The organism is Collimonas fungivorans, assembly GCF_001584145.1.
Classification (GTDB): Bacteria; Pseudomonadota; Gammaproteobacteria; order Burkholderiales; family Burkholderiaceae_D; genus Collimonas; species Collimonas fungivorans.
In genome coordinates, this window is sequence record NZ_CP013232.1 from 2,575,883 (window position 1) to 2,689,583 (window position 113,701).

Genomic DNA, 113,701 nt, shown 5'->3' on the forward strand with positions numbered 1-113,701 from the left:
CGCTCAGCACCGACGGCCTGGTCGAATACCTGAATCCGACGGCGGAAATCCTGACCCGCTGGACGCTGGCATCGGCGCGTGGCTTGCCGCTGGAAAAAATCCTGCACGTGGTTGGCGAAAGCTCGGGCAACCGGATTCCCGACCTGATCCCTCAGATCCTCGACAACAGCATGCCGATCGACCGCGCTTCCAACCTGCTGCTGGTCTGCGACGACGGCAGCGAAGTCGCGGTCAACCTGTCGGCCGAGCCGATCCGTAACCTGAGCGGCGAAACCATAGGCACGGTGCTGGTGCTGCACGATGTCAGCAAGGACCGGGAATATGCGGCCCAGCTGTCGTACCAGGCCAGCCACGACGAGCTGACCGGGCTTATCAACCGGCGCGAGTTCGAGCGGCGCCTGACGGTGGCGATGATCACCTCGCGCGACCAGCAGCGCCAGCATGCGGTGCTGTACCTGGATCTGGACCAGTTCAAGGTGGTCAACGACACTTGCGGCCATGCCGCCGGCGACGAGCTGATCCGGCAGGTGAGCGTCTTGCTGAAACAGCGCTTGCGCGATACCGACACCATCGCGCGCCTGGGCGGCGACGAATTCGGCGTCTTGCTGGAGAATTGTCCGGTCGAGCATTCGCTGCGGATTGCCGAAGGATTGCGGCAGACAGTCGCCGATTTCCAGTTTGTCTGGACCAACAAGCCGTTCACTATCGGCGTCAGCATCGGCCTGATCAACCTGGCGGGCGAAATGCATACGCTGGGCCAGATCATGAGCGCGGTCGACGCCGCCTGCTACCTGGCTAAGGAAAAGGGCCGCAATCGCGTGCACGAATACCGGCTGGACGACAGCGAGCTGTCGATACGGCATGGCGAGATGGAGTGGATCACCCGTATCAATGAAGCGCTCACCCAAGAGAAATTCTGCCTGTTCTCGCAAGAGATTGCCGCCTTAGGCAAGCCTCCCAGCCACGGCGCCCATTTTGAGATACTGCTGCGCATGCTGGACAAGGATGACAACCTGGTGCTGCCGATGGTGTTCATTCCTGCCGCGGAACGCTACAACCTGATGCCGGCGATCGACCGCTGGGTCGTTTCCACGGTGTTCGCCACCCTGGCCAAAATGCGGCAGCAAGGGCGCGACCGGGAAATCCAGACCTGCGCCATCAATCTTTCAGGCACCAGCATAGGCGACAGCAATTTCCTCAATTTTGTCCAGGAACAGCACGTGAAGTACGGTATCGCGCCGCAAATCATCTGCTTCGAGATTACCGAGACCAGCGCGATCGCCAATTTTGCCAAGGCTGCGCATTTTATCGAGGAACTGAGAGGAGTAGGTTACCGCTTTGCGCTCGACGATTTCGGCGCCGGCATGTCTTCGTTCGCTTACCTGAAGAATCTGCCGGTCGATTTCATCAAGATCGACGGCGGGTTTGTCAAAGACATGCTGAACAGCCCGACCGACTACGCCATGGTCGAGGCGATCAACAAGATCGGCCATCTGATGGGCAAGCAGACGATCGCCGAATTCGCCGTCAATGAAAGGATCATCGGCACCCTGACCGAGATCGGCGTCGATTTCGCTCAAGGCTACGGCATCGGACGGCCGCGCGCCTTTGGCATCGGCGTCGACAAGAACCTGCTGAACGCCGGTTAGAGCGCGGCCCTCAGCATGGTGCGGAACGCCCGTGGCGTGCATTGGTCGATCACCACCTGCGGCGTACCGTGCCAGCTGGCAAAACGCCGTAGGGTTGCCGCCAGTTCGGTGGCGAACCTCTGGCTGGTGCGCGTGCCTGGTTCAAGATACAGCGCCTTGACCTGGAATACGCCCTGGCTGCGATGCGCCTTGGCGTCCAGCCGTCCTGCCAGGACGCCGCGATGCAGGATGGGCAGGGTGAAATAGCCGTAGCTGCGCTTGGCCTCCGGCGTGTAGCACTCGAGCCGGTAATCGAAATCGAACAGCTCCAGCGCGCGCTTGCGGTCCCATACCAGCGGGTCGAAAGGCGACAGCAGGCAGGTAGCGCTGGGTTTCAGCAATCCGCCGGCAGCGGCCAGCGCCAGTTCGCGATGCGCGGGGTGGATATACAGCGGCTGCTGCCAGCCTTCGACTGTGGCCTTGAGCAGGCTGCCGTCTTCGACCAGGGTCTCGGGATCGGGACTGGGGCGGCTCTTGGCGGTGCGGAAATAGTCGCCGATCCAGCTGGCTTTCGCCACGCCCAGCGCCTGCACCGCCTTGAGCAGCAAGGTGCGCTGGGTATCCGCGGTGGACGGCATGCGGGCATCGTCCCAGCCTGGCAGGATGCGTTCGGCGAGGTCATAGATCCGATGAAAATTATGGCGCTTGGCGATCATCAGGCGGCCTGCCGTGAATAGCACCTCGAGCGAACGTTTCTCCGGTTTCCATTCCCACCAGCCGCCGCCTTTGCCGTCGGTGCGCTTGAAATCGGCCGAGCGCACCGGGCCGTGCTGGCGGATATGCTGCAGCAGCTGCTCTATGGTGGCGGCGTGCTGCTCCATCCATTTGGCCGAGTACTTCCAGCCCATGGAGCCGGGGTCGATCATGCGATGCCGGTACAGGCCGTAATCCTCGATCGGCAGGAAACTGGCTTCGTGCGCCCAGTATTCGAACAGCTGGCGTTCCTCCAGCAACTCGTCCAGCCAGCTCTGCTGGTAGCTGCCGAGCCGGCTCCACAAAACCAGGTAAGGGCTGCGCGCCACCACGTGGATGGTGTCGATCTGCAGCACGCCCATCTGGCGGATGGCAGCCAGCACGTCTTGCTTGACGGCCTTCTTGCGCACCGGGTTGAGCAAACCCTGGGCGGCCAGTTGCAAGGCGCGCGCGGCAGGCAGGGAGAGCTGGATGGTCGTCATGCCGAGGCGGGATCAGATGCCGACGCTGGACAGGTCGAGGCGGCCGTCCTGCAGCGGCGGGCACCAGTAGTAGCCGCCGGTGACCGGGCGCGAAAAACTGAACAGGGCGTCGACGATGCCGTCTTCGTGGCCCAGCATGCGGCGCAGGACGTTTTCAAAGCGGTCGCTGGATTCGCCATAGGCGATGAATTCCGTGCCTTGCTGCAGGCCGTTATCCCATGGCATGGAATGGCGCACCATGTATGCCTCGGGTGTGAAACTTTCCTGCGCCGTGCGTTTGGCGTGGGCTGATTCGGGCGCATCTTCGATTTCCTCGTTGTCGGCGATCTGGCGGCCGATGGTGGCGTCGCGCTGTGCCGCAGGGAAACCGCGGAAACGCGGCAAATCATGGATCCAGCGTTGTACCGCAACAAAACTTGAGCCTTGGCGCCGGCGCCGTCCGCCACCAGCGCGGCGGCGATGGCTGCCGCGGCCTTGGGTTTTCGGTGCCGTCTTCGTAGCCAGTCAGGTCGCGGCTGTCGCGATAGCGGAAAGTATCCATCGCATCTTCCAGCACCAGCGCTTCTCCCAGCAGCTCGACCAGTTGCGCACTGCGTTCGAACAGGCTGCTGCGGTCGCTGCCGCGCAGCAGGATCCACATGGCCTGCTGGGTCGACGGCGCCGCGCAGCCTTGTCCTTCAAGCGCCGGAAACGGGCGCAGGCCGCCGATATGCTGCTCCAGCGCCTGGACCAGGGGGGCGCCTAGTCCGACCACGCCCAGTCCGCCGCAAAAACCTCGCGCAGCCGTATCAGCGCCGCCTGCGGATTGTGGCCGCCAAGGCGAAATGTGAGCGAGCGGCCGAGTGGCGCGAGTGCTTCCAGGATTCCTGGCTGGGCTTGGTCTGCTGTTGCTGGCATTGCTGATCCTTAATAAAGAAAGAGAGCGAGGAAAGGGTGTGATATTAGCGGATTCTGGCGACTTTTTGCGAGGCGGCCATTTTTTGTATCGATGGCGCGCAGCACTAACCTCCCGCGGTTTTTGCGCTCTGCCTGGCCTGTCTTGCAAGCAAGCCGGCGATGATGCCGCGGCCCATGAAATATTCGGTCAGCCTGGTTTTCTGGTGCGGCAGCAACTGGCTGGCGGCAATCAGGCCGGGCCATGTCGCCAATGCCTTTTTGCAGACCTCGCTGATTACCTGGCGCAGCGGCGGCTCCAGCAGGCCGCTGCGGTTGGCGAACTCGCGCAGGGTAAGCGGCGACAGGAACGAGCGCTTGGCCTGGCCCTCGGCAAACTTGAGGGCATGGCCGCTGCCGTTCAGGTACACGCTGTACGCTACGACATCGTAGGCCGGCGAGAATTCGACGCTGCCGTCGGCCAGGTAGCGGATGCCGAAATTTTTCAGGTGAGCGTCGTAGTTGCCTATCAGTTCGTTGACCGCGATGCGGCGCAGCAGCTCATGACAGGCCGCTTCACCCAGTCCCGGCACGGCTTGCATCACCAGCGCCATGTCGGCATAGGTGGCGCCGGTATATTTCTTGTCGGGATCGACGCCCAGTATCTGGCAAAAATCTTCTACGTGCAGGCGCCCGGGCTGGTCGCGGTCGAAGCGTTGCACCGCCAGGAATTGCTGGTTGTCTGCCTCTGCATGCGGATGTTCGGCCATGATCGCCGCCAGCGGCTGCAGGCTGGCGCTGCATACGGTAACGCCGGCGGCTTGCGCCAGCAGCAGCGACAGGTGCTCGACTTCCGGCAGGTGGTCGTATTGCGCGGTGGGCAGCTTGCCGATGATATGAGCGTCCTTGTGGCGGGTGCGGCTGACATACCTGCCGCCTTCCAGGATCAGCGCCAGTTTCGGCTGCATGCCCGAAATCGATACGCCGTCCACCAGCGGGGCGGCGCTCACGCTTTCTTCTATGGCTTCCTTGTCTTGTGTCACCAGGCGCGTCATCGTGGCCCGCGTCAGCCTGGTCGGGATAGCCCTGACGGCGCCCGGCAGGTCGCGGCCGCAGGCTGCCAGCAGTTCGAAATGATCATCCTCCGCGCATTTGCGCTCAAGCGCGATTTGCTTGCGCAATACGCCTTCCGGCAGCAGGTTCTGGAAGAAGGCGGGCAGCCGCATCTGGCCTGGCGAATTGAAAATCGCCGCCAGCGGATTGAGCAGCAGGGCCGTGTCCTGTTGCGGCGTGGCGGCGCGCATCGAGAGCGACAAGGTCGGACGCTGCGGATCTTGCGCATAGGCGGGGTCGACCTGGAAGCGCACCATGTCGCCGTACTGGAACAAGACGCCAGCCAGGCGCTCTGCCACGAAAATATCCAGTGCGCTCAGGTTCATTTGCGCCCCTCTTGCCGCGCCAGCGCTGCGGCGACCAGGCTTTGCACTTCTTCTTCGGCAGGCGTTGTTGCGGCAATCGAAGACGCTACCGCCTTGGGCAGCAGCATCAGTTCCAGCCCCAGCTGGTCGGCTATCGTCATCAGGGTGCTGAGGCGGGGATCGTTCTTGCCGGACAGGACGCCGCGTATCGTTACCGCCGTCAGCCCGCTGACGCGGCTCATGCTTATGACCGGCAAAGCCAGTCGCTGCTTGGCCTGGCGCAGGATGGAAGAGAGTTCGCTCAAGGTTTTCATGAAGATTAATAAACTATCTTTTATGGATTTAAGAATAGTATAGTATCTTTTCCTGAAAAAGATAGTTAAATATCTTATTTTTCAATAAGGATATTGTAATATCTCTTTTAAAAGATTGCTCTAGGCAAAAACCATATAAGCATTGCCGAAAACCTTCGTTCTGCAAGTTGCCTGAATCGATTAACTTTGCGCCAAAGCCTTAGGGCGCTTATTCAGTTGCATCGATCAATCCAATCACAACGAGGGTTTGCATGATTGCCAATATTTTCAAACGTTTGCCAGCCTTGGCGGCAGCTTCAGTCATCACTGCGCTCACCGGCCAAGCGTGGGCCGCCGGACAGGAAGTCAATATCGCCTACCAGACGGTGGTTGAACCTGCCAAAGTGGCCCAGGCCGACGGCGCCTATGAAAAGGCCAGTGGCTGGAAAATCAACTGGAAAAAATTCGACAGCGGCGCCGATGTGATAACCGCTGTGGCGTCCGGCGATATCCAGGTCGGTTATGTGGGCAGCAGCCCGCTGGCCGCCGCGGCGACTCGCGAACTGCCGATCGAAACCATCCTGATCGCGGCCCAGATCGGCCAGGCGGAAGCGCTGGTGGTGCGTAACGGCAGCGGCATCAAGTCGGCGCAAGACCTGGTAGGCAAGAAGATCGCAGTGCCGTTCGTCTCGACCACCCACTACAGCCTGCTGGCGGCGCTCAAGCACTGGGGCATTCCCGCTTCCAAAGTGCAGATCCTGAACCTGCGGCCGCAAGAGATCACGGCGGCCTGGCAGCGTGGCGATATCGACGCCGCCTATGTCTGGGATCCGGCGCTGGGCAAGGTCAAGGAATCCGGCACGGTACTGACCAATTCGGCCGAAGTGGCCAAATGGGGGGCGCCGACTTTCGACGCCTGGATCGTGCGCAAGGATTTTGCGCAAAAACATCCCGATTTCGTGACTGCTTTCGTGAAAGTCACCGGCAAAGCCTATGCCGATTACCGCAGCCACGGCGCCGACTGGAAAGCCGGTTCGCCGCAGTTCGAAAAAATCGCGCGCCTGACTGCCGCCAAACAGAGCGATATCGCCGAGCTGCTGGCCGGCAGCGGCTTTCCTACGCTGAGCGAGCAGGAGCAACTGCTGAGCGGCTCTACCGTCAAGGCGCTGGCGGCGACTTCGGGGTTTTTGCAAGAACAAAAGAAAGTCGAGCGCGTATTGCCCGATTACCAGCCTTATGTGAATCCGGCGTTCGCCAAGCAAGCCGCGCTTCAGTAAGGAGTTTGCATGATCCGTTTGCAATCGGTGGGGGTGACATACCCCAACGCGGCGCGGCCAGTCTTGCACGATCTGTCGCTGGATCTGCATGATGGCCGGTTTACCGTGGTGATCGGCGAGTCCGGCTGCGGCAAGACCACCTTGCTCAACCTGATCGCCGGCTTCCTGAAACCGACCTCAGGCGCCGTCAGCATCGACGGCGTGGCGGTCACCGGGCCGGGCGCCGAGCGCGGCGTGGTGTTCCAGAACGATACTTTGCTGCCGTGGCAGACGGTGCAGGAAAATGTGGCGTTCGGGCTGCGCCTGGCCGGGCAGTCGCAACAGCAGCGCCATGCCATGGCACGCGAATACCTGGCGCTGACCGGGCTGCAGGATTACGCCAATGCCGCCATCTGGGAACTGTCCGGCGGCATGCGCCAGCGCGTCAGCCTGGCGCGCGCGCTGGCGGTGGATCCGCGTTTCCTGTTGCTGGACGAGCCGCTGGGCGCGCTCGACGCCTTGACGCGCGAACACATGCAGGAACATCTGCTGCAAGTCTGGCAAGCCTCCGGCAAAGGCATCTTCATGATTACCCATAGCGTGGAAGAAGCGCTATTCCTGGCGACCGACCTGGTGTTGCTGCGGGCGTGGCCGGGACGGGTGGAAAGCGTGCGCCAGCTTGAATTCGGAGCGCGCTTTGCGGCCGGCGAAACGGCGCGCAGCATCAAGTCCGATCCGCGCTTTGTCGGCCTGCGCGAAGAAATCCTGGAGCAGCTGCTGCATCCCGGTCACGCTTCCGGCAACCAGGCTGGATTGGAGGAGGCATCGGCATGAGTGAATTATCCGTGACGTTCTCACCGCTTGAATTCGAATTGCCGTTGGAGCCGGAGCCATCGACGAGTGCTGCCCGCCAGCGCCTGCAGATTCCGAAAACCAAGGCCAGGCGCGCCGTTTCCGAGCGCAGCATCACCCTGCTGACGGTAGCGGGTCTGCTGGGTTTGTGGTGGCTGGCCAGCACCCTGGCGCTGGTGCCGCCGTTGTTCCTGCCGTCGCCGCTGGCGGTTTTGCAGAAATTCAAGGCGGTAGCGCTCGACGGTTTTGTCGACGCTACCTTGTGGCAGCATGCCGCCACCAGCATTGCACGGGTATTCGCTGCGCTGCTGCTGGCCATTTTCAGCGCCATCCCGGTGGGCATCCTGATCGGCCTGAGCAGCCGTGCGCGCGCGGTGTTCGATCCGCTGATCGAGTTTTACCGGCCGATCCCGCCTTTGGCTTATTTGCCGCTGATCGTGATCTGGTTCGGCATCGGCGAACTGTCCAAGGTGCTGCTGATCTACCTGGCGATTTTCGCGCCGCTGGCGATCGCCACCCTGCATGGCGTACGGCGCGTTGACCAGAACCGGCTGCGGGCAGCACAGACCTTGGGCGCTTCGCGCTGGCAACTGATCCGTTTCGTGATCCTGCCGTCCGCGGTGCCGGATATATTGACCGGGATCCGCATCGGCCTGGGCGTCGGCTGGTCGACCCTGGTCGCGGCGGAGCTGATTGCGGCAACGCGCGGGCTGGGTTTCATGATCCAGTCGGCAGCGCAATTCCTGGTGACCGATGTGGTGATCATGGGAATCCTGGTGATTGCCTTGATTGCTTCCAGTTTTGAATATGCCTTGCGCTGGCTGCAGCGCAAGTACGTGCCGTGGGAAGGCCGCGCATAATTGCCGATTCAGGGAGGTGGAGGCAGGCCAGCCGTGACCGGCTGGCCTGTTTTTTCGTCACGCAACGATCTTAGGCTGCACTCGCCGTCGGGCGCACCACGATTTCGCTGAGGTCGACGTCGGCCGGTTGTTCGATGGCAAACAGGATGGTGCGGGCGACCGCCTCCGCCGTAATGGCGATCTTGCGGTAAGTCGCCATTCCCAGCTTGGCGCTAGGGTCGGTAATGCTGTCGGCCAGCTCGGATTCGGTCACGCCCGGCGAAATCACTGTCACCCGGATGTTGTCAACCTCCTGGCGCAAGCCGTCCGAAATCGCCCGTACTGCAAACTTGGTGGCGCAATATACCGCGGCGCTGGGCACCACCCGATGGCCGCCGACCGAAGCCACGTTGATGATCTGGCCGTCGCCCTGGGCTTGCATCACCGGCAGGCAGGCTGCGATGCCGTACAGGACGCCTTTGATGTTGACGTCCACCATGCGGTCCCATTCATCGACCTTCAGCCGGTCCAGATTTGACAGCGGCATCACGCCGGCGTTATTGACAATCACGTCGACCCGGCCGAAGCGGCTTTTGGCGAACGCCACGATTTCCTCAAGCTGGCTGCGTTTGGTGACATCCAGGGCTTGATATTCTGCTATGCCGCCAGCTGTGCGGATCAATGCCGCCAGGACTTCCAGGCGTTCGGTGCGGCGCGCGCCCAGCACTACCCGGGCGCCATTTGCCGCCAGTATGCGGGCAGTAGCTTCGCCGATGCCGCTGCTGGCGCCGGTGATGATGACAACTTTATCCTTGATTCCAGACATGATTTTCTCCTTGATGTGGTCAGGTCCCGCGCCGTCGGCGCCAGACATGCTTATCAATGTAGCGGCCGGGAACCTGCCCGGGATAGTCGCTTCGTCGCGACTTCTTGCCTGATCCTCCAGATCTGCAGCCAGGAGGCGTCGCGTCCGATCGAAAAATAGTAGACTCGGTCAAACCCTGCAAATGCTGGAAAACGAGGCTGGAAATGAAAAATTCAGGATCAATCCAAGAAACCGCCGCCGACCCTTTGGTGTCGATCAAGCAAATCGAGCTGGCGCGCTTGATTGAGCAATACACCGTCATCGATGGCGTGCACCAGACGGCGATAGCGCCGCTCAACCTGATGCGCTTGTCGCAACCCTCGGTGCCGGCCCACAGCTTGCATAAGCCGGCCTTGTGCATCATTGCCCAAGGACAGAAGCAGGCGATGCTGGCCGACGAAGTCTATATTTACAATTCGGCCCAGTACCTGGTGGTCTCGGTCGACCTGCCGCTCATGGGCCATGTGACGCAAGCCACGCCGGAATTGCCTTACCTGTGCGTGCGCCTGGACCTCGATCCGAAGGAGATCGGCGACATGATCATGGCCGGCGAGGTGCGTGCAAGAAAACCGGATTTGCCGGCGCGCGGCATGTTTGTCAGCAGGGCCAATTCCAGCTTGCTCGATGCGGTGCTGCGCCTGATGCAGCTGCTGGCGACGCCGCAGGACATCCCGGTGCTGGCGCCGCTGGCGATGCGCGAGATACTGTACCGGCTGCTGCAGGATGAACAGGGCGGCATGCTGCAGCAGATCGCCATGTCCGACAGCCAGTCGCAGCATGTGGTCAAGGCGATCGAACTGATCAAGCGCGACTACCGGCTGCCGCTGCGGATCGAGAATCTGGCGCGCGAAGCGAACATGAGTTCCTCTTCGCTGCATCATCATTTCAAGGCGGTGACGGCGATGACGCCGCTGCAATACCAGAAGCAGCTCAGGCTGCAGGAGGCGCGCCGGCTGTTGTTTACCCAGGTCGGCGACGCCGCCACCGCAGGGCACCTGGTGGGTTATGAAAGTCCTTCGCAATTCAGCCGCGAGTACAACCGCATGTTCGGCTCGCCGCCGGCGCGCGATGTGGCGCGCTTGCGCGCTGCCGGCGCTGCCAGTGCAGGGGTCGCCAGTCCGGCCTAGTTCCCTTGCCTCATCCGGCGCGCCGCGTGCGGCGTCGCGAAATGCTTTCCTGGATGGCGACGACGATCAGCGCCACCGTGGTCAGGCCGGAGATCATCAGCTGGTCGGTGTAATAGGCGAAGGGGACCAATAGCGCCAGCAGCACCAGCCCGATCATGTGCGAGAACGGGAACAGGCGGTAGACCACGGTCTTGTAGATGCCGTTGCCGAGCAGGTATACCATCGGCCCGCCGACCAGCACCGCCAGCGATTTTGTCTCTATGTGCCCGGCCGGATGGGCGATCGCCAGCTCGTTGCCAACCGCGGTGATGATCACGCCGGCAACGATGATGACGTGGGTGTAGTGGAAATACGCGCCTATCCGTCCGGGATCCTTGGAATGCACGATGGCTTCGGTGCCGGCCTCGCTGCTGGTGTCGAAATAGATCCACCACATCGCCAGGCTGCCGAGGAAAGCCACCAGGAAAGCGATCAGGGTTGGCGCATCCCAGGTCGCCATATGGCCGATGGTGGCGCCGGTCACCAGGATCGATTCGCCCAGCGCCACGATCACGAACAGCTGGCAGCGTTCGGCCATATGGCCGCCCTCGATGGTCCATTCCTGGGTGCGGGAGCGTCCCAGGCCAGGCAGCCACAGGCCGAACATCGGCGACAGGTATTCGCAAGCCACCGCCAGCGTCCAGAACAGCAGCCGGTACTGGCCTTGCGACAGGCCGCCGGCGATCCAGAAGACGCCCGAGATGCACAGCCAGCCGAGCATGCGCTGGAAGTTCTTGCTCAGCGCATGGTGGCGTCCCAGGTGCAACACCACGAACAGGGTGCGGCCGATCTGCATGCTGGCGTAGCACACCGCAAAAACCAGGCCGCGTGCGCCGAACGCATCCGGCAATACCGCCGACATCACCAGGCCAGCCAGCATGATGGCGAACAGCAGCCCCCTGATCGGCATGGCATCCGGGTCGAACCAGTTGGTCACCCAGCAGGTGTATTGCCAGACCAGCCAGACCGCGAACCACAGGACCAGGGTCTGGACGGCTCCCAGCACCGTCAGGTTTTCCAGCAAGTGGTGGGACAACTGAGTAACCGCAAAGACATAGACCAGGTCAAAGAACAGTTCGACCGACAGTACCTTGGCTTCATGGCCGTCGCGCGTGCGCAATAGATTGGCTTTGCTGCTCATTGTGGTTTTCCCTCATTGCGTAGATGTTGTCATTCACAATAAGGGAGGTTTCCATCGCATGTCAATTGCCGCCGGCGGTGCTGCCGCAAGGCTTGATTGTGCACTGCATGCGCGGCCGCGCTGTTACCCTGGAGCCGGGGCAAACCGGCTGGTTCAGACGTCGATCAGGCAAGCGAAAATGCGATGGCCGTCTATCAGCATGGGCGGTCCCGAGCGGTGCGCCTTGAATCCGCCGCGCAGCAGCCAGCGCTCGATGCCTATCGGCGAGACGGTGATCAGGCGTTTGGCGCCGCGCAGGGCGGCGCAGTCTATCGAGGCTTGCAGCAGCTGGTAAGCGTTGGATGAGGAAACCTGCGTCAGCGGCGTTTCGCGCGTCTCATTTTTTTTCTTGCTGAAATCGACCGCGGCAAAGCGCGACAGCTCCCACACTTCGGTGGTGCACGGCGGCGCCGCACCCTTGAGCAGTTGTGGGAAGACCTCGCTCAGCAGGTAGGGCTGGTTGGTCGGCAGCAGGCGGGCGCAGCCGTTGACCTCGCCCTGGTTGTCCTGCGCCACGACATAGACTGTATCGGCATGGTCAAACTGGTCCAGTTCTGCGCCATTCTTGGTCTCCAGTTTCCATTGCAGGGTTTCGACAAAAACCTTGTGGCGGTAGCTGGATACTTTCGAAAATAGCTCACTTGACAACTCGGCGGCGGCCCCGGAAATGACGTTCATCAGTAGTGTCCTTAGTCAGTATTGGTGAATTAATTTTGAAATGCATGGGGCGCTTGGCGTAACTGTCAAGGTTGACAGGTAGGGGGCAGTGGCAGATAAGACAGGAAACGGGCAAAAAAAATCCGGCCGAGGCCGGATTGACAGAGGTTGCGCGGGAGTCCGGCGCCGGGGACAGCGCCGGCCGCGGTTACAGGATGCCGAGCCTGGCGGCCTTGATGGCAGCTGCGGTCTTGTTGGTGGCGTTGAGTTTTTTCAAGGTGTTCGAGATATGGAAATTCACCGTGCGGTCGGTGATGTTCATGATCTCGCTGACTTCGCCCGAAGTCTTGCCGTCGGCGGTCCAGCGCAGCACTTCGATTTCCCGTGAAGTCAATTGCGTGGCGGCTTCCGGCATGTGTTTCTCGATCAGCAGCAGCGACAAGCCTTCGTGCGCTACACCCACCAGCCACGACAGCTTGAGCGAAATCTCGCGCAGCTCCTTGTGCGAGACGCTGTCATCCGAGCGCGACAGGTTGAGCAGGCCGGAGATGCCTTTGGCGTCATGGCAGGATTGCGCCCAGCCTGCGTGCAGGCCGTGCGAACGTGCATCTTCCCAGAACGAGCGGTTGCTGGCGACATGCTTGTCGGACCAGACCATCGGCAGGTTCGAGTGCCTGCCATGCGACACGGTGGGGTCGATCTTGTCGTAGCGCTCCTGCATGTAGCGCTGCTGCCAGGTCGTGGGGTAGTTGTTCAGGCTGACTACCTTGGGCTCGGCCACCGGCCAGGGCAGGCGCATGTCGTAAGCGCAGTAATCGAAGCCGAGCTGCTTGGCGACTCCGGACAAAGCGTTAAAAAGGACGGGCGCGGATTTCGCGCTCAACATAGACTGCATTTGTTGCTCTTGCCAACTAAACATACCTGCACTCCCGTAAAAAATGTGTGTTTTTCATGGAAGGAAATTCTTTTCTTCTGCCGCAAAACCGCGCTCAGGCCATTATCAGAGAGAGGCCTGGGAAACGGCATTGCAACGTCACATCAGCTAGCACTTGGAATCATAACCTGCATGCCTTTTTTGGCTTCAGTTGCGGCGCGGGCCTCGGATTTCCGCGCTTACAAAAAAGTTTCCATTAGGAAATTTAACACACTTTTGCCGCCGAGGGGATTGAGTGAACATACAAAAACAATTGTCGATTTGTTCACATGCATGATGCCGCCTGCGGCGCCTCGTTTCAAATGAACCGCATCTTGAAGTTCTTGCCCTTGATATTGCCGCTGCTAAGCTTGCCGAACGCTTGCTTGGCGATCCGTTTGTCGAGCGCCACATAGGTGACGAATTCGAACACGCTGATCTTGCCTACCTGTTCCTTGCTCAGGCCGACATCGCCGGTCAGCGCGCCCAGCAAGTCGCCCGGACGCAGCTTGTCTTTCTTGCCGCCCATGATGCACAGCGTCAGCATGGGCGCGGTCAGCGGTTCGCCCGCGGCTGGTTCCAGCGCGGCCAGGTCGAACCAGCTGACCGGACCTTGCTGGTAGTCTTCGATCAGCTTGACCCATTTCTTTTCGTTCGGCGCGCACAAGCTCAGCGCCAGACCCCGGTCCTGGCCGCGGCCGGTGCGGCCGACGCGGTGGATGTGGACTTCGGTATCCTTGGAAACGTCGACATTGATGACCGCGCCGAGGGTCTGGATATCCAGGCCGCGGGCCGCAACGTCGGTGGCAACCAGCACCGAGCAGCTCTGGTTGGCGAAGCGCACCAGGATTTCGTCGCGCTCGCGCTGCTCGAGCTCGCCATACAGCGCCAGCGCGCTGAAACCCTGCGCGCGCAATTCGTCGGCCAGTTCGCGGCAATGGATCTTGGTGTTGCAAAAGGCGATGGTCGAGACCGGCTTGTAGTGGTTCAGCAGCTGCGCCACAGCTGCATTCCGGCCTTCGTAGGAGACTTCGTAAAAGCGCTGTTCGATGCGGCCGGTATCGTGCTGCGCTTCGACCTTGACCTCGACCGCATCGCGCAGGAATTCGGCGCTGGCTCTGCGGATGTCATCCGGATAAGTGGCGGAAAACAGCAAGGTCTGGCGGCGCGCCGGGCAGGCGCTGACGATGCCCGAGATTTCTTCGTAGAAGCCCATGTCGACCATGCGGTCGGCTTCATCCAGCACCAGCGTCTGCACGGTGCCGAGGTTGATGCTGCCGCGGCCGATATGGTCGCGGATGCGCCCCGGCGTGCCGACGATGATATGCGCGCCGTGCTCCAGCGAACCGATCTGCGGGCCCATCGGCGTGCCGCCGCACAAGGTCAGGATCTTGACGTTGTCGGCAAAGCGCGCCAGCCGCCGCAGCTCTTTGGCGACCTGGTCCGCCAGCTCGCGTGTAGGGCACAGCACCAGCGCCTGGATCGTGAAATAGCTGGGATTGAGCTTGTGCAGGATGCCGATGCCGAAGGCTGCGGTCTTGCCGCTGCCGGTCTTGGCCTGGGCGATCAGGTCGCGCCGCTCGAGGATCACCGGCAGGCTTTGCGCCTGGATGGTGGTCATTTCATGATAGCCGAGGCTATCCAGGTTGCTGAGTAACGCCGGCGCCAGCGGGAGGGTGGAGAAAGAAGAGGTTTTCACGATGAGGTTGTCGCCAGCTTAAAAGGGAGGGAAGTCTAACAGGTGGGCGGGCTTAGAGCCAGCACCGCCATGCTTGTCAGAACGACTATTCGGACTGTTCATTGCTCATACAGCTCCAGCGGCAATCCGTCGGGGTCGGCGAAAAAAGTGAAGCGCTTGCCGGTGAATTCGTCGATACGGATGTCTTCCACTGCGATGCCCTGGCCGCGCAGTTCCTGGGAAGCAGCGGCTACGTCGGGCACGCGGAACGCCAGGTGGCGCAAGCCGCAGGCTTCCGGCCGGCTCGGACGCGGCGGCGGCGAAGGGAAGGAAAACAGCTCTATCTGCACGCCGTCCGGGGTGCGCAGGTCGAGTTTGTAGGAGTCGCGCTGCTCACGGTAGGTTTCGGCGACGATGGCCAGGCCCAGCAGCTCGGTATAAAAACGCCTGGAACGCTGGTAATCGGAGGCGATGATGGCGACGTGGTGGATGCCGGAAATTTGCATGGATGGTCGGGCGGGAGTGAACGCAGTTGAAAATGGCCGCCAGCGTGCGGCGGCTGTCCAGCCCTGACTATACCTGACCTATCCCGCTCAAGCCTAGCAGCGCGCCTGCCGCCAGCACCCAGAGCGGATGCACTTTGCTCTTGTAGGTAAGCAGGGCGCAGGCGGCGGCGATTGCCGCCAGGCCCCAGGCATGGGTCGAGGCTTCGGTAATCAGGGCGGCGCTGGCGGCCACCAGGCCGACCGTCATCGGCACCAGCCCGGCTTGCACCGTGGCGCGCCACGGGCGGTCCTTGAAGCGCTGCCACAGATGCAGCACCACGCCGGTGAGCAGAGACGACGGGCCGAACTTGGCCAGGCTGGTGACCAGCACGCCGGGCCAGCCGGCGACGTGCCAGCCGACCAGCGTCACCACCATCATGTTCGGACCCGGCGCGGCTTGCGCCAGGGCGAACATGGCGCTGAAATCCTGGGGCGACATCCAGTGGTGGATGTCGACTACCTGGCGCTGCATTTCCGGCAGGATGGTATTGCCGCCGCCAAAAGCCAGCAGTGACAGCTGGCTGAAAATCGTTGCAAGGGCGAGCAGGGTATCGGTCATGACGGCAGCTTCCAGATAGCGATCACGCTGAGCGGGGCCAGCACCAGCATGGTCGGCAGCAAAGGCAGGCGCAGCAAGGCGATCGAGATAAAAAACAGGCTGGCGATGAACAGCGGCAGCGGTTTTTTCAGGATCGGGACCAGCATTTTCAGCGCCATCGAGATCAGCAGGCCGGAAGCTGCCGCGGCCAGGCCGGCGAACAAATGCTGTACCGAGGGATTGTCCTGGAAGCGCTGGTAGACCACGCCGAGCGCAATCACGATCGCCGACGGTGCTGCGATCAGTCCCAGTAGGGACGCCAGGGCGCCGCCGACGCCGCGGAAGTGGAGGCCTATCGCCACCGACAGATTGATGATGTTGCCGCCCGGCAGAAACTGGCACAGGCCAAGCATGTCGGTGAATTGCGCCGGGCTCAGCCAGCGGCGCTGCTCGACGATCATGCGGCGCGCCAGCGGCAGCACGCCGCCGAAGCCGATCAGCCCGAGCGTCAGGAAGCCGACGAACAGCTCGCGGGTGGAAGGCGCTGCGCGCGCCATATCCTGGTCAGTAGTGATGGATTCTGTAGTCATTGTGTGGTCACTGCATATTTTTCGGATCAGACGTTGGCGACGATGAAAAGCCGCTTGAACGGCAACAGTGTGACGCCGTTTTCGCGTTGCGGATAGGCCTCCCGCATCGCTTCCGCATAGGCGGCGCGGAAGGCGTTGCGTTTTTCTTCCGGCAAGGCTTCCAGGTAAGGCCGCAGGCTGGTGCCTGCGGCCCATTCCGCAACCGCATTCTCGCCGCGCAAGGTGTGCAGGTAAGTAGTTTCCCAGATATCCAGCTTGCTGGCGCGGGAGCGCAGCAGGTCGTAGTAGTTTTCCGCGGTCAGGATCGACGGTTGTTGCGGCACTCCGCGCAGGTGAGGTGCGAACGCCGGCGACCTGGCCAGCTCTGCCTGCATTTTCCTCAGCGGCGCATCGTGCATCGCCGGCATTTGCACTGCCAGCCAGGCTCCGCCGCGCAGGAACGACAGCAGCCGCGGGAACAAGGCGGCATGATCGGGCAGCCACTGCAGCGTCGCATTGGAATAAATCACGTCCAGCAATCCTTCAGGCTGCCAATGCGCGAGATCGGCCCGTTCGAAGCGGCATTCCGGCACCGCTGCGGCGGCTGCCGTCAGCATGTTTTCCGAGCTGTCGACGCCAAGCACGTCGGCAGCCGGCCAGCGGGCCTTTAGCAAGGCCGAAACGTTGCCGGTGCCACAGCCGAGGTCGACCACCCGCTGCGGTTCCTGGTCTGGCACATAAGCCAGCAGGTCGAGGGCGGGACGCAGGCGTTCGTTACCGAAGTGCATGTACTGCTTGGCATCCCAAAAATCTGTAGTCGTATTCATGTCATCTCCTAGGATTTATCACAAGAGGCAATTTCTTGGCGTTTCCTGGGAAAATCAGGCGTTTCGCCATGAGAACTGGTAAATATTGATTCAATAAACGCATGTTACAGAAGCTTCCGGATCTTACAAATCGACTTTTTTACATGTCGCTTGTGATTTATAATCACAACCATGTCCCGTAAACTTCCTCCTTTGCAGGCGCTGCGCGCATTTGAAGTCGCGGCGCGTTTTGAAAATTTCTCGGCCGCGGCTGAAGAGCTGCATGTGACGCATGGCGCGGTCAGCCGGCAGGTGGCGGCGCTGGAAGCCTGGCTCGGCATGCAAGTGTTCCACCGCCTCGGCAAGCGGGTGCAACTGACCGACGACGGCAGGCGCTACCTGCTGACGGTACAGGCTGCATTCGACAATATCGCCGCCGCCACCAAGCTGTTGCGTGAATCGGGCACGGTGCGGGTGCTGCACATCAATGCCTTGTCGACCTTTGCCATGCGTTGGCTGCTGCCGCGCCTGAGCGGATTCCAGCGCCTGTATCCTGGGGTAGAGCTGAAGTTGTCGACTTCTACTTCGCAGCAATCGCTGGGAGAATCGGGCGAGCTGTTCGACGTCGCGATACGGCGCGGCCCGGGACACTGGCCGAACTGCGTCAGCGGCGAATTCCTGGAAGAAAGCGAACTGCCGGTCTGCAGCCCGGCGTTGCTGGCGCGCGCCCCTATACGCAGCGCCGGCGACCTGGCGGCGCATACCTTGCTGCATTCGGATACGCGCCCGGACGCCTGGTCGAAATGGCTGACGGAAGCCAATGTAGCGCCGGCCCTGTGCAAGAAAAAACAATCGTTCGACCATTTTTACCTGGCTTTGCAAGCCGCCGTCGATGGCCTCGGCGTGGCGCTCGGACCGTTGCCGCTGATTACCGATGAACTGGCCAGCGGCCGCCTGGTGACCCCGCTGGCTGAACCGGTGATCCGCGCGAGGAGTTATTGGTGGATAGTGGCGCGGCACCAGGCCGAGCAGCCTTTGATCAAGCATTTTTGCGACTGGCTGCAGCAAGAGTCGCTGCGTTGAGGCGGATCGGATGGCTGGAATCCTGTAAATAATGATGCATAATGGCAACAGCCATTTTGGACTCGGCTCAATTTACAAAAAATAGACTTCTTTCGGAACCGTAGCGAGCGTGGTCAAGACAAGGCGCCCGGAGCGCAGCAACCGGAGTGTACTTTAGTACATGAGGATTGCGAGCACCCAGGATTGGCCAGGCGCAGTAGGTTCCGAAAGAGGTCCAATAAATGAGGAGACAAAAGTCATGCGCCATATCCAGTTCAACCGTCCTTCGAAATTGATTGTCGCCATTCTGCTTGGCCTGACGCTCGGCGCCTGCGGCGGTGGCGGCGACGATAACGTCGTGCCGCAATCGAAGGCGTTCACCGCCGATGGCGGCGTATCCGCGTTTTACCGTTGGAGCGGGGTTTTGCCCAGCGCGCCCGGCGTGCTGCTGCAGCAGGAACCATTGCCGGCCAGCCAGGTTCTGCCGAATGCCTCGCAGGCGGTGCGCATCCTGTACAGCTCGACCGATGGCGACGACGGCAAGACCGCCGTCTACGTTTCCGGCGATTTGCAACTGCCGAAGGGCGCGCCGCCGGTCGGCGGCTGGCCGCTGATCGCATGGGCCCATGGCACGGTCGGCGTGGCCGACGTCTGCGCGCCATCGTGGACGGTGCGCGACCCGCGCGACGTCGATTACCTGGATGCCTGGCTGGCGCAAGGTTATGCCGTGGTGTCTACCGACTACCAGGGACTGGGCACGCCCGGCTTGCATCCTTATTTGCACGCAAGGCCGGAAGCCTACAGCGTGCTCGACAGCATCCGTGCGGTCTCCAAAAACTTCCCGCAGCTATCCAGTTCGGTAGTGATCGTCGGCCAGTCGCAAGGCGCGCAGGGAGCGATTGCCACAGCCGCCTATGCCCCCAGCTACGCGCCTGAAATCAAGTTGCTGGGAACGGTGGCGACCGGCGTTCCTTACCAGCTGCAAAGCGTGCTGGCCTACCTGAATGCGTTGACGGCGCAAGTCCCCACCAATGGTTTCACCTCGGTGCTGGGGACGCTGGAAGCGTATGCCTGGCTGGGCTACGCCACTGCGGAGAGAGTAGTGCCGGGTTTCCTGCTGTCGGATCACCTGACCGCCAAGGGCAAGGCGTTTTATGCGGTGGCGGCGAGCCAGTGCCTGGGGCCGATTGAAGACAACATCATGCAGAACAAGCTGGTCACTTCCGATGTGTTCAACGGCGACGTCACCGCCTGGGCCACACAAACCCTGCAGTCGTCCAACTATCCGACGGTCAAGTTCGCGGCGCCGGTATTTGTCGGCACCGGCACCCTGGATACCGATATCCCGACCGCGGTCCAGTACCTGTTCGCGAAAGACGCTTGCGCTGCCGGCAGCACCATCGAGCAGCATTATTACGCCGGCCAGAATCATGACGGCACAGTGCTGGCGTCGCTGGCGGATTCAAAGCCGTTCGTGCAGAAATTGTTTGCCGGCTTGCCGATCACCTCGAATTGCGCGGCGCTGACGCCACCGCCCTGACAGGGCCTAAGGTTTGGCCACCAGGTCGATGCGGCGCTGGATGCGCGCCTGGGCTTCGTGGTCGGCTGCGGCCTGGGCGCGCTGCAATTGCACCCCCAGCCAGGCCAGCAAGGGCCGGCGCCAGCCCTGGGCCGAGGCCGTATCGACGGCATTGGTGATGTCCGCCGGCGTCAGCCGTCCGCTTTGCAGCAAGGCGGCGGCAGCCACCAGGCGCGCCAGCGGGTCTTCAACGCTGTCCATGCGGCCGCTGCCGACTACCGTTCTGTGCTGGGGCGGCAGCAGGCTGGCGTCCAGCCCTTGCCATTGGCCATTCAGATAATTTGCATAAGCGCGTTCGCCGGCGTCAGCGTCTGGCGCCAGCGGCTGAAACCCGGCGCAATTGTCGAACTCCAGGCTAGCTGCGCGCGTGGCGCAGCGCGTCAGCTCGGCGCGCGCCACCAGGTCGGCGCGGCCGGTGCTGGCGACAGCATCCCGGGCGCGCGCAAATTCCACATCGGCTACACGCGTGTTGCCGCTCAAATAGGCTGAGGAAAAGCTTTGCAGCGAGCCAAAGGCATTGCCCTGCCACTCGGGCGCGGGCGGTTTGCTGCTGCAGGCGGCCAGGGTCAGCAACAAGGAAGACAATACAGCGCCAAAGGCGAGGGGATAGGCGATCTTCATGGCAGTTTGAGCTCCGTATTGCGGGCGAAGGGCCATTTGCGATTGATTTCGTCGACCAGCTGGGTCACCTTGCGCAGACTGGCGTCGACTTCGGCGCGCAGCGCGCCCAGGTCGTTGCTGGCGATGCGGGCATTGCTGCCCACCGCTTGCGCCTCGGCCAGCACCGCATCGACTTTCTTGAGGCTGGTGCGGGCATCGCTCAATACATTGTTGAGCTGGACAATCGCGGCTTGCGCGTCGTCCATCACGCCGCGCTGGCCGGGTTGGCCGAATACGCGCTGGTCGGCCTTGGTCAGCAGCGCATTGACGCGGTCCAGCGTGGCGATGATCTTCTTGGCATTCTCGTCGCTGCCCAAGGCGCCGCCCAGCACGCCGTATTGTCCGCTCAGGCGGCCGGTCATGGCCTGCACGTTGGCCAGGCTGGTGTTGAGGCTGGAGTCGGCGGCGGTGATTGTTTGCAGGTTTTCCAGCAGTTCCCTGGCGGTCGCCACCAGGCGCGGGATTTCCGCCGCGGTGTCGCCGCGCAGCACGGCGCGCACCGAATCCGGCGGCAGCAGCGGATCGTCGAGCACGCCGGTGAAGGCGCGAATGCGGGTGTCGCCGACCAGGCCGCGCTCCAGCGTGAATACGCTGCTGGTGCGCAGCCAGTTGGCGTCCTTGCGCGGAACGTCGATCAGGATGCGCGCCTTGCCGTCCGGGCCGAGGTCTATGCGCTGCACGCGGCCGATAGGGAAGCCGGAGAAAGTCAGGTCCATGCCAACCAGCACGCCCTCGGAATCGTCGGCCACCAGCACCAGGCGCTGGGTGCTTTCGAACACCCCGCGCGCATACATCACGTACAGCACAAAACCGCATACCAGCGCGGCCATCACGATCAGCAGCAGCAGCGCCTTGAGTTCAACGTTGGCGGGCGGCCGGACAGGAGGAGTTTCGGGGGCAAGTGCCATGGCTGTTTTCCAGATTAGATGTATTTCACTGCCAGCGCCCCGACTTCGATCAGGACCAGCACGAACAGCAGGCGCGTGGCGCCCGGCTGCAAGGTGGATGACAGCGTAGTGTTGCGGCGCGCGCTTTCAAGGATCGCAGCCGTGGGAATGATCGCAACCGCCAGCCCGAACAACAGGGTTTTCAGGGCGAAACCCAGGGTCACCGCCGGATCGAACACCCGTCCCACGGTGCGTGTGTAGTCGAGCAGGCCCCAGGGAGTGACGCCGTAGACATTGATATACGCCAGCAGCAAGACAATCATGCCGCTCACCGTAGCCAGGCTCATCACCGAGAAGGCGCTGGCGATGACGCGCGGCACCAGGTCCTGCTGCCACTGCGCTATGTCCGGCGCCGCGGCGTCTTCTGCCTGCAGCTGCGCGCCGCTGAACGCCAGGCCGGCGCGCAGCGCCACGAACAGAGCCGCCGACAGCGGGATCAACTCCAGCACCAGCACCCGCACCATCATTTCCAGCGCATAGCGCGACAGGCCGTAGCTCAGCGCGGTGACCAGCACGATGCGGATCAGCACCAGGCTGAGCAAGGTCGAAAGCAGGGTGAACCATGGCAGGACCTGCCAGGTGCCGGTGTAGATGTAGCGGTAGGTCGCGTTGCGGTTGGCCCGGTGATAGGTGGACGGCGACACGGCCATGGCCAGCGCGATGCCGACCAGGTGCAGCATGCGCCACCAGCTGTCCAGGGTGCGCAGGACGGTCACTGCCCATTGCTCTGGTTTTATGTAGCGGGACGGGGTTGGATACATAACTCAATGATAACGCAGCAACTCTGAAAACAGTCTTGCATCGGTTTCTTTTTATTTTAGGACGCCGGCTTTTCCGGCCATCTCGGCCGGCCGCCGATAAAAACGGATATGCTAGACTTTCTGGCAAGGATCGGCTGCCGTCGATTTTCTGAAAACCCGGATCAATTTCACGGAAAGAGAAAAATGACTACTTTGCTATCGCTTAAGAAAATTTCTTGCGCCACCGGATTTGCCGTGGCCGGGCTGCTGGCCGCCAATCCCGCATTCGCCCAGGGCACGGCGTCGATAGACGGTGCTATCGCTACCGCTTCGCAGTGGATTGCGCTGGCCGACAGCAACCAGGCCGAAAGGATGTGGAGCAGCAGCGGTCCTGCCATGCAGAAAAGCACCAGCAAGGAAGACTGGATGAAATACCTGAGTGCGGTGAAGACCGAACTGGGGCCGCTGAACAGCCGCCAGTGGGAGCAAATCGTTCATGTCACCAACCCGCCGGAACTGCCGCCAGGAGAGTACTTGAATATCGCATTTTCCGGACGTTTTGCCAAAGCGCCGACGCTGGAAAAGGTATCGATGGTGCAGGCCGGCGATAAGTGGATACCGGTCGGTTACGTGATCACGAAATTTGAACCCGCTCCGGCTGCTGCGGCCGATCCTGCTGCTCCAAAAAAATAAGGACTGGAGGCCGGGGAAGTCATCTGCGGTGTTTCCTGCTGTGCCGGACGACTTTTTCCACGCCGCGCTGTCCGTGCAGATCGGTATCGACCAGGCCTTTGTCCAGGTCTGTCAAAGCCTGTTTCATTTTTTTGCGCGGCCCGGCAACTTGCCGGTCCGCCGCCTCGTCTCTTTCGTTCGGCAACAAGGGTGCGTTGCCCTTTTTCACCGGAACTTTGATATTCACATCTGTGGTTTTCGTCGGCATGTGGTCCATCCTTTTTGATGAGATGAAAGGTCGCATGTTGCTGGTCGCGCAGCAGAGTAATGAAGGCCTGGTTTATTGCAACTGTCACTATTGACAGTTGAAAATATTTCCTGCGTTAACTAGTGTGGATCAAGGAACATAGTGCCCCGGGGAGTACGGCTGAATATACATATCACTTTGGATACTTTCTCCCTCGCTTAGGTTCGCGAAAATTGTGCAGATATTTGGTGTCTCGGAGGATGAGGTTCCAATATCAAATGCCGCAGAATTCCAGGTTGTCCATAATTAGAGCGATGCATCTTAAGGTGCAAGCGCCGTTGATGCCTGGTTCGATACCGTCGGACAGCGGCAAGCAATGGCAAGTTTCGAAACGAAAAGGGGGTCTCAGGATGAGTCCAGAGTTCAAAAGGCAGGGCGCTTTAAAAGATCCGGCAAGCTATCCAGCATGGTTGCAGCAGGTGTTGCATGAAACTTCAGATGCTCGCAAATTGATCGTGGGACATCAGATATTTGCCGGCATGCGTGACGCAACGCTCAATGCACGTGAGTTCAGTGCTTTTTTCGTCAATGGCTGGCCGGTGGTCGAGCAATTTCCGCAATACATGGCGATGAATCTGCTGAAGGCGCGTTTCGGGCGCTCGGAAGGTGAAGACATGGCGCGTCGTTATCTGACGCGAAATATTCGTGTCGAACAAAACCATGCTGAATATTGGGTGGACTGGGCCGCCGTGCACGATGTTTCAAAGGATAAATTACTGCAGGCAGATGGTCCCCCTGCGGCCTTCGCGCTCAGCCATTGGTGCTGGACGGGCGGTAGCATGGATCAGCTTGCTTCGAGCATGGCTGCAACGAATTATGCGATCGAAGGAGTGACGGGAGATTGGGCCACATTGGTGTGCAGCACTCCAAGCTATGAAGAAAGCTTTCCGCCGCCGATTCGGAAAAAGGCTATGCGCTGGCTCAAGCTGCATGCGCACTACGACGATGCTCATCCTTGGGAAGCTCTCGACATTATTGCGACGTTATTAGGCTCAAAACCAGAAAAAAAATCGGTTGATGACGTACGTAACAGCATCTTGACGAGCTTTTCCTACTTTAAGGCAAGTTTGGATTGCTGCCTCTGACACCGGTATTGCAGGCGATCAAGATCCGCTGCCGATTTCTTTCGTACTGCACCCAGCTCTATCTGGAATCAGAGCTTGTGCGCTGTTGTTCACGCAGCAAACTGATGAAGGCCAGGTTGAAAGCGGGAAGGTCGTCAGGCTTGCGCGAAGAAACAAAATTGCGATCGCGCACCACTTCCTGGTCCAGCCAGGTGCTGCCGGCATTCCTGAAATCGTCTTGCAGGCTCGGCCAGCTGGTGACGGTCCGGTCCTTGGCGATGCCGGCCGATATCAGCAGCCAGCCGCCGTGGCAGATCGAGGCAATCGGTTTGTCCGCTTTGTTGATGCTCTGCACAAAGCCGCGCGCCTGCGGCGACATGCGCAACGCATCGCCGTTGACCACTCCGCCCGGCAGCAGCACCGCTGCATAATCTTCCGGCAACACCTTGGCTAACGCCTTGTCGACGCTTACCCGCATGGCTTTCTCGGTATGCAGGTAGCCTTGCACGCTTTCGCTCTTGTCGGAAACGACATGGACGGTGGCGCCCGCTTCTTCCAGCGCTTTTTTCGGATCCAGCAACTCGGCTTGCTCGAAGCCGTCGGTGACCAGGATGGCGATGTTCATGTGGCGCAGGCTGCTGGCCCGCGGCTTGCCGCTGTCGACGGCGCCTGCCACCGCATTGCTGTTTTGATGGTCGGCCGCGGCGGCAGCCATGTCTGGCGCTACGGCGATACGCGTGATGTTGGAGGACGCTACCGGATCGCTGGCCGGGAACGACATTTCGTTGGCATCGTCGAGCGTGATTTCATCCGGACTGTCGTGCTTGCCGGAGCGTACATTCTTTTGCTGCTTGTCGTTGGCACTATTGGCGCTCATGGAGGTTCCTTGTAGATGTGTGGAAAGCCTGGCGCCGGCCGGCTGCCGCCGCTCTCGGCTACGGCAGCTGTGCTGCCAGGCTTTTTCATTGCGCTTGACTGCACTCATGCGCTGTCCTGTTGCAATCAAGGCCAGGGCGCCGGCGTCACCGGCAGATACTGCGGCTCGATGTCTTCCGGCATGCTGGCTGGCAGCTGTGAATGCAGTTTGGCGCCAAGCAGCAATTGGATTTCATGTTCCGCCGCGCTGAAATCGGCGGTGGTCAGGGGCTGGTCGGACAGCGGCCAGTTGTCCATTGCCCATCTTCTGAGCTGCTTGAAACGGTTGTTCAGTTCCTTGCTGTAGTTGTTGCGTATTTGCGCTTGCGTGATGTCGCCCATGCTTGCTCCTGGTTTGCCGCATCGTGCAGACCAGCTTATGAGCTGCCGCCAGGATTGGCTATCGGACAGTCGCTGAATGTCGTGTAGGACATCGCGCCGAGCTGGCGTGTTATCGGCAAACTTCATCAAGCTTCGCAAGCAAGCCGTTGCCCACTGAAATCCGGGGATTAAATGAAAGGGACAAGGGGCAGCCAATGCCGGAGGGAAAACGGGGAGCAGGCAAAATGCCGATTGTGGCGGCAAGATGCGTCGTGAAGGGTACTCAAATCGTCGCCGGCGAAGCAGCGGATACAGCAAGTGCGGCGAGCGTAAACGACTGCCATGCGCGCTCGCCGGCACTGCTGGAATCGAGACAATGCTGGAGTGTCAGGCTGCTCCGCGATACGAGTTCAGATCCGGTGTAAGCCGCTGTGGTCCTTGCGGTTGCGGCGAGTGTTTTGGCCTCTGCGAATCGGCCACGCTTTCCACTCCGTCGGCAGCAATCGCTTCGAGGAAACCAAGGACGTTACGGTAATAATCGACCCGCATCTCGGCTTCCAGCAACTGCCTTTCCGACTGATACAGCGCCAGGCGTGTATCGCGTAGTTCGTTTTCTGCCAGCTTTTCAGGCGTCTGGATATATTTGATCGCCAATCTGTTAAGCCATCCCATGTCGGCACCTCTTTTGTATGGAGACAATTTGATCTTAAATCGTTCTTGGCAAAGAAACCTGACAATTGACATCATTTAACTATCTTGTTGCGCAATTTCCACGCCGATATTTACGTGGAACAACTAAATATTGTTTACAAGAAAATGCAAGGCATAACAAACAAGATGCGCCCGGCATGGCAGAGATGATTGGCGCGCAACTGCGCGAATTTGTCGCTCTGCCTGCACGCATTCTGACTAGAATTACATTCGACAAGGAATTCCGATGCCAGTTCACACCGATTCAATTGCCCTGATCGTCTACGACGATGTCCAGATGCTCGACGTGGCCGGGCCGAGCGAAGTATTTGCGATGGCGGCGCGCATCCTGGGCGAGCAGACCGGCCATGCGCAGGCGTATGCAATCAGCGTGCTGTCGAGCCGCGGCGGTGAAATCCGCTCGAGCTCCGGCATGCGGCTGCTGACGACGGCGCTTGCCACCGCGGCGCCCGATATCTTCGACGTGGTGCTGGTTGCCGGCGGCCAAGGCGCGCAGGCCGCCAGCGCCGACCGCGAATTGCTGGCCTGGCTGCAGAGCGCCCAGCCGCACGCGCGCTGGATCGGATCGGTGTGCACCGGCGCGTTTGTGGTCGGCGCCGCCGGACTGCTGGACGGTTATCGCGCGGTGACGCACTGGAAGAGCCAGGAAGCGCTGGCGCGTCGTTTTCCGCAGGCGCAAATCGTCGACAACGTCTTGTTTGTAGTGGACCGCCAGCGCGTCAGTTCAGCCGGAGTCACCGCCGGCATGGACCTGGCCTTGCACCTGGTGGAAACCGATCACGGCACGGCGATCGCCAACGCGGTTGCGCGCAGCCTAGTGATGTTCATGCAGCGCGCAGGCGCAGAAAACCAGCGCAGCGCGCCGCTGTTTGTCCAGGCCGCTGAAAGCAGCGCGATCGACAAGGTGCTGGCGATCCTGCACGCCCGCTTTAACGAACAGCTGAGCGCCGTCCGGCTGGCCGGCGAGGTGCATACCAGCACCAGGACGCTGCAACGCCAGTTCAAGCAAAGGACCGGTTATACCGTGCACGGCTACCTGGAAAACTATCGCCTGGCGATCGCGCGCGGGCTGCTGGAAAAAAGAATCGATGAAGAACACGTCGCCCGCAACTGCGGTTTCCGCAATGCGCGCCAACTGCGGCGTTTGATCAATCTCAAGCATCATGAAACCAGAGCGGAGCCGAAATGAATCGTCGTAATGCCCTCAAGACCCTTGCCGCCGGTGTGGCGGCTGCGCCAGTGCTTAGCCAAGCAGCGATCGCCGCGGAAACCTTGCCGCAAGCCGCGGCGCCCGCCGCAAAGCCGCTGCGCATAGCGATGGTGATTTTCCAGGGCATGACGCAACTCGATTTCAGCGCGCCGTTCGAGGTGCTGGCGCGCATTCCCGGCGCCCAGGTCGAAGTAGTGGCGGAGACCTTGGAACCGGTGGCCTCAGACACTGGTTTGCGCCTGCTGCCGACCCATACTTTTGCCAGCAGCGTCCAGCCGGACCTGCTGTTTGTGCCCGGCGGGCCGGGACAGAATGCGCAGATGACAAATCCGGCCATGATTGGCTATCTGGCGGCGACCGGGAAGAACGCCGCTTATGTGACCTCGGTCTGCACCGGTTCGCTGCTGCTGGCCGCGGCCGGATTGCTGCAAGGTTACAAGGCGACTTGCCATTGGCTGTCGATTGACCAACTCAGCCTGTTGGGCGTGGTTGCGCAACAGCAGAGGGTGGTGGTCGACCGCAATCGCATTACCGGAGCCGGAGTGACCTCGGGCATGGATTTTGCGCTCACGGTAGTGGCGGCGCTGCGCGGCGACGAACTCGCCAGGCGCCTGGAATTATTGCTTGAATACGATCCGCAGCCGCCGTACCGCAGCGGTACGCCAAGCCTGGCCGGACCTGCCATGGTGCAGCAAGTGCGCGCATCGGCCGCCCCCATGCTGGCGCAGCGCCGGGCGCAATCAGAGGCCGCGGCCGACAACTTGCGGCAGCGCGGCTTAATGAACCAATAGTGGAGTGCGATGCGACTTGACGCGGTCAAGCTTGGCCGCGTACAGGTCGTGGTCGTTGCCGGTTGTGCTGTTTTGCATGGCGATGCTCAAATGCTTGACAGCCTGTTCCATGTCGCCCAGGCGCAGGCAGGCAATGCCCATCCAGTACTGGAATTCATGATAGTAGGGATCGCGCGCAATTTCCCTGCTGAAGTGCATTTTTGCGGCCTTGAAATCGCCGGCGCGCATTGCCGCCATGCCCAGGTTGAAAGCCTGGAAAGGGGCTTCAGGCTGCAATTGCGCCAGCCTGGCGGCGAGCAGTTTCGATTCGGCAGATTTGCCCAGGTCGTTGAGGACGCCGATCAGGTTGAACATGACCACCGTATTTTCCGGCTCGCGTTGAGACACCAGGCGCAACGTGCGCTCGGCTTCCTGCAAATTGCCGTGGCGCCGGTATATCACTCCCAGCGTGTTGTAGGAAGCGAGGAAATTGGCGTCCTGCCGGATCGCTTCGCGCGCCCACCAGTAGGCGTCGTCCAGTTGGTGCATGGACAAGGCTTCGGCTGCCTGGTTATTCATGTACATCGCCACCACGGTGTTCTCCTCGATCTCCTGCCTGCGCTGGCCTTCGGTATCTTCCGGCGGCAGGAAATCGATCGTCATCAGGCGGCTTTGGTCAAGCGGCATGCGGATTGCGCTGGGCCGTTTGCCGAGCGTGAGATTGACGTGGCCGCTAGCGAAGTAGAGGTCTGCATTGCGGCTCCAGGCCTGGTCCATGAGTATGGTCTGGTAGCGTACCGGCAGCCCCAGTTCCTTGGCGAAGGCTGCTGTCATGATCACCAGCGACAGGCAGTTGCCGCTACGGGCGGCGAAGGTCTGGGCGGCATTGCGCGTGTGTTCGGAGCTGTACTCGAGCTGCAGCTGGCCCTTGCTGTACAGCGCATCGAACAGGCCTTGCTGTATGCCCTTCACGCGCATCTGGTGGGAGTTCTCCTCGGTGGCCAGGTATTGGCGCATGGCGTGGCTCACGGCAAATACGTCGCCGGCGCTGACGCGCTGCGAGGGCGGGGAAAACAGCTGGTCGCTGAACAGGCGATCGGCGCGCGGCGCCTGCGGCGAGGTGGCGCAGGCGGCGAACAGGAGACATACAGGCAGGACTAGCCAGTGTTTCATCTGAGGCCACCAAGTGGTAGGCAACTTCTAATATGCAGCTTGCGGCAGGCTGCTTTCAATATATACCTGAACCGGTCAGGCCGGATGTCCCATGATGTAGTGCTCGAGCTGCTGGATGATGAACTGCTGTTCCGAGATGATGTCTTTCACCAGGTCGCCGATCGAGATGATGCCGACCAGCTTGTCAGCGTCCAGGATCGGCAGGTGGCGCAAGCGATTCTCGGTCATCAGCGCCATGCATTGTTCATTGGTGTCGTCCAGCCGCACATACATGACGGAGGAAGTCATGATGTCGCGCACGGAAGTGTCTGTTGACGAGCGGCCTTTGAGTATCATCTTCCTGGCATAGTCGCGCTCGGTCACGATGCCGACGATTTTTCCCTGCTCCGTCACCAGCAGCGCACCGACGCTCTTGTCCGACATCATCTTGATGGCGTCGAACACCTTGGCGTCGGGAGCAATCGTATAGACAGTCTGATTCTGCTTGGTCTTGAGAATCTGTGCGACGGTTTTCATCAGGCATCCCTTCAAATAAACGCTGCAATTTGAATAATTATTCTGCGACCCTGCTTAGTCAAGAAAGTAGTCTTTTCGTTTTCAAATTGCAAGCATCTTCAATGCGTGCGTACGCCGCCGCTGACAATTCTGACAGTAGTAAAAAGATGGGCTATTATATTATTATTGCAGTGCGGCAATAAATTCTTTGGCTGGCAAAATTGAACCATAGGCGGGCAACACGCTCTGTCTGTGGGGTCTGGAGCGACGCATATCCTCGCTGTGAGGGCGAGCAAGCGCAAGAAACAGAAAGTCTTTTTTTAATGACAACGTATTTCAATGGTTGTTTTGCCAATGACCGATTTTAGTTTTACCGCCGTGCTGAAAAAAATACAGAAGTCAGATGTTGCAATAGCCTTGCCGCGCCGGTCGGATATCCGGCTTGCGATCCTTTTTTTTGCAAGCGCATTAATCGCATGTATATGGGTGGTTACCTTATATGACGAAGCCAGCGAAACGCAGCGCGAGCTGGAAAAGGTCGGGCGCGACGCCCAGAACGTGGCTCGGGCGTTCGATGAAAACATCAGCCACGTGATCGAACAGGCCGACGAAGCCAGCGACCTGCTGAAATTCCAGTACGAGCGCTTCGGCGCAAAGTTGAGCAGCCCCGAATACCGGGATGCATGGCTGATGCAAGGTAATCTCGCCAACCGTTTTTTCATTCTTGACGAACACGGGAAGCAGGTTTACGCCAACGAAGATATTGTGCTTAACGACGGCCTGATAGCTGATCATATGCAGTTGCATCTGGGGCACGATTCCGGCCAGCTGCTATTCCTTGCCAAGCCGGTGCGCGACCGCGTCTCGGGCGAGTGGTCCATGCAGGCCAGCCGGCGCCTTAACCGGCCCGACGGCAGCTTTAGCGGCGTAGTCGGCGTTTCGATAAGCAACGAGGCGGTGACGCGCTTTTATCACCAGATCAACGTCGGCCAGGATGGCGCGATCAGCGTGGTCGGCGACGAAGGCACGATCAAGGCGCGTGAGCCGGACGGCGCCAAGGCGATTGGCATGGATTTTTCCGGCAGGCCGTCGTTCGCCGTGATGAAGCAGCGCAAGCAAGGCTACCTGACCAGCAACGGCGTGGTCGATGGCAAGCGGCGAACCTATGCCTACCGTCACCTGGAAAATTATCCGTTGATGGTGATTGTCGGGATTTCGGTCGAAGAGGCGATGCAGCCTTTCTATAACAACCGCTTTCGCGGTTATGTGCTGGCTGCCTTTTCAACCGGGGTGGTGGTGGTGTTCACCATCTTCATCCTGTTCATGGCGAACGGCCTGGTGAGCACAGGGCGGGTGGCGACCCTGGCCAACCAGGCCAAGTCGCAGTTTCTCGCGAATATGTCGCATGAATTGCGTACGCCGCTGAATGGAATTTTGGGTTATGCGGAACTGTTGCGCGAAGATCTGGTCGGAACCGACGAGCAACATTTTGCGCAGGCAATACATGACAGCGGCACGCACTTGCTATTGCTGGTCAATACAGTGCTCGATCTGGAGCGGATCGCGGCGGGGAAAATGGAAGTATTCATTGCCACCGAAAATTTGCGCGAGCTGATGCAGAAAATTGTTGCCAGCCATGCATCTACCGCGATGCGCAAGGGGATCGCCTTGAGGCTGGTGCTGAGTCCGGCGCTGCCGGTCGAATTTGCCTGCGACCGCGGCAAGCTGATCAGGGTGCTCAACAACCTGATCCACAATGCGCTGAAATACACGGACCAGGGGGCGGTAACGGTGCGTGTGCTGCAGGGCGACGGCGTGCTGATATTCCGGGTAGTGGATACCGGCGAAGGCATCCCGGCGGAACTGCAGCGCATCATCTTTGAAAAATTTGCGCAGGTGGACGGCTCGGACATGCGGGCGCAAGCCGGCAGCGGCCTGGGCCTGGCGCTGGCCAAGGAATTGGTGAAATTCATGGGCGGCACCATCGCCGTACGGTCGCGGGTTGGCAAAGGTTCCATATTTGCTTTCACGCTGCCGATTTGAACAAGGCTTTACAGTGATTAGGTGTGAATGAAAAACATATTGGTAGTGGATGACAATCCTCTCAACAGCAATCTCGCCAGGATCATCCTGACCAGGGCGGGACATACGGTTCACGTGTTTTCCGGAGCCTCCGAGGCTCTGCGTTATCTGGAAAAAAATACAGTCGATGTGGTGTTGACCGATGTCGGCATGCGCGATATAAACGGTAAAGAATTCTGCCGCCTGGTCAAGGACGGCAGTCACATGGTGGTTCCCCGCATGGTGGCTTATACCGCCTTTGCGATGGAGGAGGAGTTGTTGTCGATCCGGGCGGCAGGTTTCGATGCCGTAGTCATCAAGCCGGCGACCCGTGTCCAGATACTGGCAGCAGTGGATCCTGCCAGTTGAAGCGCTGTTTCGCGTTGTTTGCGTTGTTTGATACAGCGCTTCAGGAACATAACCAACCGCCGACCATGCAATCTCATATCTGCCATCACTTCAGCCCCGAGATGTTTTTAAAACATTCTTATAATGACAAGAGTGTTTTTGTCGACCTGTGCAAGCTGTTCCTGCAGGTCGGCGGCGAGCAGTTTGCGCGTTTGAAATCGGCCGTGCAGGCCGGCAATGTCAGCGCCACGACGCAGGAATGCCATGCCCTCAAGGGTACGCTGCTGATCTCGGGCGCCGACGCCGCGGTACGTTTGCTGGATCAGATCGAGATCGAGTTCAACCGGAAAAAGCGGGTATGCACGACGGAAAAAATCATCGAGCTGCAAAATGAAATCATGCTGACCCTGGATGAAGTGCGCGACTTCCTGGTGGAGCTGGAGAGCCTCGAACTCCAGTATTGAATATTCAGGGCGCCGGTTGATTCGGCGGCGGAGTGCAGCATTTTTCTGCAGCGTGGCGGCGGCTTTCGGCAGCCAGCGCGGAGTGGCCCGACAATAATAGCGCAGCCTTGTCGATCAGCAGCTGGGTCGGGATCGGCCGGGCGAAAGAGGCTGCCAGCAACAGCACAAAACTGACGCTCATCAAGGTGCGGTTCAGCACCGGCCTAGGCAGGGTTTCGGCGCACCAGATGAAAGCAAGGCTGACGGCGCCGCCCAATACCCATCCGCTGAGCGCTTCCGAGACCGAGTGAAAATCCAGCAGCACGCGCGACAGGCTGATCAATGCCGCAAAAGCCATGCCGGACACAGCTGCAAGCTGCCGGGTCATGGTCGTTTTCTGCTGGAAAAGGAGATAGAAGAGCAGGGGGATGATCGCCGCGGAGCGCATTGCATGGCCGCTGAAACCGGTGAAATCCAGCTCGTCTATGCCTATGCCCCAGCCGACAAATGCGATCTTCGAGGCGGCCACCAGCAGCAAAGCGGAACCGAACAGCAGGCACCAGGCCCAGAACAGACGTTGCGCACGTGCCGCCAGCAGCCACGCTGCAATTGCAACGGCGGCGGGAAGCATGATGGTGCTGCCGCCGACTTTGGTGATACCCATCCATGAAAACATAAAACTCAATGCCCAATAGCGGCCAATACCGGTCTCCTGCGATACCAGCAGGTTGATATGCGCTGATCCGCGCTATTTTTTTCTCGAGGTCGGCTCAAACAGGTGATTCAAGCAGGCGATGCTACACGAGCCTGGCGCGCCTTGCGTGCCGCGCAGCCGCGCATGAAGCCGCGCAGCTCTTCGAATACGATAGGTTTCTGGAAAAACAGGACTTCATCGGGCAAGCCGCCGCGCGCATCCAGGTCTGCCCTGCTGAGGGTAGTGAGAACGGCGATGTCGATATGCCTGAGATCGGGATTGGCGAGCACCGTTTTGACAATTTCATAACCGTCGATACCCTCCATGACGATATCGAGCAGCAGGATATCGTACTTGCGCTGGGCGATTTCCACCAGCGCCTGGTAACCGTTTTCGCAAAAGCGGGTCTCCAGCGCGATATCCCAGGAAGCGATCTGCTTCTCGTACACCATGCGCTGCAAAGCGTTATCTTCGACGACCAGGGCGCTCAAGGTCGACGACGGCGCGCTCCTGCCGCGGTCTGTCAGCAAATCGCTGCGTTCAGCCTTCAGCGCATCGATCGCCTCGCGCGGAATGCGGCGATGCCCGCCTTGGGTCTTCCAGGCCACCAGAACCCCGCGCTCTACCAGTTGCTGAACTGATGTGACGGATATTCCCAGCAGCTTGGCTGCTTCTTGCGTAGTGACGTCGCTTTGATTGAGTTTCACTGCTGACATTGGGCGGTTAGAGAGTTAGATGATGCCGGATTAGGTGATGCATTTTATCAAACGTATTTTATCAAACGCATTTTATTAATTAATTAAACACCTTCCAGCCTTTGATTTGCGGCCGCCGCGGGCGGTTCCGGCGGTTGCCGCAGGCTGAAATGCATTTATTTGCACTTGCAGCAAATTATCGCTGGTCATCCAAATAAAAAATACTATAAAATCGTTGAAATCGGTATTTATGTGATTTTAAACGATTTTTGTTGTTTTTTTGATTTTAAATTCGCATAGCTGCCTAAATTGGCTTGAGCTGCGTACGTTAAATTGGATCGGTGTGAATTAAATTGAAAAAAATATTGCTGCTAACTCTCGTGTTTGCACTGGGCGGTTGTGCTTTTGCCCCAGGCATGAAATTCGATTCATATTCGCCATTGGATGCAAGCGATCCTGAGTCGGTGCCGGTGATCACCCCGATCACCCTCAAGCTGGTGCAGCAGGAAAACGCCGAGCGCGTGCGGCAAGCCGGGCAAGGCGAGCAGTACCGGGAATTGATCGGCAAACCGCAGCCGTATCGCATGGGGCCTGCCGACATCTTGTCGATCATCGTCTGGGATCATCCCGAACTGGTTGTTCCTAACCTCACTTATACCTTGGGCGCTACCGGCAACCTGTCGAACAGCGGCATGACGGCACAGACGCTGCCTGGTTATGTGATCAGCAACGAGGGCGAGGTGCAGTTTCCCTACGTCGGCCTGTTCAAGGCAGAAGGATACACCGAAGTAGAGGCGCAAAAGAAGCTGCGCGGGCTGCTCTCCAAATATATACGCGATCCGCAGATTACCCTGCGCGTCATCGGTTATCGCAGCCAGAAGATCTATGTCGACGGCGAAGTGCGTTCGGCCGGGGTCAAGCAGATGAGCGACGTGCCGATGACCCTGTCGGAAGCGATCAACCAGGCCGGCGGCATACCGCCGAGCGGCGACGCCAGCCGGATTACGCTGGTGCGCGGCGCCAAGAGTTATGAAATCAGCGTGCCAGACCTGATTGCGCGCAATCTCAGTCCGTCCGACATTCTCATGCAAAACAACGACGTGCTGCGGGTCGCGCCGCTGAGCGACAACCAGGTATCGGTGTCAGGCGAAGTGCGCAGCCCGGGGTTGCTGCCCTTGCGCAGCAATGGCCGGCTTACCCTGAGCGATGCCCTGAACGGCGCCGGCGGCGTCGACGCCAACACCAGCGATCCAAGCGCGATCTATGTGGTGCGGGCCGCCCCCGACGGCACCATGCCCAAGGTATTCCACCTGGACAGCAAATCGCCGGTCGGCATGGCGCTGGCGGAAAACTTCCCGCTGCAGGCCAAGGATGTGGTGTATGTCGATGCCCCGGGCCTGGTTCGTTTCAGCCGCGTGTTTGCGCTGCTGGTCGGCACTTCTACTACCGCGGTCAATTCGCGTAACGCTGTGGACAAGAAAAATTGATCAAATCCATCCTCGTCGTCTGCATAGGCAATATCTGCCGCAGCCCCATGGCGGCGGCGCTGTTCGCCAAACAATTGCCGGGCCTGAATTGCCGTTCGGCCGGCATCGGCGCGCTGATAGGGCAGCCGGCCGCGCCGTATTCGATCGAACTGATGAAGCAGTGCGATATCGACATCAGCGATCACCGGGCGCAGCAGCTGCAGTCGTGGCTGTGCGATTCATCCGACCTGATCCTGGTGATGGATATCGAACAGAAACAGCATATTGAAAAACAATATCCGACCACGCGCGGCAAGTTGTTCCGGCTCGGGCAGTTCAGCCAGTTCGACGTGTTCGATCCCTACAAGCGCCCGCGCGATGAGTTCGAGAGCTGCCTGCGCCTGATTGAACAGGGCGTGGCCGATTGGGTAAGGCGCATCGATTCGGTCAATTAGCGGCGACCAGGGCCGGCGCGGCGCGCGATCGATGCGCGCACGCCGCCAGCAATGCACGTGGTCAGTACCTCATATCAATATTTGCCAACCAGCTGAATAATCCATGACTTCACTCAATCCGCTGCAACAACATTTCACCGACAAGCATGAGGAAATCAGCCTAGCGGCCATTCTCGATATTCTGTTGGACAATCGCTGGCTGATCGGCATGATTACCGCCGGCTTTTTGCTGCTCGGCACCTTATATGCCTTCCTGGGAACGCCTATCTACAAGGCCGACATCCTGGTGCAGGTGGAAGACAACTCTCCCAGCGCCGCCGCCAGCAACATGCTGGCCGACATGTCGGCGATGTTCGACGTCAAATCCACCGCGCCGGCGGAAATAGAAATCCTCGGCTCGCGCCTGGTGGTCTCCCGGAGTGTCGATAACCTGCATTTGTTCATCGACCAGGGACCGAAATATTTTCCCATCATCGGCGCCCTGATTGCGCGCCACAACCTGGATCTTTCCGAGCCGGGCCTGTTTGGCATGGGCGGCTATGCCTGGGGCAGCGAAAAGATCGATGCCGACGTGTTCAATGTGCCGCAGGTGCTGGAAACCGAAACGTTCAAGCTGACCAACCTCGGCAAGGGGCGCTACAGCCTGGCCAGTTCGGCGTTCGACCAGGTGTTTGAAGGCGTGGTCGGCAAGACCGAAAAATTCACCGTGAGCGCCGGTGTGATCGAACTGCATGTGGCGCAACTGCAGGCCAAGCCCGGCATCGTGTTCAAGCTGGTGCGCAACTCGCGCCTGAAGACCATACAGGATTTGCAAGACCAGCTGAATATCGCTGAAAAAGGCAAGCAGTCCGGCGTCATCGGCGCCGAGTTGCTGGGGCCGGACCCTTACCTGGTGAGCGCGACCATGAATGAAATCGGCCGCCAGTACGTGCAGCAGAACGTCGAGCGCAAATCGGCCGAAGCCACCAAGTCTCTGGATTTCCTGGACGGCCAGCTGCCGGAGCTGAAGGCAGAACTGGACAAGGCGGAAAACCTGTACAACGCCTTGCGCGAGAAGGTCGGCACCATCGACATGGGCGAGGAAGCCAAGCTGGTGCTGCAGCAATCGGTATCGACCGACACCCAGATCCTGGAACTGAGGCAGAAGCGCAAGGACCTTTCGACGCGTTTTGCCGATTCGCATCCTTCGATCCTGGCCATCGATCGCCAGATCGGCGCGCTGCAGAGCGAACAAGGCAAGATATCCGGCCGCATCAAGACGCTGCCGAACAGCGAGCAGGACGTATTGCGCCTGATGCGCGACGTCACCGTCAACACCAGTTTGTATACCGGGCTGCTGAACAATATCCAGCAATTGAAACTGCTCAAGGCTGGCAAGATCGGCAACGTGCGCGTGGTCGACGGCGCCGCATTGCCGGAAATCCCGGTCATCCCGAAAAAGCCCCTGGTATTTGCGCTGGCGCTGCTGCTCGGCCTGTTTTTCGGCGTGGTGGCGGCGATATTGCGCAATATCCTGTACGGCGGCATCAGCAACCCTGAAGATATCGAGCGCCATGCCGGCCTGAGCGTGTATTCGACCGTGCCGCTGAGCGATGCCCAGCAACAGCTGAATTACAAGATCAAGGCGAAATCCAAGGAGATGGCGCTGCTGGCAGTGTCCGATCCCCATGACACGGCGATAGAAAGCCTGCGCAGCCTGCGTACCGCGCTGCAGTTTGCCATGCTGGAAGCGCACAACAATATCGTGCTGCTGACCGGCCCGGCGCCCGGGGTCGGCAAGTCCTTCATCTCGGCCAACCTGGCAGCGGTGATTGCCTCGTCCGGAAAGCGCGTGCTGCTGATCGACGCCGACCTGCGCAAGGGCCATCTTAACCAGTATTTCGGCATGGGCCGCGGCAAGGGCCTGTCCGAACTGATTTCCGGCAGCAGCAAGCCGAGCGAAGCGGTGCACAAATCCATCGTGCCGAACCTGGATTTCATTTCCACCGGCACCTTGCCGCCGAATCCGGCGGAGCTGTTCCTGGTCGGCCGCATGTCCGAACTGTTGCAAGAGTTTTCCGCCGCTTACGACCTGGTGCTGATCGATACGCCGCCGGTGCTGGCTGCTTCCGACACCGGCATCCTGGCGGCCCTGGCCGGCACGGCATTCCTGGTTGCCCGCGCCGAGACCACCAAGCTGGGCGAAATCGTCGAATCGATGAAGCGCCTGGCGCAGACCGGAGTCCACGCAAAAGGCGTGATCTTCAATGGCCTCCGGCTCGATACCCGCAGATACGGATACGGCAATACCGGACGCTATCGCTACACCGCTTATTCCTATAAACCGCAAGACGTCAAATCCTGATTGTACCTGCCACATGAAAAAAGCCAAGGCGCTGCTGCAAGTCATTTTTGAGCAAGCAGTTTTCACGTTATCGTTTTTTGCTACCCAGGCGCTGCTGGCGCGTTACCTGAGCGTGGAAACGTTCGCCTCGTTTTCGGCCATCTATTCGGCGGTGATCCTGCTCAATATCGTACACGGCTGCACCGTCATGGAGCCGTTGCTGGTGTTCGCCAAATCGGACTATTCGATAGGGCGCCAGCTGCTGCTGAAGCTGCACGCGCCGATGGCGCTGCTGAGCGTGCTGGTGGTGATCTACCTGGCTTTGCGCATACCGGATACGCCACCTTATTTCGTCTATGCGCTGATTCTGGCGCTGGCCGGTTTTGTGGCGTACTGGACGGTGCGTGCGATCGCCATCCTGGAAAATAAAAGCCTGAAATCGGTGCTGCCGGCACTGGCCCAGCTGGGCGGCGTGTGCGCGGCGATTGCCGTGATTCCCAAGGACAGTCCTTATCAGCTGAGCGAGCTGCTGGCCGCCATCGGTTTGCCTCTGCTGCTGGTGAGCGGGCTGGTCGCCGCCATGTCGAAAAAGAAAGAGGAGCACCCGCATCCGCTGCCAGGCGAAAAAATCTCCTGGCTAAGCTTCGGCCTGAACAATTCCCTGAGCCAGATCATGGTCTGGGCCATGACCCACGGCCTGGTGATTTATTACATGTCCAGGCAGCAGGCCGACCTGGCGGCCAACTTCCGGGTGGTGATGACCCTGGTGCTGCCGGCGCAATACCTGAATATCGCCATCTCGAATTTCGGCTTGCCGAGACTGGCGCGGCTGGCCGATGAGGGGTCGGCCAGGTTTGCTTCCATGGCGCGTTTGCTGATCGCGGCGACGCTGGCTTCCAGCCTGCTCTACAGCCTGGTGCTGTGGCTTTCCGGGCAGTTGCTGGTGGGCTTGCTGTTCGGCGCCAAATACAGCGGCCTCGACATGCGCGATTACTTCCTGCTGCCGATGATACTGGCGGCGATCCAGGGCACACGCACCGTATTGAAGGCGCTCAAGCTGACCCACCAGGCTAGCTGGGCGGTGGCTGGCGGTTTCCTCTGTTTCGTACTGGTGTTCGTCACCCGTCCGGCGACCTCGGTCAGCACGGTCTTCGTGCCTACCGTATTCGGCCTGGGACTGGCCGCTTTCATCATGTTTTATCAAATCCGAAAAAGTCTAAAAGTGGTGGCCATATGAAAATCGTGATCTGCGCTGTTCCCTATAGCCCCAACCTGGGCGATGGCGTCATCTATGAAAACATCAAGCAGCTGCTGCTGGAGCGCGTGCCTGGCGCCCAGGTCAGCGCGCTCGACATCGCCGGCCGCGACGATTATGTGAAAGCCGGCATCTCGAAAAAGTCGCTGGTCAACAAAGTGCCGAAGCTGCTGCGTCCGTATGCGGTCTGTACTTATTTCAGCCTGCAGTATCTTTTGCGCTGGCGCCGCAAGTGGCTAGCGCAGCTGGCGGACGCCGACCTGATCGTGGTCGGCGGCGGCCAGCTGCTGCTGGATGTGCACCTGAATTTCCCGGTCAAGCTGTTCCTGCTGTCGAAGGCGGTCAAGGCCGCCGGCAAGTCCGGCAAGGTTGCGGTATTCGGCGTTGGCGTATCGAAGAGCATGTCAAGCGCCGGCACCGGCCTGATCAAGCGCACCTGGCAAAACCTGGCGCCGCTCCAGGCCAGCACCCGCGACATCGCCTCGGCGCAGAACCTCAAGCTGATCCTGGCGCAGCCGCTGGAGATCAAGGTGACGCCGGATCCCGGCATCTATTCGCAGCACACTTTTGCCGCGTTCCTGCCGCCGCGCACGACCGGCAATGTGCTGGGAATCTGCATTTCCAGCCCACTGGAACTGAACCAGGCCGGTGTCGAAAAGCAGGACTACAGCGCGCGTATCGGCAAATATTTCCAGGAACTGGCGCAGCAAGCGACGACGCTGGGATACCGGGTCCACCTGTTTACCAACGGCTCGCCAGAAGACGAGGCATTCAAGGATGCGCTGGCAGCCGGGCTGGATCCCGAGATCGTCAACCTGCCGCGCCCGGGCGTGCCGTCGCAACTGGTGGCCAACATCGGCCAGTGCGACTGCATCATCGCGCATCGGCTGCACGCCAATATTGTCGCCTACGCGCTGGATATCCCGAGCATCGGCCTGAACTGGGACAGCAAGGTCCAGTCTTTTTTCGAACTGACCGGCCGCGGCCGTTTTTTCATGCAGGCGCCGGTGCCCGACGTTACCCGTACTTTCAAGCTGTTGTACCAGGCGCTGCAGGTTGACGGCAGCGGCGAGAAAGTGCGCCTGACGCAACAGCTGACGACGGAAATCGCGGCCTTGCTGGAGCGTTCGGGCCTGGCCGGAAAAACATCTGCGCCGGAACCGAACCAGGCGGGCAGAGCCGCCGCGGCTGCCGCATAAGCAAGCATGCGTTCCTTATTCGACAAGCGTATCGCCCCGAGATCCGGCTCATCTGCGGGATCCTGATGCTGGTGCTGACCGCGCTCATCTACATGTACCAGCGAGCGTTCCTCCCGAGTTATTTCTTCACAGATGAAACCACGATCATCGACCTGATGAAATATACCGACCTCAGCTTGGCCGAGCAGAATTCCTTCGTCAGCACGGCGGTGATTTTTTCCTTCCTCGGGTCGGCCTGGTCGCAAGTGCTGCTGCTGGTAGCGACCTGCTCGGTGATCTACTACATCAGCGGCAAATCGCTGCGGCTGATAGATCTCGCGTTCGCCATCATCCTGATGCTGTCGTTCACGCTGTTCAACCTCAAGCTGTCGAAGGAAATCATCGTCATCCTGTTGAACCTGCTGGTGTGTTATGTCTGCACCTGGCGCATATCCAACCACAGCAAGACCGCGCTGGTGATTGCGATCTACCTGCTGTATGCCTGGCAGTTCCGCATCTACTACGTGCTGATCGCCGCCATCATGGTGGTCATGCATATCGTGTTCAGCACGCGCGGCAAGCTGCGCGCCTTGATCGTGCTGGGCATCATAGCGGCCTGCCTGCTGTTGCCGGGAGATTTCTGGAACCAGCTGCAGCAAGCGCGCGACATCATCAACATGGAAAGAGAGGGCTTGTCCGATTCGAAGACCATTTTCTCGAATGTGCTGACGCCGAACGGCATCATGACGGCTTTCCCAACGCCGGTTTTGCGGCGCTGCGCTTTTATTTTGCTCCTGCCTTTTCCCTGCGCGTACAGGAGATTTTCCTGTCTTTCACGCTATGGCTGCTGACATTCCTCATGTTCCGGCGGCATAACCACAAACATCCGCTGTTCTTGCTGCTGGTGGCCAATTTCGCCATTCAGACCTTCTTCGAGCCCGACCTCGGGTCGTTTTTCCGTCACCTGACCGCTTATGCGTTTTGCGTATTCGGCATCGATTACCTTCAGCCGCGGCGTGAGATCTCGTGCCACCCGGCCGCCGCGCCAGCATCGGCGCATTTCTATCGGGAGACTTAAATGGAAACGCCAGAACCCGTACTGCATGTGCTGAACGTGGCCGAAACGATCAAAGGCGGAGTGGCCACCTACCTGGAAACGCTGGAACGCCTCAGCGCCGATTTCAACTGCCGTTTCGATTACCTGGTTCCTGCCGCCCAGGCCGATCAGCTGAAAGCGGAGCGGGTGCATCATCACTCGCATTCGCGCGGCGGGCTGGGGCCGTTCAAGCTGGCGCTGGCGATCGTGCGCCAGGTACGCAAATCGCACCCTGACATGGTCTACGCCCACAGCACCTTCGCCGGCGTTGCGTTGTGCGTGGCCAAGCCATGGCTGGGGCGCAAGGTAAAGACGATCTATTGCGCCCACGGCTGGGCCAGCTTCCGCGACCGCAGCAGGTCGGTGACCCTGGTTACCCGCGCGATCGAAAAAATCATGTCGTATATCCCCAACGCGGTGATCGATATCTCGCGTTACGAACATGTCAACAACCGCAAGTTTGGTTTCTCCCGCAACTGCATCCTGATCCAGAACACCGTCCTCGACCGCATCCTGCCGCCAGCCAAAAATGGTGGAAACCAGGACGACGGGCGTTTGCATATCCTGTTTGTCGGCCGGCTGGATCACCAGAAGGGCTACGATATCCTGGTGGACGCCATCCGCATCCTGCAAAAGAGCCGGCCGAACTATGTGTATCACATCGTCGGTGCGCCGGTGCTGGCGAATCTGCAGATCGAAATGCTGGAAGCCGCCAATGTGCATTATTACGGCTGGATAGGGCAGGCCGAAATCAACGCCTATTACGACCTGGCCGATGTGCTGGTGATGCCGTCGCGCGCCGAAGGGTTCGGGCTGACTGCGCTCGAGGCTTTCCGCAGTTATGTGCCGGTGGTCGCCAGCAATCGCGGCGCCTTGCCCGACATCGTGGAGCATGCGGTCAACGGCCTGATTTTCAACTGCACCGCGGGCGACCTGGCCGAAAAGCTGGAAAACCTGAACCGCACCAGCCTGGGCGACTACGCAGAGGCGGCGCGCGCCTCTTACCTGATACGTTTCTCCCCTGGCCAGTTCATCGCCAGCTACCAGAAATTATTTTCACGCCTGCGGCAAACCAATTAGGGCATTTGCCATCCAACAGGCTTCTATTCGACAGGAGCGACAGATGAAACTACCTGCAGCATGGCTTATTCCTGTTTGCGGCGTATTGGCGGCTTCTCAAGCGTCTGCGTGGGAAAAATACGGCATCCATTCGGTCTACCCGGCGGCCATCAGCGTCCAGATCAATCCGTCGCAAATATCAAACCAGCAACTGGCGGCCATCAAGGATGCCGGTTTCGAATACGTCAGGTTCGGCACCCGTCCGCCGGTCAGCGACAAGCCGCAGGATTTTTCGGAACTGCTGGAGCGCTTGCGCAAGGCGCAGCTGAAACCCATCATCACCTTGTTTGGCGGCGCCACGGTCTGGGTGCAGCCGAAACGGATGATGTCGGCGACCATGACGCCGCTGGATGCGGCTGACAATTTTTCCAAATTTGCGTTGACCACCTTGAATCAGTACTCGGATCCGAACATCTTGTGGGAATTGTGGAACGAGCCTGACAATCCGACTTTCCTGAAGCCAGGCATGCTGCAAGCCGGCCTGGTGCCGGCAATACAGAAAATCTGCTCGGCGCTGGAGCAGCAAAAGGGTGGCGTAAAGAAAAACATCTTCGGCTTCGGTTTCGCCAAGCTGCCGAATCTGCAACCCAAGATCCCGGACGACAAGTTGCTCGCCATTTCGCTGCAAAACTGCCTGAGCGGCGTATCGGTGCACCCGTACCGGAAAATCCCCGAGACATTGGCCGACGATGCGACCAAGAGCCGCGAGCTGCTGCACAAGTACGGCAAGGGCGAATTGCCGATGATTGCATCCGAATGGGGTTATTCCAACTTTACCGCCGCCCGGGACCAGGGCGGGCAGGCGCAGCTGGTGCTGAGGGAATACCTGTCGACGGTATTCGCCGGCATTCCGCTGGTGAATATCTACCAGTGGCAAGACACCGGGCCGGACCGGGCTGCGCGCGAGCAGAATTACGGCCTGACCGACAGCAGCGGCCAGGTCAAGCAGGCTTTGCCGGCGCTCAAGCATTTGCTGGGCAAGCTGAAAGATACCCAGCTTGCCGGCAGCGAGAAGGTGGGGGAGGCCTACCAGCTGGTCTTGAACAGCCAGCCGGGAGCATCTGCAAAACGCAGCGTCCACGTCGTATGGAGTTCTGCGGCGCACTCTGGCCCTGGCGGCGGTTTTTCGATCCCGAGGAACAAGGGGCAGCGCTGCGTCATCAGTGAGTTTTATCCACAGCAGGGCGACAAGCCCTGCCCGGAAGGCGCCGGCAATGTTGATATCAACGCTGGCCCGTCGCCGCTGGCAGTCACGCTATACGATTAGGAAATGGAGACAGGCGCTAGGCCGGTTAGTGCCGGCCATGGCCAGACCCGTTTCAGCGGTAGTAGTAGCCGGCGGCCAGTCCGACCGACGAATACGCACTGCGCCCGTGGATCGCGATGTAGACATCGCCGGGTGGGGGATTGCTGATTCCGATGGATTCGTTGCTGCCGTTGACGTAGGGGCGCTGGTCCCAGGCTGTCAACGACGGAAGTTGGCCGAAGCGGACGTACATGTCGCCTTCGCCGCCGCCGGCGGGGCCGGTCATGTCGATGTTCAACCGCCTGACGCCGGGGGGGACGGTGAGCCTGAAATAGCTCCAGCTGTCGGTGTCGCCTGCCAGGCCCTGGGCGGGCTGCTTGTTGAGGAGTTGCGTGATGGGCGGCCGGGTGTCCATCTTGAAGGTGCGCACCATGGCGTCCGATCCGGTCTCGGCAGAGTTGCTGGTCCATGCCACTGCAAAATTTCCCACCGGATCCATTGCCAGGCGCGGGCTGGATGCTGGTTGAGTTTGAGGCGGGTCGACTCGCAATTCGTTGGTGACTGGAGTTCCATCGTTGTGAAATTGTCTTGCCGCCAATGTAGAGCTCGAATCGCCGCCGGTCACGCCTTTTGGCGCGACCCATGAGACGACAAAATCGCCATTCTCTGCAATCGCCGCAGTGGGCTCGGAATAAAAATCGATGAGGTGTTGATTGACTCGCGCGCTTCCGCTTCCCGTGGGGTTGCCATTCGCGTCGAAGGCTCGGGCATATACGATATAAGTGTAACCCGACTCATTGGGAAAGGCATTGGTCCATATGATGACGGATTTCCCTCCGGGTTCCATGGCAATACTGCCGGCTAGGTGCGCTCCTGTCGAGGTATGGCTGACGGCAGGTGCCGGAGCCAGCGCAACACCAGCGCGGCTGAAGCGCTGCATCATGCTGTAGGCTGGTGCCGAAGAACTGGATTGGCCGGTCCATGTCAATGCGATATTTCCTGCATTGTCCGTGGCAATTGAACTGGGACCGGAGAGTGTATCCACGGGACCCGATGCAACGATGATTTCAGGGCTGACGGGGATTCCGCCGGTATTGAATCTCCTGATTGCAAGCTTTCGAGGAACATTGAACACGTTGGGGTACATATAGACTACGGTGATATTGCCATCCGTATCCATGCTGGCAGTCGCATTCAATGAATCCGCGGTTGGATTGAAACTGGAGAGCAGATTCCCGTTTCTGTCATATGCCATTACTACCCCAGATATTCCGGTTTGACCTGCCAAGACGAAATTGCCGGCGCGGTCAACCGAGAGCGCCGCATAAGTTGGAGGAATTTGGATCTGGGCTTTTGTTAAAAAAGGTATTCCCGACGACTTTATTCTTTGAGCGTACGTGGCATTTGCTGCGCCATCTCTCCAGATCAGGAGTTTTTCTCCGTTGAATCCTGCGGCGAACAAGCTGGAAGCTTGACTGCCGGCAGTGCCGGTATTCACCATGATGGGATCTCCAAGCGGCACGGCCCGCCCGGCCGGAGAAAAGACCAATCCCGTCAGGCAGCCCAGCGATATCAAAAGTCGTTTCGGCAAGATATGACGCATGGATTCCTTCTTTCCCAAGTTGGGATTGCGATGATTGGCTCGTCGACTGATGGTTCCAGGAAAGACAGGCAGCTTGTTTCCTCCGGATCGGCGCATCGATGCGTCGCGACACCGCCGTATTATCGGCGGATCCTCCGCACCCCGAACGCCTTCCCCTAGGAGCCTGTTAAATCTTGTCGGCGATGAAGTTATTAAGGAATTCACGGAATTCCTCTTTGACTTCAGGATGCTTCAGCGCGAATTTTACCGAGGCTTGCAGGTAGCCGAGCTTGCTGCCGCAATCGTAGCGCGTGCCTTCGAACTGATAGGCCATCACCGCTTCCTGCGCCAGCAATGAGGCAATGCCGTCGGTCAGCTGCAGTTCACCGCCCGAGCCTGGCTGCAGCGTATGCAGGTGGTCGAAAATCGACGAATTCAGGATATAGCGTCCGACCACGCCCAGGTTCGACGGTGCGTCTTCCGGCGCCGGTTTTTCAACGATGCCGTGTAGCTTGTGCAAACGGTCGCCGGCCGGCGTGCCGGCCACCACTCCGTAGGAACGGCTCTGCACCGGTGCAATCGACTCGACGCCGATGATGCTGCTGCCATAGTCCGCATACAAATCGGTCATCTGGCGCATGACAGGGGTAGTTCCATCCAGCAGATCGTCCGCCAGGATCACCGCAAACGGTTCGCCGTGCACCAGCCGCTCGGCGCACAGTACGGCATGGCCCAAGCCCAGTGCTTCCGCCTGCCGCACATAAAAACATTCGACATTCTTCGGCTTGATCTGGCGCAGCACTTCCAGCAGCGCCTGCTTGTTCTTGGCCAGCAGTTCGGCTTCCAGTTCGTAGGCTTTGTCGAAATGGTCTTCGATGGCGCGCTTGTTGCGGCCGGTGACAAAAATCATCTCGGTGATGCCGGCGGCGGCCGCTTCTTCCACCGCGTACTGGATCAAGGGCTTGTCTACCACGGGCAGCATTTCCTTGGGACTGGCCTTGGTGGCCGGCAAGAACCGTGTGCCGAGGCCGGCGACGGGAAATACGGCTTTGGTGATTTTTTTATGCATGCTGATGACTCTTGAAGATAGGTTTGTAAAAAAGGCGCTGCAAACAAGTAGCGCCCGGCAAACTTTGATCAATAGGCGGTCTTGCCGCTCCATCCCTTGAACGCGGTCCACAGCAGGATCCGGAAATCCATCAGGAAGGACCAGTTCTGTATGTAGTGCAGGTCGAACTGCACCCGTGTTTCCATTTTTTCCAGGGTGTCGGTTTCGCCGCGGTGGCCATGGATCTGGGCCCAGCCCGTGATTCCCGGCTTGACGCGATGACGCACCATGTACAGGTCCAGCAGTTCTTCATACATCTGGTTATGCTGCATGGCGTGCGGGCGCGGGCCGATGACCGACATGTCGCCCAGCAGGACGTTGATGAACTGCGGCAGCTCGTCCAAGCTGGTGCGGCGCAGGAACTGGCCGACCCTGGTGATGCGCGGATCGCCCTGGGTGGCCTGCGTGACCTTGTTGTGCTCCTGGTGCAGTTTCATCGAACGGAATTTGTAGATCATGAATTTCTTGCCGTTCAGGCCCAGCCGCACCTGCTTGAAAAATACCGGTCCCGGCGAGGAGATCTTGATGGCGACGCCGATCGCCATGAACAGCGGACTCAGGGCAGTTAGCGCTATCAATGCAAAAAGCTTGTCCAGCAGGTGCTTGCAGATGCCGCGCGCGCCGCTGGGAGCAGGGCGATTCAGTTCCACGGTCGGGGTGCCGAGGAAGTTGGTCATGCGCCGGCTGATCATCTGGATCGCCATCGTATCCGGCACCCAGCGGATGTCCACCAGCGTATTGCGCAGGTGGATCTGCAAGGGCCGCAATTGCGCCGCCGCGCTCATCGGCAAGGTGATCCAGATTTCATCGATCTGGTTGGCGCTGACGTAGGCGTGGATGTCTTCCAGCTTGTTGATGCGAGCGATATTGGCGTCCTGCAGGTTTTCAGTCTGTTCTGCGCTGCCGACCACGGCATTGACCTCATAGCCTATCCATGGCTGCTGCAGTGCGCGCCTGTGCATTTCCTGGCCGGTCTCGCCGTAGCCGACGATGATCACGCGCTTGAAGTTGAAACCTTGTTTATGCATGCGCGTCAGCGCGACGTGGGAAACGAAGCGGTACAGCAACAGCAGCACCATGCTGGTCAGGTACCAGTACAGCAGCCAGTGATGCGAGATGCGGCCGATGCCGTGCACCATGCGGCTCATGAAAATGCCGAGGATCAGGACCAGCGCCCAGGACGCCGCCAGCCGGACGAATGTGGCCGAGGCGGGACGCTCCGGCCAGGCGGTGTAGAGATCAAGCTTGGAGAACAGCATGAACGCCAGTACGCAACAGAAATACAGCAGCACCATGTGCACCGGCGCCGCGTCTGACAGATTTGCGTGGAAAACGTAATAGGCGACAGCATTGGCGGCGATCGCCAGGATCGCCGTGTCGGCAATCCGCCTTGGGAGCTCCTGTCCCAAAACATACTGGAGGAAGGTCAAGTGTGTTGAGTGTGACATGAGAGTTTATCTTATTGGACTATCAAAAAAGCGAATGAAGGTCCCGTACTCGCTTTCAAGCCTTGAACCCAGCATCATCCAAAGCGGTTTTTACAACTACTGCAATGCAGCAAGTTACCTTCAGGAATTATGGTAATCATTAAAATCGATTTAATCAACGTAAACATTTTAATTAAATTGATTTTTCGTGAATTTGAGGCCGATGGATTATGTTTTTAGTATTTTTTCAAGGATTTTCTTTGTCGAATGAACATGAAAATGAATTGAAGAAAAGTTTCCACATGGAAAAATTGAGCAATGGGAAGCGGCGTCAGATCGAGAGCCTGGATTTCTGGAGGGGAAAATAGGGGGATTTTCGCGGTCAAGCTGGAGCGCATAAGCCAGGATGCCGGGAACTGCGTTTTTGACGAGAACCGGAACGGCGATTTCAGGGAAATGCAGGTGCTTCACCCTTGCCGATAAAGATTTTGCCGCTTGCACGACCCATGGCGCGGCGCACCATCGATCGGGTTTCTTCGACCGCCACGCCGCAGCCTGAAAAGCGGCTGCCAACCGGGATGGCTATCGGCGTCTCGGCCCTGGACGGAGAGAACGGTCGGGCTTCGGCCAGCAGCGCCGGCAATTCCTGGAAGCTGCCGCCTCCTTGCGCCAGGCGCATTGCTCAAGCCGTCCAAAATAGCACAAGCTCTTTACCGCAGGATGACGGGGTCGCCGAGACGGGGTCGCTGCCAGGGTTGTTTTTTTTAAAAGCCTGTGGTTTTGTGTCTGTCATAGGTAGAATCTAAACAGAGTAAGGCTTGAAGTTAACTGTCCGAAAGAAAACCATGCCCAACACCGCCGCAGAAAGAAAACAGCAAAAACTGACAGAGATGGTTGAGTTCGCGCGTGATCGCTTGCCGCCGGAAGTATTTGCACCGATGCAAGCCTTCCTGGTCGAGTATTACTCGCAGGTGGGGGAAGAACAGGTACTGAGCCGCGACATCGCCGACCTGTACGGCGCCGCCGTCGCCCACTGGCAGTTTGCGCGGCACTTTGTCAGCGGCACGCCGCGCGTGCGCATCTACAACCCGCGGGTGGACGAGCATGGCTGGCAATCCGGCCACAGCGTGATCGAGATTGTCAACGACGACATGCCGTTCCTGGTCGATTCGGTGAGCACCGAGATCAACCGCCTCGGCTTGACCCTGCATGCGGTGATCCATCCGGTGTTCCGGGTCTGGCGCGACGCCAGCGGCCAGGTCGAAAAAATCCAGCGCGCCAGCGAGAACGTGGGCAAGGATAGCAAGGACAACGATAGGGCAAAGCTGGAGTCGACCATCCATATCGAAGTGGACCGCTGCACCGAAGCTGCCCGGATGGAAGAAATCCTGGCCGGCGTGCTCAAGGTGCTGGGCGACGTCCGCGCCGCGGTGGAAGACTGGCGCCAGATGATGACCGCCGCCAGCGCCGCGATCGACGATCTCAAGCAGCAAGACAGCAGCGATGCCGCGCAGCAGGGCGAGATCGCCGAGGCGCGCGCCTTCCTGGAATGGATGATAGATGATCATTTTACGTTCCTCGGCTATCGCGATTACGAACTGGTGGTCAGCGACGGTGCAAACTACCTGCAGGGCGTAGCCGGCTCCGGCCTCGGCATCCTGCGCGATGCCCTGCGTGTCGCCGACGGCGCCGACATGACCAAGCTGCCGGTCAGCGCGCAAGGCATCATCGATGCGCAGTCGCCGATTTTCATCACCAAGGCGAATTCACGCGCTACCGTGCATCGCGCCGGTTACCTCGACTATGTCGGCGTCAAGCGCTACGGCGCCGGCGGCAAGGTGATCGGCGAGCGCCGCATTGTCGGCTTGTATACCTCGACTGCCTACATGGTGCCCACCAGCGAGATTCCGCTGGTGCGACGCAAAGTGGCGAAGGTGCTGGAGCGCGCCGGTTTTGTCCCGAGAGGGCACCTGGCCAAGACCTTGACCACCATCCTTGAGCAGTATCCGCGCGACGAACTGTTCCAGGTCGATGAAGACGAGCTGTTCGATACCGCCAGCGGCATTTTGCGCCTGGAGGAGCGCCAGCGCACGCGCCTGTTTGTGCGGCGCGATGCTTTCGGCCGTTATGTGTCCTGCCTGGTGTTCGTGCCGCGCGACCGCTTCAACACCGAGCTGCGCGAACGGATCCAGGACTTGCTGCTGGAAGCCTTTAACGGCACCGGCGTCGAATTCACGCCATTGCTGTCGGAATCGGTGCTGGCGCGGATCCAGTTTACGGTGCGCACCGAGCCGGGCAGCGTTGCCGACATCAATGTCGAACAGCTGGAAGCGCGCATCGTGCTAGCCACCCGGCGCTGGCAGGACGACCTCACCGAAGCCCTGCTGGAACAGCGCGGCGAAGAACAGGGCACCCGGTTGCTGCGTCGCTACGCGATGTCATTCCCGGCCGGTTTCCGCGAAGACTACTCGGCGCGCACCGCGGTGCACGACATCGCCTTGCTGGAAGCCGCGCAGCAGGATACCGGCCTGGCCATGAGCTTGTACCGCCCGATCGAAGCGGCGCCGGCCTCGCTGCGCCTGAAGATCTACCGCGCCGGCAAGCCGATGGCCTTGTCGCAGAGTTTGCCGATGCTGGAGCACATGGGCGTCAAGGTCAACGAAGAGCGCCCTTACCGCATCGAGCTGCAGGACGGCGAACCGGCCTGGATCCACGATTTCGGCATGCAGAGCGCGGACGACAGCGAAGTCGAGATCGACCGCATCAAGGGCGTGTTCGAAGATGCGTTCGCCCGCGTCTGGAGCGGCGAGGCGGATAACGACGATCTCAACCGGCTGGTTCTGCGGGCCCGGCTCAACTGGCGCGAAGTCACCATCTTGCGCGCTTATGCGCGTTACCTGCGGCAAGTCGGCTCCACGTTCAGCAATGCCTATATCGAACAGGCCCTGACCGCCAACCCGGCGATTGCGCGCAAGCTTGTGGAACTGTTCCTGATACGCTTTGATCCGTCCCAGGCGGCCGGAGCTGAAGCCAAGGCCAAGTCCTTGCTGCAGCAGATCGAAGAGGCGATGGACCAGGTGCCTAACCTGGACGAAGACCGTATCCTGCGCCAGTTCCTGGGCGTGATCAGCGCCACCTTGCGCACCAACTATTTCCAGCGCGGCGCCGACGGCCAGCCCAAGCCTTACCTGTCGTTCAAGTTCGATCCGGGCAAGGTGCCGGGGCTGCCTGCGCCCAAGCCTATGTTCGAGATCTGGGTCTATTCGCCGCGTTTCGAGGGCGTCCACCTGCGCGGCGGCAAAGTAGCGCGCGGCGGCCTGCGCTGGTCCGACCGGCGCGAGGATTTCCGTACCGAAGTGCTGGGTCTGGTGAAGGCGCAGATGGTCAAGAATGCCGTGATCGTGCCGGTCGGCTCCAAGGGCGGTTTCGTACTCAAGAACGCGCCGCCGGCCAGCGACCGCGACGCTTACCTGCGCGAAGGGGTGGCCTGTTACCAGAATTTCCTGCGCGGGCTGCTCGACCTGACCGATAACCTGGTCGACGGCAAGGTGGTGCCGCCGCAAGACGTGGTGCGCTACGATGCCGACGATCCTTACCTGGTGGTGGCGGCCGACAAGGGCACCGCCAGCTTCTCCGATTACGCCAACGCGGTGTCCGCCGAATACGGCTTCTGGCTGGGCGACGCCTTTGCCTCTGGCGGCTCGGTCGGCTACGACCACAAGAAAATGGGGATCACCGCGCGCGGCGCCTGGGAAGCGGTCAAGCGCCACTTCCGCGAAACCGGCGTCAATACCCAGGAACAGGATTTCACGGTGGTCGGCATCGGCGACATGTCTGGCGACGTGTTCGGCAACGGCATGCTGCTGTCGCGCCATATCAAGCTGCTGGCCGGCTTTGACCATCGCCACATTTTCCTCGACCCGGATCCCGATCCGGCCGCCAGCTTTGCCGAACGCGAGCGCCTGTTCGCTTTGCCGCGCTCAAGCTGGGCCGACTACAACACCAGCCTGATTTCCAGCGGCGGCGGGATTTTTGCGCGCAGCCTCAAGACCATTCCGCTGACGCCGCAAGTGCAGGCGGCGCTGGGCGTTAGCGCCAGCGAGCTGGCGCCGACCGAGCTGATACGCGCGATCCTGCTGGCGCCGGTGGACCTGCTCTACAACGGCGGCATCGGCACCTATATCAAGGCCACCCGCGAAAGCCATGCCCAGGTCGGCGACCGCAGCAACGATGCGATCCGCGTCAACGGCGCCGAGCTCAACTGCAAGGTGGTGGCAGAAGGCGGCAACCTCGGCTGCACCCAGTTCGGCCGCATCGAATTTGCCCAGAAGGGCGGCCGCATCTGTACCGACGCCATCGACAATTCCGCCGGCGTCGACTGCTCCGATCACGAGGTGAATATCAAGATCATGCTCGGCCTGATCGTCAGCGAAGGCGAAATGACCGAGAAACAGCGTAACAAGCTGCTGGCGGAAATGACTGAGGAAGTCGGCCTGCAAGTGCTGACCGACAACTACTACCAGACCCAGGCCTTGTCGGTGGCGGGCCGCCGCGCCGCCAGCCTGCTGGAGCCGGAATCGCGCCTGATCCGCTTCCTGGAACGCGCCGGCCGGCTGGACCGTGCGGTCGAATTCCTGCCGTCGGAAGAAGAGTGCGCGGAACGCAAGACCGCGAAACAGGGACTCACCGCGCCGGAACGCGCGGTGCTGATGGCGTATAACAAGATGTGGCTGTATGAAGAGCTGCTGGCTTCGGATTTGCCGGCGGATCCGTTCATCGCCAGTTCGCTGGCCGCTTATTTCCCGCAGCCGCTGCGCGAACGTTATCCGGACGCCATGCTGCGTCATCCGCTGGCGCGCGAGATCATCTCGACCTACCTGGTGAACACGCTGGCCAACCGTGTCGGTGCTACCTTTGTCCACCAGCTGGCCGACGAGAGCGGCGCCAGCCCGACCGACGTGCTGCGCGCCAGCGTCATCGCGCGCGAGGTATTCGGTTTCGAGGAAATCTGGCAAGACATCGACGCCCTCGACAACCTGGTGCCGGACGCCCTGCAGGCGCAGATGTTTGTCGATGTCGGCGGCCTGATCGAACATGCCAGTTTCTGGTTCCTGCATCGCCATGTGCAGGAAGCGTCGATCGAAGCCACGGTGCTGCGTTTCCGCCAGGCCGCCGACCAGCTGGGACCGCAGCTGGTGTCGCTGCTGGCGGCCAGCGACGCCGAAGCGCTCAAGGCGAAACGCGATGCCTTGATACAGGCCGGCGTCTCCGAACAGCTGGCGCGCCGGGTCGCCAGCGCCGAGCTGATCGGCGCGGTGCTGGACATCGCCGAAGTAGCGGCTTCCACCGGGCGCAGCCTGGAACTGGTGGCGGCGGTCTATTTTGCGCTGGACGTCAACCTCAACTTCGGCTGGATGCGCGAGCGGGCCGGTGCGCTGCCAGTCGACTCGCACTGGCAGACCCTGGCGCGCACCGCCTTGCAGAGCGACCTGACCGGTTTGCAGCGGGCGTTGACGGCCAAGGTGATCCAGCTGTCGCCGTCGCTCGAGCAATCGCAGGAAATGATCGAAGTCTGGCAGGCTGCCAGCCGCACGCCGCTGGAACGGTACCGCCGTTTGCTGACCGATTTTCAGATGGGCGGCAATGTCGACCTGGCGATGCTGTCGGTGGCGGCGCGCGAAATGCGGGCAATCGAAACCATCTGAGGAGTTGTTTTATCTCTAGCTGAAGCAGCCGCCTGGCAGGCAGAAAGGCAAGGTCATGCACACCGTTTCATTCGACACCGACGGCGCGATCTGCACCATCACCATGGCGCGGCCGGAAAAACGCAATGCCGTTGACCGTCCGATGGCCGAGCAGCTGCGCCTGGCGTTTGAACGGTTTGAAGCCGAGCCGATGCTGAAGGTAGCGGTGCTGGCTGGCGCCGGCGGCCATTTCTGCGCCGGCGCCGACCTCAGCGCAATCGGCGATCCCGCCTTGCGCAACGAACTGCGCGCCGATGGCGGCGGTAGCGGCCCGATGGGGCCGAGCCGCATGGCCTTGTCGAAACCGTTGATCGCCGCCATCAACGGCTGCGCCGTAGCCGGCGGGCTGGAGCTGGCGCTGCTGGCCGACCTGCGGGTGGCTGACGAAGACGCCGTGCTCGGCGTATTTTGCCGGCGCTGGGGCGTACCCCTTATCGACGGCGGGACCGTGCGCCTGCCGCGCCTGGTCGGCATGGGCCGCGCGCTTGACCTGATCCTCACCGGCCGCCCGGTAACGGCGGCCGAAGCCTTGGCCATGGGCCTGGTCAATCGCGTCACGCCGCCAGGCTCTGCGCTGGCGGCGGCGCAGGAACTGGCGCGCGAGATCGCCGGTTTTCCGCAGCAATGCATGCTGGCCGATCGCCGCTCCGCGTATGATCAATGGGATCTGCCGCTGGCTGAGGCGCTGCGGCGCGAGGGTGAGCATGGCGTGCCGATTGTTTTCGCCGAAGGCGAGGCCGGGGCCGCCAGGTTCACGTACAGAGCCGGCCGCCATGGCCGTTCCGAAGACTGACCAGTCTTTACATTTCAAACCAGCAAGATCCGGTTGTTGTCAAATACACCTTGCTTCACTCCTTTCGGTCGGTGTTGCGGGGATAGCTGCGCCTGGAGAAACAAAAGGAAGGAAACTTGACTAGGGTCAATGCCGTCCTCTCTATGAGCTGGCTAAGATGGCATCAAGCTGAAGCAATGCAAGAGGTATTGCGGCGGCAGATAACCGATAACAGGAGGAGCAATGGCAGCAGTGATATCCGAGTCGAAGGTCGCACCGGCGTCGAGTACGACCGCGGACGATACGCTCAAACGCAAGAGCCGCGACGCCGGCGTGGTGTCAGGCGGGCACCTGGTGGCGCGTGCGCTGAAGAATGAAGGCGTAGACACGATCTTTACGCTGTGCGGCGGCCATATTATCGATATTTACGATGGTTGCATCGATGAAGGCATCCGCATCATCGATGTGCGCCATGAACAAGTCGCAGCCCATGCTGCCGACGGATATGCGCGCCAGACCGGCAAGCTGGGCGTGGTGGTGACGACGGCAGGTCCGGGCTGCACCAATGCCGTGACCGGGATTGCGACGGCGTTCCGTTCGGAAAGCCCGGTGCTGCATATTGGTGGCCAGGGCGGCATCACCCAGCACATGATGGGTTCCTTGCAAGACTTGCCGCATACCGAAATGATGCGGCCGATCACCAAATTCTCCGAAGGTGTGCGTTCCACCGAACGGGTAGCCGACATGGTGTCGATGGCGATCCGCGCCTGCTTTGCCGGCGCCCCTGGCCCGGCGTACCTGGAAATTCCGCGCGACGTGCTGGACCGCGAGATCGAGATCAGCAAGGCCGTGATTCCTGCTGCCGGCCAATACCGTGCATCGGTGCGGTCATTGGGCGACGTGGCCGATATCGAGAAGCTGGCCGACATCCTGGTGCAGGCAGAGCGTCCGGTGGTCTTGTACGGCGGCCAGGTCTGGTCCTCGCGCGGGCACAAGGAAGCAATCGACCTGGTGCGGGGGCTGGATATCCCGGCATACTTCAACAGCGCCTCGCGCGGCTTGCTGCCGCCGGGCGATCCGCATCATTTCGACCGCACGCGGCGCGAAGGATTCGACAAGGCCGATGTGATCCTGATCGTCGGCACGCCGTTCGACTTCCGCATGGGCTACGGCAAACGGCTGGGCCTGAACGCCAAGGTCATCCAGATCGACCAGGATTACCGCACGGTGGGCAAGAACCGCGACATCACGCTGGGCTTGGTGGGTGATCCTGGCGCGATCCTGGGGGCGGTGTTGCAGGCGGCGAGCGGGCGCATCAACAAGACAGCGCAAGAGAAGCGGCGCGCCTGGATGAAACAATTGCAACAGCAGGAAGCGATCGCGACCGAGAAGCTGATGCCGTTGTTCAAGTCGAACAGTTCGCCGATCCATCCTTACCGGGTGGCGTATGAAATCAATGAGTTCTTGAACGACGACACGATCTACATCGGCGACGGCGGGGATGTGGTGACGATTTCGGCGCAGGCGGTGCGTCCGCGCAATCCTGGGCAATGGATGGATCCTGGCGCGCTGGGCAGCCTGGGCGTGGGGACTGGTTTTGCGATTGCGGCCGGTTTGGCCAATCCTGAGAAAGAAGTGATGTGTTACTACGGCGACGGTGCGTTCAGCATGACGTCGTTCGACATGGAAACGGCGAACCGTTTCGGCGTGCCGTACATCGCGGTGATCGGCAACAATTCGGCGATGAACCAGATCCGTTACGGCCAGCTGGCGAAATACGGCGAAGAGCGCGGCAATGTGGGCAACCTGCTGAGCGACATCCCTTACGGCAAGTTTGCCGAGATGCTGGGCGGACATGGCGAAGAGGTACGCGATCCGGCGCAGATTGCTGGCGCGTTGCAGCGGGCGCGGGAAGCGGTGCGCAAGACACGGCGTTGTGCGGTGGTCAATATCTGGGTCGATCCTGCGGTGTATGCCCCGGGAACCATGGCTCAGACCATGTACAAATAAGCCGCTTAATAAGCCACTGAGCCATCATGTTGCAGACCGATGCATCCGGAAGATTAACAGTCATCCGGATGCATTGGCACGGAGAGCCGCAATGGAAATGCATCAAGTTGTAGACATGGAACACATCGCCTCGCTCATCGCTGCGCAAAAAACGCTGCCTGGGGCGCTGTTGCCTATCCTCCATGCGATCCAGGAGTCGGCCGGTTATATTCCGGCCGAAAGCGTGCCTGTGATCGCGCAAGAGCTGAACCTGTCGCGCGCGGAAGTGCATGGCGTGATCAGCTTTTATCATTATTTCCGCCAGCATCCTCCCGGCCGCCATGTCGTGCAGATCTGCCGCGCCGAGGCTTGCCAGGCGCGTGGTTCGGCGGCGCTGGAAGCGCACGCCAAGACAGTGCTGGGCTGCGATTTCCACGGTACTGCCAAGGATGGCGAGTTCAGCCTGGAAGCCGTATATTGCCTGGGCCAGTGCGCCTGCGGCCCGGCCGTCATGATCAACGACGAATTGCACGCCAGGGTCAGCCACGACAAGCTGGACAGTTTGCTGCAAGCTAAGCGAGGTGCGTCATGAGTAATATGAACACGAGTATTACCGTCTACGTACCGCGCGATTCCACCGCGCTGGCGCTGGGCGCCGAACAGGTCGCTGCGGCGATTGTGGCCGAAGCGGCGAAGCGCGGCCAGGAAATCAGCCTGGTGCGCAACGGTTCGCGCGGCATGTTCTGGCTGGAGCCGCTGGTCGAGGTGGCTACCGCCGCCGGCCGTGTCGGCTACGGGCCGGTCGAACCGGGCGATGTTGCTGGCTTGTTCGATGCCGATTTCATGGCTGGCGGCCAGCATCGCCTGGCTTTGGGGCTGGTCGACGAAATTCCCTATTTGAAGAACCAGGAACGCCTGACTTTTGCGCGCGTCGGCATTACCGACCCGGTATCGCTGGACGACTACCTGGCGCACGAAGGCTACCTGGGCTTGCAAAATGCCCTGGCCATGCAGAGCGCCGATATCGTGCAGGAAGTGCTGGATTCCGGCCTGCGCGGACGCGGCGGCGCAGCTTTCCCGACCGGCATCAAATGGAAGACGGTGCTGGGCGCCCAGAGCCAGCAAAAATACATAGTCTGCAACGCCGACGAAGGCGACTCCGGCACATTTTCCGACCGCATGATCATGGAAGACGATCCCTTCGTGCTGATCGAAGGCATGACCATCGCCGGCCTGGCTGTCAACGCCGACTACGGCTACATCTACGTCCGTTCGGAGTACCCGCATGCGATTGCAGTATTGAACGAAGCGATCGCCACCGCCAATGTGCGCGGTTTCCTGGGTAAAAACATCCTCGGTTTCGGCAAGGATTTCCAGCTGGAAGTACGCAAAGGGGCGGGCGCCTATGTCTGCGGCGAAGAAACCGCCTTGCTGGAAAGCCTGGAAGGCAAGCGCGGCGTGGTGCGCGCCAAGCCGCCGCTGCCGGCGATCGAAGGTTTGTTCGGCAAACCGACCGTGATCAACAATGTGATCACCCTGGCCAGCGTGCCGATAGTGCTGGCGCGCGGAGCGGCGTTCTACAAGAATTTCGGGCAGGGACGTTCGATGGGTACCTTGCCGATGCAATTGGCAGGCAACATCAAATACGGCGGCCTGGTGGAGAAAGCGTTTGGCGTTACCTTGCGCGAACTGCTGTTCGACTTCGGCGGCGGCACCGAAAGCGGCCGCACCATGCGCGCAGTGCAGGTCGGCGGCCCGCTGGGACCGTACCTGCCGCCGGCGCTGTTTGACACGCCGCTGGATTACGAAGCCTTTGCCGCCGTCGGCGGCACGGTCGGCCATGGCGGCATGGTGGTGTTCGACGACAGCGTCGACATGGCGCAGCAGGCGCGCTATTCGATGGAATTCTGCGTGGTCGAGTCGTGCGGAAAATGCACGCCTTGCCGCATCGGCTCGACCCGCGGCGTGGAAGTGATCGACAAGATCATCGCCAATGCGAATCCGGCAAACCAGGGCCAGCGCCAGCAGCAGATCCACCTGCTGCGCGATTTGTGCGACACCATGATCAACGGCTCCCTGTGTGCAATGGGCAGCATGACGCCGTTGCCGGTGCTGTCGGCCCTGAACCACTTCCCGGAAGATTTTGGCGCGCCGCCTGCGGTAGTCGGCAAGGCGGCATAAAGAAACAATAAAGCGCACCCCCATGCGCGAACAAAGAATCAAGCAGCAGCGTGCGACCCGGTCGCATCGGCCAACAGGAGAAACAGAGAATGAACCAGCTCAATGAAATAGACTACGGCACGCCGGCGCGCTTGTCGCAACGGATGATCACTCTGGAAATAGACGGCGTCAATGTCGACGTGCCGGCAGGCACCTCGGTGATGCGTGCGGCCATGGATGCCGGTATCAGCGTACCCAAGCTGTGCGCCACCGATAGCCTGGAGCCGTTCGGTTCTTGCCGCCTGTGCCTGGTCGAAATCGAAGGGCGCAGGGGTTATCCGGCGTCTTGCACCACGCCGTGCGAGCCGGGCATGAAGGTCAAGACGCAGACCTCCAAGCTGGCCGACATCCGGCGCGGCGTGATGGAGCTGTACATTTCCGACCATCCACTCGATTGCCTGACTTGCCCCACCAACGGTAATTGCGAACTGCAGGACATGGCAGGCGTGACCGGGTTGCGCGAAGTCCGTTATGGCTATGAGGGCGATAACCACCTGAAGATGAAAAAGGATGAGTCGAATCCTTATTTCACCTACGACCCGTCCAAATGCATCGTCTGCAACCGCTGCGTGCGCGCCTGCGAAGAAACCCAGGGCACGTTTGCTTTGACAATCGACGGCCGCGGTTTCGAATCGCGCGTGTCGGCAGGGCAGATGGACAGTTTCATGAAGTCGGAATGCGTGTCCTGCGGCGCTTGTGTGCAAGCCTGCCCGACGGCGACGCTGACCGAAAAAACCGTGATCATGATGGGCCAGGCCGAGCACAGCAAGATCACCACATGCGCCTATTGCGGCGTCGGCTGCTCGTTCAAGGCTGAGATGAAGGGCAATGAAGTAGTGCGCATGGTGCCGCACAAGGATGGCAAGGCCAACCACGGCCATTCTTGCGTCAAGGGGCGTTTTGCCTGGGGTTACGCCACCCACAAGGACCGCATCACCAAGCCGATGATACGCAGCAAGATCACCGATCCGTGGCGCGAAGTGTCGTGGGATGAAGCGCTGACGTATGCCGCCAGCGAGTTCCGCCGGATCCAGGCCAAGCATGGCAAGGATTCGATCGGCGGCATCACTTCCTCCCGCTGCACCAATGAAGAAACCTACCTGGTGCAAAAGCTGGTGCGGGCCGCTTTCGGCAACAACAACGTCGATACCTGCGCCCGCGTCTGCCATTCGCCGACCGGCTACGGCCTGAAGCAAACGCTGGGTGAATCGGCGGGCACCCAGACTTTCGATTCGGTCATGCAGTCGGATGTGATCATGATCATCGGCGCCAATCCCGCTTCCGGTCATCCGGTATTTGCTTCGCAAATGAAGCGCCGCCTGCGCCAGGGCGCCAAGCTGATCGTGGTCGATCCGCGCACCACCGAAATGGTGAAGTCGCCGCACGTTGAAGCCGATTATCACCTGAAGCTGCGTCCCGGCACCAACGTCGCGGTGGTGACGGCTTTGGCCCATGTGATTCTGTCGGAAGGCCTGGAACAGGCCGATTTCATCGCCGAGCGCTGCGACCGGCAATCGTATGCCGACTGGAAGGCCTTCGTGCTGCGCCCGGACAATTCGCCGGAAGCGATGGAAGGCATCACCGGCATACCGGCGGCAGAGATGCGCGGCGCCGCGCGCCTGTTCGCCACCGCCGGCAACGGCGCGATCTATTACGGCCTCGGCGTTACCGAGCATGCACAGGGTTCGACTACCGTGATCGGCATCGCCAACCTGGCCATGGTCACCGGGAACGTCGGCCGCGAAGGCGTGGGCGTCAATCCGCTGCGCGGCCAGAACAATGTGCAGGGTGCCTGCGACATGGGTTCTTTCCCGCATGAACTGCCGGGCTACCGCCATATCTCGGACAGCATCGCCCGCGGTGAATTTGAGCAGGCCTGGGGTGTCATCCTGAGCCCGGAGCCGGGGTTACGTATCCCAAACATGTTCGACGCCGCCATGGACGGCAGTTTCATGGGCCTGTATTGCGAAGGCGAGGACATCGTGCAGTCGGATCCGAATACCCAGCACGTGACAGCGGCCCTGTCGAACATGGAATGCATCGTGGTGCAAGACATTTTCCTCAACGAGACCGCCAAATATGCTCATGTATTCCTGCCGGGTTCGTCGTTCCTGGAAAAGGACGGTACTTTCACCAATGCCGAACGGCGCATTTCTCGCGTGCGCAAGGTGATGCCTGCCAAGGCCGGCCTGTCCGACTGGGAAGTCACGATTGCCCTGGCCAAGGCGCTGGGATATGAAATGCCGTACAAGCACCCATCCGAAATCATGGATGAAATCGCGGCGCTGACGCCGACTTTCCATGGCGTCAGCTACGCCAAGCTGGAAAAGCTGGGCAGCATCCAGTGGCCGTGCAATGACGCGGCGCCGGACGGCACGCCCATCATGCACATCGACGAGTTCGTGCGCGGCAAAGGCAAGTTCATCAATACGCAATACATCGCTACCGATGAAAAGGTCACGCAGAAATATCCGCTGATCCTGACCACCGGCCGCATCCTGTCGCAATACAATGTCGGCGCCCAGACCCGGCGTACCGAGAATGTGCAGTGGCACGGCGAAGACCGGCTGGAAATCCATCCGCATGACGCCGAGGATCGCGGCATACGCGAAGACGACTGGGTCGGCATTGAGTCGCGTGCAGGGCAGACGGTATTGCGGGCGACGGTGACGGAGCGGGTGCAGCCTGGCGTGGTGTACACCACCTTCCACTTTCCGGAATCGGGCGCGAATGTGATCACTACCGATAATTCCGACTGGGCTACCAATTGTCCGGAGTACAAGGTCACGGCAGTCCAGGTGATGCCGGTGGCGCAGCCGTCCGAATGGCAGCAGCAATACAGCCGCTTCAACCGCGAGCAGCTTGGGCTGCTGGCGGGCGAGGCTGGCCAGTTGGCGGATGTGGTAAGCAAATGAAGCGATCCAGCAAGGGAAAAAAATGAATCCGGACAACCTTATAAAAATGGCGAACCAGATCGGCAGCTTCTTTGAAACCATGCCGGACAGGGAGCAGGCGCAAAGCGACATCGCCAGCCACATCAAGCGCTTCTGGGAGCCGCGCATGCGGCGTTCTTTGCTGCAGTATGTGGATCAGCACGATGGCGTGGATTTGATGGACATTGTGCTGGAGACCCTGCGCAGCCATCGTGCGGCGGTGCTCTGACAGGCAGCTGCGATTTTGTGATTTTCCTTATGTAAACTTGGAGTAAAGTTGAGTATCTGATAATCAAAAATAACCCAAACCGCTTGGGTTTTTGCTATAGTGCCCACTGTACTGGCAATTCTCGGACTGCGTGTAACGATTTATCCAAACGATCATCGCCCAGCCCACGTTCATATTATCGGGCACGGATGCGAGGCGGTGTTTAACTTGCATTGCCCGGATGGACCGGCCGAATTGCGAGAGAATTATGAATTTTCGCAGAGAGAGCTGAACAAGATTGCGAGCGGGCTCAACGCCTGCCTGGCTGCTCTTTGCGACAGATGGAGTCAGATACATGGACATTACTGATAAGGCTTTTGAAGCAGCCAACCAGCGTGCCGCCGCTGCCAGGAAAACATTCCCCGCAGCGCAGGAGGTGCGTTATGACCGCCGCGCAGCGCGCATCGTCATTGTGCTTGCTTCCGGCCTGGAGCTGGCATTTTCTCCCAGGCACGTGCAAGGGTTGGAGCATGGGCAACCGGCCGAGCTTGCCGACGCCGAAATCACTCCTTCCGGCCTGGGGATTCATTTTCCGCAGCTTGATGCCGACCTGTACCTGCCGGCATTGCTTGAAGGCTTTCTCGGTTCAAAAAGCTGGATGGCGTCCGAGATCGGCAAAATGGGCGGCAAGATATCCACCGAGGCGAAAGCCAAGGCCGCACGCGAAAACGGCAAGCTGGGCGGGCGGCCCAGGAAAATAAAAGAGTTGAAGGCGGCCTAGGGTCTGCCCCTAGGGCTTCAATTTGAAACGTGTAAACGTTTCAATCAGCTGGGCGCCGTCGCTCATCAAGAAATTCTCGAAAGCGATCGCCACCGGTGGCAGCTGCTTGTGCTGACGGTGCACCACGTACCAGTTCAACATCGCCGGAAAACCCTGGACGTCCAGCACCACCAGGTTGCCGACCTGCAGCTCCAGGCTGATGGTATGCACCGACAGGAAGCTGATGCCCATGCCTGCGATCACCGCTTGCTTGATGGTTTCAAAGCTCTTGATTTCCATGGCCACATTGAGCTGGGCCAGGTGGTCGCCAAAACTCTCCTGCATGGAATTCCAGGTATCCGAGCCTCTTTCGCGCACGATGAACGGTTCGCGCATCAGGCGCGCCATCGGAATCCGTTTCTTGCCCGCCAGCGGATGCTGCGGCGAAGCCACGATGACGTAAGGGTGGGGCGCGAACGCGCGGCGGACCATGCCGGGATCTTCCGGCGGCCTGACCATGATCGCCAGGTCGGTCTGGTTCTCCTGCAGGTTGCGCAGCAGCTCTTCGCGGTTATGCACGGTCAGCTTGAGGCTGACGTTTTCATGGCGGCGCTGGAACTCGGCCAGCAGGCGCGGGAAAAAATAATCGCCGGCGCTGATCACGGCAACATTCAACCTGCCGCCGGAGACGCCTTTCAGCTGCGCCATGGCGTCTTCCGCTTCACGGAACTGCTGGATGATCATGCGCCCGTGCCGCAGCATTTCCATCCCTGCGGCAGTCAGGTAAATCTTCTTTCCCAGTTGCTCGAACAGGGGCAAGCCTGCGTGTTCTTCAAGTTGCTTGACCTGCAGCGACACCGCCGGCTGCGTCAGGTGCAATTCTTCGGCTGCCCGCGAATAACTGAGGTGGCGCGCCACGGTCTCGAAGGTTTTCAGCTGCCGCAATGTAGCGTTTTTCATTCTTGTCTCGTTTTTATAATAAGTATGTACTAATGATTATGCACAAAAACTTTAACTATGACTAATGATTTATTTTCCCTACCATGGCTTCAAGTCTGGAGATAAGCGCGGAGCAGAAGCAGATGAATTCTGCAGATGAGTTCATCAGGTAATTCCGATCACTGAAACGTGTATTTAGGAGGAAATGAATCATGGCTAGCATCACCATCGAGCGCACTTTTTTTGACCCCGCCGAAGAAACATCGCTGTTTGCCTATAACGCTGCGTTCCACGAGCTGGGCTTGAGCTGGCACTGGGATTACGATACCTATCGTTCGCTGCTGGCCGGCGCCGGCGAGAAGAACGTGATTTGCGCCTACATCGAAACCCACCAGCGCCACCTGCTGAATGCCTACGACGCCGATTTCCTGATCAAGGCGATCGAAAGCGCCCGCGCGCAATGCCTGGAAAATATCAAGGCCTCCGGCAGCCAGCCCGGCTTCAGCGTCAACTGGGCGGAAGTGCAGCGTGCCGAAGTCGGCATCTGAAGCAGCGTTGTGTTTGATCCAGGCGCCAGGCTGCGAAGACAGCCGCAGCGCATAGTTCGCAGTGCATTGTTCGCAGTGCATTGTTGTATATGACTCAGTTGCATGAGATTCAATGAATTTGACTTATTTTTAGCTGATCCGATATTTTTTTGCGAACAGAAAATTACTAATCTTGACCGTAGTCAAGGATCGCTGGAACAAGTCCTCTCACAATCAGTGCGACCATGCATTTTCCGCGATTGCTGCAAAAGACGGCGACGCGGACGAATAAGGAATGCATGGTTGACATAGAACTCATGGTCGCCCATGCGCAATGCTAGGCACAATGCAATGTTCATGGCGACGTAGAAAACCAACCATAATTTGGAGACGGAGACATGAATCAAGACAGTGCCCTGGGGGGCAAAGTATCGAATTCCCATCGATGGTGGCAGCTTGTGATGGGAATCATCTGCATGGCCATGATTGCCAACCTGCAGTACGGTTGGACCTTGTTCGTTAATCCTATTTCTGAAAAATACGGCTGGAGCAAGGCCGCGATCCAGATTGCCTTTACCGTGTTCGTGCTGACCGAAACCTGGCTGGTGCCTATCGAAGGCTACCTGGTCGACAAGCTGGGCCCGCGCCCGGTGGTATTGGTGGGCGGCATCTTGTGCGGCCTTGGCTGGGTATTGAATTCCTACGCATCTTCCTTGCCGATGCTGTACATCGCGGCGGCCATCAGCGGCGTCGGTGCGGGCGCTGTATACGGCACCTGCGTCGGCAATGCGCTGAAGTGGTTCCCCGACCGGCGAGGGCTGGCGGCAGGGCTTACCGCGGCCGGCTTCGGCGCCGGTTCGGCGATTACCATCATCCCGATTTCGGCAATGATCAAGAGCAGCGGTTATGAATCAGCGTTCTTCTACTTCGGCATCGGCCAGGGTGTGATCGTGTTCCTGATCGCGCTGGGCCTGAAGGCAGCGCCAAGTTACCTGAAGAAGGGCACCGCAGCCTTGAAGATCAAGGTGCAGCAAGGCCGGCGCGACTACCGGCCGAGCGAAGTGCTGCGCCAGCCGGTGTTCTGGATCATGTACCTGATGTTCGTCACGGTAGCTGCCGGCGGCCTGATGGCGACCGCGCAGCTGGGGCCGATCGCCAAGGACTTCAAGGTGATGGATGTGCCGGTCAACATCATGGGCCTGGTCTTGCCTGCGCTGACCTTTGCGCTGGCGATCGACCGCGTCCTGAACGGATTGACGAGGCCGTTTTTCGGCTGGGTATCGGACCAGATCGGACGCGAGCAAACCATGTTCATCTGCTTCGCGCTGGAATCGTTCGGCATCCTGATGCTGTATAAATTCGGCGCCGATCCGCTGCTGTTCGTGGTCCTGACGGGGTTGGTGTTCTTCGCCTGGGGTGAAATCTACAGCTTGTTTCCATCTACCTGCGCGGACACCTTCGGCAGCAAATATGCGGCTGCCAACGCCGGCCTCTTGTATACCGCGAAAGGCACCGCGGCCTTGCTGGTGCCGTTCTCCAGCATGCTGACCGCCGCCACTGGCAGCTGGGAGGCGGTGTTTGTGGTCAGCAGCGTGATGAATGCGGTGGCTGCCTTGCTGGCGTGGTTTGTGTTGAAACCGATGCGAAAGGCGCTGATGGATGAATCGATTCCAGAACACGAACTTAACAAAGAAGCTGAACTGAAAGCGCTAGGCCGCGTTCCTGACCGCCTGGTCTGACCATCATCGGATTTTACCCAGGGCTTCTTGAGGGCGATCCCCTCAAGAAGCCAGGTGGGTAAGTCAGTCCGCATCAGCGCTCGGGTTTTCGCGCCATTTCATTCACACAGCAGCAGCTTGCCTGTACCCGCAACCGGGTGCGACGGGACAGGTGCGCGGTAAATATTTACATGGCTTGCCCGGCGGTCCACGGCAAGTCCTTCAAATTCTTGACAGGTTGGGGAAAGATTAAAAATGATACAGCGCTGGCTACGGTTCACATACCAGAATACAGTCCGCTTCGGCACCCTGGAAGGCAAGCGGGTGCAGATATGGGAAGGCGACATGTTCGCCGCGCCGAAGCCGTCCGGCTTGTTTGTCGACCTGGCTGAGGTGAAGGTGCTGATGCCGACCCGACCGAGCAAGATCCTGGCGCTGTGGAACAACTTCGGCGCACTTGGCGCCAAGCTGAACCTGGCGCGGCCGGCCGAACCGCTGTACCTGATCAAGTCGCCGAATTCTTATCTGAATCCACAGGAAACCATCCGCCAGCCGGCTGCAGGCGGCAAAGTGGTGTTCGAGGGCGAACTCGGCATCGTGATCGGCAAAACCGCCAGCCGGGTGGCCGAAGCCGAGGCCGGTAAATACATCTTCGGTTATACCTGCGCCAATGACGTCACGGTGGCAGACATCCTGAACCGCGATCCGTCGTTTGCGCAGTGGGTGCGCGCCAAGGGCTGCGACACCTTCTGTCCGTTCGGACCGGTAGTGGCAAGCGGGCTGGATCCCGGCACGCTGACAGTCCGGACCATCTTGAACGGCGAAGTGCGGCAGGATTACCCAGTCAGCGACATGCTGTTTTCAGCGACGCAGCTGGTGAGCCTGATTTCCCAGGACATGACGCTTTACCCCGGCGACATCATCTTGTGCGGCACCTCGGTCGGGGTCGGCTCGATGAAGCCAGGCAGCACGGTGGAAATCGAGATTGAAGGCATAGGCAAGCTCAGCAACCGCTTTGAGTAGGAGCGGGTTGCTGGTGCAGCAGCGCTTCCAGGTTTTTTATTACTAGTACGGAGCAATCATGAAAATCGCAATTGTGGGAGCAGGGGCCATTGGCGGCTATGTCGGCGCCAAGCTGTCGCTGGCCGGCGAAGATGTCACCTTTATCGTGCGCGGCGCCAACCTCGAGGCCATCCGCCGCAACGGCATGAAGCTGATCCTGGAGGATGGTTCGGAGCACATCGCCGACCAGGCCAAGGCGACCGACAACTACCGGCTGGCCGGCAGGCAGGACCTGGTCATCCTGGCGCTCAAGGCGCACCAGCTGGAAAGCATCGCCGACCAGCTGCACCATCTGCTGGGGCCGGAGACGGCGATCGTCACCATGCAGAACGGCATTCCCTATTGGTATTTCCACAAGAACGGCGGCGCCCTGGAAGGCAGCCGTTTGAAAATGGTGGATCCGACCGGCGAGATCGGCGAAAAAATTCCAGCCTCGCGGGTGATCGGCTGCGTGGTGTATCCGGCGTCCGAACTGATAGCGCCGGGCGTGGTGCGTCATTTTGAAGGCGAACGTTTTCCTTTGGGAGAGCTGGATGGTTCCAGCAGCGAACGGGTTACACGCATCTCGGCGTGTTTTGTCAACGCCGGCTTCAAGGCGCCGGTGCTGGACGACATCCGTTCCGAAATCTGGCTCAAGCTGTGGGGCAACCTCAGTTTCAATCCGATCAGCGCGCTGACCCATTCGACGCTGGTCGACATCTGCCAGTTTCCCTTGTCGCGCGAACTGGCGGCGGCGCTGATGACCGAGGCGCAGACAATCGCCCACAAGCTCGGGATCAGCTTCCGCGTGCCGCTCGACAAGCGGATTGCCGGCGCCGAAAAAATAGGCAAGCACAAAACTTCGATGCTGAAAGACGTGGAAGCAGGGCGCGCATTGGAAATCGATGCGCTGGTCGGTTCGGTGATTGAACTGGCGCGCCTGACGCATACGCCGACGCCGCATCTCGATACGGTCTACGCCCTGGTGAAACTGCTGGCCAAGACCTTCGAGGAAGAGCGCGGCCAGGTGCAGCTGCAGCGCGTCGCCTGAAGCGCGGCGCATGGCTGATCCGGCGCGGCGGCAAAGTGCACAATCTTAACCGTCGTCAAGGATTAAGCCCGGAAATTCTCGCAGAATGAATCATGGCGCAAGTTGCGTATATTGCCGTCACAGGGATATTTGCGGTCGCATCGAAATAATATGTATTCAATAACACGCACCCATAATAAATAAGCATCCTAAAATCATCAGGAGACAAGATACATGGACACCAGTAACGCCAAGCGAGCTCCTAATCGTTGGATTCAACTGATTATCGGCATCATCTGCATGGGCTTGGTCGCCAATCTGCAATATGCCTGGACATTGTTCGTCAATCCCATGGACGCCAAACATCATTGGGGCCAGGCAGCTATTCAATTATCGTTTTCCATTTTCATCGTGACTGAAACCTGGTTGGTGCCGATCGAGGGCTGGCTGGTCGACAAATTCGGCCCGCGTCCGGTGATCGCCATGGGTGCGCTGTTTGCCGGCGCCGGCTGGGTGATCAATTCGATGGCGACCAACCTGATCGAACTGTATGCCGCCGCGATTATTGCAGGCATAGGGGCCGGCTGCGTGTACGGCACGTGCGTCGGCAATGCGCTGAAATGGTTTCCCGACCGGCGTGGCCTGGCGGCAGGCCTGACCGCCGCCGGCTTCGGCGCCGGCGCCGCGGTGACGGTGATCCCGATCGCCAACATGATCCAGTCGTCCGGCTACGAAAGGGCTTTCCTGTTCTTCGGCATCTTGCAAGGCGTGTGCATTTTCCTGCTGGCCTTGCTGATGGTAAGGCCGGTGCCGCCCAAGGGCGTGGTGGTATCGAAGAAGATCACCATGACAAAAATCGACTACACGGCGGGACAGATGATCAAGACGCCGGTGTTCTGGCTGATCTATGTGCTGTTCGTCGCCGTCGCCGCCGGCGGCCTGATGGCCACCGCGCAGCTGGCGCCGATCGCCAAGGATTTCGGCATCGCCAAGCTGCCGATGACGATGCTGGGCGTAACCTTGCCGTTGCTCACCATGACGCTTTCCATCGATAATCTTTGCAATGGTTTCACACGGCCGCTGTGTGGTTTCATCTCCGACAAGATCGGCCGCGAAAACACCATGTTCATTGTTTTCATAGGCGAAGGCCTGGCCTTGCTGGGATTGATAGAATACGGCCATAATCCGTATGCCTTCATGCTGTTTGCGGCTTTGGTGTTCCTGTTCTGGGGCGAGATATTTTCGATCTTTCCAGCGATCTGCGCCGACACCTTCGGCAGCAAGTTTGCCGCCGGCAATGCGGGCACGCTGTACACAGCGAAAGGCACCGCAGCCTTGCTGGTGCCGCTGACTTCGGTGCTGTCCGCAGGCGGCGCCTGGAACCGGGTATTCCTGGCCGCTTCCATCATCACCATCGGCGCCGGCCTGGTCGCCAAGTTCATACTGGCGCCGATGCGCAAGCGCTGGGTGGATAAGGGCGTGCCGGCCTATTCATCCGGGTTCGATCCGCATGCCGCGGCTGCGATCAAACGCTAGTCCCGGTCAGTACGCGGAATGGCGCCTGACGCCATTCCGCAGTTGCATTTGCCTGTTCCGCTCAATCCGTCACAACGAGAGCATGATTTTGCCGATATGCGCATTGCTTTCCATCAGTGCATGGGCTTGCGCAGCCTGTTCGAGCGGGAAGGTCCGGAAAATGACCGGCTTGATTTTCCCTCCCCCCAGCAATGGCCAGACATGAGCCCGCAGCTGGCTGGCAATGGCGGCCTTGAACGCCACCGGCCTGGGCCGCAAGGTTGATCCGGTGATGGTCAGCCGGCGCAGCAGGACCTGGCCGAAATGGACGTTTGCCTTGGCGCCGCCAAGCATGGCGATGAACACCAGCCTGCCGTCGTCCGCCAGGCAGTTCAGTTCACGCTGGATATAATCGCCCGCCACCATGTCGAGAATCACATCCACGCCTTTGCCTTGGGTGGCGGTTTTTACTGCTTCGACAAAATCTTCGGTGCGGTAATTGATGCCGCGTTCCGCTCCCAGCACTTCGCAGGCACGGCATTTTTCGTCGGAGCCGGCGGTGGCGAATACCCGGTGCCCAAGCGCGGCGGCGATCTGGATCGCAGCGACGCCGATGCCGGAAGTGCCGCCCTGGACCAGCAAGGTTTCACCGGGCGCCAGATGGCAGCGGTCGAATACATTGCTCCATACGGTAAAAAAGGTTTCCGGCAACGACGCTGCTTCCAGCACGCTCCAGCCGGCCGGCACCGGCAGGCACAGCGCCGCCGGCGCCGTGCAGTATTCGGCATAAGCGCCGCCTTGGACCAGCGCGCAGACCAGGTCGCCTTTGCGCCATCCGCTATCGCTGAAGTCGCCGTCGACAATTTCTCCTGCGATTTCCAGGCCGGGCAAGGCAGAAGCGCCGGGCGGCACCGGATAGTGGCCGGCGCGCTGCAATACGTCTGGACGGTTGACGCCGGCGGCTTGCACCTTGATCAGCAGCTCGCCGGCCTTGAAGGCGGGCACCGGCTGTTCGCTTAGCTGCAAGACTTCTGGTCCGCCGAAGGCGGTGATGTTGATGGCGCGCATGGAATCCGATCCCGGTAGTTGGCAATCGGATCAGTCTACGAAGATGTCACGGGCCGCGCATTGATCGGGCTCAATCTTCCTGCGCATTTTTTTAATTAGGCCTGGGTTTTACCTGGTGATATAACCTGACCAGATATCTATATTATGTTGCAGCACGGAAGCGCCGTCCTGGAAGATTGCCGGAGGCTTTGAATCGGCCGCCAAAAATAAAACAGCCGATCAATGATCGGCTGTTTTTTGCACCATCTGCAGTGTCACCGGGGTGACCTTGCAACACCGGGAATTACAGGCCCCAGGTGTAGGTGGCGTCTGTCTTGTCGCCGGTAGTTGCTGCGTCGAGGGACTCGCGCAGGTCGACTGCCAGAAGGGTCGCGGCTACAGCATAGGCGACGCCTGCCACTTTTGCGGAAAAACCAGTGCTGCTTGCCGGGGTGTAGCTGTTGGTTGCTGTAGTCACGGTAGTGCTCCTGTCAAAGTAAGAATCTCTTATGCTGCTTTGCATTATATATTTTCAATAATGACTTTTCTAATGACATTATCCAATAACAGGTATGTCATCTGTCAATATCTTGCGCTGCAATATAAGAAGATCTGCCAGGAATACAACAGAATTCGGTCGATTTGATCAGGTTGGGCGGCTGCGACGGCTGGATTCAGCGTTTTGGAGGCATCGTGTGTACACAAAGTATACACGATGTTGGTTGCTGCTTAGATTTTTCCCTGGTGTTTCAGCCGGCTCAGGGTCTCGGGGAAATATTCAGGTAGGTTGCGAGCTCTTTTTTCGGCATGCGATCGTAGAGATCCGGATGCTTGCGCAAGAAGCGGTGCACACGGCCCGGTGCATCCAGCAAATGCAAGGTGATGGTATGCGCCATGATTTCGCTCATCAGGCGCATCACTTCATATTCGAAGGCATGTTTCAGTTTCGGATGCTTGTCCATGAACGCCGCCCATTGCTGCAATGGCAGCTTGGCAACCCGCGCCTTGGATACGCAGACGATGCTGTAAGGCGTCGGCGTTTTCAGTCGCCATGCGGCGTAGCTGGTCTCCATGTCGCGCTCGTCGGCGAAGCGCAGGATCATTTCCTTCGCTTGCTGATTTGTCACTACGCGCTTGAGTATGCCGTCCAGGATGAAATATTGCTCCATCTCGTGGATGCCCTGGTGCAGCAGAATTTCTCCTTTACCGCCATCCACTACGATCAAGTGCGATTCCAACTCGAGCATTTCGCTCTCGTCCAAGTCTTTTAAAACATTATTTTGCCTGAGCTGAACACGAATGATGTTTTTCTCTGGGTGGTTTTCTATGAGGGTCATGTAGGTGTTTTAAGGGATGGTCGACAGTCTAAGGCCCCGTTAAGGAATAAGTTGAACATTTGTGCTGGCCCTAGCTAGCGCGCTGCTGCGTTGCCCACCGCTTGCAGTGCTCGCACTGCGGCGCGTCGTGCGCCTTGCTTCGCACTAGCTACGGCCGCTCAAATGCCCAACTTATTCCTTAACGGACCCTGAGAAGATGATGCGTGAAAACTTGACCAAGGTCAATGCCGTCCTCTCTATGAGCTGGCTAAGATGGCATCAAGCTGAAGCAATGCAAGAGGTATTGCGGCGGCAGATAACCGATAACAGGAGGAGCAATGGCAGCAGTGATATCCGAGTCGAAGGTCGCACCGGCGTCGAGTACGACCGCGGACGATACGCTCAAACGCAAGAGCCGCGACGCCGGCGTGGTGTCAGGTGGGCACCTGGTGGCGCGTGCGCTGAAGAATGAAGGCGTAGACACGATCTTTACGCTGTGCGGCGGCCATATTATCGATATTTACGATGGTTGCATCGATGAAGGCATCCGCATCATCGATGTGCGCCATGAACAAGTCGCAGCCCATGCTGCCGACGGATATGCGCGCCAGACGGGCAAGCTGGGCGTGGTGGTGACGACGGCAGGTCCGGGCTGCACCAATGCCGTGACCGGGATTGCGACGGCGTTCCGTTCGGAAAGCCCGGTGCTGCATATTGGTGGCCAGGGCGGCATCACCCAGCACATGATGGGTTCCTTGCAAGACTTGCCGCATACCGAAATGATGCGGCCGATCACCAAATTCTCCGAAGGTGTGCGTTCCACCGAACGGGTAGCCGACATGGTGTCGATGGCGATCCGCGCCTGCTTTGCCGGCGCCCCTGGCCCGGCGTACCTGGAAATTCCGCGCGACGTGCTGGACCGCGAGATCGAGATCAGCAAGGCCGTGATTCCTGCTGCCGGCCAATACCGTGCATCGGTGCGGTCATTGGGCGACGTGGCCGATATCGAGAAGCTGGCCGACATCCTGGTGCAGGCAGAGCGTCCGGTGGTCTTGTACGGCGGCCAGGTCTGGTCCTCGCGCGGGCACAAGGAAGCAATCGACCTGGTGCGGGGGCTGGATATCCCGGCATACTTCAACAGCGCCTCGCGCGGCTTGCTGCCGCCGGGCGATCCGCATCATTTCGACCGCACGCGGCGCGAAGGATTCGACAAGGCCGATGTGATCCTGATCGTCGGCACGCCGTTCGACTTCCGCATGGGCTACGGCAAACGGCTGGGCCAGAACGCCAAGGTCATCCAGATCGACCAGGACTACCGCACGGTGGGCAAGAACCGCGACATCACGCTGGGCCTGGTGGGTGATCCTGGCGCGATCCTGGGGGCGGTGTTGCAGGCGGCGAGCGGGCGCATCAACAAGACAGCGCAAGAGAAGCGGCGCGCCTGGATGAAACAATTGCAACAGCAGGAAGCGATCGCGACCGAGAAGCTGATGCCGTTGTTCAAGTCGAACAGTTCGCCGATCCATCCTTACCGGGTGGCATATGAAATCAACGAGTTCTTGAACGACGACACGATCTACATCGGCGACGGCGGCGATGTGGTGACGATTTCGGCGCAAGCGGTGCGTCCGCGCAATCCGGGCCAATGGATGGATCCTGGCGCGCTGGGCAGCCTGGGCGTGGGGACTGGTTTTGCGATTGCGGCTGGCTTGGCCAATCCGGAGAAGGAAGTGATGTGTTACTACGGCGACGGCGCGTTCAGCATGACGTCGTTCGACATGGAAACGGCGAACCGTTTCGGTGTGCCGTACATCGCGGTGATCGGCAACAACTCGGCGATGAACCAGATCCGTTATGGCCAGCTGGCGAAATACGGCGAAGAGCGCGGCAATGTGGGCAACCTGCTGAGCGACATCCCTTACGGCAAGTTTGCCGAGATGCTGGGCGGGCATGGCGAAGAGGTGCGCGATCCGGCGCAGATCGCTGGCGCGTTGCAGCGGGCGCGGGAAGCGGTGCGCAAGACACGGCGTTGTGCGGTGGTCAATATCTGGGTCGATCCTGCGGTGTATGCCCCGGGAACCATGGCTCAGACCATGTACAAATAAGCCGCTTAATAAGCCGCTTAATAGGCCACTAAGCAGCACATAAAATTCGATCAAGTTGAACAGGAGATTTGAAATGAGCACAGAAAAAAGCAAGGCAAAACCACTGGACGGCATCCGCATCATCGACTTCACGCACGTGCAAGCCGGTCCTGCATGCACACAATTGCTGGCATGGTTTGGCGCCGATGTGATCAAGGTCGAACGTCCGGGTTCCGGCGATGTCACGCGTTCGCAGCTGCGCGACATCCCTGATGTCGACGCCCTGTATTTCACCATGTTGAACAGCAACAAGCGCTCGCTCACACTCGACACCAAAAAGCCCGAAGGCAAGCTGGTGCTGGAAAAGCTGATCAAGGAATCCGACGTGCTGGTCGAGAACTTCGGACCAGGCGCGCTGGACCGCATGGGTTTTTCCTGGGAACGCATCAACGAACTGAATCCGAAGATGATCGTGGCCTCGGTCAAGGGCTTCAGCGACGGCCACCACTACGATGACCTGAAGGTCTACGAAAACGTCGCCCAGTGCGCCGGCGGCGCGGCTTCCACCACAGGTTTCTGGGACGGCCCGCCGACGGTCAGCGCCGCCGCCCTGGGCGACAGCAACACCGGCATGCACCTGGCGATCGGCATCCTGACCGCCTTGATCGGCCGCGACAAGACCGGCAAGGGACAGCGCGTTGCGGTGTCGATGCAGGATAGCGTGCTGAACCTGTGCCGCGTCAAGCTGCGCGACCAGCAGCGCCTGGACAGGCTCGGTTTCCTGGAAGAGTACCCGCAATACCCGCACGGCACGTTCAGCGATGTGGTGCCGCGCGGCGGCAATGCCGGCGGCGGCGGCCAGCCAGGCTGGGTGCTCAAGTGCAAGGGCTGGGAAAACGATCCGAACGCCTATATCTACTTCACCATCCAGGGCCATGCCTGGGCGCCTATCTGCAAGGCGATCGGCAAGGATGAATGGATAGAAGATCCGGCTTACAACACGCCGAAGGCGCGCCAGCCGCATATCACCGAAATTTTCGACACCATAGAAGTGTGGCTGAAGGACAAGACCAAGTTCGAAGCGGTCGACATCCTGCGCAAATTCGACATTCCTTGCGCACCTGTGCTGACCATGAAAGAACTGGCCAACGATCCGTCGCTGCGCGCCAGCGGCACCATCACCGAAGTCGATCACAAGGAACGCGGCAAATACCTGACTGTCGGCAGCCCGATCAAGTTCTCCGACCTGACGCCGGAAATCACCGGATCGCCGTTGCTGGGCGAGCACACCGACGAAGTGCTGGCGGACGTGCTGGGCTACAGCGCCGGACAGATTGCCGAACTGCACAAAGCAGAAGCGGTCTGAAGATGACGGCAGGCGAGTAATCGCCAATGAGTCGTCCCCAGGACGATTGACGGCGTCCGCCCAGGACGCCGTTTTTACATGCGAAATGCATAAACTAGGAGCAGGGACATGTCATCCGAACTCGATCTCAAGCAGCTGGTGGAAGCAGTCGGAGACGCCATCGTGATTTCCGACGCCAAGGGCGCCATCACCTTGTGGAATCCGGCGGCCGAACGCATGTTCGGTTTTAGCCAAGGCGAAGCGCTAGGGCAGTCGCTCGACCTGATCATCCCCGAACGCCAGCGCCAGCGGCACTGGGATGGTTATCAAAAGACCATGGATACCGGCATTACCCGCTACGGCAACGACGTGTTGCGGGTGCCGGCCGTACACAAGGACGGGCATACCTTATCGATCGCGTTTACGGTGGCGCTGCTGCATACGACGGACAACAAGGTGGCGGCGATCGTTGCCGTCATCCGCGACGAAAGCAGCCGCTTTGCCGAGGATCGCGCCTTGCGCAAACGTCTGGCGGAACTGGAAGCCAGGTTGACTGCCTTGACTACACCAGCGGCCGAATCCAGTTAAGATCGTGATGGCACCGGCTATATGGCAAAAGCGCGGTGCAAATATAAATATAAACAGGAGATTTTCATGAGCAAAGCACTGGATGGCGTGCGCATTCTAGATTTCACCCATGTCCAGTCAGGGCCGACCTGCACTCAGCTGCTGGCCTGGTTCGGCGCCGATGTGATCAAGGTCGAACGCGCCGGCGAAGGCGACGCCACACGCGGGCAGCTGCGCGACATTCCCGGAGTCGACAGCCTGTATTTCACGATGCTGAACCATAACAAGCGCTCCATCACGCTGGACACCAAGAATCCCAAGGGCAAGGAAGTGCTGGAAACGCTGATCAAGGATTGCGACGTGCTGGTGGAGAATTTTGCACCGGGAGCGCTGGACCGCATGGGATTTACCTGGGAACGCATCCAGGAGTTGAATCCGCGCATGATCGTGGCCTCGGTCAAGGGTTTCGGGCCCGGCAAATATGAAGACTGCAAGGTCTATGAGAACGTTGCCCAGTGCGCCGGCGGCGCGGCGTCCACCACCGGTTTCGACGACGGCCCGCCGATGGTCACCGGGGCCCAGATCGGCGACAGCGGCACCGGCTTGCACCTGGCGCTGGGCATCGTCAGCGCGCTGTTCCAGCGTCACACGTCGGGCCGCGGCCAGAAGGTGCTGGCGCCGATGCAGGACGCCGTATTGAACCTGTGCCGCGTCAAGCTGCGCGACCAGCAACGGCTGGAGCGCACCGGCACCATGCACGAATATCCGCAATATCCGGACAGCAAGTTCGGCGAGGCCGTGCCGCGCGCCGGCAATGCTTCCGGCGGCGGCCAGCCGGGTTCGATCCTGAAGTGCAAGGGCTGGGAAACCGATCCTAACGCCTATATCTATTTCATCACCCAGGGCGCGGTCTGGCCGGCGGTCTGCAAGGTGATAGGCGAGGAGGGCTGGATCACCGACGAGGCTTACGCCACGCCGGCGGCGCGCTTGCTGCACCTGAAACCGATCTTTGCCCGCATCGAGCAATGGACCATGAGCAAGACCAAGTTCGAAGCCATGGATATCCTGAACCAGTACGATATCCCGTGCGGACCTATCCTGTCGATGAAGGAAATCGCCGAAGACGAATCGCTGCGCCAGAGCGGCACCATCGTCGAAATCGACCACCCGGCACGCGGCAAGTACCTGACGGTAGGCAATCCGATCAAGATGTCGGACAGCCCGACCGATGTCACGCGTTCTCCCTTGCTGGGGGAACATACCGAAGAAGTGCTGACGCAGCTCGGCTACGGCAAGGATTACATCGCCGCGCTGCGTGAAGAGAAGGTGATCTGAAAAACGGGCCGACGACATGACAGCAGAATTAGATTATCAGGCATTGAATTCCGCCGGTGCTTCGGTTGTGACGTCGGCTGCGGACTATCCCGACGGCCACGTCATCCCGCTGCATCGCCATTCCTGCGCCCAACTGCTGTATGCGACCAGTGGCGTGATGACGGTCGACGCGGCGGCCGGGCGCTGGATGGTGCCGCCGGGCCGCGCGGTCTGGCTGCAGGCACATGTCGATCACCAGATCCGTGTGCACGGCGCCCGCATGCACGGCGAGGTCGGCTTGCGCACGCTGCTGCTGGACGTCGCCATGTCGCCGCACCTGCCTGCGCGCAGCTGCGTGCTGGATATCTCGCCCTTGCTGCGCGAACTGATCGCCGCCGCCCATGGCAACTCGGCCGGGCATGATGCCAATACTGACGCCAACGCGCGCAACTGGCACATGCTGCAGTTGTTGCTGCACGAGCTGGCCTCGGTGACCGTGCTTCCCCTTTATTTACCGTTGCCGCTGGCGGCGCGCCTGCGCAGCCTGTGCGAACTGCTGATGGCGACTCCCGGCAAGCAGGTAACAATCGAAACCTGGGCCGGCCAGCTCGGGATATCGACCAGCACCTTGCATCGCCTGTTCCTGCGCCAGACCGGCATGCGTTTCGGCCACTGGCGCCAGCAAGCCAGGCTGCTGCAGGCCATGGAGCAGCTGGCGCGCGGCGGCAAGGTCGCCGCCGCGGCGCAAGACCAGGGCTATAGCAGCCAGAGCGCCTTCAGCGCCATGTTCAAGAAACACTTCGGCAGCACCCCCACCGCGTTTTACCGCTAGCCGGCTGTTACGGCCGGCCAGCTTCCCCGCGCTTTCTTCCTTGCATCGATAATTCCCGAAGAATCAAGGCCTTAGCTCGTCCTGGCGATTCCTGCCTGGCGTCCGGCTGTCGAATCGAACTGTATGGCGGTATCATGCAGGGCGTTTCGGTCGTAAAATTCGGATAAGTCATTTGAATATCATGGTTTTTTATAAAGGAGATGGGCATGGGTCAGGAAAACAAGGGGCAAGAAAAATATACGGTTGAGCATGAGTGGTTGCGTGTCGAAAGCGACGGCCTGGTGACGGTCGGCATTACCGCTTACGCGCAAGACCATCTGGGCGACCTGGTTTTTGTGCAGCTGCCTGAAGTCGGCGCCGCTATCGCCAAGGGCGAAGAAGCCGCGGTGATCGAGTCGGTCAAGGCTGCAAGTGAAATCAACATGCCGGTTGCCGGCACGGTGGTCGAAATCAACGAAGCGCTGGCGAATGCTCCTGAAAAGGTGAATGAAGATCCGCTGGGCGAAGGCTGGTTCTTCAAGATGAAAATAGACGATGCGGCCGAGTTGAACGGTCTGATGGACAAAGCGGCTTATGACGAGCTGATCAAAGGCCTGGCTTAAATAAGCGCAACTCTACTGTTCATTAAATGAAGGAAGCACCCATGACACAATCACGGCCTGCTCTTGAAGATCTGGCGCAACACGCCGATTTCATTGAACGCCATATCGGCCCGGACCAAGCCCAACAAAAGGCCATGCTGACCGCCCTCGGTTTCGATTCGATCGAGGCATTGATACGGAAAGTCGTACCGAGCGCCATCCTCGAGCGCCATCCGCTGAAGCTTGGCGCACCGCGCAGCGAAGCGGAAACGCTGGCGGCCTTGCGCGAAATCGCCGGCAAGAACCAGCTGTTCAAATCGCATATCGGCATGGGCTATTACAATTGCCATACGCCGACCGTCATCCTGCGCAACCTGCTGGAAAACCCGGCCTGGTATACCGCCTATACGCCCTACCAGCCTGAAATTTCGCAGGGGCGGCTGGAAGCACTGCTCAATTTCCAGACCATGGTGACCGACCTCACCGGCATGGAAATCGCCAATGCTTCCTTGCTGGACGAAGCCACCGCGGCGGCCGAGGCGATGACTTTCTGCCAGCGCCTGTCTAAAAGCAAGAGCAACACCTTTTTCGTTTCGCAAGACTGCTTCCCGCAAACCATCGACGTGCTGCGCACCCGCGCCGCGCCGATCGGGGTCGAGGTAGTAGTAGGCGACCATCTCAAGGACCTGGAGCGGCTCGATTGCTTCGGCGTGCTGCTGCAATATCCGACCCTGAACGGCGAGATCAACGACTACGCGGCTACCGCGCGTCTGGCGCACGACAAGCAGGCGCTGGTGGTGGTTGCGGCCGACCTGCTGGCGCTGACCCTGCTGACGCCGCCTGGCGAATTCGGCGCCGACGTAGTGATCGGCAGCGCCCAGCGCTTCGGCGTGCCGCTCGGCTACGGTGGCCCGCACGCAGCGTATTTCGCCACCCTGGATGCACACAAGCGCGTCATGCCCGGACGCCTGGTCGGGGTCTCGATCGACAGCCGCGGCGAACCGGCTTACCGGCTGGCGATGCAGACCCGCGAGCAGCATATCCGCCGCGAAAAAGCCACCAGCAACGTCTGCACCGCGCAGGTGCTGCTGGCCAATATCGCCAGCATGTATGCGGTCTATCACGGCCCAAGCGGGCTGAAAACGATCGCGCAACGGGTGCACCGGCTGACGGCGATCCTGGCCGAGGGCCTGCGCCAGCTGCATCATGCGGTGCCGACCGCCAGCTTCTTCGACACCATCACCGTGCATACCGGCGGCCATACCCAGGATATCCACGCCGCGGCGCGCAGCCAGTCGGTCAACCTGCGCCTGATCGACGACGGCAGCGTCGGTGTCGCGCTGGACGAAACCAGCACCCGCGCCGATGTCGAAGCGCTGTGGGGCATCTTTGCCGTAGGTAAATCGTTGCCTGCGTTCGACGCGCTGGAAGCCAGCGCCGAGGAAAAAATACCGGCGGCACTGACGCGCAGCAGCGCCTACCTGACGCATCCGGTATTCAACAGCCATCATTCGGAAACCCAGATGCTGCGTTATCTGCGCGCGCTGGCAGACAAGGACCTGGCGCTGGACCGCAGCATGATACCGCTCGGCTCCTGCACCATGAAGCTCAACGCCACCACCGAGATGATCCCGGTGACCTGGCCTGAGTTCGGTTCCCTGCATCCGTTTGCGCCGCTCAACCAGGCCCAGGGCTACCAGCAGCTGGTGGCCGACCTCGAGCAGATGCTGTGCGTCTGCACCGGCTACGATGCCGTATCGCTGCAGCCGAACGCCGGCTCGCAGGGCGAATACGCCGGTTTGCTGGCGATCCGCGCCTACCACCAGAGCCGCGGCGAAGGCCAGCGCAATATCTGCCTGATCCCTAGTTCCGCCCACGGCACCAATCCGGCTACCGCCCACATGGCCGGCATGCAGGTGGTGGTGGTGCAATGCGACGAGCAGGGCAATGTCAACGTCGCCGACCTGCGCGCCAAGGCAGACCAGCACGCCAAGGACCTGGCGGCGCTGATGATTACCTATCCCTCGACCCATGGCGTGTTCGAAGAAGCCATCGGCGAGATCTGCGAAATCGTCCATGCCCACGGCGGCCAGGTATACATCGACGGCGCCAACATGAACGCCATGGTCGGCTTGTGCGCGCCGGGCACTTTCGGCGGCGATGTCTCGCACCTGAACCTGCACAAGACCTTCTGCATTCCGCACGGCGGCGGCGGTCCCGGCGTCGGCCCGATCGGCGTCAAGGCCCACCTGGCGCCGTTCCTGCCAGGCCACCGCATGCTGGAAAACGGCATTGCGCCGGTCTCTGCCGCGCCATGGGGCAGCGCCAGCATCCTGCCTATCACTTGGGCCTACATCACGCTGATGGGCGCGCAAGGCTTGCGCCAGGCGAGCCAGGTGGCGATCCTCAACGCCAACTACATCATGCACCGGCTGGCGCCGCACTATCCGGTCCTGTACAGCGGCAGCGACGGACTGGTCGCGCACGAAGGCATCATCGACCTGCGTCCGCTCAAGGACAAGACCGGGATCACGGTGGAAGACGTCGCCAAGCGCCTGATCGACTATGGCTTCCATGCGCCTACCATGTCGTTCCCGGTAGCCGGCACGCTGATGATAGAGCCGACCGAAAGCGAATCCAAGCAAGAGCTGGACCGCTTCTGCGACGCCATGATCGCGATCCGCGAAGAGATCAGGGCGGTCGAGAACGGCGATATCAAGGCCGAGCAGACGGCGTTGCGCCATGCGCCGCACACCAGCCAGGACCTGACTGACGAATGGTCGCGCGCGTATTCGCGCGAACAGGCGGTGTTCCCGCTGAAATCGCTGCGCCAGGACAAGTACTGGCCGCCGGTAGGGCGGATCGATAATGTCTATGGCGATCGCAACCTGGTCTGTTCCTGTCCGCCCATGTTGGATTACGAATAGGGTGCGTACACCGTAGGGTGGGCACTTGTGCCCACGCGGATATGGATGAGGCGACCACCGCGTGGGCAAAAAACCTGCCCACCCTGCAACTGATAAAAGGAAATTTTTCATGAGTGACACCAGCAACGCCGCGGCAGCGGCGCGTACACCGCTATACCAGCTGCACCTGGAGCTCGGCGCCAAGATGGTGCCGTTTGCAGGCTACGACATGCCGTTGCAGTATCCGACCGGCATTCTCAAGGAACATAACCACACCCGCAGCCAGGCCGGCCTGTTCGACGTTTCGCACATGGGGCAGTTGCGCCTGAGCGGCGCCGGCGCCGCAGCCGCGCTGGAATCGCTGGTGCCGGTCGACATCGTCGACCTGCCTGTGAACCGCCAGCGCTATGCGGTATTCACCAATCCGCAAGGCGGCATCCTGGACGACCTGATGGTCGCCAATGCCGGCGATCACCTGTTCCTGGTGGTCAACGCAGCTTGCAAGCAGCAGGACACCGAGCACTTGCGCAAGCACCTGTCCGGCCATTGCCAGATCGAAGAACTGAGCGACCGTTCCTTGCTGGCCTTGCAAGGGCCGGCCGCCGCCGCGGTCATGGCGCGCCTGGCCCCGGACACGGCGCAGATGGTGTTCATGCAGACCGCCAAAGTCACGCTGGCCGGCAGCGAATGCTTCATCAGCCGTTCCGGTTATACCGGCGAAGACGGCTTTGAAATTTCAGTGCCGAATGCCGGCGCCGAAGCCCTGGCGCGGCTGCTGCTGGCGCAGCCTGAGGTAGCGCCGATCGGCCTCGGTGCGCGCGATTCGCTGCGGCTGGAAGCCGGACTGTGCCTGTATGGCCATGACATGGACGGCAGCACCACGCCGGTCGAAGCCAGCCTGGGCTGGGCTTTGTCGAAGGCGCGCCGTGCCGGCGGCGTCCGTGCCGGCGGTTATCCGGGCGCGGAACTGATCCAGCGCCAGCTTGAACAGGGCGTCGGCCGCAAACGGGTCGGCCTGCTGCTCAAGGATCGCATGCCGGCGCGCGAAGGCGCCGAGCTGGTCGACGCCGACGGCAAGCAGGTGGGCAAGATCACCAGCGGCGGTTTCGGCCCGACGGTGGGCGGCCCGGTGGCGCTGGGATATGTCGACAGCGCCCATGCGCAGGTCGGCACGCTGTTGCAGGCTGTAGTACGCGGCAAGGCGGTGCCTATCGAAGTGGCCAAGACGCCGTTTACCCCGACCCGCTATTTCCGCGGCTGAAGCCCGGGTGCAGGCGCCAGGCCTGGCGCCTGCAAAATAAAGGGCGCTTGGTTCCAATTGAGGCCCCTCGGTCTCAGTTGGGAGCGTTTTGCTGTTTTGCGTTGACCTGGTAACCATCGTTCAGGGTCTGCAGGAAAGCCACCATATCCTTGATCTCGGCATCATTGAGCGCGGGCGCGGAGCCGTGTTTGCGGTCGAACGGAGCATCCACCACATCGACATTCTTCTTGTAGCGCGGCGGCAGGTCGTCGTATTTGTCGATGCCGCCGTCCGGTTTTTTCGGATACCACTTGCCGGGATCGGTCTCGCGTTCCACGTAAAAATGCAGCAGGTCTTCCAGGTTCTTGAACACGCCGTTGTGGAACAACGCACCGCGCGTGGCGCTGTTGCGCAGCGTCGGCGTCTTGAACAGGCCGCAATAGGCGGCGTGTTTCCTGTAGTCGCCGCGCATCGGTCCGCATAAGCCCAGGTCGTAGTGATCGGCGTCGCGATTGGCCAGCAACTCCTTGTTGCGCGGTCCGGCCAGCGCCTCGAACTGGTAATCGGTGAAGGCCGGCGGGAACATGCCGTCACGCGACGGCTTGTCGATATGGCAGGACGAACAGTTGCCTTTCTGCTGATCTTCGAACAGCTTGAGGCCGCGTGTTTCCGCGGCAGTGAGGGCGGCCCGGCCAGCCAGGTAATAGTCATACTTGCTGTCATACGGATGAAAGCTCGGATCTTCCAGCTGGAAGCGCGCCAGCGCGAACAAGGCTTCGCTCAGCGCCAGGTCAGGATTGCTGAACACGTTGGCGCCGAATAGCTGGCGCAATGCGTCCGCATATGGAGCGCTGCGCAGCTTGCCGAGCAGGGCCGCGGAACTCTTGTTGTCCATTTCATTGGGATCGAGGAAAGGTCCCTGGGCCTGGTTCTGCAAGGTGTCGGCGCGGCCGTCCCAATCCAGTCCGCCCATCGGCACATGAGCCTCCGCCGCCAGCAGCGCAGCCGAGGCTTGCGTATTTTTGGCGACCGCGGCGACTTTGACGTCGGCAGCCACGGCAGGAGGCGCCGCCGCTGCGTCGCTGTCCGGTACGGAACTGTTGGGGCCGATGGTGAACACTGGCGTATGTTCCAGGTAACGCAAGGAAGGCACTGCACGCAAGCCCTGGCGATCCAGTGCCGGGCCGCCAAGCTGGACCGCCAGGTTATTCGGCGGCGCGTAGGCATGATCGGGACTGTGGCACGATGCGCAAGCCAGCTTGCCCGAGCCGGATAACGACGGATCGAAGAAAATCTTCTTGCCCAGTTGCGCCACCGCACTCAAGCCGGGCTCCTTGGAAGGCGAGGAGGTAACGGCGGTGGCCGGCGCCGTTGCTACAGGAGACGACGGCGCATGGCGATCGCAGCCGGCCAATGCCAGCAGCAGGCCCGGTACGGCAAATAATAAAATGGAAGTACGTTTCATCGAGATCACGGTTAACGACGCCGTGCCTGCGTCGTCATGAAAAAAAAGGCGGCGAGGCCGTGCACATTGCGCGGCCTCGCCGGAAAACCCGCCAAACGGGATTAGCTTGACTGGCCGGTACTCGGATCAAGGTTCAGCTTGGGTGTCTTGCCGCCGTTGCTGAAGTCGAACATGTTCTGGATCGAACCGGAAATGGCATCGAACGAGCCCTGGCCGATGCGCTGGCCGTTCAGCCAGTTGTCTTCGACAAAGCGCAGGATGGAAGACTGGTCGGTCAGCGTATGGTCGACGAAATTGCTCTTGGCGTAAGGCGACACTACCAGCAGCGGCAGGCGTGGACCAAAACCGCAGCGGCCCTGCACCGGCGTGCCGTTGACGCCATTCAGCGGCGTGCCGCTGCCGCAAGTGCTGGCGCCGTTCAAGGTGTCGGCGGTAGTGCTCGAACCGTTGACTATCTTGGCCACATGGTCGTACCAGCCGTCGGAATCGTCGTAAGCCATGATCACCACGGTATTTTTCCAGTCATCCTGCTGCTGCAGGAAATTGACCACCTTGGTGACGAACGCTTGTTCGTCCAGCGGGTTCGAATAACCTGCGTGGCCATCCTGGTAACCCTGGGCCTTGAGGAAACTGACCGAAGGGAAATTGCCGGCGCTGACTGCCGCGAAGAAATCGTTGGTGTCGTACTGATGGTTGGCGCCGCCGTCCTGGCTGGAGCCGATCGCCGTCACCGAACTGGGGCGCGTGTGCTTTGGGTTAGCGGTAGAGGCGTAGTACTGGAACGGCTGGTGATGCGGAATGTAGTCAGCGGTATAACCGCCCAGCACGGCCGAATAGGTACTGCGGGCGCAGCCGGTGGTGCCGTTGGGGTTGCTGGCGGTAAGGTCGAAGCCGCCTTCGAACCAGCCCCAGCTGACGTTCTGGGCGTTGAGCAGGTCGCCGATGTTCTTGCCGGTCATGGTGGCGGTGCTGGTAGCCGACGAGCAGGTATCGGCGGACGGGTCGATATCGCTGATCATGGTCTTGCCGCCCTGGCCGTCGGCTACCAGGGCTGAGCTGTTGCTGCCGACCACCTGGGTCACGCCGTTGGTCTGGCCCGAGATCAGGTTCAATGCGCCTGGCGTCGACGGCCCGAACACGGTGTCGAAGGAATTGTCGTTCATGGCGAAATGCTGGGCGTAGTTCCACAGCGCGGTAACGGTATTGCCGTCGTAGTAACCCATTACCAGGCCTTTGGTAAAGAAAGGTCCGGTGCCGGTGCCGCTGGAAGCGGTGCCGGTATTTTTCGGAAACAGGTCCATGGCGCCGCCGTTGTAGGCGCTTTGCTCCGCGGTATAACCGTGGTTCTGGTCGGCGGTCAGAGCCTGCGAACGATCGAGGCGGAACGGGTTGGCCGCGCCGGTGCCGTTGGCGGTGTTGGTCGAATTCGGGTTGGCGGTCAACAACGCCGGCGTCAATCCTGTCACGGCTGGCGTACCGGCAGCTGCGGTGAATGCAGGTTCGCCGCTGGGATTGGTGGCGTTAGGGTAGGTGCCGAAATAATGGTCGAATGAATTGTTTTCGCCAAAAATCACTACGACGTGTTTGATCGGGGTGGCCGTGGCGAGCGCATCCTGTGCGCTGACAACCGGCGCCGGCGTGCCGGGCGTGGCGGTCGATGCCAAGTTGTTGTCGGAGCCGCTGCAAGCCGCCAACCCGGCCAGCAGCAAGGCGGCAGGGATGGCTTTTATCATATTCTTTTTCATGCTTTCCTCAGGTGGACGTTGGGTATTGCTACATAACCGCGAGCGACGATAGCGCAGAGATATTTCATGTACATGACACGGAGCGGCAGCCTGGATCAGCTTGGCTTGCGATTTGCGGGACCGGAGGATTTGCGGGGAATATGAATTTTGGCGCGAGCGCTCGGCAATGCAGCGCAGGGCAATGCTGCCGCCGTTGTCGCTGGTGACGGATTGTCAACGTCATGATCACCGACAGTCGATTTCCGGGCTCGCTGGCGGTCACAAATTGTTACACTATTCCCACTGGAATTTGACGAAATCGCAAGTCGATAACGAGAAAAAAGCCCGCGTTCCGGCGGGCTTTCAGGATGGTATTTTGCCCGTCAAAGACAGGATTCAATACAACGGCATGCCGGCCGCATAAGCCGACTTGAAAGACTGCCAGTCCAGGTTCACCTGCTCGGCGTAGCTGAAGGCAAAGCTGGCGATTTCGGCCTGCAGCCCGCTTTTGCTGGTCACGGCGCTGGTGATCTCGGCTTCGATGCTGAACGGCACCACCGAACTGTCGTAGTCGTTGTCGGCCAATGCATGCGCGCTGGCCAGCGCCTGCCCGACATACGTCATCGCCGTGTTGAACTTGCTGCTGCTGGAAAGCTGGGTGTAGTCGAAATCCTCTTCGAACGGCGATTTTTCATGTGCATAGAACGGCAAGCCGTTGATGCTGGTGTAGCCGGTCAGCACGTCGGCATTGATCAGTTGCGCCTTGCCGGTGCGGCCGACCCGGTTGCCTTCGTTGTTGGCATAGTCGGCGGCCGGCAGTTTTCCGGCGTTGACTATGGCGACATTGCTGGCGGCTTCCTGTTTCAGTTCCAGGATGACGTCGTCCGAGGTCGAACTGGATGGCCCTTCGAGCAGCGCGTAATAACGCAGGCGGCCCAGGCTGCCGGTGCCTGAACCGAACTTCTGGTGCACATCCTTGACGGTGTAATAGCTGGCCGCATATTGCTTGCCGGCGGAGATGGTCTGCACATACGTACCGACCGCAGCCGCCACGGCGTTGTAAGTGGCGCTGCTGACCGCGGCCAGCTTGGCGCTATCCTGGAATACGCGCTTGCCGTTGCTGACAGTCGTATATTTGGACAGCAGGTCGGAACGCTTGTCGCCGGCGGAGCTGCTGATGGCCGATTTCACCACGCTGCTGGTGTTGCTGCCGGTGAGCTGGAAACTTTTCTCGTTGTTGTTGCCGCTGACGCTGCTCAGCTGGCTCAGGTAGGCGGCGACGAAAGTGTTGATGGCAGTTGTGATGTCGCTGTCCTTCAAGCCGTTTTCGCGGCCGGCCAGCACGATGCTGGTGGCGGTGCGGCGCAGGTCCCATACGTATTGCCCGAGATAACCTTCATCGAAATCGTTGACGCCGAACACCGCCTTGCCGCCGCTGTCCTGGAACGCGCCGAAATTCGCCAGGTGGGTGTCGCCGCCCAGCCAGGTATAAGCGGTCGAAGCGCTGGTGTAGGCAGACGCAGGCAGCGTCGCCATGTCGCGGTAAAAAATGTCGGCGGTGCCGCGGTAGAACAGGAACGCGCTGCTGTCCATGGTTTCCATCTTGGTCGCCAGGTCGGCGCTGTCAGCCGCTGCGTAGGGATGGTTGTAGTTATAGATGTCGGTCACTACCCAGGCCGGCCGCGAGCTGGCGGCAAAGACGCTGGACGATGCAAGGCACAGGATTATCGCAAGACGGGGAATTTTTTTTTGCATTTCTAGGCTCCGTGGCTAGTCTCTCCAGCCGAAAGGCTTCCGGCCGGCCGTACGTATCAAGTTATACCAAGCGCGGATTGTGCACAGCATATATGACAGCTTGAAGACACAGCCTGTCTGGCGTGGACGGTCCGGATTGCGCTTATCTGAATTCCAACTATGGAGAGAAGGTTTTATTCGTTCTTTTTGTTTTGCCTTCTTATTAAGCTCGGGCTGAGCGCTGCTTGCAGCTTGAACAGGGTAATCCATTCCATCGGGAAGACAATATGAGCGATAACAAGTCTCGCAACAATAATAACCGGGCCGGCCAGCGCCGCCGCCTGCTACAGGCCGGCATAGGCATGGCTGCGGTTGCGGCTTTTACGCCTTTTGCCGTACGCGCGGCGCAACGTGAACTGCGCGTCGGCTACCAGAAAGGCTTGCTGAGCCTGCTGAAAAGGCGCGGCACGCTGGAGCAGCGCCTGGCGCCGCTGGGCGTGACGGTCAAATGGATAGAGTTCAGCGCCGGGCCGGTGCAGCTGGAGGCGTTGAATGTCGGTTCCATCGATTTCGGCGATGTCGGCGAAGCGCCGCCGATTTTCGCCCAGGCCAACGGCACGCCGATTGTCTATGTCGCGGCGACCGTGCCGCGGCCGGCGGTGGAGGCGGTGCTGGTCCCGGCAACTTCGGCGGTCAGGACAGTTGCCGACCTGAAGGGCAAAAAGATCGCCCTGAACAAGGGCTCGAACGTCCACTATTTCCTGGTCAAGCTGCTGCAGAAGAACGGCTTGAACCATAGCGACGTCAACCTGGTGTGGCTGGCGCCGGCCGATGCCCGCGCTGCGTTCGAGAAGGGCGTGGTCGACGCCTGGGTGATCTGGGAGCCGTTCCTTGCGGCCGCCGAACAGACCCTGGCGGCGCGCATCCTGGCCGACGCCAGCGGTGTCGTCAAGAACCGGGCTTATTATTTTTCATCAAAGGATTACGCGCAGAAGAATGGCGATGTCCTGAGCATCGCCGTTGAAGAGCTCAACAAGATCGACATCTGGGGCAAAGCCAACCGCAATGAGCTGGCGGCGGAACTGTCGGCGGTGTGGGGCTTGCCGAAGCCCGTGGTCGATGTCCTGGTGGCTCGTTCTTCGTTTGGCACTGAGCCGATCAGCAGGTCGATATTGGCGGAACAGCAGGTCATCGCCGACACTTTCTTCGAGCTGAAGCTGATTCCCCGGCAGATCGACGTGCGCGACGCCGCGCCCGCGGCTCTGGGCCGGTCATAGGCCGCGGACAGGCAACAGACGACGCGCATATGAGATTAGCAAACTAGCTTATGCGTTTTTCGTCATAAAAATTCGTAGTCAATTTTTCCGCCTGCCGACAAAATGAGCAGGCATTCAAGGATTCAGGATTCGCATCTTCTTCGCTGCAATAGTGATTTCGCCGTTTTTAACAATGAGCATCTGCACGCATGAGTAGCCGCAATTTTTCCGAACAGCAGGCGCTGACCGACAGTTCCGGCCTGGGCCTGGAGCTGGTGGTTTCCGCCTTGCGCACATCGCGCGAAGTGACCAACAAGATCCGGCACCGCGGCGATATCCGCGAACTGCCGTCGCGCCAGGCGTTGGCGGAAGTTCTGCAAGGCCTGTCTGCCGCGCTGTTTCCGACCCACTACGGCCGCACCGATCTGAACGACGAAACCATCGACCATTTTGTCGGCAACACCCTCGGTTTTACCTTGAATATCCTGGCGGAGCAGGTCCGCCGGGCTTGCTGTTCGTGCTCGAAGAAAGCACGCCGGAAGCCGACCTCAACCGCCAGGCGCTCGCCGTCACCCGGCAGTTCGCGGCAGGCCTGCCGGCCATCCGCGACCTGCTGGCGAGCGACATCCAGGCTGCCTACAGCGGCGATCCTGCCGCCACCAGCATTTCCGAAATCCTGCTGTGTTATCCCGGCACCACGGCCATCATCTACCATCGCCTGGCGCACGCCCTGCATGGCCTGGGCGCGCCGTTGCTGGCGCGCCTGATCGCTGACATCGCCCATTCGGCGACCGGCATAGACATTCATCCGGCGGCGCAGATCGGCGCCAGTTTTTTCATCGACCACGGCACCGGCGTGGTGATCGGCGAGACCACCATCATCGGCCAGCGGGTGCGCCTGTACCAGGCCGTGACGCTGGGCGCCAAACGTTTTCCCGCCGATCAAGACGGCGCCCTGATCAAGGGCAACGAACGCCATCCTATCGTCGAAGACGATGTTGTCATCTATGCCGGCGCCACCGTCCTCGGCCGCGTCACCATCGGCAAGGGGTCGACCATAGGCGGCAATGTCTGGCTGACCCGTAGCGTACCGCCCGGCAGCAACATTTCGCAGGCGCAGATGCGCGACGACTGAATCTCCACCCCTCAACCTTCGATCACAGGAAATGTAAATGGCCAGCAAACCAGAAGTGAATACCGCCCTTGGCGATGTAGCAGCACGCCAACTTGCGATTGCGACGCGCACCGTACCGCAGATGTCGTCCATCACGCCGCGCTGGCTGACGCACCTGCTGCAATGGGTGCCGGTGGAATCCGGCATCTATCGCCTGAACAAGGTAAAAGACGCCTCCAGCGTCGAGGTCGACTGTTCCGGCCGCGATGAGCGCGAGCTGCCGCAGACCTTCGTCGACTACATCGAGAATCCGCGCGAATACATGCTGAGCGCGGTCAATACCGTGCTCGACGTGCATACCCGGGTATCCGACCTGTACAGCAAGCCGTATAACCAGATCGCCGAGCAGCTGCGCCTGATCATAGAAACCATCAAGGAACGCCAGGAAAGCGAACTGATCAACAACAAGGAATACGGGCTGCTGCACAGCATTGTCGCCTCGCAGCGGATCAAGACCCGCAGCGGCGCGCCGACTCCCGACGACCTCGACGAGCTGCTGGTCAAGGTATGGAAAGAACCCGGTTTTTTCCTCGCCCATCCGGTGACGATCGCCGCCTTCGGCCGTGAATGCACGCGGCGCGGCGTGCCGCCGCCGACGGTATCGCTGTTCGGCTCGCAATTCATCACCTGGCGCGGCATACCCCTGATCCCCAGCGACAAGATCCTGATCGAGAAGGGCAAGTCGAAGATCATCCTGATACGCACGGGCGAAAGCCGCCAGGGCGTGGTCGGCCTGTATCAGCCGGACCTGCCGGGCGAGCAGAGCCCAGGCTTGTCGGTGCGTTTCATGGGCATCAACCATAAAGCGATCGCTTCCTACCTGGTTTCGCTGTATTGCTCGCTGGCGGTGCTGACCGACGACGCCATCGCCGTCCTCGAAGACGTGGAAGTGGGCAAGTACCATGAGTACAAGTGATTTCTCCGGAAACGGCTTGCCCGACGTTGCCGCATTGGCGCAACTGGCGAACCAGTTTTTCACGGCATTGCCATCGGCTAGCCAGGGACAGGCCGGCAGCGGCTTGCCGGCTGGTTTGTCGCATCTCAATGCGGCGCCGCCGAGCGTTCCAGGCGGCGCCTCTGCCTTAGGCGGCGGGCTGGGATTTTCTCCCGGAGGAAGTTCGAACGCAGCGGCGGGCGTGCCGACTTCGTTGAGCGGCGACCTGCCGCTGAGCGGCGCTTCGCCGGCAGCATTCGGCTTGCCCGGCGAAGCCGAGCTGAAAGCCCTGCTGGCAGCGCCGGCCAGTAGCCAGTCGCAGCCGCCGGCGACAGTCGGACCAGGCAGCGGCGCTGCGTATTATTTCCTCGACTTCGCCAAGCCATATCCTGCCGGCCTCAAGGTTCCCGGCCTGGCAACCGACAGCTTGCATGCCGGCAGCGTGCCGGCGGCGCCAGCGCCGTTTGACATCAACCTGGTGCGGCGCGATTTCCCGATCCTGCAGGATCGCGTCAACGGCAAGCAGCTGGTCTGGCTGGACAATGCCGCGACCACGCACAAGCCGCAATCGGTGATCGACCGCCTGGCGTATTTCTACGCGCACGAAAATTCGAATATCCACCGCGCCGCCCACGAACTGGCGGCACGCGCCACCGATGCTTACGAAGGCGCGCGCGAGAAAGTGCGCGGTTTCCTCAATGCGCGTTCTGCCAACGAATGCGTGTTCGTGCGCGGCACCACTGAAGCCATCAACCTGGTGGCGCAAAGCTGGGGCAGGGCGAATATCGGGCGCGACGATGAAATCATCGTCAGCCATCTGGAGCATCACGCCAACATCGTTCCGTGGCAGATGCTATGTGCGGAAAAGGGCGCCCGCCTGCGCGTGATCCCGGTGGACGACGACGGCCAGCTGCAGCTGGAGGAATATGCCAAGCTGCTGGGGCCGAAGACCAGGCTGGTGGCGTTTACCCAGATATCCAACGCTCTCGGCACTGTCACCCCGGCCAGGCAGATCATCGAAATGGCGCATGGCGCCGGCGCCAAGGTCCTGCTGGACGGTGCTCAGTCGGTATCCCATCTGCGCGCCGATGTGCAGGCGCTGGATTGCGACTGGTTCGTGTTTTCCGGCCACAAGGTATTTGCACCGACCGGCATCGGCGTGTTGTACGGCAAGGAAGCGCTGCTGAACGAGATGCCGCCGTGGCAAGGCGGCGGCAACATGATCCGCGACGTTACTTTCGATTCGACCCAGTACCACGACGCTCCCGGACGTTTCGAAGCCGGCACCGGCAATATCGCCGACGCGGTCGGCCTGGGAGCGGCTATCGATTATGTCAACCGGATAGGCATCGAGAATATCGGCGCTTATGAGCATCAGCTGCTGCTGTATGCGACGCACCGGCTCAAGCAGATTCCCGGCCTGCGATTGATAGGGACGGCGCAGGACAAGGCCGCGGTGCTGTCTTTCGTGCTGGAAGGTTATAAGACCGAAGAAGTCGGCGCGGCGCTGAACCGGGAAGGAATTGCGGTGCGTTCGGGCCATCATTGCGCGCAGCCGATCTTGCGGCGCTTCGGACTGGAAAGCACGGTGCGGCCGTCGCTGGCGTTTTATAACAACTGCGTCGACGTTGATGCGTTGATTGCGGTGCTGGCGCGCCTGAAAGGCGGGCGCAGCAGTTTCTGACAGACGCTGGATTGCTGCACCCATGAGCCGGCAAGGAAAAATCCCTTGCCGGCTTTTTATTTGCTCGAAAATGTTCGAGTACATTTGCGCAGATGCCGGTTGCGATAGCAATCAGTCGCTAAAAACAACAGTTGCATTGGCGTGCCAGAGCCGTACCAAAAACTAAAATGCAGGCTGTAAATCTTGACAGATTATTGAACCTTATCGGTCACCGCGTTTCCAATTCCTGCAAAACGCCGGCATCGATCCGTTCCGCTCTATGTGCCGCCGTTTCTTTTCGACTGCTCCCCGCGAAATTACTTGTCCGCCGAAGTCTGCGCGGCTAACCGAATCCCTTCGTTCGCGAATTTAAAAAACAAAAAAGATCAACGTACCATCAAAAATTTTGCTTAGAACCTGTCACTTTTGATAGGTTGCTTTGTAGAAATGGAGTGCGTATTGTCGACAGGCAATAGAAGAAAATCCCTCACCAAAAACAGGCGCTTGCTTCGCTGGTTTGTCGTTTTTTTCCGACGAATAATCGAGGGCATGAACTTGCTCGAGGGCGGATGATGTCAACCAATTCTCTTTAGAAAGGTTTTTCAATCATGAGCGAAACTGTCTATCAACAAGTGCAGCTGCAAATCACCAATGCCCAGGCCGGCCAGAATATCTGGATCGATTTGCAGAAAGTGACCGAACCGGTGGCTTGGAGCACCGGCCCGGCTTTCGACGGTTCAGGCGGCATCAATATCACGGTGCCTGGCTCCAGCAGCGCCTTGCCGCTGAATTCCTTCATCATCACCGCCTCTTCGGTAAAAGTCTCGACCGTTTCTTCCGGCGGCGGTGGCGGCGGCGCCTTGTCTTTCAATGTCACGCTGTATCTGGTGGCGCAGCCGGGCATCCAGAATTTCAGCCTGCGCTCGCTGTCCGATCCTGGCGTGACGGTGCAAGCCCAGGTTGGTTTTGCCCAACCGCAAGCGGTCAACCAAACCTTCTCGCAATTCCCTTGGGGTAAATAACAACCCTGGCGTTGCCGATGGTCCGCAGTATCGCTGCGCGGCCGGGTTCCGCATTCATGCGGAACCCGGCCGACTTAAAGGAGATTGGCTATGGAATACACCATTTCATTCAGTTTCACCACGGAGAGCGGCACCGACACGCTGTCGGCGCAGCTCACCATCACGGACAAGAACACGATTTCGCTGGACACCAACCAGCCAATCCAGATCAGTCCGGTATGGAGCGCCACGCCGCCCTTGACGGCCGTCAGCTTTGCACAAAAATCGCTGGCGCTGACAGCGGCGCAAAACACCAGCGGCAACCCGCAGTCGATCAAGGTCACGCTGCCGATCAATGCTGTGGGCAACAGCTTGTCCGGCAAGTTCGAGTCGGCCGGCGTCATTGTCAATGCCCAATACCAGTTCCTTGGCTACTCGAATTCAGGCCGCATCAACGTAGGCGATTTCACGATTCCGTTTCCAAACTGATTTCCGACCGATGTGCAACTGATGGCGGCTGCTATGGATGCTAAAGAGAAAAACAATGTCAAGGACGCGGTTGTCGCGGGCGCAGGCCCGTCCAACCCGAAACCGGCGCCTGGGCCAGGGCCGGCAGCACCCGCGCCCGCGCCGACGATAAGCGCGGCCCAGATGATCAGCAACGACCGCAAGACGCTGCCCGAGCAGGCGCGCCAGTACCTGGGCGCGCATCTGCTTGCCAATCCCAGCCATGCGCTGAATGAACAACTTTTTCGCAGCTGCCATTCATTCAAGCCGATCACACTGACCTTCACCAACCTGCGCGCCAACAGCAAGGCGTTCCTGTCGCTGCAGCCCGGCCAGGAGGCCATCTGGAGCGACGGCGGCGAAAGCGAAAGGCTGGTCGGCCTGAGTTTTTCCAGCCGTGTCGATCCGGTTATCTATGTCCGCAATTTCCTGATCAACGCGCGTGAAATGTATCTGCAGACATACAAGGATTGCAATGAGATACAGGTCAACCTGTACCTGCGCACCGACCAGCACGGCGTCAAGGGCAAGGTAGACCTGCCGCCCGGCGCCAGCGTTACCCTGCAGTCGAGCAACGACCGCAGCACCGTCATTGGCCTGAGTTCCTTTGCCATCGACCTGGAATGATACTTACCTGTGAAAGGCCGTCATGATTACTGCACTGCCAGTTGAACCGATTGAGCCTGCCGCGGCCACCGTGCCCGATGTGGCAGTATCGATTCCAGAATCGCTCCCTTTACTGCCGGTGGTATTGCAATTCCAGAATGTCGCCGCCAACTCAAACCTCAACTTTACCTTCACTACCGCCGGCGCGTACTGGTCGCTAGGCGCGATGTCGGGCGACAGCCTGGGTTTTTCGTATAACGTCACGCCGCAAAGCGCCGAAAGCGAATCGTGCATCCAGCAGATCGAATTCAACAATGCGGTGCTGTCGATCCGCACCGGAGCTATAGACCAGGCCAGCAGCGGTTTTACCTTGACGCTGTTCTTGCAGGTACGTCCGGGCGTCGACTATCTGCAAGGATACTGCACGCTCAACAACGAGGCTGTGGTCACCGCGAAGATCGGCGCCCAAAGCCCGGTACAGTGGCGTAACGGCCGCATCAGCGCGGTGTTGGTCGGTTCGGAAAACATTTACCGCAACATCAGCTTCACCGTCCGAGGCGCTTATGTCGGCAACAAGATCGATGTGATCCTGACCACCAAGAAGGGCCTGGGCAAGGTCAGCTGGTCGCTGGGACCGCCGTTTGCCGAGGCCAGCGGAGTCCAGCTGGCCAGCATGCTGGGGACGATTCCGCTAGCGTCCATGTCGTACGGCCTCAACACGCTTTCGTTCATCACTTCGATGATGGCCGACGACAGCGCCAGCAGGAACGCGGGCAGTTCGCTGGAGTTTTACCTGAACGCCTATATCGTCTACGCTGCCAGCGACCTGAATTACGTTTACCTGAAGACTACCTGCAACAGCGATATTACGGTATATGCCCAGATCGGCAACCGTCAGCCGCAGATCGTCAGTCAGTCCGATACCGTGTTTACCTTGTAGCGATGAGCCAGCCAAACAGCGATGGCGGACAGGTCCTGCGCAGCGTCAGCGAGTCGCTGCGGCGGCTGATCCGCCACCATATTCCCGAGCTGCAGGCAGAATCGGCGGTGGTGTTCGATTCGCCGGGCGAGATCGACAGCCAGGATGAAACCAGGCTGTCGCTCTACCTGTACCAGACCGAACTTAATCCCTACCTGCGCAACCTGGCGCCCAGCCTGACCCGACAGGCCGGGGCAGAGCGGCAGCCGACCGCGCTGAAGCTGACGCCCGCCCCGCTGGTGGTCGACCTGCTGTACCTGATGGTGCCGTACGCCAGGTCGGCTGAACTGGAGCTGGTGCTGGTGGACCAGCTGGTGCGGCTGTTCCATGACGTCGCCCAGCTGTCCGGGGAATGGCTGGATCCGGTGCTGAAACGGAGCGGCAACGACAACATCGCCATCGTGCCGGATTCCGGTTCCATCGATACCTTGCGCAATATCTGGGCCGGTTTTCCCAACAAGACTTACAAGTTGACCAAGCTGTACACGCTATCGCCGGTGCGGATTCCCTCTGGCCTGGACCTGCAGGCGGACATGGTGACCCAGGTCGATCCAGCCTACCTGGAACTGCCATGAAGCTGAGCGCCGTAGTGCAGCTGATCGACGGCTTCAGCCAGGCGCCTGCGGTCGGGTTCCAGCCGCGCTTCCTGCTGAACCAGAAGCCGTTCATGCCGCTCGCCAAGCCACAGGCGTTTTATGCGTTCAGCGACCTCGACGACGGCGATTACCGGCTTACCGCCCTGGCGCCGCAGTTCTTTGCGCAAGAGGTGGCGTTCCAGGTGCCGCTGCGCTTGCCGTTGGCTGCCGCCATCGTTCCTTGCTACCTGGCGCCCAGTCCGCTGTATCCCTACCCGCCGGGGACCACGCTGATCCGCGGCCAGGTGCTGCAGGCCGGAACCAAGTCGCCGCTGGCCGGCGTCAGTATCAGCGCCAGTTATCCGAACTGGCAGGGAAACCCGAAGGGCGCTGCCACGCTGAGTTCGGATTACGGCAAATACGATGGCCGCTATGCGCTGGCCCTGGGCGGCAAGCTGGCTCCGGACACGCAAGTAGTGCTGAGTTTTAGCAAGGCTGGTTATGCAAGCGTAGAAAAGAAGTTGCTGCTGCAACCCGCAACCACGCAGTTTGTGGACATTGAAATGCGTTAATTGTTAAGAAGGAATCATCTTGGCAACCACCTATCGTCATCCCGGCATTTACATCGAAGAAGTGCCGAGCGCCCGCAACATCCAGGGCGCATCGACCTCGACTGCAGCCTTCGTCGGCGTCACCGAGTTCGGCCCGTTCGCGCAACCGACCCTGATCACCAGCTGGAACGCCTACCAGCGCCAGTTCGGCGGACTGGTCTGGTTCGGCATGGTGTCCTGGGCAGTGTTCGAATTCTTCAACGAGGGCGGCACCGCCTGCTACGTGGTGCGGGCCGTCGATAGCAAAGGCAACGGCAAGGCAGCTACCGGATCGGCCAGCGGCATCAAGATGACCGCGGTCACACCCGGCACCTGGGCCAATATCCTGAATTTTGCGGTCAGCAACGCCAGCGGTCCTGACAGCGCGGTTTCCCTGGTATTCAATCTGAGCGTGGTGGTCGATCCGGCGGCGCTCAAGGCCCTGCCTGCAGGGTCGTCCGGCGCCACCTTGCAAGCCTATGTGGCGCAGAACAACCTGCAGCCGACCGCGATCGGCGGCAAGGCGTATTACGTGCTCGAGTCGTTCAACGGCTACACCGCAGCCAGCATGGGCGCAGGCGGCGCACTGGCGAACGCGGTCAACACTACCTCGATGTTTGTGCGGGCGGAGACCAGCGGCACCACGCGCCCGCCCAACAGCGGCAAGAGCGCGACGCCGCTGGCAGGGGGCGCCGCCGCCACCTGGGATTTCGAGAGCGCCACCACTACGCTCAGCACGGTGCAAGGCATCAGCCTGCTGGCCATCCCGGATACGGTCAACGCTGCCGACGCCAGCGGCAATCCGAGCCAGGCCTCGCAAGCTACCAGCATCAACGGCGGGCTGCTGTTCTGCGAAGCTGCGCAGAACCTGTTCTATGTCAGCGATCCGCCGTTCGGCCTGGATGTCCAGGGCATCGGCAATTTCAAGTCGGGCAGCGCGACCTCGCCGGCGCTCAATTCCAGCTATGGCGCCATCTACTATCCGTGGGTATGGATCTACAACCCGATCGCCGGCGCCAATGTGCCGATGCCGCCGTCCGGTCCTTCGCTCGGCCGTTACGCCTATACCGACAACAATGTCGGTGTCTGGAAATCGCCGGCCGGGGTCAACGATGGCGCGCTGCTAAGCGTGGTGCAGCTGCAGACCCAGCTCACCGATTCGGACCAGGACATCCTGAATCCGAACGGCATCAACGCGGTCCGCAATTTCCTCAATTACGGCAACGTGATCTGGGGCGCCCGCACGCTGGCTGCGAACGGCAGCGAATGGACTTATGTCAGCGTCAGGCGCCTGTTCATCTATGTCGAGCAAAGCCTGAAGCAGAGCTTGCAATGGGTGGTGTTCGAACCCAACGACCAGCAGACCTGGGCCTCGGTGACGCGCGACATCAGTGCTTTCCTGACCACCTTGTGGCAGTCCGGCGGCCTGTTCGGCGCCAGTGCGGCGGAGGCGTTCTTCGTGACTTGCGACGCTTCGAACAATCCGCCCGAGACACGTTCGCTGGGGCAGCTGTATATCGATGTCGGCCTGGCTCCGGTGTTTCCTGCCGAGTTCGTCATCATCCGCATGACGCAGAAAATCGCTGGCCCGGATTCCGGTTCATAACGGAAATGGGGAAACGGACCTGCCTCTTTCCAAACCAATTTGACTGCGGAGAATCACGATGGCCACACAACTAACCAATCCCTACCGCGGTTTCCGCTTCCAGGTGGAGATCTCGGGCATCCAGGTCGCGGCGTTTTCGGAAGCCACGATCCCGGACAGCACGGTCGAGACGGTCGAGTACCGGGAGGGCACCGATCCGGTCTACAAACGCTCATTTTCCGGCTTGACCACTTTCGGCAAGCTGAGCCTGAAAAAAGGCTTGACCGATTCGATGGAACTGTACAACTGGCACCAGCTGGTGGCGTTGCAGGGTTCCACTGCCAAAGGCGCGCAGAAAAACATTTCGCTGATACTGCTCGACGCCGGCGGCGCGGCCAAGGCGCGCTGGAATGTCATCAACGCCTGGCCCAGCAAGTACGAGAGCACCGGCCTGAACGCCTCGAGCAGCGACGTGATGGTGGAAACCTTCGAGCTGACCATCGAATACATGACCAGAGTGTCTTAACCGGGAGCAGCCAGCATGAACGCAATCAGCACCGAAATCGAATTTACCCTGCCGCTAGGCTACCGCGACGGCGACGGCAACCTGCACAAGAACGGCGTGATGCGGCTGGCTACCGCCGGCGACGAAATCCTGCCGCTGAAAGACCACCGGGTGCAGAGCAACCCGGCCTACCTGACCATTATCGTTCTGTCGCGGGTGATTGTGCGGCTGGGCAATCTGGACATGATCAACACCAAGGTCATCGAAGACCTGTTCGCCGCCGATTTTTCTTACCTGCAGAACCTGTACAACCGCATCAACCAGGTCGACGGCGAAGACAAGGTGGTGCAGATCGAGAGTTTCGAAGCGGCGGGAAAGCGCGCTTCCCTGTAGCGCCCGACCAGCTGTATGCGGAAATTGCTTTTCTCGCATATCACTTTCACTGGTCGTACGGGGAAATCCTGGCAATGGAACACGCAGAGCGCCGTCGCTGGTGCGGGGAGATCAGCAAGATCAACCAGACCATGAACAGCGACGATCGGCACAAAAGCCTAAATTTGGGAGCATGACATGGCTACCGGCCGCAATCCATCCGGCGGAATATCGCAGCGTAAATCCGGCCCGCCGGCGAACCCGTTCAAGTCGTACAATTTTTATGTAGAGGTAGGCGGCATCGTGGTCGGCGGCTTCACCACGGTCGAGGGACTGCAGTCCAAAATCGAAGTCAAGAGCGTGCGCCAGGGTGGCGTCAACGATCTCGAATACAAGCTTGGCGGGCAGGTGACGTATGTCGACCTGGTGCTGAAGGCGGGCATCACTGCGCTGGATCCGATGTGGCTGTGGTACCAGGCCGCCTTGAACGGAAAGATCAAACGCCAGAACGGCTCGATCTACCTGCTGGACGACGAGGGCAATCCCACCGTCAGCTGGAATTTCTACAATGCCTGGCCGATCGAGTGGCAAGGGCCGAGCCTGGACGCCGGCCAGAACCTGGTGGCCAGCCAGAGCTTTACGCTGGCGCACGAGGGGATCAAGAAAAACAGCGGGAGCGGCGGCTGATGGCCAGGCGCACGCCAGTTTCTGCGGGGCGGCGAAGCCCGGTCTTGCGCACGGCCTGCGCCAGCGCCGCCATGGATTTCCAGGCTGGTGTTGCTGCCGGCCGACGCATGGCATGGCCGGAAAATTATCCGGGACTGGACCTGGCGTACCTGCAAATGCAGCGTCCGCCTACCGCAGCAAAGAATACGCAATACATCTCGCAGCACCATCATTGGCTGCGCCTGGTGCAGCAATACATCCATCCGGCCGTCTTGCGCGAAGTCCGGCAAGAGGTTTTGCAAGGGAGCTTGCAAGGGGTGTTGCAAGGGGTGTTGCAAGATGCCCAGCGGCAGATCGAGAGTCGTTTCGAAAAACACTATATGCCGCGTTTGCAGCAGGCGTTGTTGCTTGCCGTCCCGGCAAAAATGCCAGGCAGCGGCAGCCTGCCTGCACCGGCGGGAAAAGCAGGTTCGCAGGCAGCTGGGAAAAACCGCAACATCCTGCAAAGGATGGTGCAGAATCACATCCGTCATTTTCGGGACACCCAGGCTGATGCAACACTTGGCCAGGCAGGCGGCATTATTGTCCATCCATTGACGCTGCTGATGCCGCGCGCGCAGACAGCACGGCTACAGCAATCGACGCGGCGTCGGGATAACGAAGTCGGCAGCCGGACCTTGATGACAATTGTGACGGCACGTCTCGCCGGTTTCGTCAGGCAAACCTTGCTGTCGGCGCCAGGGAAGTTGCGGCAGCCCGTCCCGCAGCGGCATAGTGCGCTGCAGTTTGCAAAACAAGCGGCGCCCGCCAGTATTGCTTCACGCTCGTCGCAAGCCGGCCATCCTGCCAGCAATTCCTTGTCGTTGAAGTTTCATGCAAAGACAGCGCAGCGCATGACATCCGGGATGCGCCTGCATCAGCGGCATTTCCACCATCTCGACAGGCGCGATATAGATCAGACGCACGAACAGCATTTCAAAATGCGGAAAACCCCGGCGTTGCCCCGGCGGGAAACAGCGCAGCGCCGCGCTGTACCGGCGTTGCAGCTGGCAAGCGGAAACCGTAGCCGTGACTTCAGAACCGCCGGCAGCCGGCTCGCCTGGCGTAGCCAGGTGCAGCGCTGGGCCGGGCGCGCCCAAGGGACGTTTGCTTATGCATATAAATCGACGTTTCCTGCATTGCCGGCAACCGGAGCCGAGACTGGCAGCAAGCGGTTGCAGCGCCTGACAACGCCTTCCTTGCCGCCGCCAATTGTGGCCGCTGCTCCATCGCCAATGAGCATTCCGGGTGTGGCCGGTCCTGCCGGCAGTGACCAGGTCTCGCTCCGGCATTACCAGGCGGGGTTCACCGCCGCACTGGCTTACCGGCAGCAGCCGCAAGCCAGGCAAGCAGAAGTGCAGCGGCAACTGGAGCGTATCGAGCATACGGTGCACACCAAGGTGGTGCGCGAGATCATGCACAACAACCATAACCAGCAGCACATCCGCAGCGTGGTGACAGCGGCGATGCTGTCGCCACAGCTGGTGCAGGCGCTGGCGCGGCAGGTGCACGCCAGCATAGAGCAGCGCGCCGGCATCGACCGTTACCGCAGGGGGCGCTGATGCTGGAAATGGCCAAGATCGTGGTACAGCAGACCCAGGAAGAAATTCCCGTCATGTACAACCCGACCGAACTGTCCCTGAACAAGACGGTAGTGCTGCTGGGGCAAGGTTCGAACATCCAGTTCCAGCGGGTTGACGACGACGACTTGACGGTTTCGCTGTTTTTCGATACCTACGAGCAGCAGACCGATGTACGCGCCAAGACCAACAAGATCGTTGCGCTGACCCAGCCGACAGTCGGCAACGCCGAACGGCGCGAGCCGCCGGTGGTGGTGTTCACCTGGGCCGGCCCGCTGTTCGTCGGCATGATCAGCAAGCTCGACCAGAAATTCACCATGTTCCTCAGCTCCGGCATACCGGTGCGGGCGGAGCTGTCAGTCACTTTCAAATCCGTGCTGACCAAGGAAGAGGACCAGCGCGCGCAAGGAAAATTCAATTGCCGCCAGCTGTGGCGCGTCAAGGAAAACGACCGCCTGTACCTGATTGCGCAGCAGGCCCTGGGCGACGCCAGCCAGTGGCGCCTGATCGCGGAAGGCAACAATATCTACGATCCGCTGAATTTCCCCGGCCGCCAAGACATCGGACGCATGCTGGTGATCATCGATGTCCACGACGAAACGTACAACAACGGGGGCGGCAATGCCTAGCGTCCAGACCGGCGGTTTCCGCATATTAAAGAACCGCAGCGCCTTGCCGACTTCGGTGATCGCGGCGATCCAGAGCGTGCGCGTGGAAGACGAGATAAACATCCCCACCATGTTCAGTTTTACCTTGAATATCGTCTCATCCGGCGGCGCCTGGCAGGACGTCAACCTGGATATCTTCAAGCCGGGCGACGAAATCACGGTATTCCTCGGCCTCGACAGCCTGCAGCAGATGGTCAGCGCGGAAATCACGGCGATCGAACCGCATTTCAGCGATTACTCTACCGCCACCATCCGCGGATTCGACCGCATGTATTGGCTGAAATTCGGCACCCGCACCAGGACCTACCTCAACCTGGACGACAATGAAATCGTTTCACAGGTAGCGCGCGCAGCCGGCCTGACCGTGAAATTGCCCGGCAGTCCGGCCATGGTCAACGACTATGTGTTGCAAAACAATTCCTCCGACTACGATTTCCTGATGCGCCGTTGTGCGCAGCTCAACTACGAGTTGCTGATGGACGATACCACCCTGGTGTTCCGGCCGTCGGCAGAGGGCGAGAGCCCGGTCAAGACCATGAACTATCCAACGGATATCAGCGACCTCAAGCTCAGCCTGAAATTGCCGACCATGGGCAAACAAGTCACGGTGAAGGGATACGACATCACATCGAACAAGGTGCTGACGGCGGTGGCGTCTTCCGGCAGTTCGCAGGACAAGATGGGCGGCAAGGAAAGCGGCTACCAGCTGGCGCAGGCTTTTCCGGATTCGGACATCCAGCTGGAGCGGCCCGACCTCAGCACGCCGGAAGCCCTGCAGGCAATCGCCAACGCCCAATACAAGCGCAACCTGAACCAGTTCATCGAGGGCAGCACCAGCGTGCTGGGCGATCCGGACATGGTGGCGGGCGTCAACGTCAAGCTGAGCGGCCTGAGCCAGCGTTTCAACGGCATTTATTACATCACTTCCAGCGTCCACAGCTATGACGTCAATGAAGGCTACCAGACTGAATTCAAACTTAGAAGGACAGGCGTATGAATCCAGACGAAGGATTTTCCTCGGGCAGCATGACGCTGGGCGTGACCTTGGGTACGGTCAGCGATACCAAGGACGATAAAGGGTGGGGCCGGGTCAAGGTCAATTTCGTCCTGAAGGGACAGGAAATCGAATCCGGCTGGCTGCAAGTCATGAGTTTTTTCGCCGGTCCCGGCTACGGCGCTTTTTTCCTGCCGCAGCCAGGCGATTCGGCGCTGCTGGCGTTTGCCGACGGCGACGCCAGCCAGGCATACGTGCTGGGTTTCATGTGGAATGGCGTGCAAAAGCCGCCGCTGGAAGTTGCGCAGCAACAGGACGTGCGTGTGATCAAGACCAAGGGCGGGAAAACCATCACGCTGGATGATTCCGAAAAGGAAAACATCACCATTGCCGACAGCAAGAATAACCGCATCGTGATCGATACCGCCAACAACAAGATATCCATCAGCAGCGAAGGCGATTTCGCCATCAGCGCCAAGGGCACGCTGACCATCAGCGGGGCGCAGGTGGTGGTGCAGAACACTGCCGGCAGCGTCAAGGCGGATTTGTCGAGCTCCGCCATGCAATTGCAGGGCGGGCAGAGCATCAAGCTGTCGGCCGCCATGATCGACTTGAATTAGGAGGAAACATGGCACAAGGCGCCGCCAAGCAGGGCGACAGCATCGTCAACGCGGCCGATATCCATATCGTGCTGGTGCCGAGCCCGGGCGGGCCGGTGCCGACGCCGCAGCCGTTTCCGTTCAACGGCAAGATCACGCTCAACACCAGCCTGAATGTGCGCATCAACAGCCGGCCGGCGGCGACCGTGGGTTCGATGGCGCAAAACCTGCCGCCGCATATTCCTGCCAGCGGCGCCTTCCAGGTCCCACCCACCAACCTGGGTCAGGTGGTGATGGGCAGCATGACGGTGCGTATCAACGGCAAGGCGGCGGCGCGCGCCGGCGATTTCTGCGAAACCTGCCACGATGTGCCGCCGGCCGGGCCGCAGGGGCCGCCGCCGACGGTGCAGGTGCTGGGCCTGAGCACGGTGAACATAGGATGAACAGTCCGGCGGACAGCGATTTCCTAGGCCAGGGCTGGGCCTTCCCGGTGACGGCCAGCGGCGGCAAGGTGCAGATGGCGGCCGGCGCCGACGACATCCGGCAGGCGCTGCTGATCATCCTGCAAACCGCGCCTGGCGAGCGGGTGATGCTGCCGGCCTTTGGCTGTCGCATCAACGAACTGGTGTTCGCGGCCGGCAACGCCACCGCTGTCAGCCTGGCGCAGCTGTATGTGAAGCAGGCGCTGGACCGCTGGGAACCTCGCATCCAGACCTTGCAGGTGAACGTGACGATTACGCCGCAGCAGCCGAACTGCCTGCAGATCGCGGTCGATTACCTGATCCGCGACCGCAACCAGCCGGCCAACCTGGTGTTTCCTTTTTATCTTAAATAAACCCGGAGCAAAGCATGAACCGTGAAGTCATCGAAGCCAGAATCAGAGAACTGAAAGACAATTACCAGGCTGGACAAGCGCAACTGCGCAGCCTCGAAGCGCAGCAAAAGGATTTGCAGCAAACCCTGCTCAGGATCAGCGGCGCGATCCAGGTGCTGCAAGAGCTGATCGACGTGCCGTTGCAGGCCGAGGGGCCGGATACCCAGGCTAACGTCATGCATTTCGCCAGGTAATCCGCGACGCCATGGCTGACCCGATCCTGGACTTCCGCACTGCCGAACAGTTCTATCAGCAGGCGCTGAAGCTGGCCCAGACCTACGCTCCCGAATGGAGCGCTTACTGGCCGGCGGCATTGACCGCGGCCACGCCCGATCCGGTTGGCGCGGCGCAGGCGGTCAACCAGGATCCGGGCCTGGTCTTGCTGAACCTGTTCGCCCAGCTGGCGGCGTATACGGCAGGGATTGAAAACCAGATGCCGAATCAGCGGCGGCAGGCTTTTTTCCAGAGCATGGGCATGCAGCTGCGGCCGCCGCTGGCGGCGCAGGCGCCGCTGCAATTCATGCTCAAGCCGGAACAAGCCGCCAAGGCAGTGCCGGCGCAGACCGCGGTGCTCGATGCCGAAGCACAGACCATCCGTTTCCAGACCAGCCAGGACCTGCTGGTGGTGCCGGCCACTCTCTGCGCCGCCATGACCATCATGCCGGCGCAAGACCAGTACATCGACGCCATGCCGGCCCTTGCTTCGAGCGCCGCCAGCACACAGGGAGTGCCGTTGTTCGTCGCCGACGAAACCGCTGATCCGGCCGAGCAGGCGCTGGGCCACTGGTTCATCATGGGCGACAGCCAGCTGTTCAAGCCTGATCCGGCTCTGCAAAGCATCACCATCACCTTGTACGGCAAGCAGCTCTACAGCGACTATTTCGGACAGTGGTTCGACGGTGCGCTGACGCCGCTGAGCGCACAGCTGAGACAATCGGCCGACGCCCAGCAGCTGGAAATCCAGCTCAGCCAGAAACCGCAGGCGGCAGCACTGACAATTGCCCAGGTGCAGCAGGAAATCTACCGGCAGGAAGACCCCGGCGCCGGTTTCACCGACGATGTCTTGCTGACCGAGCCGGACCAGCAGCCGGAATACTGGCTGCTGGTCAAGCCCAGCCCGCAGGTCAAGGTGCTGGCGTCGCTGGCGCAGCAACTGCCGGTCATCACCGGCATCCAGTGCACCTTCAAAGGCGATGCGATCCAGCCGCAGCAAGCCGCATTCAACGTGGTGCTGCTCGATATCTCGAACGGCGCATATCCTTTCGGCCAGTCGCCGCAGGTCGGCGACGCTTTTTATATCCGCAGCGACAGTGTTTTTTCGCGCAAGGGCGCGCTGGTCAACATTTCCTTCCAGCTGACCGCGGTCGCCGTAGAGTATCCGGTCACCTTGTATTGGCAATTCTGGGACGGCAAGCAGTGGCAATCGTTCAACCAGACCCTGGCTGAGGCCAGCCAGTATCAGTTTGTCGACAGCACCAGCAACCTGCAGCACGACAATCCTGACGGCCCGACCCGGATCCAGTTCCAGTGCCCGGCGCTGGGTGAAACCACAGTCGCCGGCGGCACCGGCCTGTGGATACGGGCCTTGATCGCTACCGGCGGTTATGGCCAGGCGGGCGGTTTCACCACCACCAGCGTGGCCAACACCATAGACAGCATCCCGGTCACGATCCTGACGCCGGAGCAAAAGAACAGCGTGATCGCCTATCTGAACGATGTCGAGGGCATCAATTTTTCTTATCAGTTCAACCAGTCGCAGTTTTATCCGCCCTATATCCAGTCGCTGCAGATCAGCTACAGCTATGCGGCGCCGCCGACCCGCTACTGGAGCTACAACGCCTTCACCATGAGCCGCTTCCTGTTCAGCCCGTTCAAGCCGGTGGAAGAAGTGTTGACCGGTTTTTATTTTGCCTTCGGCACCGCCGATTTCGGCAATTACACGCTGGGCAACAAGTTGACCCTGTATTTCTACCTGCAGCAGGAAAGCGCGGCTCCAGGCGGCAGCCTGCAGTGGGATTATTACGATGGCCAGGCATGGCAGCCGCTGCCGGTGGACGACAGCAGCTACGGCCTGAGCCGTTCCGGCATCGTCAGCTTCACCGTGCCGGCCGCCATGCCGGCGTCCTACCTGTATTCGCAGACAGCGTACTGGTTCCGCATCAACAATCCGCATGTCGACCGCACCATCCGGGTCTACGGCATATATCCGAATACGGTCATGGCCAGCAATATCACCAGCGTCGAAGACGAAGTGCTGGGCTCAAGCAACGAGCAGCCGTCACAGAGTTTCACGCTGGATTACACGCCGGCGCTGCCGAACCTGGAGCTGCAGGTGATCGAAGCGCGTGGGCTCGACACGGTTGCCCAGGACGACGCCGCGCAAGACAGCGCCGGAGGCACCACTGCGGCCACTGCCGGCAGCGAGGTCAGCCGGCAGTGGCTGCAGGTCGACAATTTCACCTTCTGCGGTCCGACCGACCGCGTCTATACGCTGGATTGCCAGAACGGCCTGGTCACCTTCGGCGACGGCTACAACGGCATGATCCCGCCGCGCGGTTACAACAACATCATTGCCGCCCGTTACGACTACACGCAGGGCCTGGCGGGCAATGTCGGCGCCCATCGCCTGACGATGCTGCGGCCTGGCATCAGCAATATCGATGGCGTCGACAATCCAGCGCCGGCTGCCGGCGGCGTCGACGGCGATACGGTGGCTGACATAGCCGCACACAGCCCGGCGCTGGTGAAGGCGGGCGGTTATGCGGTGGAGCTGAGCGAGTTGAGCGCACTGGCGGCGCAATCCTGCCAGCAGGTGGCGCAGGCGCGGGCGATGGAAACGCCGCAGCAGGACATCAGCATCGTATTGCTGGCGCTGAGCAGCGCACCGGCGCCATACACCAGTCCGGAGATCCTGAACCAGGTGGCGGCCGCGATCAAGCTGGTTTGCCTGGCGCCGCTGGCGCCGCGCATCAGCACCCGAGCACCGGATTTCGTGACGATTGATGTCAGCGCGCAGCTGGCGGTCAGCTGTGCGCCGGACCAGAAAAACGCCCTGCAGCAAAACATCGGACGCCAGCTGCAGGCGTTTTTCCAGCCGGTGTTCGGCGGCCCCGGGCAGCAAGGCTGGCGCTTCGGACAAATCGTGCAGGCGTCCGCGGTCAGCCGTTTCCTGCGTACGCTGCCGCAGGTCGAAACGGTGCTCGGCCTGAACCTGAACGGCCACCAGAACGGCAACATCGCGCTGTTGCCGGCGCAGTTGCCGGTGGCCGGCCAGATGACGCTGTTACTTTACCTGGAGTAGGGCGATGAGCTTCGAATTGCCCGACCTCGACCTGAAGACCTACCAGCAACTGGTGGTTGAGCTGGTGCGCAGGATTCCGCAATACACCAAGCTGTGGACCGACTATAACGACAGCGACCCCGGCATCACCTTGCTGCAGCTGCTGGCCTGGCTGGACGAGTCGCTGCTGTACCAGGCCAACCAGATCCCGACCCTGACCGACGAGAATTTCCTGCGCTGGGTGCTGGGCCTGGCTTTCAGCAACAACCAGACCGAATACAGCAAGGCTGCCCAGACTTACTACGATTTCGATTTCCTGGCCCTGCAGGCGGCGCTGGCGCAAATCGAGCAAGGCCAGGCGGCCAGCAAGGCAACGCTGCAAAAAGAGATCTTGCTTTACCTGCAAAGCCCGTACCTGGCGCTGACCTTGCCGAACATCGAGGTGGTAGCGATGCAGAGCAACCGCATGATCGAATTGCTGTATGAACAAGCCGTGGCGCAGCAAAAGAAAAACCACTCCAGCATTCCGGTGCCGGTTCCACTGTATGTGCAGCAAGCGTACGCGCAGGCTGCGGAACAGGCCAGCACTGCTTATCTCCTGAGCGACGCCATCTGGAACTATGTTTATCCGCTGTATCCCAACAAGCAGCAATATGCCTATTCCAGCACTACCATGCGCCGGCTGCTGCTGTTGCAAGGAAAAGACGAACGCGCGCGGGAGCAGACTTTGCTGAACCAGGTGAACTACTATCTGCAGCCGCGCGTGATTGCGGGGAGCGCCGTGCGGGTGCAAATGGCGCAGCTGACCGCGATCGACTTGACCCTGTCGATCCGCTGCAGCGCGGCCACGGTCATGTCGGTCACGCTGGATGCGCTGGTGAACCTGCTGTTCGGCTACCTGTTGCCGGCCGGCGGCCCCGACGGCCGCGGCTGGTCCTATGGCCAGGCGCCGCAGGCCGACGATCTGCTGCACCTGATCCTGAGCGTGCCGGGCGTTGCCGGGCTGGAAAGCATGGACTATAACTTCATTCCGACCATCGTTCTCGACCAGATGGCGCAGCTCGGCGCCAACACCACGCTGGCCGATTTGCCGGCCGGACGCAGCGCCATGCTGTACCGGGGCTTGCCGCGTCTGCGCTGCCTTGACATCACCGCGAGCAGCCAGCCATGAGCCAGCCGCCATCCAGCTACCTGCGCTACCTGCCGGCGGTCTACAGCGGCAAGGATTCAGCGTTTGTCGGCGACTATTTAAAAATATTCGAGAAACTGCTGACGGGCATCGGCGACGGCGCCCTGGACGGCCGCCGCGGCATCCAGGAACTGCTGAATGCGGATGTGGCCGGCAACCTGTTTTATCCACGCCTCAGTTTCCTGTTCGACCCGGCCAGCACGGATTTCATGCCGCCGATTTCGGCCGCAAAGTCGAACCAGCAGCAGGCCATCCTGGCCAATCTCGACAGCTACATCGGAGTGCCGGCAGTCACCAATCCGCTGGCCGCCTATGTCCCCGGGCAGTCAGCCACGGGCTCGCCCCAAAGCGGTATCGAAGCCTGGCTCAACAGCTTCCTGAACTGGCTGGGCGGATGGGTCGACCTGACGCTGGACAACAGCTGGAGCATCGACAAGAAACGCATGGTGACGGCGCAGATCCTGGCCCTGTACCGGTTGCGCGGCACGCCGCTGGGGCTGGGCTACATGCTCAACTTGCTGCTAGACCTGCCCTTGACGATCGAAGGCGTGCAGTACCAGGCGGCAGGAGACGGATTCCCGGCCAAGGCGGTGGCGGTCAAGGGCCAGATCACGGTAACGGTCAGCAATCCGAAGGCGCCTTGCATCGGCGTCGCCGACCAGGTGCAGACGGCATTTATCCTGCAAGAGCGCTACCACGCCGGCAGCCAGGTGGTGTCGGGCTATTTTCCCTGGCTGTTCAATGTGCAGATCACGCTGCCCAATGCGCACAACAGCGGTTTCGTCCTCACCAGCCAGAATACGCAGCAGGTTCTGCGCTTGCAGCAGCAATTGCAGCAGCTGTTAGCCGCCATCAAGCCAGCCGCCAGCCGCTTCGCCATCACCATTTTCCCCAGCATGCAGTTGCAGGCGGTCACGCCGCAGACAAAAATATGCAATGCCGCAACGCTGGGAATCAATACTTTGCTTGGCCTTCAAGGAATCCCATAAATGAGCGCGTTCATCCCTCCCATTCCATCCGATATCGCGGTGCGTCTTAATTATCATGACGGCATGTTCCTTACTGCGCAAAACATGACGCTGGAACAGAATTATTTTTCCAACTGGATCAAGCTGCAGAACCAGTGCCTGTATACCCCAGGCGTGCTGAACGGTTTCGACGTCGTGCTGCAGAACAATACCCTGGTGGTGGCGCCCGGCGTCGGCTTTGATTCAAGCGGCGATTTCCTGGTGTTTCCCGGCATCAGCGGCAACATGGTGCCGGCGGCCAGCAATCTGGGCGACAGCTACGGACTGTACGCGGTATATCCTCCCACTCCCAACGTTTCCACCGACACCCTGGACCAGGCCGCCGTGTTGCAAAGCGCTTCGTTGACTTACCCGCCGAGCGATTCGATCATCCTCGCCACGGTAACGATGGACAGCGCCAATCCCGGCATCATCAAAAGCATTGCCGACAGCCGGATACCGGTCACCAGCCGTTTGCCGGCTGTGCTGGGCAAGCTGGCGGTAATCCAGTCGAGCCTGAAACAGGGGCTGGATGGCGCGCGCCACGGCAGCGTCACGTTCGATACCCGCACGCTGCTGAAAGTCGGCGACCGGGTGTCGCAGCAAGTGTTTTACCTGGCCGGGCAGGGACCGGCTTTCAACGTGCCGCCCAGCGTCAACGCCACCGTGACCGGCTCCTTCCCATATGCGATCAGCGTCAGCAATGTCGGCACTTCGCAGTTCACCCTGGAGCTGGTGGCAATAGAAACCCGCGCCACCAGCGAGCCGTCGGCGCAGGTGAACTGGCTGGCCTTGTCCAACTCTTCCACGCTTGAAAACGCCTGACAGGAATCGCACCATGAGCAGTTCATTGATTCAACGTCCAAATTATTTCGCCGGCGAAGCCCTGCTGACCGCCGATTTCGCTTGCGAGCAGCAGTACCACATGGATATCCAGAGTTTCAACAACCAAAGCCTGTATATCTGCGGCATCGCCACCGGACTTGAAGTGTTCTGGGACGCCGAGAGCAGCGCCAGCCAGGTCGAGGTCAGTCCGGGCATGGCGATCGACGGCCTGGGTCGCCAGATCATCCTGCTGCAGCCGCAGATAGTCAGGTTGGACAATGTGGTAGCGGGAGCGACCTATTTCCTCAGCATCAGCTACAACCAGGTGTATGCCGATTACAGCGACGAGACCGGCGTCGCCGGCTACAAGCGGATCGTGGAGCAGCCGCTGATCCAGTATGTGCGCAACCTGCAGCAGCCGGCCATGAACATCCTGCTGGCCGTGATCAGCTTCACCACCCAGGGCGCCATCAACCAGCTGACTTATCGCTCGGGCAATATCGAGCGGCGCTATGTCGGTTCGACCCTGGGCGCCTTGAATTTTGTCACCGAAGGCGCCGGCGTCCACCGCATCAACTTGCCGGATGCGCTCGCCGGTTTCCTTGGCAACGCGGACGGCGACGGTTATCCCAGCATCAGTGCAAAAAAGGAAAGCAGCGGCGACCAGGCTTACCTGGAGGTGGATGCGCCGCGCAGCCAGTTCATGGGACTGCTGACCACCCGCAACAACCTCGGCGTCGGCGCCGACCAGCCGCTGGCCAACCTGCAGGTCGACGCCATTACCTTCAAGGGCCCTGGGGTATTGTCTTCAGACGGCTCGCTGGTGACTTTATCCAAGACGCTGGCGCCGTATTTCCAGGTCGGCGACGTGCTGATCTCGGATCCGCCGGTAATCACCATGAACAACGGCCAGACCAGCTTTGGCATAGCCCAGCGGCGCACTATCGTCAGCATTAACCCGGGCAGCCTGCAAGTGACGGTGGACACGGCATTCAATCCGGTCCTGCAAAGCATCAGCTACACCTATGTGCGTTCGACGCTGGCGCGCTTCGCCATCAGCAGCGACAGCAGCCTTTTGCGCATCAATATCGACGGCACGGTCGGCCTTGGCATGCAGGCCGCCACCAGCGCCGGCCTGGCCGCCAGCGGTCCGAATGCGCTGGTGATCACCGCCGACCGCAAGGTCGGCATCGCCTTGACCGACCGCAGCCCTGCGGCGGCGCTCGACGTCAACGGCAAAATCCAGGCCGACGACCTGAAAGTGCAGGGCCAGATCCAGACCGGCTCGATGATAGCCAGCGGCGCCATCCAGGCTCAGAGTTTCGAAGGCAACGGCTCCAAGCTGCAAGGGTTGCCTATCCTTAGCTACTGGGTCCGGGAGACCATCGGCACCCCGACCAGCAACCTGTATTACACCGACGGCAATGTCGGCATCCGCGACAAGAAACCGCTGGCCTCGCTCAGCGTCGGCGGCGGCCAGTCTTTCATCGGCAAGGGACAGATCACTGCCATCAGCAATAATGTCTTGCAAGGTTATCAAACGGCGTTCCAGGATGAAATCACGGTCGGCGACACAATTACCGTCGGCATGTTGATCGAGCAGGTCGGCATCATCGCGGAAATCCTCAGCGACACCCAGCTGCGGCTGCAGGAACAACTGCCGCTTGCGGTGCTGGATTCAGCCTACAGCTACCAGGCGCCCGGCGCCGACAGGAAATCCGGGCAAGGGCAGATCAGCAGCGACGGCAGCATCGTCACCGGCCAGGCCAGCAATTTCAAGAGCACCACGGTTGTCGGCGGCAAAATCATCATCGGCCGTTTCGAGCCCAAGACCAGCATCAGCCAGAACAGCGCCGTCGCTGCTGTCGCCAGTGCTACCGCGCTGACCCTGAAGACGGCGTTTGCGGTCGACGTCAGCGCCTCTCCATACAAATACCAATCGGGCGGCGGTCCGGTCCAGGACGGCGTAGGCACGATCACCACCAAAGGCGTGCAAGTGACCGGCGACAAGACGGATTTCAGCGGATACAAGGAAGGCGATACCTTGATCATTCCGCCATCCTCGTCGCTGCCGCAGACTATGTTCGTGCAGTCGGTCATCAGCCAGACCGAACTGACGCTGATTCTGCCGGACGGCAAGGGCAAGCTGACAGGAAGCTTTCCGGCCGCGGTGTCGGCTTATGTGGTGACGCCCTCGCTGCTGGCCTACATCGCCGCCAAGAACGACAACGGCGTGCTGCCGTCCGGCA

General features: G+C 60.2%; 107 protein-coding genes and 2 pseudogenes (2 of these 109 cut by a window edge). 72 read left to right on the forward strand and 37 right to left on the reverse strand.

Annotation, left to right across the window (positions count from 1 at the left end; all coding sequences use genetic code 11):
- On the forward strand, positions 1–1,649 hold the 3' portion of the coding sequence (locus CFter6_RS11130; RefSeq protein ID WP_082814706.1) for an EAL domain-containing protein. Its footprint begins 1,174 nt before the window's first position; 1,649 of the gene's 2,823 nt are visible here — the last part of the coding sequence; its start codon lies off the left edge, out of view; its stop codon occupies positions 1,647–1,649.
- On the opposite strand, the gene CFter6_RS11135 is transcribed toward CFter6_RS11130, so the two are convergent.
- The 6 genes from CFter6_RS11135 to CFter6_RS11150 all read right to left on the reverse strand — a co-directional run bounded on the left by CFter6_RS11135 (position 1,646) and on the right by CFter6_RS11150 (position 5,468).
- A complete protein-coding gene (locus tag CFter6_RS11135; RefSeq protein ID WP_061539973.1) occupies positions 1,646–2,863 on the reverse strand; it encodes a winged helix-turn-helix domain-containing protein in 1,218 nt (405 codons plus the stop codon). The two genes, CFter6_RS11130 and CFter6_RS11135, sit on opposite strands and share 4 nt — an antisense overlap.
- Positions 2,864–2,875: 12 nt before the next feature.
- Positions 2,876–3,367, reverse strand: coding sequence for a Dyp-type peroxidase (locus CFter6_RS26630; protein ID WP_205631485.1), 492 nt, complete (start codon positions 3,365–3,367; stop codon positions 2,876–2,878).
- Positions 3,249–3,617, reverse strand: a complete 369-nt coding sequence (locus CFter6_RS26635) for a Dyp-type peroxidase (protein ID WP_205631464.1) — start codon at positions 3,615–3,617, stop codon at positions 3,249–3,251. Before CFter6_RS26635 ends, CFter6_RS26630 begins: the two co-directional genes overlap by 119 nt.
- Positions 3,605–3,760 (reverse strand): hypothetical protein, encoded by a 156-nt coding sequence (locus tag CFter6_RS26180; protein WP_205631465.1) that lies wholly within the window; start codon positions 3,758–3,760, stop codon positions 3,605–3,607. The genes CFter6_RS26635 and CFter6_RS26180 overlap by 13 nt, the downstream gene beginning before the upstream one ends.
- 104 nt (positions 3,761–3,864) lie before the next feature.
- Positions 3,865–5,175 carry a type II toxin-antitoxin system HipA family toxin gene (locus tag CFter6_RS11145; RefSeq protein ID WP_082814707.1) on the reverse strand — a complete coding sequence of 437 codons (1,311 nt, stop codon included), beginning with the start codon at positions 5,173–5,175 and terminating at the stop codon, positions 3,865–3,867.
- Positions 5,172–5,468, reverse strand: coding sequence for a helix-turn-helix domain-containing protein (locus CFter6_RS11150; RefSeq protein WP_061539974.1), 297 nt, complete (start codon positions 5,466–5,468; stop codon positions 5,172–5,174). Before CFter6_RS11150 ends, CFter6_RS11145 begins: the two co-directional genes overlap by 4 nt.
- Before the next feature lie 251 nt (positions 5,469–5,719).
- Here CFter6_RS11150 and tauA point away from each other — a divergent pair, with 251 nt between their 5' ends.
- From tauA to tauC, 3 genes are read left to right on the forward strand one after another with little or no spacing between them, the layout of a single operon-like run.
- Entirely contained in the window at positions 5,720–6,724 is a 1,005-nt protein-coding gene (gene tauA, locus CFter6_RS11155; protein ID WP_061539975.1) for a taurine ABC transporter substrate-binding protein, read from the forward strand.
- 9 nt (positions 6,725–6,733) lie between these two features.
- The gene (locus CFter6_RS11160) at positions 6,734–7,537 is read left to right on the forward strand and encodes a taurine ABC transporter ATP-binding protein (RefSeq protein WP_061539976.1); all 804 of its coding nucleotides are present in this window, start codon (positions 6,734–6,736) and stop codon (positions 7,535–7,537) included.
- Complete coding sequence (gene tauC / locus CFter6_RS11165; RefSeq protein ID WP_150118711.1) at positions 7,534–8,415, forward strand: taurine ABC transporter permease TauC; 882 nt, start codon at positions 7,534–7,536, stop codon at positions 8,413–8,415. The genes CFter6_RS11160 and tauC overlap by 4 nt, the downstream gene beginning before the upstream one ends.
- 70 nt (positions 8,416–8,485) lie before the next feature.
- Here the strand turns inward: tauC and CFter6_RS11170 are convergent, their stop codons facing one another.
- Positions 8,486–9,220, reverse strand: coding sequence for an SDR family oxidoreductase (locus CFter6_RS11170; protein ID WP_061542319.1), 735 nt, complete (start codon positions 9,218–9,220; stop codon positions 8,486–8,488).
- A gap of 203 nt (positions 9,221–9,423) precedes the next feature.
- Here CFter6_RS11170 and CFter6_RS11175 point away from each other — a divergent pair, with 203 nt between their 5' ends.
- On the forward strand, positions 9,424–10,386 hold the full coding sequence (locus CFter6_RS11175; protein ID WP_061539977.1) for an AraC family transcriptional regulator: 963 nt from the start codon (positions 9,424–9,426) through the stop codon (positions 10,384–10,386).
- A 10-nt stretch (positions 10,387–10,396) separates the two neighbouring features.
- Here CFter6_RS11175 and CFter6_RS11180 read toward each other — a convergent pair whose 3' ends face one another.
- From CFter6_RS11180 to tam, 8 genes are all read right to left on the reverse strand, one after another.
- Positions 10,397–11,566 carry a low temperature requirement protein A gene (locus tag CFter6_RS11180; RefSeq protein ID WP_061539978.1) on the reverse strand — a complete coding sequence of 390 codons (1,170 nt, stop codon included), beginning with the start codon at positions 11,564–11,566 and terminating at the stop codon, positions 10,397–10,399.
- 153 nt (positions 11,567–11,719) lie between these two features.
- Positions 11,720–12,283, reverse strand: a complete 564-nt coding sequence (locus tag CFter6_RS11185; protein ID WP_061539979.1) for an acyl-homoserine-lactone synthase — start codon at positions 12,281–12,283, stop codon at positions 11,720–11,722.
- A 187-nt stretch (positions 12,284–12,470) separates the two neighbouring features.
- The gene (locus tag CFter6_RS11190) at positions 12,471–13,157 is read right to left on the reverse strand and encodes an autoinducer binding domain-containing protein (protein WP_236904645.1); all 687 of its coding nucleotides are present in this window, start codon (positions 13,155–13,157) and stop codon (positions 12,471–12,473) included.
- A 337-nt stretch (positions 13,158–13,494) separates the two neighbouring features.
- Positions 13,495–14,874, reverse strand: a complete 1,380-nt coding sequence (dbpA, locus tag CFter6_RS11195; RefSeq protein WP_061539981.1) for an ATP-dependent RNA helicase DbpA — start codon at positions 14,872–14,874, stop codon at positions 13,495–13,497.
- Between the two features lie 98 nt (positions 14,875–14,972).
- Entirely contained in the window at positions 14,973–15,359 is a 387-nt protein-coding gene (gene gloA2 / locus CFter6_RS11200; protein ID WP_061539982.1) for an SMU1112c/YaeR family gloxylase I-like metalloprotein, read from the reverse strand.
- 67 nt (positions 15,360–15,426) lie between these two features.
- The gene (locus CFter6_RS11205) at positions 15,427–15,957 is read right to left on the reverse strand and encodes a chromate transporter (protein WP_014005945.1); all 531 of its coding nucleotides are present in this window, start codon (positions 15,955–15,957) and stop codon (positions 15,427–15,429) included.
- A complete protein-coding gene (locus tag CFter6_RS11210) occupies positions 15,954–16,526 on the reverse strand; it encodes a chromate transporter (protein WP_061539983.1) in 573 nt (190 codons plus the stop codon). The genes CFter6_RS11205 and CFter6_RS11210 overlap by 4 nt, the downstream gene beginning before the upstream one ends.
- A 26-nt stretch (positions 16,527–16,552) precedes the next feature.
- Positions 16,553–17,332, reverse strand: a complete 780-nt coding sequence (gene tam / locus CFter6_RS11215; protein ID WP_061539984.1) for a trans-aconitate 2-methyltransferase — start codon at positions 17,330–17,332, stop codon at positions 16,553–16,555.
- 171 nt (positions 17,333–17,503) lie between these two features.
- Between tam and CFter6_RS11220 the strand changes: the two genes are divergently transcribed.
- Positions 17,504–18,394 carry a transcriptional regulator GcvA gene (locus CFter6_RS11220; protein WP_061539985.1) on the forward strand — a complete coding sequence of 297 codons (891 nt, stop codon included), beginning with the start codon at positions 17,504–17,506 and terminating at the stop codon, positions 18,392–18,394.
- Positions 18,395–18,632: 238 nt separating this feature from the next.
- Positions 18,633–19,913: a lipase family protein gene (locus tag CFter6_RS11225; RefSeq protein WP_061539986.1), complete on the forward strand. Its 1,281-nt coding sequence runs from the start codon at positions 18,633–18,635 to the stop codon at positions 19,911–19,913.
- 6 nt (positions 19,914–19,919) lie between these two features.
- Here CFter6_RS11225 and CFter6_RS11230 read toward each other — a convergent pair whose 3' ends face one another.
- From CFter6_RS11230 to CFter6_RS11240, 3 genes are read right to left on the reverse strand one after another with little or no spacing between them, the layout of a single operon-like run.
- The gene (locus CFter6_RS11230; protein WP_061539987.1) at positions 19,920–20,573 is read right to left on the reverse strand and encodes a hypothetical protein; all 654 of its coding nucleotides are present in this window, start codon (positions 20,571–20,573) and stop codon (positions 19,920–19,922) included.
- Entirely contained in the window at positions 20,570–21,520 is a 951-nt protein-coding gene (locus tag CFter6_RS11235; protein WP_061539988.1) for an MlaD family protein, read from the reverse strand. Before CFter6_RS11235 ends, CFter6_RS11230 begins: the two co-directional genes overlap by 4 nt.
- A 14-nt stretch (positions 21,521–21,534) precedes the next feature.
- Entirely contained in the window at positions 21,535–22,320 is a 786-nt protein-coding gene (locus CFter6_RS11240) for an ABC transporter permease (RefSeq protein WP_061539989.1), read from the reverse strand.
- Between the two features lie 183 nt (positions 22,321–22,503).
- Here CFter6_RS11240 and CFter6_RS11245 point away from each other — a divergent pair, with 183 nt between their 5' ends.
- The gene (locus CFter6_RS11245) at positions 22,504–22,992 is read left to right on the forward strand and encodes a DUF4019 domain-containing protein (protein WP_061539990.1); all 489 of its coding nucleotides are present in this window, start codon (positions 22,504–22,506) and stop codon (positions 22,990–22,992) included.
- Between the two features lie 19 nt (positions 22,993–23,011).
- On the opposite strand, the gene CFter6_RS11250 is transcribed toward CFter6_RS11245, so the two are convergent.
- A complete protein-coding gene (locus tag CFter6_RS11250) occupies positions 23,012–23,239 on the reverse strand; it encodes a hypothetical protein (protein ID WP_236904646.1) in 228 nt (75 codons plus the stop codon).
- A 389-nt stretch (positions 23,240–23,628) separates the two neighbouring features.
- On the opposite strand from CFter6_RS11250, the gene CFter6_RS11255 reads away from it, so the two are divergent.
- Positions 23,629–24,363, forward strand: a complete 735-nt coding sequence (locus CFter6_RS11255; RefSeq protein WP_061542320.1) for a TenA family transcriptional regulator — start codon at positions 23,629–23,631, stop codon at positions 24,361–24,363.
- 58 nt (positions 24,364–24,421) lie between these two features.
- On the opposite strand, the gene CFter6_RS11260 is transcribed toward CFter6_RS11255, so the two are convergent.
- From CFter6_RS11260 to CFter6_RS11270, 3 genes are all read right to left on the reverse strand, one after another.
- Positions 24,422–24,967: a type 1 glutamine amidotransferase domain-containing protein gene (locus CFter6_RS11260; protein WP_061542321.1), complete on the reverse strand. Its 546-nt coding sequence runs from the start codon at positions 24,965–24,967 to the stop codon at positions 24,422–24,424.
- A gap of 377 nt (positions 24,968–25,344) precedes the next feature.
- Entirely contained in the window at positions 25,345–25,599 is a 255-nt protein-coding gene (locus tag CFter6_RS11265) for a hypothetical protein (RefSeq protein WP_061539992.1), read from the reverse strand.
- A 366-nt stretch (positions 25,600–25,965) separates the two neighbouring features.
- Positions 25,966–26,325 carry a hypothetical protein gene (locus CFter6_RS11270; RefSeq protein WP_147356157.1) on the reverse strand — a complete coding sequence of 120 codons (360 nt, stop codon included), beginning with the start codon at positions 26,323–26,325 and terminating at the stop codon, positions 25,966–25,968.
- A gap of 190 nt (positions 26,326–26,515) precedes the next feature.
- Between CFter6_RS11270 and CFter6_RS11275 the strand changes: the two genes are divergently transcribed.
- Entirely contained in the window at positions 26,516–27,478 is a 963-nt protein-coding gene (locus tag CFter6_RS11275; protein ID WP_061539994.1) for a GlxA family transcriptional regulator, read from the forward strand.
- Positions 27,475–28,290 (forward strand): DJ-1/PfpI family protein, encoded by an 816-nt coding sequence (locus tag CFter6_RS11280; protein WP_082814710.1) that lies wholly within the window; start codon positions 27,475–27,477, stop codon positions 28,288–28,290. The genes CFter6_RS11275 and CFter6_RS11280 overlap by 4 nt, the downstream gene beginning before the upstream one ends.
- On the opposite strand, the gene CFter6_RS11285 is transcribed toward CFter6_RS11280, so the two are convergent.
- On the reverse strand, positions 28,276–29,442 hold the full coding sequence (locus CFter6_RS11285) for a tetratricopeptide repeat protein (RefSeq protein ID WP_082814711.1): 1,167 nt from the start codon (positions 29,440–29,442) through the stop codon (positions 28,276–28,278). The two genes, CFter6_RS11280 and CFter6_RS11285, sit on opposite strands and share 15 nt — an antisense overlap.
- Before the next feature lie 75 nt (positions 29,443–29,517).
- Positions 29,518–29,958, reverse strand: coding sequence for a CBS domain-containing protein (locus CFter6_RS11290; RefSeq protein ID WP_061539995.1), 441 nt, complete (start codon positions 29,956–29,958; stop codon positions 29,518–29,520).
- Positions 29,959–30,423: 465 nt separating this feature from the next.
- On the opposite strand from CFter6_RS11290, the gene CFter6_RS11295 reads away from it, so the two are divergent.
- The 3 genes from CFter6_RS11295 to CFter6_RS11305 all read left to right on the forward strand — a co-directional run bounded on the left by CFter6_RS11295 (position 30,424) and on the right by CFter6_RS11305 (position 32,810).
- On the forward strand, positions 30,424–31,980 hold the full coding sequence (locus CFter6_RS11295; protein WP_167351376.1) for a sensor histidine kinase: 1,557 nt from the start codon (positions 30,424–30,426) through the stop codon (positions 31,978–31,980).
- Positions 31,981–32,007: 27 nt separating this feature from the next.
- The gene (locus CFter6_RS11300) at positions 32,008–32,367 is read left to right on the forward strand and encodes a response regulator (protein WP_061539997.1); all 360 of its coding nucleotides are present in this window, start codon (positions 32,008–32,010) and stop codon (positions 32,365–32,367) included.
- Positions 32,368–32,468: 101 nt separating this feature from the next.
- The gene (locus CFter6_RS11305; protein ID WP_061539998.1) at positions 32,469–32,810 is read left to right on the forward strand and encodes an Hpt domain-containing protein; all 342 of its coding nucleotides are present in this window, start codon (positions 32,469–32,471) and stop codon (positions 32,808–32,810) included.
- A 4-nt stretch (positions 32,811–32,814) separates the two neighbouring features.
- Here the strand turns inward: CFter6_RS11305 and CFter6_RS11310 are convergent, their stop codons facing one another.
- Both CFter6_RS11310 and CFter6_RS11315 read right to left on the reverse strand, forming a co-directional pair.
- On the reverse strand, positions 32,815–33,453 hold the full coding sequence (locus tag CFter6_RS11310; protein WP_082815021.1) for a phosphatase PAP2 family protein: 639 nt from the start codon (positions 33,451–33,453) through the stop codon (positions 32,815–32,817).
- Positions 33,454–33,572: 119 nt separating this feature from the next.
- On the reverse strand, positions 33,573–34,199 hold the full coding sequence (locus CFter6_RS11315) for a helix-turn-helix domain-containing protein (RefSeq protein WP_061539999.1): 627 nt from the start codon (positions 34,197–34,199) through the stop codon (positions 33,573–33,575).
- A 395-nt stretch (positions 34,200–34,594) separates the two neighbouring features.
- Between CFter6_RS11315 and CFter6_RS11320 the strand changes: the two genes are divergently transcribed.
- From CFter6_RS11320 to CFter6_RS11360, 9 genes are all read left to right on the forward strand, one after another.
- Entirely contained in the window at positions 34,595–35,665 is a 1,071-nt protein-coding gene (locus tag CFter6_RS11320; protein WP_236904647.1) for a polysaccharide biosynthesis/export family protein, read from the forward strand.
- The gene (locus CFter6_RS11325; protein ID WP_061540001.1) at positions 35,662–36,099 is read left to right on the forward strand and encodes a low molecular weight protein-tyrosine-phosphatase; all 438 of its coding nucleotides are present in this window, start codon (positions 35,662–35,664) and stop codon (positions 36,097–36,099) included. The genes CFter6_RS11320 and CFter6_RS11325 overlap by 4 nt, the downstream gene beginning before the upstream one ends.
- Positions 36,100–36,202: 103 nt before the next feature.
- Positions 36,203–38,443 (forward strand): polysaccharide biosynthesis tyrosine autokinase, encoded by a 2,241-nt coding sequence (locus CFter6_RS11330; RefSeq protein WP_061540002.1) that lies wholly within the window; start codon positions 36,203–36,205, stop codon positions 38,441–38,443.
- A gap of 13 nt (positions 38,444–38,456) precedes the next feature.
- Positions 38,457–39,659, forward strand: a complete 1,203-nt coding sequence (locus tag CFter6_RS11335; RefSeq protein WP_061540003.1) for a hypothetical protein — start codon at positions 38,457–38,459, stop codon at positions 39,657–39,659.
- Positions 39,656–40,876, forward strand: a complete 1,221-nt coding sequence (locus CFter6_RS11340) for a polysaccharide pyruvyl transferase family protein (protein ID WP_061540004.1) — start codon at positions 39,656–39,658, stop codon at positions 40,874–40,876. Before CFter6_RS11335 ends, CFter6_RS11340 begins: the two co-directional genes overlap by 4 nt.
- 65 nt (positions 40,877–40,941) lie before the next feature.
- Positions 40,942–41,706, forward strand: a complete 765-nt coding sequence (locus CFter6_RS11345; protein WP_061540005.1) for a hypothetical protein — start codon at positions 40,942–40,944, stop codon at positions 41,704–41,706.
- 8 nt (positions 41,707–41,714) lie between these two features.
- Complete coding sequence (locus CFter6_RS11350; RefSeq protein WP_061540006.1) at positions 41,715–41,933, forward strand: hypothetical protein; 219 nt, start codon at positions 41,715–41,717, stop codon at positions 41,931–41,933.
- Positions 41,934–43,031 carry a glycosyltransferase family 4 protein gene (locus CFter6_RS11355; protein ID WP_061540007.1) on the forward strand — a complete coding sequence of 366 codons (1,098 nt, stop codon included), beginning with the start codon at positions 41,934–41,936 and terminating at the stop codon, positions 43,029–43,031.
- 43 nt (positions 43,032–43,074) lie between these two features.
- Positions 43,075–44,337, forward strand: coding sequence for a hypothetical protein (locus CFter6_RS11360; RefSeq protein WP_150118714.1), 1,263 nt, complete (start codon positions 43,075–43,077; stop codon positions 44,335–44,337).
- Positions 44,338–44,389: 52 nt separating this feature from the next.
- Here CFter6_RS11360 and CFter6_RS25590 read toward each other — a convergent pair whose 3' ends face one another.
- The 4 genes from CFter6_RS25590 to CFter6_RS11380 all read right to left on the reverse strand — a co-directional run bounded on the left by CFter6_RS25590 (position 44,390) and on the right by CFter6_RS11380 (position 49,112).
- The gene (locus CFter6_RS25590) at positions 44,390–45,919 is read right to left on the reverse strand and encodes a PPC domain-containing protein (protein WP_150118715.1); all 1,530 of its coding nucleotides are present in this window, start codon (positions 45,917–45,919) and stop codon (positions 44,390–44,392) included.
- A 166-nt stretch (positions 45,920–46,085) separates the two neighbouring features.
- Positions 46,086–46,967 (reverse strand): UTP--glucose-1-phosphate uridylyltransferase GalU, encoded by an 882-nt coding sequence (gene galU / locus CFter6_RS11370; protein ID WP_061540010.1) that lies wholly within the window; start codon positions 46,965–46,967, stop codon positions 46,086–46,088.
- 68 nt (positions 46,968–47,035) lie between these two features.
- Complete coding sequence (locus CFter6_RS11375; RefSeq protein WP_061540011.1) at positions 47,036–48,454, reverse strand: undecaprenyl-phosphate glucose phosphotransferase; 1,419 nt, start codon at positions 48,452–48,454, stop codon at positions 47,036–47,038.
- A 427-nt stretch (positions 48,455–48,881) separates the two neighbouring features.
- Entirely contained in the window at positions 48,882–49,112 is a 231-nt protein-coding gene (locus CFter6_RS11380) for a hypothetical protein (protein WP_061540012.1), read from the reverse strand.
- 166 nt (positions 49,113–49,278) lie between these two features.
- Here CFter6_RS11380 and CFter6_RS11385 point away from each other — a divergent pair, with 166 nt between their 5' ends.
- From CFter6_RS11385 to CFter6_RS11425, 9 genes are all read left to right on the forward strand, one after another.
- Positions 49,279–54,138: an NAD-glutamate dehydrogenase gene (locus CFter6_RS11385; protein ID WP_061540013.1), complete on the forward strand. Its 4,860-nt coding sequence runs from the start codon at positions 49,279–49,281 to the stop codon at positions 54,136–54,138.
- A 55-nt stretch (positions 54,139–54,193) separates the two neighbouring features.
- A complete protein-coding gene (locus tag CFter6_RS11390; RefSeq protein ID WP_061540014.1) occupies positions 54,194–54,970 on the forward strand; it encodes a crotonase/enoyl-CoA hydratase family protein in 777 nt (258 codons plus the stop codon).
- A 222-nt stretch (positions 54,971–55,192) separates the two neighbouring features.
- Positions 55,193–56,959: a thiamine pyrophosphate-binding protein gene (locus CFter6_RS11395; protein WP_061540015.1), complete on the forward strand. Its 1,767-nt coding sequence runs from the start codon at positions 55,193–55,195 to the stop codon at positions 56,957–56,959.
- 91 nt (positions 56,960–57,050) lie between these two features.
- Positions 57,051–57,530: a formate dehydrogenase subunit gamma gene (locus CFter6_RS11400; protein WP_061540016.1), complete on the forward strand. Its 480-nt coding sequence runs from the start codon at positions 57,051–57,053 to the stop codon at positions 57,528–57,530.
- Positions 57,531–57,535: 5 nt separating this feature from the next.
- Positions 57,536–59,119 carry a formate dehydrogenase beta subunit gene (locus CFter6_RS11405; protein ID WP_061540017.1) on the forward strand — a complete coding sequence of 528 codons (1,584 nt, stop codon included), beginning with the start codon at positions 57,536–57,538 and terminating at the stop codon, positions 59,117–59,119.
- 89 nt (positions 59,120–59,208) lie between these two features.
- On the forward strand, positions 59,209–62,073 hold the full coding sequence (fdhF, locus tag CFter6_RS11410; protein ID WP_061540018.1) for a formate dehydrogenase subunit alpha: 2,865 nt from the start codon (positions 59,209–59,211) through the stop codon (positions 62,071–62,073).
- A gap of 22 nt (positions 62,074–62,095) precedes the next feature.
- Entirely contained in the window at positions 62,096–62,320 is a 225-nt protein-coding gene (locus CFter6_RS11415; protein WP_061540019.1) for a formate dehydrogenase subunit delta, read from the forward strand.
- A gap of 99 nt (positions 62,321–62,419) precedes the next feature.
- Positions 62,420–62,668 (forward strand): DUF4160 domain-containing protein, encoded by a 249-nt coding sequence (locus CFter6_RS26940; protein WP_082814714.1) that lies wholly within the window; start codon positions 62,420–62,422, stop codon positions 62,666–62,668.
- On the forward strand, positions 62,655–63,080 hold the full coding sequence (locus CFter6_RS11425) for a DUF2442 domain-containing protein (RefSeq protein ID WP_061540021.1): 426 nt from the start codon (positions 62,655–62,657) through the stop codon (positions 63,078–63,080). The genes CFter6_RS26940 and CFter6_RS11425 overlap by 14 nt, the downstream gene beginning before the upstream one ends.
- Before the next feature lie 9 nt (positions 63,081–63,089).
- On the opposite strand, the gene CFter6_RS11430 is transcribed toward CFter6_RS11425, so the two are convergent.
- Positions 63,090–64,019 carry a LysR family transcriptional regulator gene (locus CFter6_RS11430; protein WP_061540022.1) on the reverse strand — a complete coding sequence of 310 codons (930 nt, stop codon included), beginning with the start codon at positions 64,017–64,019 and terminating at the stop codon, positions 63,090–63,092.
- A 191-nt stretch (positions 64,020–64,210) separates the two neighbouring features.
- Here CFter6_RS11430 and CFter6_RS11435 point away from each other — a divergent pair, with 191 nt between their 5' ends.
- The 5 genes from CFter6_RS11435 to oxlT (CFter6_RS11455) all read left to right on the forward strand — a co-directional run bounded on the left by CFter6_RS11435 (position 64,211) and on the right by oxlT (CFter6_RS11455) (position 69,850).
- Positions 64,211–64,546, forward strand: a complete 336-nt coding sequence (locus CFter6_RS11435) for an HAD family hydrolase (RefSeq protein WP_061540023.1) — start codon at positions 64,211–64,213, stop codon at positions 64,544–64,546.
- A gap of 377 nt (positions 64,547–64,923) precedes the next feature.
- Complete coding sequence (oxlT, locus tag CFter6_RS11440; protein ID WP_061540024.1) at positions 64,924–66,264, forward strand: oxalate/formate MFS antiporter; 1,341 nt, start codon at positions 64,924–64,926, stop codon at positions 66,262–66,264.
- Positions 66,265–66,498: 234 nt separating this feature from the next.
- Positions 66,499–67,266, forward strand: coding sequence for a fumarylacetoacetate hydrolase family protein (locus CFter6_RS11445; protein WP_061540025.1), 768 nt, complete (start codon positions 66,499–66,501; stop codon positions 67,264–67,266).
- 58 nt (positions 67,267–67,324) lie between these two features.
- Positions 67,325–68,335, forward strand: a complete 1,011-nt coding sequence (locus CFter6_RS11450) for a 2-dehydropantoate 2-reductase (RefSeq protein ID WP_061540026.1) — start codon at positions 67,325–67,327, stop codon at positions 68,333–68,335.
- A 213-nt stretch (positions 68,336–68,548) separates the two neighbouring features.
- Positions 68,549–69,850, forward strand: coding sequence for an oxalate/formate MFS antiporter (gene oxlT / locus CFter6_RS11455; protein WP_061540027.1), 1,302 nt, complete (start codon positions 68,549–68,551; stop codon positions 69,848–69,850).
- Between the two features lie 69 nt (positions 69,851–69,919).
- Here oxlT (CFter6_RS11455) and CFter6_RS11460 read toward each other — a convergent pair whose 3' ends face one another.
- From CFter6_RS11460 to CFter6_RS11465, 3 genes and pseudogenes are all read right to left on the reverse strand, one after another.
- Entirely contained in the window at positions 69,920–70,897 is a 978-nt protein-coding gene (locus CFter6_RS11460) for an NAD(P)H-quinone oxidoreductase (protein ID WP_061540028.1), read from the reverse strand.
- 283 nt (positions 70,898–71,180) lie between these two features.
- Complete coding sequence (locus tag CFter6_RS26000) at positions 71,181–71,354, reverse strand: hypothetical protein (RefSeq protein ID WP_167351377.1); 174 nt, start codon at positions 71,352–71,354, stop codon at positions 71,181–71,183.
- 251 nt (positions 71,355–71,605) lie between these two features.
- Positions 71,606–72,213, reverse strand: a pseudogene (locus CFter6_RS11465) (Crp/Fnr family transcriptional regulator).
- A 317-nt stretch (positions 72,214–72,530) separates the two neighbouring features.
- Between CFter6_RS11465 and CFter6_RS11470 the strand changes: the two are divergent.
- From CFter6_RS11470 to gcvT, 8 genes are all read left to right on the forward strand, one after another.
- Positions 72,531–74,297 carry a thiamine pyrophosphate-binding protein gene (locus CFter6_RS11470; protein ID WP_061540029.1) on the forward strand — a complete coding sequence of 589 codons (1,767 nt, stop codon included), beginning with the start codon at positions 72,531–72,533 and terminating at the stop codon, positions 74,295–74,297.
- Positions 74,298–74,370: 73 nt separating this feature from the next.
- Positions 74,371–75,642 (forward strand): formyl-CoA transferase, encoded by a 1,272-nt coding sequence (frc, locus tag CFter6_RS11475; protein ID WP_061540030.1) that lies wholly within the window; start codon positions 74,371–74,373, stop codon positions 75,640–75,642.
- A 108-nt stretch (positions 75,643–75,750) separates the two neighbouring features.
- Positions 75,751–76,209: a PAS domain-containing protein gene (locus CFter6_RS11480; protein ID WP_061540031.1), complete on the forward strand. Its 459-nt coding sequence runs from the start codon at positions 75,751–75,753 to the stop codon at positions 76,207–76,209.
- Between the two features lie 66 nt (positions 76,210–76,275).
- The gene (frc, locus tag CFter6_RS11485) at positions 76,276–77,523 is read left to right on the forward strand and encodes a formyl-CoA transferase (RefSeq protein WP_061542324.1); all 1,248 of its coding nucleotides are present in this window, start codon (positions 76,276–76,278) and stop codon (positions 77,521–77,523) included.
- Between the two features lie 16 nt (positions 77,524–77,539).
- Positions 77,540–78,334, forward strand: coding sequence for an AraC family transcriptional regulator (locus tag CFter6_RS11490; protein WP_061540032.1), 795 nt, complete (start codon positions 77,540–77,542; stop codon positions 78,332–78,334).
- A gap of 200 nt (positions 78,335–78,534) precedes the next feature.
- Positions 78,535–78,936 (forward strand): glycine cleavage system protein GcvH, encoded by a 402-nt coding sequence (gcvH, locus tag CFter6_RS11495; RefSeq protein ID WP_082814715.1) that lies wholly within the window; start codon positions 78,535–78,537, stop codon positions 78,934–78,936.
- A 41-nt stretch (positions 78,937–78,977) separates the two neighbouring features.
- Entirely contained in the window at positions 78,978–81,842 is a 2,865-nt protein-coding gene (gene gcvP / locus CFter6_RS11500) for an aminomethyl-transferring glycine dehydrogenase (protein ID WP_061540034.1), read from the forward strand.
- A gap of 109 nt (positions 81,843–81,951) precedes the next feature.
- Positions 81,952–83,082, forward strand: coding sequence for a glycine cleavage system aminomethyltransferase GcvT (gene gcvT / locus CFter6_RS11505; RefSeq protein WP_061540035.1), 1,131 nt, complete (start codon positions 81,952–81,954; stop codon positions 83,080–83,082).
- Between the two features lie 73 nt (positions 83,083–83,155).
- On the opposite strand, the gene CFter6_RS11510 is transcribed toward gcvT, so the two are convergent.
- From CFter6_RS11510 to CFter6_RS11520, 3 genes are all read right to left on the reverse strand, one after another.
- On the reverse strand, positions 83,156–84,526 hold the full coding sequence (locus tag CFter6_RS11510) for a cytochrome-c peroxidase (RefSeq protein WP_061540036.1): 1,371 nt from the start codon (positions 84,524–84,526) through the stop codon (positions 83,156–83,158).
- 101 nt (positions 84,527–84,627) lie between these two features.
- Positions 84,628–86,271 carry a phospholipase C gene (locus CFter6_RS11515; RefSeq protein ID WP_061540037.1) on the reverse strand — a complete coding sequence of 548 codons (1,644 nt, stop codon included), beginning with the start codon at positions 86,269–86,271 and terminating at the stop codon, positions 84,628–84,630.
- A 375-nt stretch (positions 86,272–86,646) separates the two neighbouring features.
- The gene (locus CFter6_RS11520; RefSeq protein ID WP_061540038.1) at positions 86,647–88,005 is read right to left on the reverse strand and encodes a DUF2252 domain-containing protein; all 1,359 of its coding nucleotides are present in this window, start codon (positions 88,003–88,005) and stop codon (positions 86,647–86,649) included.
- A 266-nt stretch (positions 88,006–88,271) separates the two neighbouring features.
- Here CFter6_RS11520 and CFter6_RS11525 point away from each other — a divergent pair, with 266 nt between their 5' ends.
- From CFter6_RS11525 to CFter6_RS26425, 27 genes and pseudogenes are all read left to right on the forward strand, one after another.
- Positions 88,272–89,261, forward strand: coding sequence for a sulfonate ABC transporter substrate-binding protein (locus CFter6_RS11525; protein ID WP_061540039.1), 990 nt, complete (start codon positions 88,272–88,274; stop codon positions 89,259–89,261).
- A 188-nt stretch (positions 89,262–89,449) separates the two neighbouring features.
- Positions 89,450–90,375: pseudogene (gene epsC / locus CFter6_RS11530) on the forward strand (serine O-acetyltransferase EpsC).
- Between the two features lie 37 nt (positions 90,376–90,412).
- Positions 90,413–91,330 carry a family 2A encapsulin nanocompartment shell protein gene (locus CFter6_RS11535; RefSeq protein WP_061540040.1) on the forward strand — a complete coding sequence of 306 codons (918 nt, stop codon included), beginning with the start codon at positions 90,413–90,415 and terminating at the stop codon, positions 91,328–91,330.
- The gene (locus CFter6_RS11540; RefSeq protein WP_061540041.1) at positions 91,317–93,032 is read left to right on the forward strand and encodes a family 2A encapsulin nanocompartment cargo protein cysteine desulfurase; all 1,716 of its coding nucleotides are present in this window, start codon (positions 91,317–91,319) and stop codon (positions 93,030–93,032) included. The genes CFter6_RS11535 and CFter6_RS11540 overlap by 14 nt, the downstream gene beginning before the upstream one ends.
- Positions 93,033–93,619: 587 nt before the next feature.
- Positions 93,620–94,033, forward strand: coding sequence for a hypothetical protein (locus tag CFter6_RS11545; protein WP_061540042.1), 414 nt, complete (start codon positions 93,620–93,622; stop codon positions 94,031–94,033).
- Between the two features lie 90 nt (positions 94,034–94,123).
- The gene (locus CFter6_RS11550) at positions 94,124–94,501 is read left to right on the forward strand and encodes a hypothetical protein (RefSeq protein ID WP_061540043.1); all 378 of its coding nucleotides are present in this window, start codon (positions 94,124–94,126) and stop codon (positions 94,499–94,501) included.
- 33 nt (positions 94,502–94,534) lie between these two features.
- Positions 94,535–95,146 (forward strand): hypothetical protein, encoded by a 612-nt coding sequence (locus CFter6_RS11555; RefSeq protein WP_061540044.1) that lies wholly within the window; start codon positions 94,535–94,537, stop codon positions 95,144–95,146.
- Positions 95,147–95,168: 22 nt separating this feature from the next.
- Positions 95,169–96,065, forward strand: coding sequence for a hypothetical protein (locus CFter6_RS11560; RefSeq protein ID WP_061540045.1), 897 nt, complete (start codon positions 95,169–95,171; stop codon positions 96,063–96,065).
- 2 nt (positions 96,066–96,067) lie between these two features.
- The gene (locus CFter6_RS11565) at positions 96,068–96,679 is read left to right on the forward strand and encodes a Pvc16 family protein (RefSeq protein WP_061540046.1); all 612 of its coding nucleotides are present in this window, start codon (positions 96,068–96,070) and stop codon (positions 96,677–96,679) included.
- Complete coding sequence (locus tag CFter6_RS11570) at positions 96,676–97,251, forward strand: peptidase associated/transthyretin-like domain-containing protein (protein WP_061540047.1); 576 nt, start codon at positions 96,676–96,678, stop codon at positions 97,249–97,251. The genes CFter6_RS11565 and CFter6_RS11570 overlap by 4 nt, the downstream gene beginning before the upstream one ends.
- Positions 97,252–97,270: 19 nt before the next feature.
- Complete coding sequence (locus CFter6_RS11575; protein WP_061540048.1) at positions 97,271–98,875, forward strand: phage tail sheath family protein; 1,605 nt, start codon at positions 97,271–97,273, stop codon at positions 98,873–98,875.
- A 58-nt stretch (positions 98,876–98,933) separates the two neighbouring features.
- Positions 98,934–99,380, forward strand: a complete 447-nt coding sequence (locus CFter6_RS11580) for a phage tail protein (protein ID WP_041741712.1) — start codon at positions 98,934–98,936, stop codon at positions 99,378–99,380.
- A gap of 15 nt (positions 99,381–99,395) precedes the next feature.
- Positions 99,396–99,752: a hypothetical protein gene (locus CFter6_RS11585; protein WP_041741714.1), complete on the forward strand. Its 357-nt coding sequence runs from the start codon at positions 99,396–99,398 to the stop codon at positions 99,750–99,752.
- An 11-nt stretch (positions 99,753–99,763) separates the two neighbouring features.
- On the forward strand, positions 99,764–99,928 hold the full coding sequence (locus CFter6_RS26810; RefSeq protein ID WP_335340328.1) for a DUF6760 family protein: 165 nt from the start codon (positions 99,764–99,766) through the stop codon (positions 99,926–99,928).
- Position 99,929: 1 nt separating this feature from the next.
- Positions 99,930–100,418 carry a phage tail protein gene (locus CFter6_RS11590; protein ID WP_061540049.1) on the forward strand — a complete coding sequence of 163 codons (489 nt, stop codon included), beginning with the start codon at positions 99,930–99,932 and terminating at the stop codon, positions 100,416–100,418.
- A gap of 44 nt (positions 100,419–100,462) precedes the next feature.
- The gene (locus CFter6_RS11595) at positions 100,463–101,998 is read left to right on the forward strand and encodes a hypothetical protein (RefSeq protein WP_061540050.1); all 1,536 of its coding nucleotides are present in this window, start codon (positions 100,463–100,465) and stop codon (positions 101,996–101,998) included.
- Positions 101,998–102,645: a CIS tube protein gene (locus CFter6_RS11600; RefSeq protein ID WP_061540051.1), complete on the forward strand. Its 648-nt coding sequence runs from the start codon at positions 101,998–102,000 to the stop codon at positions 102,643–102,645. The genes CFter6_RS11595 and CFter6_RS11600 overlap by 1 nt, the downstream gene beginning before the upstream one ends.
- Positions 102,638–103,681 carry a phage late control D family protein gene (locus tag CFter6_RS11605; RefSeq protein ID WP_061540052.1) on the forward strand — a complete coding sequence of 348 codons (1,044 nt, stop codon included), beginning with the start codon at positions 102,638–102,640 and terminating at the stop codon, positions 103,679–103,681. The genes CFter6_RS11600 and CFter6_RS11605 overlap by 8 nt, the downstream gene beginning before the upstream one ends.
- Positions 103,678–104,298, forward strand: a complete 621-nt coding sequence (locus tag CFter6_RS11610; RefSeq protein WP_061540053.1) for a phage baseplate assembly protein V — start codon at positions 103,678–103,680, stop codon at positions 104,296–104,298. Before CFter6_RS11605 ends, CFter6_RS11610 begins: the two co-directional genes overlap by 4 nt.
- Positions 104,299–104,306: 8 nt before the next feature.
- Complete coding sequence (locus tag CFter6_RS11615) at positions 104,307–104,720, forward strand: PAAR domain-containing protein (protein WP_061540054.1); 414 nt, start codon at positions 104,307–104,309, stop codon at positions 104,718–104,720.
- Entirely contained in the window at positions 104,717–105,112 is a 396-nt protein-coding gene (locus CFter6_RS11620; protein WP_061540055.1) for a GPW/gp25 family protein, read from the forward strand. The genes CFter6_RS11615 and CFter6_RS11620 overlap by 4 nt, the downstream gene beginning before the upstream one ends.
- A 14-nt stretch (positions 105,113–105,126) precedes the next feature.
- On the forward strand, positions 105,127–105,345 hold the full coding sequence (locus CFter6_RS11625; protein ID WP_061540056.1) for a hypothetical protein: 219 nt from the start codon (positions 105,127–105,129) through the stop codon (positions 105,343–105,345).
- 11 nt (positions 105,346–105,356) lie between these two features.
- The gene (locus tag CFter6_RS11630) at positions 105,357–108,452 is read left to right on the forward strand and encodes a baseplate J/gp47 family protein (protein WP_061540057.1); all 3,096 of its coding nucleotides are present in this window, start codon (positions 105,357–105,359) and stop codon (positions 108,450–108,452) included.
- A gap of 4 nt (positions 108,453–108,456) precedes the next feature.
- Positions 108,457–109,602 carry a hypothetical protein gene (locus CFter6_RS11635; RefSeq protein ID WP_014006029.1) on the forward strand — a complete coding sequence of 382 codons (1,146 nt, stop codon included), beginning with the start codon at positions 108,457–108,459 and terminating at the stop codon, positions 109,600–109,602.
- Positions 109,599–110,609: a phage tail protein gene (locus CFter6_RS11640; protein ID WP_061540058.1), complete on the forward strand. Its 1,011-nt coding sequence runs from the start codon at positions 109,599–109,601 to the stop codon at positions 110,607–110,609. The genes CFter6_RS11635 and CFter6_RS11640 overlap by 4 nt, the downstream gene beginning before the upstream one ends.
- Positions 110,610–111,452, forward strand: coding sequence for a hypothetical protein (locus tag CFter6_RS11645; RefSeq protein WP_061540059.1), 843 nt, complete (start codon positions 110,610–110,612; stop codon positions 111,450–111,452).
- Between the two features lie 13 nt (positions 111,453–111,465).
- Positions 111,466–113,701 carry the 5' portion of a hypothetical protein gene (locus CFter6_RS26425; protein ID WP_236904648.1) on the forward strand. The gene runs 1,406 nt beyond the window's last position, so 2,236 of the gene's 3,642 nt are visible here — the first part of the coding sequence; its start codon is at positions 111,466–111,468; its stop codon lies off the right edge, out of view.

Excerpts from the sequence above, each read along its gene's own strand:
- CFter6_RS11445 (WP_061540025.1), top strand. The coding sequence starts at position 66,499 with ATGATACAGCGCTGGCTACGGTTCACATACCAGAATACAGTCCGCTTC.
- CFter6_RS11405 (WP_061540017.1), top strand. The coding sequence starts at position 57,536 with ATGAACACGAGTATTACCGTCTACGTACCGCGCGATTCCACCGCGCTG.
- tauA (WP_061539975.1), top strand. The coding sequence starts at position 5,720 with ATGATTGCCAATATTTTCAAACGTTTGCCAGCCTTGGCGGCAGCTTCA.
- CFter6_RS11645 (WP_061540059.1), top strand. The coding sequence starts at position 110,610 with ATGAGCGCGTTCATCCCTCCCATTCCATCCGATATCGCGGTGCGTCTT.
- CFter6_RS11205 (WP_014005945.1), bottom strand. The coding sequence starts at position 15,957 with ATGACCGATACCCTGCTCGCCCTTGCAACGATTTTCAGCCAGCTGTCA.
- CFter6_RS11145 (WP_082814707.1), bottom strand. The coding sequence starts at position 5,175 with ATGAACCTGAGCGCACTGGATATTTTCGTGGCAGAGCGCCTGGCTGGC.
- CFter6_RS11635 (WP_014006029.1), top strand. The coding sequence starts at position 108,457 with ATGAGCTTCGAATTGCCCGACCTCGACCTGAAGACCTACCAGCAACTG.
- frc (WP_061542324.1), top strand. The coding sequence starts at position 76,276 with ATGAGCAAAGCACTGGATGGCGTGCGCATTCTAGATTTCACCCATGTC.
- oxlT (WP_061540024.1), top strand. The coding sequence starts at position 64,924 with ATGAATCAAGACAGTGCCCTGGGGGGCAAAGTATCGAATTCCCATCGA.
- CFter6_RS11470 (WP_061540029.1), top strand. The coding sequence starts at position 72,531 with ATGGCAGCAGTGATATCCGAGTCGAAGGTCGCACCGGCGTCGAGTACG.
- CFter6_RS11225 (WP_061539986.1), top strand. The coding sequence starts at position 18,633 with ATGCGCCATATCCAGTTCAACCGTCCTTCGAAATTGATTGTCGCCATT.
- CFter6_RS11350 (WP_061540006.1), top strand. The coding sequence starts at position 41,715 with ATGTTCCGGCGGCATAACCACAAACATCCGCTGTTCTTGCTGCTGGTG.
- CFter6_RS11315 (WP_061539999.1), bottom strand. The coding sequence starts at position 34,199 with ATGTCAGCAGTGAAACTCAATCAAAGCGACGTCACTACGCAAGAAGCA.
- CFter6_RS11425 (WP_061540021.1), top strand. The coding sequence starts at position 62,655 with ATGGACATTACTGATAAGGCTTTTGAAGCAGCCAACCAGCGTGCCGCC.
- CFter6_RS26180 (WP_205631465.1), bottom strand. The coding sequence starts at position 3,760 with ATGCCAGCAACAGCAGACCAAGCCCAGCCAGGAATCCTGGAAGCACTC.
- CFter6_RS11375 (WP_061540011.1), bottom strand. The coding sequence starts at position 48,454 with ATGTCACACTCAACACACTTGACCTTCCTCCAGTATGTTTTGGGACAG.
- CFter6_RS11540 (WP_061540041.1), top strand. The coding sequence starts at position 91,317 with ATGAGTACAAGTGATTTCTCCGGAAACGGCTTGCCCGACGTTGCCGCA.
- CFter6_RS11570 (WP_061540047.1), top strand. The coding sequence starts at position 96,676 with ATGAAGCTGAGCGCCGTAGTGCAGCTGATCGACGGCTTCAGCCAGGCG.
- CFter6_RS11360 (WP_150118714.1), top strand. The coding sequence starts at position 43,075 with ATGAAACTACCTGCAGCATGGCTTATTCCTGTTTGCGGCGTATTGGCG.
- CFter6_RS11605 (WP_061540052.1), top strand. The coding sequence starts at position 102,638 with ATGCCTAGCGTCCAGACCGGCGGTTTCCGCATATTAAAGAACCGCAGC.
- CFter6_RS11435 (WP_061540023.1), top strand. The coding sequence starts at position 64,211 with ATGGCTAGCATCACCATCGAGCGCACTTTTTTTGACCCCGCCGAAGAA.
- CFter6_RS11280 (WP_082814710.1), top strand. The coding sequence starts at position 27,475 with ATGAATCGTCGTAATGCCCTCAAGACCCTTGCCGCCGGTGTGGCGGCT.
- CFter6_RS11535 (WP_061540040.1), top strand. The coding sequence starts at position 90,413 with ATGGCCAGCAAACCAGAAGTGAATACCGCCCTTGGCGATGTAGCAGCA.
- CFter6_RS11555 (WP_061540044.1), top strand. The coding sequence starts at position 94,535 with ATGGATGCTAAAGAGAAAAACAATGTCAAGGACGCGGTTGTCGCGGGC.
- CFter6_RS11320 (WP_236904647.1), top strand. The coding sequence starts at position 34,595 with ATGAAATTCGATTCATATTCGCCATTGGATGCAAGCGATCCTGAGTCG.
- CFter6_RS11550 (WP_061540043.1), top strand. The coding sequence starts at position 94,124 with ATGGAATACACCATTTCATTCAGTTTCACCACGGAGAGCGGCACCGAC.
- CFter6_RS11395 (WP_061540015.1), top strand. The coding sequence starts at position 55,193 with ATGGCAGCAGTGATATCCGAGTCGAAGGTCGCACCGGCGTCGAGTACG.
- fdhF (WP_061540018.1), top strand. The coding sequence starts at position 59,209 with ATGAACCAGCTCAATGAAATAGACTACGGCACGCCGGCGCGCTTGTCG.
- CFter6_RS11590 (WP_061540049.1), top strand. The coding sequence starts at position 99,930 with ATGGCTACCGGCCGCAATCCATCCGGCGGAATATCGCAGCGTAAATCC.
- CFter6_RS11355 (WP_061540007.1), top strand. The coding sequence starts at position 41,934 with ATGGAAACGCCAGAACCCGTACTGCATGTGCTGAACGTGGCCGAAACG.
- CFter6_RS11255 (WP_061542320.1), top strand. The coding sequence starts at position 23,629 with ATGAGTCCAGAGTTCAAAAGGCAGGGCGCTTTAAAAGATCCGGCAAGC.
- CFter6_RS11270 (WP_147356157.1), bottom strand. The coding sequence starts at position 26,325 with ATGATGTCAATTGTCAGGTTTCTTTGCCAAGAACGATTTAAGATCAAA.
- CFter6_RS11380 (WP_061540012.1), bottom strand. The coding sequence starts at position 49,112 with ATGCGCCTGGCGCAAGGAGGCGGCAGCTTCCAGGAATTGCCGGCGCTG.
- CFter6_RS11185 (WP_061539979.1), bottom strand. The coding sequence starts at position 12,283 with ATGAACGTCATTTCCGGGGCCGCCGCCGAGTTGTCAAGTGAGCTATTT.
- CFter6_RS11330 (WP_061540002.1), top strand. The coding sequence starts at position 36,203 with ATGACTTCACTCAATCCGCTGCAACAACATTTCACCGACAAGCATGAG.
- CFter6_RS11345 (WP_061540005.1), top strand. The coding sequence starts at position 40,942 with ATGCTGGTGCTGACCGCGCTCATCTACATGTACCAGCGAGCGTTCCTC.
- CFter6_RS11230 (WP_061539987.1), bottom strand. The coding sequence starts at position 20,573 with ATGAAGATCGCCTATCCCCTCGCCTTTGGCGCTGTATTGTCTTCCTTG.
- CFter6_RS11565 (WP_061540046.1), top strand. The coding sequence starts at position 96,068 with ATGAGCCAGCCAAACAGCGATGGCGGACAGGTCCTGCGCAGCGTCAGC.
- CFter6_RS11515 (WP_061540037.1), bottom strand. The coding sequence starts at position 86,271 with ATGAAAAAGAATATGATAAAAGCCATCCCTGCCGCCTTGCTGCTGGCC.
- CFter6_RS11275 (WP_061539994.1), top strand. The coding sequence starts at position 26,516 with ATGCCAGTTCACACCGATTCAATTGCCCTGATCGTCTACGACGATGTC.
- CFter6_RS11240 (WP_061539989.1), bottom strand. The coding sequence starts at position 22,320 with ATGTATCCAACCCCGTCCCGCTACATAAAACCAGAGCAATGGGCAGTG.
- CFter6_RS11390 (WP_061540014.1), top strand. The coding sequence starts at position 54,194 with ATGCACACCGTTTCATTCGACACCGACGGCGCGATCTGCACCATCACC.
- CFter6_RS11260 (WP_061542321.1), bottom strand. The coding sequence starts at position 24,967 with ATGAACATCGCCATCCTGGTCACCGACGGCTTCGAGCAAGCCGAGTTG.
- gcvH (WP_082814715.1), top strand. The coding sequence starts at position 78,535 with ATGGGCATGGGTCAGGAAAACAAGGGGCAAGAAAAATATACGGTTGAG.
- CFter6_RS11265 (WP_061539992.1), bottom strand. The coding sequence starts at position 25,599 with ATGGGCGACATCACGCAAGCGCAAATACGCAACAACTACAGCAAGGAA.
- gloA2 (WP_061539982.1), bottom strand. The coding sequence starts at position 15,359 with ATGCAAATTTCCGGCATCCACCACGTCGCCATCATCGCCTCCGATTAC.
- CFter6_RS11235 (WP_061539988.1), bottom strand. The coding sequence starts at position 21,520 with ATGGCACTTGCCCCCGAAACTCCTCCTGTCCGGCCGCCCGCCAACGTT.
- CFter6_RS11585 (WP_041741714.1), top strand. The coding sequence starts at position 99,396 with ATGAACGCAATCAGCACCGAAATCGAATTTACCCTGCCGCTAGGCTAC.
- CFter6_RS11340 (WP_061540004.1), top strand. The coding sequence starts at position 39,656 with ATGAAAATCGTGATCTGCGCTGTTCCCTATAGCCCCAACCTGGGCGAT.
- gcvT (WP_061540035.1), top strand. The coding sequence starts at position 81,952 with ATGAGTGACACCAGCAACGCCGCGGCAGCGGCGCGTACACCGCTATAC.
- CFter6_RS11450 (WP_061540026.1), top strand. The coding sequence starts at position 67,325 with ATGAAAATCGCAATTGTGGGAGCAGGGGCCATTGGCGGCTATGTCGGC.
- oxlT (WP_061540027.1), top strand. The coding sequence starts at position 68,549 with ATGGACACCAGTAACGCCAAGCGAGCTCCTAATCGTTGGATTCAACTG.
- CFter6_RS11510 (WP_061540036.1), bottom strand. The coding sequence starts at position 84,526 with ATGAAACGTACTTCCATTTTATTATTTGCCGTACCGGGCCTGCTGCTG.
- CFter6_RS11385 (WP_061540013.1), top strand. The coding sequence starts at position 49,279 with ATGCCCAACACCGCCGCAGAAAGAAAACAGCAAAAACTGACAGAGATG.
- CFter6_RS11160 (WP_061539976.1), top strand. The coding sequence starts at position 6,734 with ATGATCCGTTTGCAATCGGTGGGGGTGACATACCCCAACGCGGCGCGG.
- CFter6_RS11545 (WP_061540042.1), top strand. The coding sequence starts at position 93,620 with ATGAGCGAAACTGTCTATCAACAAGTGCAGCTGCAAATCACCAATGCC.
- CFter6_RS11460 (WP_061540028.1), bottom strand. The coding sequence starts at position 70,897 with ATGCGCGCCATCAACATCACCGCCTTCGGCGGACCAGAAGTCTTGCAG.
- CFter6_RS11525 (WP_061540039.1), top strand. The coding sequence starts at position 88,272 with ATGAGCGATAACAAGTCTCGCAACAATAATAACCGGGCCGGCCAGCGC.
- CFter6_RS11615 (WP_061540054.1), top strand. The coding sequence starts at position 104,307 with ATGGCACAAGGCGCCGCCAAGCAGGGCGACAGCATCGTCAACGCGGCC.
- CFter6_RS11600 (WP_061540051.1), top strand. The coding sequence starts at position 101,998 with ATGCTGGAAATGGCCAAGATCGTGGTACAGCAGACCCAGGAAGAAATT.
- CFter6_RS11400 (WP_061540016.1), top strand. The coding sequence starts at position 57,051 with ATGGAAATGCATCAAGTTGTAGACATGGAACACATCGCCTCGCTCATC.
- CFter6_RS11480 (WP_061540031.1), top strand. The coding sequence starts at position 75,751 with ATGTCATCCGAACTCGATCTCAAGCAGCTGGTGGAAGCAGTCGGAGAC.
- galU (WP_061540010.1), bottom strand. The coding sequence starts at position 46,967 with ATGCATAAAAAAATCACCAAAGCCGTATTTCCCGTCGCCGGCCTCGGC.
- CFter6_RS11300 (WP_061539997.1), top strand. The coding sequence starts at position 32,008 with ATGAAAAACATATTGGTAGTGGATGACAATCCTCTCAACAGCAATCTC.
- CFter6_RS11490 (WP_061540032.1), top strand. The coding sequence starts at position 77,540 with ATGACAGCAGAATTAGATTATCAGGCATTGAATTCCGCCGGTGCTTCG.
- tam (WP_061539984.1), bottom strand. The coding sequence starts at position 17,332 with ATGAATACGACTACAGATTTTTGGGATGCCAAGCAGTACATGCACTTC.
- CFter6_RS11310 (WP_082815021.1), bottom strand. The coding sequence starts at position 33,453 with ATGGGTATCACCAAAGTCGGCGGCAGCACCATCATGCTTCCCGCCGCC.
- CFter6_RS11335 (WP_061540003.1), top strand. The coding sequence starts at position 38,457 with ATGAAAAAAGCCAAGGCGCTGCTGCAAGTCATTTTTGAGCAAGCAGTT.
- CFter6_RS11580 (WP_041741712.1), top strand. The coding sequence starts at position 98,934 with ATGGCCACACAACTAACCAATCCCTACCGCGGTTTCCGCTTCCAGGTG.
- CFter6_RS11290 (WP_061539995.1), bottom strand. The coding sequence starts at position 29,958 with ATGAAAACCGTCGCACAGATTCTCAAGACCAAGCAGAATCAGACTGTC.
- CFter6_RS11175 (WP_061539977.1), top strand. The coding sequence starts at position 9,424 with ATGAAAAATTCAGGATCAATCCAAGAAACCGCCGCCGACCCTTTGGTG.
- CFter6_RS11430 (WP_061540022.1), bottom strand. The coding sequence starts at position 64,019 with ATGAAAAACGCTACATTGCGGCAGCTGAAAACCTTCGAGACCGTGGCG.
- CFter6_RS11560 (WP_061540045.1), top strand. The coding sequence starts at position 95,169 with ATGATTACTGCACTGCCAGTTGAACCGATTGAGCCTGCCGCGGCCACC.
- CFter6_RS11220 (WP_061539985.1), top strand. The coding sequence starts at position 17,504 with ATGTCCCGTAAACTTCCTCCTTTGCAGGCGCTGCGCGCATTTGAAGTC.
- CFter6_RS11190 (WP_236904645.1), bottom strand. The coding sequence starts at position 13,157 with ATGCAGTCTATGTTGAGCGCGAAATCCGCGCCCGTCCTTTTTAACGCT.
- CFter6_RS11170 (WP_061542319.1), bottom strand. The coding sequence starts at position 9,220 with ATGTCTGGAATCAAGGATAAAGTTGTCATCATCACCGGCGCCAGCAGC.
- CFter6_RS11285 (WP_082814711.1), bottom strand. The coding sequence starts at position 29,442 with ATGAAACACTGGCTAGTCCTGCCTGTATGTCTCCTGTTCGCCGCCTGC.
- CFter6_RS11620 (WP_061540055.1), top strand. The coding sequence starts at position 104,717 with ATGAACAGTCCGGCGGACAGCGATTTCCTAGGCCAGGGCTGGGCCTTC.
- CFter6_RS11245 (WP_061539990.1), top strand. The coding sequence starts at position 22,504 with ATGACTACTTTGCTATCGCTTAAGAAAATTTCTTGCGCCACCGGATTT.
- CFter6_RS11520 (WP_061540038.1), bottom strand. The coding sequence starts at position 88,005 with ATGCAAAAAAAAATTCCCCGTCTTGCGATAATCCTGTGCCTTGCATCG.
- CFter6_RS11630 (WP_061540057.1), top strand. The coding sequence starts at position 105,357 with ATGGCTGACCCGATCCTGGACTTCCGCACTGCCGAACAGTTCTATCAG.
- CFter6_RS11135 (WP_061539973.1), bottom strand. The coding sequence starts at position 2,863 with ATGACGACCATCCAGCTCTCCCTGCCTGCCGCGCGCGCCTTGCAACTG.
- CFter6_RS11415 (WP_061540019.1), top strand. The coding sequence starts at position 62,096 with ATGAATCCGGACAACCTTATAAAAATGGCGAACCAGATCGGCAGCTTC.
- CFter6_RS11250 (WP_236904646.1), bottom strand. The coding sequence starts at position 23,239 with ATGCCGACGAAAACCACAGATGTGAATATCAAAGTTCCGGTGAAAAAG.
- CFter6_RS11640 (WP_061540058.1), top strand. The coding sequence starts at position 109,599 with ATGAGCCAGCCGCCATCCAGCTACCTGCGCTACCTGCCGGCGGTCTAC.
- CFter6_RS25590 (WP_150118715.1), bottom strand. The coding sequence starts at position 45,919 with ATGCGTCATATCTTGCCGAAACGACTTTTGATATCGCTGGGCTGCCTG.
- CFter6_RS11610 (WP_061540053.1), top strand. The coding sequence starts at position 103,678 with ATGAATCCAGACGAAGGATTTTCCTCGGGCAGCATGACGCTGGGCGTG.
- tauC (WP_150118711.1), top strand. The coding sequence starts at position 7,534 with ATGAGTGAATTATCCGTGACGTTCTCACCGCTTGAATTCGAATTGCCG.
- CFter6_RS11210 (WP_061539983.1), bottom strand. The coding sequence starts at position 16,526 with ATGACTACAGAATCCATCACTACTGACCAGGATATGGCGCGCGCAGCG.
- CFter6_RS11150 (WP_061539974.1), bottom strand. The coding sequence starts at position 5,468 with ATGAAAACCTTGAGCGAACTCTCTTCCATCCTGCGCCAGGCCAAGCAG.
- gcvP (WP_061540034.1), top strand. The coding sequence starts at position 78,978 with ATGACACAATCACGGCCTGCTCTTGAAGATCTGGCGCAACACGCCGAT.
- CFter6_RS11180 (WP_061539978.1), bottom strand. The coding sequence starts at position 11,566 with ATGAGCAGCAAAGCCAATCTATTGCGCACGCGCGACGGCCATGAAGCC.
- frc (WP_061540030.1), top strand. The coding sequence starts at position 74,371 with ATGAGCACAGAAAAAAGCAAGGCAAAACCACTGGACGGCATCCGCATC.
- CFter6_RS11625 (WP_061540056.1), top strand. The coding sequence starts at position 105,127 with ATGAACCGTGAAGTCATCGAAGCCAGAATCAGAGAACTGAAAGACAAT.
- CFter6_RS11305 (WP_061539998.1), top strand. The coding sequence starts at position 32,469 with ATGTTTTTAAAACATTCTTATAATGACAAGAGTGTTTTTGTCGACCTG.